The 115,343-nt window shown below is 44.4% G+C and carries 86 protein-coding genes, 2 tRNA genes, 2 pseudogenes and 2 other annotated features (1 of these 92 running past the window's edge); of the genes and pseudogenes, 15 read left to right on the plus strand and 75 right to left on the minus strand.

What is annotated here, in order from left to right; genetic code table 11:
* Positions 1-441: the 5' portion of a M23 family metallopeptidase gene (locus tag NST40_RS24910; protein WP_076277484.1), read on the minus strand. Its footprint begins 456 nt before the window's first position; 441 of the gene's 897 nt are visible here — the first part of the coding sequence; it begins with the start codon at positions 439-441; its stop codon lies beyond the left edge, outside the window.
* Positions 442-783: 342 nt separating this feature from the next.
* On the opposite strand from NST40_RS24910, the gene NST40_RS24915 reads away from it, so the two are divergent.
* Together NST40_RS24915 and NST40_RS24920 are read left to right on the plus strand one after the other, a co-directional pair.
* Positions 784-1,206 (plus strand): transposase, encoded by a 423-nt coding sequence (locus NST40_RS24915; RefSeq protein WP_076277485.1) that lies wholly within the window; start codon positions 784-786, stop codon positions 1,204-1,206.
* A 175-nt stretch (positions 1,207-1,381) separates the two neighbouring features.
* Positions 1,382-1,906, plus strand: a complete 525-nt coding sequence (locus NST40_RS24920) for a hypothetical protein (protein WP_076277486.1) — start codon at positions 1,382-1,384, stop codon at positions 1,904-1,906.
* A 1,013-nt stretch (positions 1,907-2,919) separates the two neighbouring features.
* On the opposite strand, the gene minD is transcribed toward NST40_RS24920, so the two are convergent.
* From minD to NST40_RS24965, 9 genes are all read right to left on the minus strand, one after another.
* Entirely contained in the window at positions 2,920-3,714 is a 795-nt protein-coding gene (minD, locus tag NST40_RS24925; RefSeq protein ID WP_076277488.1) for a septum site-determining protein MinD, read from the minus strand.
* Positions 3,715-3,719: 5 nt separating this feature from the next.
* Complete coding sequence (minC, locus tag NST40_RS24930; RefSeq protein ID WP_036685154.1) at positions 3,720-4,379, minus strand: septum site-determining protein MinC; 660 nt, start codon at positions 4,377-4,379, stop codon at positions 3,720-3,722.
* A 79-nt stretch (positions 4,380-4,458) separates the two neighbouring features.
* Positions 4,459-4,989: a rod shape-determining protein MreD gene (gene mreD, locus NST40_RS24935; protein ID WP_080742577.1), complete on the minus strand. Its 531-nt coding sequence runs from the start codon at positions 4,987-4,989 to the stop codon at positions 4,459-4,461.
* A complete protein-coding gene (gene mreC / locus NST40_RS24940) occupies positions 4,989-5,867 on the minus strand; it encodes a rod shape-determining protein MreC (RefSeq protein WP_076303227.1) in 879 nt (292 codons plus the stop codon). The genes mreD and mreC overlap by 1 nt, the downstream gene beginning before the upstream one ends.
* 62 nt (positions 5,868-5,929) lie before the next feature.
* Positions 5,930-6,964 (minus strand): rod shape-determining protein, encoded by a 1,035-nt coding sequence (locus NST40_RS24945; protein ID WP_036685150.1) that lies wholly within the window; start codon positions 6,962-6,964, stop codon positions 5,930-5,932.
* Positions 6,965-7,002: 38 nt separating this feature from the next.
* A complete protein-coding gene (gene radC / locus NST40_RS24950) occupies positions 7,003-7,692 on the minus strand; it encodes a DNA repair protein RadC (protein ID WP_342410092.1) in 690 nt (229 codons plus the stop codon).
* A 25-nt stretch (positions 7,693-7,717) separates the two neighbouring features.
* Positions 7,718-8,314, minus strand: a complete 597-nt coding sequence (locus tag NST40_RS24955) for a Maf family protein (RefSeq protein WP_076186081.1) — start codon at positions 8,312-8,314, stop codon at positions 7,718-7,720.
* Between the two features lie 34 nt (positions 8,315-8,348).
* A complete protein-coding gene (locus NST40_RS24960) occupies positions 8,349-8,594 on the minus strand; it encodes a DUF4321 domain-containing protein (protein WP_036685144.1) in 246 nt (81 codons plus the stop codon).
* Positions 8,595-8,794: 200 nt separating this feature from the next.
* Positions 8,795-10,033 carry an SPOR domain-containing protein gene (locus NST40_RS24965; protein ID WP_076194477.1) on the minus strand — a complete coding sequence of 413 codons (1,239 nt, stop codon included), beginning with the start codon at positions 10,031-10,033 and terminating at the stop codon, positions 8,795-8,797.
* Between the two features lie 216 nt (positions 10,034-10,249).
* Here NST40_RS24965 and NST40_RS24970 point away from each other — a divergent pair, with 216 nt between their 5' ends.
* Positions 10,250-11,236 carry a diaminopimelate dehydrogenase gene (locus NST40_RS24970; RefSeq protein ID WP_342410922.1) on the plus strand — a complete coding sequence of 329 codons (987 nt, stop codon included), beginning with the start codon at positions 10,250-10,252 and terminating at the stop codon, positions 11,234-11,236.
* 92 nt (positions 11,237-11,328) lie between these two features.
* Here NST40_RS24970 and NST40_RS24975 read toward each other — a convergent pair whose 3' ends face one another.
* The 44 genes from NST40_RS24975 to NST40_RS25190 form a co-directional block, all read right to left on the minus strand.
* The gene (locus NST40_RS24975) at positions 11,329-12,516 is read right to left on the minus strand and encodes a glycosyltransferase (RefSeq protein WP_342410093.1); all 1,188 of its coding nucleotides are present in this window, start codon (positions 12,514-12,516) and stop codon (positions 11,329-11,331) included.
* A gap of 336 nt (positions 12,517-12,852) precedes the next feature.
* The gene (locus NST40_RS24980) at positions 12,853-14,025 is read right to left on the minus strand and encodes a GGDEF domain-containing protein (protein ID WP_143761943.1); all 1,173 of its coding nucleotides are present in this window, start codon (positions 14,023-14,025) and stop codon (positions 12,853-12,855) included.
* Between the two features lie 18 nt (positions 14,026-14,043).
* Positions 14,044-15,210 (minus strand): GGDEF domain-containing protein, encoded by a 1,167-nt coding sequence (locus NST40_RS24985; protein ID WP_076221057.1) that lies wholly within the window; start codon positions 15,208-15,210, stop codon positions 14,044-14,046.
* A gap of 182 nt (positions 15,211-15,392) precedes the next feature.
* Complete coding sequence (locus tag NST40_RS24990; protein WP_339244631.1) at positions 15,393-19,127, minus strand: immunoglobulin-like domain-containing protein; 3,735 nt, start codon at positions 19,125-19,127, stop codon at positions 15,393-15,395.
* Positions 19,128-19,365: 238 nt separating this feature from the next.
* On the minus strand, positions 19,366-20,742 hold the full coding sequence (murC, locus tag NST40_RS24995) for a UDP-N-acetylmuramate--L-alanine ligase (RefSeq protein WP_036685137.1): 1,377 nt from the start codon (positions 20,740-20,742) through the stop codon (positions 19,366-19,368).
* A 6-nt stretch (positions 20,743-20,748) separates the two neighbouring features.
* Positions 20,749-22,125 (minus strand): folylpolyglutamate synthase/dihydrofolate synthase family protein, encoded by a 1,377-nt coding sequence (locus NST40_RS25000; RefSeq protein ID WP_076219616.1) that lies wholly within the window; start codon positions 22,123-22,125, stop codon positions 20,749-20,751.
* A 5-nt stretch (positions 22,126-22,130) separates the two neighbouring features.
* Positions 22,131-24,830, minus strand: a complete 2,700-nt coding sequence (locus NST40_RS25005; protein WP_076219617.1) for a valine--tRNA ligase — start codon at positions 24,828-24,830, stop codon at positions 22,131-22,133.
* A gap of 103 nt (positions 24,831-24,933) precedes the next feature.
* Positions 24,934-25,217, minus strand: a binding site (T-box leader).
* A 194-nt stretch (positions 25,218-25,411) separates the two neighbouring features.
* Entirely contained in the window at positions 25,412-26,779 is a 1,368-nt protein-coding gene (locus NST40_RS25010; protein WP_076219618.1) for a LysM peptidoglycan-binding domain-containing protein, read from the minus strand.
* A gap of 331 nt (positions 26,780-27,110) precedes the next feature.
* A complete protein-coding gene (locus NST40_RS25015) occupies positions 27,111-28,046 on the minus strand; it encodes an RluA family pseudouridine synthase (protein WP_342410094.1) in 936 nt (311 codons plus the stop codon).
* Positions 28,043-29,329 carry a glutamate-1-semialdehyde 2,1-aminomutase gene (gene hemL / locus NST40_RS25020; RefSeq protein WP_076129443.1) on the minus strand — a complete coding sequence of 429 codons (1,287 nt, stop codon included), beginning with the start codon at positions 29,327-29,329 and terminating at the stop codon, positions 28,043-28,045. The genes NST40_RS25015 and hemL overlap by 4 nt, the downstream gene beginning before the upstream one ends.
* A gap of 97 nt (positions 29,330-29,426) precedes the next feature.
* On the minus strand, positions 29,427-30,425 hold the full coding sequence (hemB, locus tag NST40_RS25025; RefSeq protein WP_076129402.1) for a porphobilinogen synthase: 999 nt from the start codon (positions 30,423-30,425) through the stop codon (positions 29,427-29,429).
* 875 nt (positions 30,426-31,300) lie between these two features.
* On the minus strand, positions 31,301-32,848 hold the full coding sequence (cobA, locus tag NST40_RS25030; RefSeq protein ID WP_076219621.1) for a uroporphyrinogen-III C-methyltransferase: 1,548 nt from the start codon (positions 32,846-32,848) through the stop codon (positions 31,301-31,303).
* 5 nt (positions 32,849-32,853) lie between these two features.
* Positions 32,854-33,807, minus strand: coding sequence for a hydroxymethylbilane synthase (gene hemC, locus NST40_RS25035; RefSeq protein WP_076129403.1), 954 nt, complete (start codon positions 33,805-33,807; stop codon positions 32,854-32,856).
* Between the two features lie 652 nt (positions 33,808-34,459).
* Positions 34,460-35,107, minus strand: coding sequence for an NAD(P)-dependent oxidoreductase (locus tag NST40_RS25040; RefSeq protein WP_339281344.1), 648 nt, complete (start codon positions 35,105-35,107; stop codon positions 34,460-34,462).
* Positions 35,108-35,112: 5 nt separating this feature from the next.
* On the minus strand, positions 35,113-35,940 hold the full coding sequence (ccsA, locus tag NST40_RS25045) for a cytochrome c biogenesis protein CcsA (protein WP_076129405.1): 828 nt from the start codon (positions 35,938-35,940) through the stop codon (positions 35,113-35,115).
* A gap of 5 nt (positions 35,941-35,945) precedes the next feature.
* Entirely contained in the window at positions 35,946-37,343 is a 1,398-nt protein-coding gene (hemA, locus tag NST40_RS25050) for a glutamyl-tRNA reductase (RefSeq protein ID WP_076186087.1), read from the minus strand.
* Positions 37,344-37,827: 484 nt separating this feature from the next.
* Positions 37,828-38,472: a YdcF family protein gene (locus NST40_RS25055; protein ID WP_342410095.1), complete on the minus strand. Its 645-nt coding sequence runs from the start codon at positions 38,470-38,472 to the stop codon at positions 37,828-37,830.
* Between the two features lie 3 nt (positions 38,473-38,475).
* Positions 38,476-39,471, minus strand: coding sequence for a dTDP-glucose 4,6-dehydratase (gene rfbB, locus NST40_RS25060; protein ID WP_076277495.1), 996 nt, complete (start codon positions 39,469-39,471; stop codon positions 38,476-38,478).
* A 33-nt stretch (positions 39,472-39,504) separates the two neighbouring features.
* On the minus strand, positions 39,505-40,065 hold the full coding sequence (rfbC, locus tag NST40_RS25065) for a dTDP-4-dehydrorhamnose 3,5-epimerase (RefSeq protein ID WP_076277496.1): 561 nt from the start codon (positions 40,063-40,065) through the stop codon (positions 39,505-39,507).
* Between the two features lie 20 nt (positions 40,066-40,085).
* Positions 40,086-40,964: a glucose-1-phosphate thymidylyltransferase RfbA gene (rfbA, locus tag NST40_RS25070; protein WP_076220842.1), complete on the minus strand. Its 879-nt coding sequence runs from the start codon at positions 40,962-40,964 to the stop codon at positions 40,086-40,088.
* 196 nt (positions 40,965-41,160) lie between these two features.
* Positions 41,161-42,579: a hypothetical protein gene (locus NST40_RS25075; protein WP_076277497.1), complete on the minus strand. Its 1,419-nt coding sequence runs from the start codon at positions 42,577-42,579 to the stop codon at positions 41,161-41,163.
* A 70-nt stretch (positions 42,580-42,649) separates the two neighbouring features.
* Positions 42,650-43,861 carry an O-antigen polymerase gene (locus NST40_RS25080; RefSeq protein WP_256719066.1) on the minus strand — a complete coding sequence of 404 codons (1,212 nt, stop codon included), beginning with the start codon at positions 43,859-43,861 and terminating at the stop codon, positions 42,650-42,652.
* Between the two features lie 69 nt (positions 43,862-43,930).
* Positions 43,931-45,127, minus strand: a complete 1,197-nt coding sequence (locus NST40_RS25085; RefSeq protein ID WP_342410096.1) for a glycosyltransferase family 4 protein — start codon at positions 45,125-45,127, stop codon at positions 43,931-43,933.
* A complete protein-coding gene (locus NST40_RS25090; RefSeq protein WP_076277500.1) occupies positions 45,105-45,875 on the minus strand; it encodes a glycosyltransferase family 2 protein in 771 nt (256 codons plus the stop codon). Before NST40_RS25090 ends, NST40_RS25085 begins: the two co-directional genes overlap by 23 nt.
* Positions 45,876-46,778 (minus strand): glycosyltransferase family 2 protein, encoded by a 903-nt coding sequence (locus NST40_RS25095; protein WP_076277501.1) that lies wholly within the window; start codon positions 46,776-46,778, stop codon positions 45,876-45,878.
* A gap of 26 nt (positions 46,779-46,804) precedes the next feature.
* Entirely contained in the window at positions 46,805-47,584 is a 780-nt protein-coding gene (locus tag NST40_RS25100; RefSeq protein ID WP_081387590.1) for a glycosyltransferase family 2 protein, read from the minus strand.
* A gap of 1 nt (position 47,585) precedes the next feature.
* On the minus strand, positions 47,586-48,434 hold the full coding sequence (locus tag NST40_RS25105) for an NAD-dependent epimerase/dehydratase family protein (protein WP_076277502.1): 849 nt from the start codon (positions 48,432-48,434) through the stop codon (positions 47,586-47,588).
* On the minus strand, positions 48,431-49,072 hold the full coding sequence (locus NST40_RS25110; protein WP_076277503.1) for a sugar transferase: 642 nt from the start codon (positions 49,070-49,072) through the stop codon (positions 48,431-48,433). Before NST40_RS25110 ends, NST40_RS25105 begins: the two co-directional genes overlap by 4 nt.
* Before the next feature lie 86 nt (positions 49,073-49,158).
* The gene (locus NST40_RS25115; protein WP_342410097.1) at positions 49,159-50,184 is read right to left on the minus strand and encodes a copper amine oxidase N-terminal domain-containing protein; all 1,026 of its coding nucleotides are present in this window, start codon (positions 50,182-50,184) and stop codon (positions 49,159-49,161) included.
* 2 nt (positions 50,185-50,186) lie between these two features.
* On the minus strand, positions 50,187-50,909 hold the full coding sequence (locus NST40_RS25120; protein ID WP_342410098.1) for a hypothetical protein: 723 nt from the start codon (positions 50,907-50,909) through the stop codon (positions 50,187-50,189).
* Positions 50,910-50,932: 23 nt separating this feature from the next.
* A complete protein-coding gene (locus NST40_RS25125; RefSeq protein ID WP_076277506.1) occupies positions 50,933-52,765 on the minus strand; it encodes a nucleoside-diphosphate sugar epimerase/dehydratase in 1,833 nt (610 codons plus the stop codon).
* Positions 52,766-52,806: 41 nt separating this feature from the next.
* Complete coding sequence (locus NST40_RS25130) at positions 52,807-53,493, minus strand: CpsD/CapB family tyrosine-protein kinase (protein ID WP_076277507.1); 687 nt, start codon at positions 53,491-53,493, stop codon at positions 52,807-52,809.
* A complete protein-coding gene (locus NST40_RS25135) occupies positions 53,474-54,253 on the minus strand; it encodes a Wzz/FepE/Etk N-terminal domain-containing protein (protein WP_076277508.1) in 780 nt (259 codons plus the stop codon). Before NST40_RS25135 ends, NST40_RS25130 begins: the two co-directional genes overlap by 20 nt.
* Positions 54,254-54,372: 119 nt before the next feature.
* Positions 54,373-56,349, minus strand: coding sequence for an S-layer homology domain-containing protein (locus tag NST40_RS25140; protein WP_342410099.1), 1,977 nt, complete (start codon positions 56,347-56,349; stop codon positions 54,373-54,375).
* A 135-nt stretch (positions 56,350-56,484) separates the two neighbouring features.
* Complete coding sequence (locus tag NST40_RS25145; protein ID WP_342410100.1) at positions 56,485-57,267, minus strand: CpsB/CapC family capsule biosynthesis tyrosine phosphatase; 783 nt, start codon at positions 57,265-57,267, stop codon at positions 56,485-56,487.
* A gap of 102 nt (positions 57,268-57,369) precedes the next feature.
* Positions 57,370-58,038 carry a ribosome biogenesis GTP-binding protein YihA/YsxC gene (gene yihA / locus NST40_RS25150; protein WP_076277511.1) on the minus strand — a complete coding sequence of 223 codons (669 nt, stop codon included), beginning with the start codon at positions 58,036-58,038 and terminating at the stop codon, positions 57,370-57,372.
* Between the two features lie 12 nt (positions 58,039-58,050).
* Positions 58,051-60,414, minus strand: a complete 2,364-nt coding sequence (gene lon / locus NST40_RS25155; RefSeq protein ID WP_076129428.1) for an endopeptidase La — start codon at positions 60,412-60,414, stop codon at positions 58,051-58,053.
* Between the two features lie 234 nt (positions 60,415-60,648).
* Positions 60,649-62,358, minus strand: coding sequence for an ATP-dependent protease LonB (gene lonB, locus NST40_RS25160; RefSeq protein WP_038573063.1), 1,710 nt, complete (start codon positions 62,356-62,358; stop codon positions 60,649-60,651).
* Between the two features lie 186 nt (positions 62,359-62,544).
* Entirely contained in the window at positions 62,545-63,240 is a 696-nt protein-coding gene (locus NST40_RS25165; RefSeq protein ID WP_342410101.1) for a BlaI/MecI/CopY family transcriptional regulator, read from the minus strand.
* A gap of 201 nt (positions 63,241-63,441) precedes the next feature.
* Positions 63,442-64,569, minus strand: coding sequence for a flavodoxin-dependent (E)-4-hydroxy-3-methylbut-2-enyl-diphosphate synthase (gene ispG, locus NST40_RS25170; protein ID WP_036685055.1), 1,128 nt, complete (start codon positions 64,567-64,569; stop codon positions 63,442-63,444).
* A gap of 112 nt (positions 64,570-64,681) precedes the next feature.
* Positions 64,682-65,938 (minus strand): ATP-dependent protease ATP-binding subunit ClpX, encoded by a 1,257-nt coding sequence (gene clpX, locus NST40_RS25175; protein WP_036685052.1) that lies wholly within the window; start codon positions 65,936-65,938, stop codon positions 64,682-64,684.
* Positions 65,939-65,950: 12 nt separating this feature from the next.
* Positions 65,951-66,541 carry an ATP-dependent Clp endopeptidase proteolytic subunit ClpP gene (gene clpP, locus NST40_RS25180; protein ID WP_076129430.1) on the minus strand — a complete coding sequence of 197 codons (591 nt, stop codon included), beginning with the start codon at positions 66,539-66,541 and terminating at the stop codon, positions 65,951-65,953.
* 385 nt (positions 66,542-66,926) lie between these two features.
* The gene (tig, locus tag NST40_RS25185; RefSeq protein WP_036685045.1) at positions 66,927-68,261 is read right to left on the minus strand and encodes a trigger factor; all 1,335 of its coding nucleotides are present in this window, start codon (positions 68,259-68,261) and stop codon (positions 66,927-66,929) included.
* A 98-nt stretch (positions 68,262-68,359) separates the two neighbouring features.
* Positions 68,360-69,205: a hypothetical protein gene (locus NST40_RS25190; RefSeq protein ID WP_036685042.1), complete on the minus strand. Its 846-nt coding sequence runs from the start codon at positions 69,203-69,205 to the stop codon at positions 68,360-68,362.
* A 279-nt stretch (positions 69,206-69,484) separates the two neighbouring features.
* Here NST40_RS25190 and NST40_RS25195 point away from each other — a divergent pair.
* Positions 69,485-69,558: transfer RNA gene (locus tag NST40_RS25195), tRNA-Arg, on the plus strand.
* A gap of 608 nt (positions 69,559-70,166) precedes the next feature.
* On the opposite strand, the gene pstA is transcribed toward NST40_RS25195, so the two are convergent.
* From pstA to NST40_RS25215, 4 genes are all read right to left on the minus strand, one after another.
* The gene (gene pstA / locus NST40_RS25200; RefSeq protein WP_342410102.1) at positions 70,167-71,048 is read right to left on the minus strand and encodes a phosphate ABC transporter permease PstA; all 882 of its coding nucleotides are present in this window, start codon (positions 71,046-71,048) and stop codon (positions 70,167-70,169) included.
* Positions 71,045-71,992, minus strand: a complete 948-nt coding sequence (gene pstC / locus NST40_RS25205) for a phosphate ABC transporter permease subunit PstC (protein ID WP_036685038.1) — start codon at positions 71,990-71,992, stop codon at positions 71,045-71,047. The genes pstA and pstC overlap by 4 nt, the downstream gene beginning before the upstream one ends.
* Before the next feature lie 82 nt (positions 71,993-72,074).
* The gene (locus tag NST40_RS25210; protein WP_038573065.1) at positions 72,075-72,935 is read right to left on the minus strand and encodes a phosphate ABC transporter substrate-binding protein; all 861 of its coding nucleotides are present in this window, start codon (positions 72,933-72,935) and stop codon (positions 72,075-72,077) included.
* 54 nt (positions 72,936-72,989) lie between these two features.
* A complete protein-coding gene (locus NST40_RS25215) occupies positions 72,990-74,426 on the minus strand; it encodes a stalk domain-containing protein (RefSeq protein WP_076220484.1) in 1,437 nt (478 codons plus the stop codon).
* 568 nt (positions 74,427-74,994) lie between these two features.
* Between NST40_RS25215 and NST40_RS25220 the strand changes: the two genes are divergently transcribed.
* The 6 genes and pseudogenes from NST40_RS25220 (at position 74,995) to NST40_RS25245 (ending at position 81,927) form a co-directional block, all read left to right on the plus strand.
* Positions 74,995-75,186: a hypothetical protein gene (locus NST40_RS25220; RefSeq protein WP_341003708.1), complete on the plus strand. Its 192-nt coding sequence runs from the start codon at positions 74,995-74,997 to the stop codon at positions 75,184-75,186.
* A gap of 25 nt (positions 75,187-75,211) precedes the next feature.
* Positions 75,212-75,571, plus strand: a complete 360-nt coding sequence (locus tag NST40_RS25225) for a hypothetical protein (protein WP_342410103.1) — start codon at positions 75,212-75,214, stop codon at positions 75,569-75,571.
* A gap of 408 nt (positions 75,572-75,979) precedes the next feature.
* Positions 75,980-76,711, plus strand: a complete 732-nt coding sequence (locus NST40_RS25230; protein ID WP_342410923.1) for an ABC transporter ATP-binding protein — start codon at positions 75,980-75,982, stop codon at positions 76,709-76,711.
* Positions 76,708-77,757 carry an ABC transporter permease gene (locus NST40_RS25235; protein WP_342410104.1) on the plus strand — a complete coding sequence of 350 codons (1,050 nt, stop codon included), beginning with the start codon at positions 76,708-76,710 and terminating at the stop codon, positions 77,755-77,757. The genes NST40_RS25230 and NST40_RS25235 overlap by 4 nt, the downstream gene beginning before the upstream one ends.
* A gap of 56 nt (positions 77,758-77,813) precedes the next feature.
* Positions 77,814-78,503, plus strand: coding sequence for a TetR/AcrR family transcriptional regulator (locus NST40_RS25240; protein WP_341138262.1), 690 nt, complete (start codon positions 77,814-77,816; stop codon positions 78,501-78,503).
* Positions 78,504-78,584: 81 nt separating this feature from the next.
* A pseudogene (locus NST40_RS25245) lies at positions 78,585-81,927 on the plus strand (SNF2 helicase associated domain-containing protein).
* 73 nt (positions 81,928-82,000) lie between these two features.
* Here NST40_RS25245 and NST40_RS25250 read toward each other — a convergent pair.
* The 3 genes and pseudogenes from NST40_RS25250 to NST40_RS25260 all read right to left on the minus strand — a co-directional run bounded on the left by NST40_RS25250 (position 82,001) and on the right by NST40_RS25260 (position 87,190).
* Positions 82,001-83,493 (minus strand): annotated as a pseudogene (locus NST40_RS25250) (exosporium glycoprotein BclB-related protein).
* Between the two features lie 559 nt (positions 83,494-84,052).
* The gene (locus tag NST40_RS25255) at positions 84,053-86,785 is read right to left on the minus strand and encodes a collagen-like protein (RefSeq protein WP_342410105.1); all 2,733 of its coding nucleotides are present in this window, start codon (positions 86,783-86,785) and stop codon (positions 84,053-84,055) included.
* A gap of 45 nt (positions 86,786-86,830) precedes the next feature.
* A complete protein-coding gene (locus NST40_RS25260) occupies positions 86,831-87,190 on the minus strand; it encodes a hypothetical protein (protein ID WP_036687001.1) in 360 nt (119 codons plus the stop codon).
* Between the two features lie 249 nt (positions 87,191-87,439).
* Positions 87,440-87,658: a binding site (T-box leader), on the plus strand.
* Between the two features lie 40 nt (positions 87,659-87,698).
* Between NST40_RS25260 and NST40_RS25265 the strand changes: the two genes are divergently transcribed.
* Complete coding sequence (locus NST40_RS25265) at positions 87,699-89,564, plus strand: arginine--tRNA ligase (protein ID WP_342410106.1); 1,866 nt, start codon at positions 87,699-87,701, stop codon at positions 89,562-89,564.
* Between the two features lie 59 nt (positions 89,565-89,623).
* Here NST40_RS25265 and NST40_RS25270 read toward each other — a convergent pair whose 3' ends face one another.
* The 7 genes from NST40_RS25270 to NST40_RS25300 all read right to left on the minus strand — a co-directional run bounded on the left by NST40_RS25270 (position 89,624) and on the right by NST40_RS25300 (position 100,645).
* Positions 89,624-92,968 carry a cellobiose phosphorylase gene (locus NST40_RS25270; protein ID WP_076278014.1) on the minus strand — a complete coding sequence of 1,115 codons (3,345 nt, stop codon included), beginning with the start codon at positions 92,966-92,968 and terminating at the stop codon, positions 89,624-89,626.
* Between the two features lie 46 nt (positions 92,969-93,014).
* Positions 93,015-95,183: a beta-glucosidase BglX gene (gene bglX, locus NST40_RS25275; RefSeq protein ID WP_076281897.1), complete on the minus strand. Its 2,169-nt coding sequence runs from the start codon at positions 95,181-95,183 to the stop codon at positions 93,015-93,017.
* Between the two features lie 109 nt (positions 95,184-95,292).
* Complete coding sequence (locus tag NST40_RS25280) at positions 95,293-96,897, minus strand: extracellular solute-binding protein (protein ID WP_076129208.1); 1,605 nt, start codon at positions 96,895-96,897, stop codon at positions 95,293-95,295.
* A gap of 57 nt (positions 96,898-96,954) precedes the next feature.
* Complete coding sequence (locus NST40_RS25285; RefSeq protein ID WP_036686985.1) at positions 96,955-97,854, minus strand: carbohydrate ABC transporter permease; 900 nt, start codon at positions 97,852-97,854, stop codon at positions 96,955-96,957.
* Between the two features lie 17 nt (positions 97,855-97,871).
* Positions 97,872-98,795: an ABC transporter permease subunit gene (locus tag NST40_RS25290; RefSeq protein ID WP_036687012.1), complete on the minus strand. Its 924-nt coding sequence runs from the start codon at positions 98,793-98,795 to the stop codon at positions 97,872-97,874.
* Between the two features lie 62 nt (positions 98,796-98,857).
* Entirely contained in the window at positions 98,858-99,607 is a 750-nt protein-coding gene (locus NST40_RS25295; protein ID WP_076195222.1) for an alpha/beta hydrolase family protein, read from the minus strand.
* Between the two features lie 24 nt (positions 99,608-99,631).
* On the minus strand, positions 99,632-100,645 hold the full coding sequence (locus NST40_RS25300) for a LacI family DNA-binding transcriptional regulator (protein WP_076142395.1): 1,014 nt from the start codon (positions 100,643-100,645) through the stop codon (positions 99,632-99,634).
* Positions 100,646-101,089: 444 nt separating this feature from the next.
* Here NST40_RS25300 and NST40_RS25305 point away from each other — a divergent pair, with 444 nt between their 5' ends.
* Positions 101,090-101,998 carry a serine hydrolase gene (locus tag NST40_RS25305; RefSeq protein WP_280753701.1) on the plus strand — a complete coding sequence of 303 codons (909 nt, stop codon included), beginning with the start codon at positions 101,090-101,092 and terminating at the stop codon, positions 101,996-101,998.
* A gap of 649 nt (positions 101,999-102,647) precedes the next feature.
* Here NST40_RS25305 and NST40_RS25310 read toward each other — a convergent pair.
* The 3 genes from NST40_RS25310 to NST40_RS25320 form a co-directional block, all read right to left on the minus strand.
* The gene (locus tag NST40_RS25310; RefSeq protein WP_342410107.1) at positions 102,648-102,773 is read right to left on the minus strand and encodes a hypothetical protein; all 126 of its coding nucleotides are present in this window, start codon (positions 102,771-102,773) and stop codon (positions 102,648-102,650) included.
* Between the two features lie 1,592 nt (positions 102,774-104,365).
* Positions 104,366-104,439 (minus strand) — tRNA-Arg (locus NST40_RS25315).
* 209 nt (positions 104,440-104,648) lie between these two features.
* Positions 104,649-105,005, minus strand: coding sequence for a hypothetical protein (locus NST40_RS25320; RefSeq protein WP_076305144.1), 357 nt, complete (start codon positions 105,003-105,005; stop codon positions 104,649-104,651).
* A 144-nt stretch (positions 105,006-105,149) separates the two neighbouring features.
* Between NST40_RS25320 and asnB the strand changes: the two genes are divergently transcribed.
* On the plus strand, positions 105,150-106,994 hold the full coding sequence (asnB, locus tag NST40_RS25325) for an asparagine synthase (glutamine-hydrolyzing) (RefSeq protein WP_076129204.1): 1,845 nt from the start codon (positions 105,150-105,152) through the stop codon (positions 106,992-106,994).
* A gap of 99 nt (positions 106,995-107,093) precedes the next feature.
* Here asnB and NST40_RS25330 read toward each other — a convergent pair whose 3' ends face one another.
* The 4 genes from NST40_RS25330 to NST40_RS25345 form a co-directional block, all read right to left on the minus strand.
* The gene (locus NST40_RS25330; protein WP_342410108.1) at positions 107,094-107,930 is read right to left on the minus strand and encodes an aldo/keto reductase; all 837 of its coding nucleotides are present in this window, start codon (positions 107,928-107,930) and stop codon (positions 107,094-107,096) included.
* 155 nt (positions 107,931-108,085) lie between these two features.
* Positions 108,086-108,541 (minus strand): cupin domain-containing protein, encoded by a 456-nt coding sequence (locus tag NST40_RS25335; protein WP_036686965.1) that lies wholly within the window; start codon positions 108,539-108,541, stop codon positions 108,086-108,088.
* Between the two features lie 102 nt (positions 108,542-108,643).
* Positions 108,644-109,579 (minus strand): SPFH domain-containing protein, encoded by a 936-nt coding sequence (locus tag NST40_RS25340; RefSeq protein WP_076129203.1) that lies wholly within the window; start codon positions 109,577-109,579, stop codon positions 108,644-108,646.
* Complete coding sequence (locus tag NST40_RS25345) at positions 109,579-110,013, minus strand: NfeD family protein (protein ID WP_076129202.1); 435 nt, start codon at positions 110,011-110,013, stop codon at positions 109,579-109,581. Before NST40_RS25345 ends, NST40_RS25340 begins: the two co-directional genes overlap by 1 nt.
* A 601-nt stretch (positions 110,014-110,614) precedes the next feature.
* Here NST40_RS25345 and NST40_RS25350 point away from each other — a divergent pair.
* Together NST40_RS25350 and NST40_RS25355 are read left to right on the plus strand one after the other, a co-directional pair.
* Entirely contained in the window at positions 110,615-112,570 is a 1,956-nt protein-coding gene (locus NST40_RS25350; RefSeq protein ID WP_076278018.1) for a glycosyl hydrolase family 18 protein, read from the plus strand.
* 60 nt (positions 112,571-112,630) lie between these two features.
* On the plus strand, positions 112,631-115,063 hold the full coding sequence (locus NST40_RS25355) for a glycosyl hydrolase family 18 protein (protein ID WP_076278019.1): 2,433 nt from the start codon (positions 112,631-112,633) through the stop codon (positions 115,061-115,063).
* Positions 115,064-115,343 lie beyond the last annotated feature (280 nt).

The following is a 115,343-nucleotide window of genomic DNA, read 5'->3' on the forward strand; positions in this document are numbered from 1 at the left end:
CCAGACTCTCACAGCCGTGAAATCCATGTCATTGCTTAACGCATCACTAATAAAAGCTTGCATCTTATAGGACCATGGCTGATGTACCGCAAAAATCCCCCACACTGCTCCAAACACAAGAACACTAGCAACAAAGCGCCGAATAAAACCGGCAGTAAAATTTGAGCCTCCACCGCCGTTATCCTCCCAGCCTCCACGACTCTTTTTCCACATCACCTCTGGATCGGGCTCTACAGAGGATTGATCCGCATTTTTAAATCCTGTTCCCCATTCCTTAAAGCTCGTACTCTTATCCGGCATAATAAATAAAGGGGGAGCCTCCGCTATTTTTAGTTCCGGGACTTCCGAAACTCCTGAGACTGCTGAGACTTCCGGGAGTTCCTCCAATAAACTACGAATACGCTCCTTGCGGCGATTCTTGATATCTGATTTCTGATCCATATTTATCCCTCCGGACGGGCTTGTTTTACTTCCATTTTATGAAGCACGGAAGTCTCTTTAGAACAAGCCCCTCCAAGGTAGGCCATATAAATACCGGAAAGTACTAGAATGAGCTAAGCTTTTAAGCGAGATATATAAGACTGTTCCTTAAGCTCACATTGTTAAGGAAAAATATGTAACCGTCAAACCTGGCGTCATCTGAATCTTCCCAGAGATCTTCTACTGATTGACTCGACTACGGTCACAGCGGCAAACTCCCGAGTGCCTTGGGCCCCATACAAAAAAATCAGAGGGCATTAAGTTGCATGGCACCTTGTTTCATGACCAGCTATACCTCTGAACGTGGCGGAATCGATCGCAAAGCGACATCGGCATCGGGTCGTTGAATTTGAAAATAACCGGAGTGAAATTGTGCGGGTTGTGACCGATGTGAGAAAAGCTGCCCCTCACGTTATCGCTAAGAATTATAAGACACGCTGGCAAATTGAAGTCTTTTTCCGGTGGATTAAACAGCATCTGAATGTGCCTTATCTATTTGGAACGACAGAAAATGCGGTATATAGTCAATTATTTGTGGTCCTTGCCGTCTATGTGCTCCAGAAATACATTTTTGATGAAATTCATCCCAACATGCCTATCTTTACTCAACTGACCTTTTGGGAATCTGTGCAGTATTTGCGCATGTTTAATCTTCCACTGGAGCGGCAGGTTCAGCTTGGCCTGCTCTGGAATAAATGGAATTCCGGAATATCTGCCATCCCATAATGTGGCGAACTGAACTATCATGATTGAAAAACAAGACAAAAATCGACATGATTCCTTTTGGATAAATATCCTGTAGGAAAAAGGGATCATTTTACTTATTAAACATTTACTTCTATATCAGTATTTGATATGGTAATTAAGTACAAAAAATATATATTTGGAGGAAAAACATCTTATGAAAAAAATCTCTAGTTTATTTCTTTTAACGGCTGCTATTTCTTTAGTAAGTGCAGTTCCAACGTTTGCTGCGAATGAATCTAGTACTAACGCAAGCCCATCTTCGTTTGACTCTATTGCACCTTTTGTAGCGGGGGAAGCTACGTTTCCTGCGAATGAATCTAGTGCTAACACAAGCTCTTCTTCGATTGACTCTATTGCACCTTTTGTAGCAGGAGAATCTACGAGTGTTGTTGTAGCTCCTGTTACCTATACATTATCAAATCCCATTAATGGAGCTGGCCAGTATGGAAAAATTACACTTGAATCAGCTGGTAAGGCTAGTTTATTTATTTACTACAATACAGGTAATGGAGTATGGACGAATATGGGTATAAATGATCCAGGAGACAGTGGTATTTTATTAGATGCAGGCGAGGGCTCAGAATCACTTGACTTTTATATGAATTTAGGTTGGCAGTATAAAATTAAAGTATATGCAGAGACTCATACAGCAAAAGGATATATTAGAAACTACCAATAATAACTAAATGTAATAATTTTATTTTGGAGCATTTACCGAAATCCAATTAAACAGCGACAGTCTAGGACTTTATTTTCTCGTCCTTTGCTGTCGCTGTTTAATTTGCTAGGGGAAGTAAAAAACATATTTTATAAAGTATGACAGTATGACAATTGGGATACTCGCGTGGAACATAGCATCGAGTCTAACCCTTTATTTTTCTACTGACAGTACTCGCTGTAGGAGCGGAAGCAGGTAACGCTTGTACTGTTTGATCCAGTGTAGGATGTTAAGGTGTGAGGCATGGTGCTTAAGGTGGGCCGACATTTGAGGTAAATAAATCTCAACTCGAAGAGGATTATGGCTGGATAAAGATAGGTGATGTTATTGACGCAATCACAGAACAAAACCACCCTACGGATGAATAAGCTTACTAGCCAGCGGTCATTTGTCTGCTGGCTAGTAAGCTTATTCACAAAGGTTCCGTTACAAGCTGGACAGAAAAACTCTAGAAATTCTCCGGCTTCCAGCTCATATGAGCACTTTGCCACTATAAATTCGGGTACAAGATCTACCATCCCTCATTCCACACAGACATAATCTACCCATTCTTCAGGCTCCATATCTTCCTCCTATGGACTCCATAGGGACAGTTCCTTTTCCTTATCCTATTCCCTCTTTTGACCTTCCTCTTTTTTCATTCCTTCGTATTCCCAATTTCTTTTGGTTTTTATATTCTTGCTTCTCGTCATAATAATGAACTCGTCCATATTCTGCATACCAAACACAAGCAACATTCGTGCTTACAGTATGGACGCATCTCGGGTCTGACACGTAGCTCTCTATCATCCGTTCACGGTAACTCTTCTTCTTTCGTTTTTCCATAGGGAAGGTCTTCTCAATTTATTTATGTACCATTAGCCACAATTCTTTGCATTGTATCATTGCCTATTATAATACAAAAAATCCCACCCGTAGATTTCTCTATGGATGGGATCAATTATGTTTTTATAGTAAAATCGCTAGACTTAAGACTAGACCATGCCGAAAAATTTCTTAAGTTTCTTAAATGCTCCCGGTTTGCGGTCAAGCTGCATCAGGGGTACAGCATCACCTAAAATTCGGCGTGCAATATTGCGATAGGCAATAGCAGCTGAAGAATCGGGATTCATAACTGTAGGTTCTCCGTTATTTGCGGCTTTAATGACTAATTCATCATCCGGAACAATTCCGATAAGATCAATGTTCAGCACCTGTAATATATCCTCAATATCAAGCATATCCCCAGACTTCACAAGACCTGGGCGAATACGGTTTACCACCAATTTCGGCGATTCCACACTCGACTGTTCTAATAGTCCGATTATACGATCGGCATCCCGCACAGCGGCATGCTCTGGTGTGGTAACCACAATCGCTTTATCCGCACCGGCAATCGCATTGCGGAAGCCGTGCTCGATTCCTGCCGGACAATCGATCAGAACATACTCATATTCCTTCTTTAGTTCAAGAATGATATCTCTTACTTGTTCAGGAGAGACAGCCGTTTTATCCTTTGTTTGAGCTGCAGGCAGCATATACAATTCATCAAAGCGCTTGTCTTTAACTAGCGCTTGATTAAGGCGGCAACGTCCTTCCGCTACATCCACAAGATCATAAATAATACGATTCTCAAGCCCCATAACTACATCCAGATTACGCAGTCCAATGTCGGTATCGACGAGACATACTTTTTTGCCCTGCAGTGCAAGTGCGGTTCCAATGTTGGCTGTTGTGGTTGTTTTGCCAACTCCGCCTTTGCCCGAGGTTACGACTATCGCTTCTCCCATGGAGGCTACACCCCTTTAAACACATTTAAATCCTGACGTAATTTGACCAAATTATGAATCTTATCGATCTGCATAGCTCCGTTTGTTAAATATGCAAATTCCATACTGCTTTCTCGGGTTTCCCATTCATCGGGCGGACGACTAATAATATCGGCAATTCGCAGCTGCGTTGGAGACATTAAAGAAGCAGCTATAATTGCTTCCTCATTCCCGTCTACTCCAGCATGCGCCATCCCTCTTAGCGAACCTAGTATATAAATATCGCCTGAACAGGTTATGGTCCCCCCAGGGTTCACATCCCCCAGATATAGAAGATTTCCGTTATGGTGCAGCACCTGACCGGAACGTAGAATTCCGCTCATCAGAAACAATGCGTCATTATCCTCACTGCCGGGCGCTGGAAGCGCCTCTATAGATCGAATCAACAGATTTCCCTGTCCCTTAAGAATCTCCAGCACAGCTTCCTTGTCTTCCTCAGTTACGGTACGATTGCCCAGCTTTATGTCCACATGTACAATCGGTCCAGTTAAAATATTTTGATGGCTGTGCTCCAGCTTATAGCGAAGCTCGCTCAGAAGATCTTCAAAGGGACATTTGTCGTCTAGCAGGAATATCAGGCCATCCTTGATGCCCTTAATCCTTACATGCTTGGATTTTACTGTCATATGCCTGGCCCCCTATCCTCATTCATTCGTGCCGGGCCCCTTAAATTCCTGCTTTGTATAGAAAGAAAATAGAAGCTCTTTAAGCCGCTTCTTCCTTATTCGTTTCTTTCTTGATTAGCTCAAGCTGGCGCCGAACCGGTATGTAGAAGAGTAGCCCGATGGCAAAATGAAAAAGCATCGTCGGCAGCATGTGATTCAAAATCGCCCAGCTATAAGGTTCTTGATTAAGATTAAATACACTATAGATACCAAATAGTATACTATCCTCAAGTAGACTTCCAAGCAGAACCACAGTCATCATAAGGGGCAGCGGAGCACGTGGAATCTGAAATAAAAGGCCGATTAAATAAGCCGACAATCCCATCGCAAAAGAGTGTGCTCCAAGAATTCTGCCGTAAAAAACGACATCATGCAGCATTCCAAAACATAATCCCAATATAAGTGCTGTATGCCGATGATGATATATAGTCACGAACAATAACACAACAAAAACCAAATTCGGAATGATTCGCATCTGCCACACATCTGGAATCAGCCAAGGTAAGATGGTTCCCTCCACAATAAATAAGAGGAACAGTAACAGAACAAGAACTGATCTGCGCATATTCACTATTCAGCACGCTCCTCCGTAAACACAACAATCAACTGCTTCCAGTCCTGAAATTCTGCTGAAGGCTTAATCACTGCTGTGGAGGTTAATCCAAATTCACCAACATCGACGCTTTCAACTGTGCCTATTGTCAATCCCCTTGGATACAACCCTCCAATACCGGAAGACAGAATAGTATCCTCCGCCGCAATAGGATCACCCGGTGGAATCTTAGTCATCAGCAGTCTGTTCGTCTCTGGATTATAACTCTCAATCATCCCAAAGGACTTACCCTCTTTATTTAAGGCAGTTGCCGCAATAGGCGGCTGGGAATTAGGATCATTGGTATCCATCATTGTCATCAGCTTCACCGTGGAGGTGAAATTGCTCACCTGACTAATAACCCCTACCATACCATCGACGGAAATCACGGACATATTAGGTCTAACCCCATCTTTGGAGCCCAAATCGATAACAATCGTACTATTGCTTGGCTCTGTAGTCTGGCTAACTACCTGCGCAATACGATATTCATATTTATACAATTCTTTCTGGGCATTAGTGAAGTCCAATTTCTCCTTCAATGATTCATTTTCTGCCTTGACGAAATTATACTGGGCTTTATCACGTGCATACTGGGCAGCCATAATTTTAAGCTGTTCATTTTCTTTAGCAAGATCACTCAGATTTCCAATATCTTCAAACAAGCCCGCTACATATCCAGCGGGCTTGTAGAACATTTTTTGCACGAAACCAGTCGAATCTCTGAGAAAGTTCTCCGGCCAGGACAAGCCTTTCCTTGTTGCCAAGCTGAAGCCCATTACCACAATGAACAGCACCAGTGTAATCAACAGAATAAACAGACGTTTATTGCTTAAGAGTTTAAACAGTTTCAACACCCTCTAACAACAGTATTTCTCCCATAACAGGGGTTGACTTACACAAGTGGTAGAACATCATCTTATCTCTTCGAACGAAGACTGGATCCGCTGCGGCTCTTGAACAAATGAATGTTCTCAAGTGCCTTACCGGTTCCAATAGCTACACAGTCCAGTGGATTCTCAGCAACAATAACCGGCATTCCCGTCTCACGTGCAAGCAGCTTATCCAAGTTGCGAAGCAAAGCTCCCCCACCTGTCAAAACAATTCCACGATCCATAATATCTGCTGCAAGCTCTGGCGGACATTTTTCCAACGTTACTTTAACAGCTTCAATAATAGCATTCACTGTGTCAGACAAAGCTTCACAGATTTCATCAGAAGTAATTGTAAGTGTTTTTGGCAGACCTGTTACGAGATCACGGCCGCGAATTTCCATGGTTTCAGCCTTTTCAAGAGGAAGGGCAGAGCCAACATCCATTTTGAGCTGTTCCGAAGTACGTTCACCGATCATCAGATTGTATTGACGTTTGATGTATTGAATGATGGACTCATCCGCTTCATCACCTGCAACACGCACTGAACGGCTAGTAACAATACCGCCGAGCGAGATTACAGCAACTTCAGTTGTACCTCCACCGATATCTACAACCATACTACCTGTAGGCTCCCATACTGGCAGATCCGCGCCGATAGCAGCAGCAAAAGGCTCTTCGATAATGTAAGCTTCACGAGCGCCAGCTTGTTTGGTAGCATCTTCTACCGCACGTTGCTCTACAGCAGTAATGCCAGATGGCACGCAGACCATTACATTAGGGTGACGCTGGAACATAGAACGCTGTTTCTGTGCTTGACGAATAAAATATTTAATCATCGTAGCCGTTGTATCAAAATCAGCGATAACGCCATCTTTCATCGGACGGATCGCACGGATATTTCCAGGTGTACGACCGATCATTTTTTTGGCGGATTCACCCACAGCTTCAATCGTCTTAGTATCAGTGTTAATGGCTACAACGGAAGGCTCTCTTACAACAACACCCTTACCGCGTACGTAGACAAGCGTATTCGCTGTCCCCAAGTCAATTCCTAAATCTTTTGTGAAACCACCCAACATGCTAATTTCTCCTTTTCCTAAGTAAATCTACATTTATATTACATATGTCCTTTTTCTTTCAAGCTTACGAAACTGCTATCTCCGATAATTAGATGGTCCAGCACATCTATTCCGATAATCTCACCTGCCTGAAGCAATCTAGCGGTTAGGGAAATATCTTCTGGACTAGGTGTTGGATCACCACTAGGATGATTGTGCGCGCATATAATAGAGGCGCTACTGCATTTTATAGCTGCTCTGAATACCTCACGAGGATTAACGATCGAAGCATTCAGGCTGCCCATGGACAATGTTTCTTGTCCAATCACATGATTCTTCGTGTTCAGAAACAGACAGACAAAATGCTCCTTTTGCAAATAACGCAATTGCTCAGTCAGAATCTCAGCAGCGTCCCCAGGACAGCGGATAATGACCGGCATATTGAACCTGGAATTCGCAAGGCGCCTTCCCAGTTCGATGCCTGCTTTTAGTTGTACGGCCTTGGCAGGACCGATACCGTTGATTTTGGTCAGTTCTTCGATGCTAAGGTCAACTAGCCCACGCAGGCCACCGATCTTCCCCAGCATCTGCTGTGCAATATGAATAGCCGACTCGCGGCGTGTTCCCGTACGCAGCAGAATGGCTAACAACTCCGCTTGACTTAATGATTCCGCCCCATAATGCATCATGCGCTCTCTAGGTCGTTCTTCATGGGGGAGGTCCCGCAGCATAATTGGTTGCGACTCCATCCCTATCCCTCTTTCCCCAGGCTTCCTACCGGCTCAATACAGTTATACCGAACTCGGATAGCATTTCGCCAAGAAGCGACAAAGGCAATCCGACTACATTGAAATAACAGCCTTCAATTCGTTCCACCAAAATGGACCCAAGCCCTTGTATCGCATAAGAGCCAGCCTTATCAGCGGGCTCTCCCGTAGCTATATAAGCAGCAATTTCCTCTTCAGTCATTGCCCTCATCGTTACGGAAGTAACACGGTGCTCCACTATAGTCTTCCCATTCGGGAGTCCGAGGCAGGCTACACCCGTGTATACCTTATGAGTTCGGCCCTGAAGTCTGGTAAGCATCGCTTTGCTGTCCAGCTTGTCCACCGGTTTGCCTAGCACAGTATTATCTAGTACAACAATTGTGTCGCTTCCTATAATGACTGCGTTACGCTCTCCGGCTGTAGCTACTACGGCTTCTGCTTTTCGCAAAGCTAGACTGCGCACGATTCTCTCCGGCGTCCAATCCGGCGGTGTGCTCTCATCAGCTTCGCTGGTAATGACCTCAAAGGGTAAACCCAGTAAGGATAACAGCTCACGTCGACGCGGTGAACCTGAGGCTAGAATAATGAGTGGTGAGTTGTCCACGTTGTAAACGTCCCTTCTTGCTCAGTAACGAGAGTTACAGTCTGCGGTACAGCCATACAGCTGTAATAATACCGGCGAGACTAAGCATGCACAATTTCAAATGAATAGTGATGTCATAGGTTATGATGTCTAAATCGGCTCGCGGAGACCATTTGAGCACAGTCGATGTTGTTAGAAAAGACAGAGCCTTTACGGGCTGCAGCAGCTTGGCGATCCAGGCTCCAGCCAGCCAGCCTAGAATTAGAAATAACAGCAGTGTTCCTACATTTTTCTTCTTCATCTCAGTCTTCCCTCGCCATTTTTTGACACCCTAATTATTATACGGTGAAACGGTGATCAATACAAACGTAAAATCCCCTACGGTAATGTTTACCACCTTTTGCCCTAAAAGTTGCGGAACGATACCCCTCTCCGAAAAAAACAACAAGCCCCCAACTCCCCGGAGACTTGCTGTTATTTTGAATCCGCAAATCCAAGCATTCAATTCATAGCAGACAGCAGCTGTTTTTGGCTGGTCAAGAAGCTCAGCATGGATTCCTGCACTTCCCAAAGCAGGGCTTGCGCCTTGTTCTTGTTATATTCACTCAGTGCTGAAATTCCTTGGCTCATAGATTTTTCTAGCGCTGCGCAAATGCTTTTGGCTTCAGGCGTTATGCCTTGCTCCAGAGCTTTAACAGCTTCACTCCATTGGAGATGAAGATCACTCACAGCTGAGGTATTAGCTGCCGCATCCGTTTGTCCGCCACTGAGTAAAGAAGCGGATTGACTGCTTAGTTCACTGAGCAACTGTCCACTCACCGCAAAATAACTATTCACAGCCTCCGCATTTCCGGCAAATCCTAATCGTTCCACTCCGGGAAGATCCACCTCTCTTACATAAAGCTCAATCCCTTGATTCTTCAGTCCACTGCTGAGCAGCTTAGCTTGTTCACGGTCAGAGGACATTCCGGCATATACACGATTTCCGTCAGCAGGGTCCAAGCCCGCAGCCAAGCCAGCGTCCAACAGCTCTTGTCTAGCTTGTTCCGCGCCTGCCGGCGTACTGAATACGCCATACTGCAGCAGGTAGTAGCTTTGCGCAGCCACTTGAACAGGAATACTGTTTTTGCCAGCATCATCTGTGCCCGTAACCGGCAATCCCGAGGTTCCTACACCTGCTGGATCATTAGCTCCGGAAGTCTGCCCTGAAGTAGCCAATGTATCTGTTATCCCGGTTCCTGAACTACTATCCATGTTTCCTCCATAAAAAAAGGAAAGCGCCGCATACCCAAGCAGTAGACCTGTGCCGATGGCCCCCACCACAGACAGGGATAATTTCCACCAATACGATGGGCGACGAGTATGATATGAGCCCCCATAACCTCCCGTGTAAACCTCTGCTGATTTATCTCTGTCATCTAGTACCAAATCTGAGAGCAGATACGATTGCTGCGTATTTCTGAAATCTCTATCCTGTTCGTCCCATTCTTGCTGGCGTGGATCTACAGTTCCTGAGTAATAGTCGTAAGCATCCTCCGGCGGTGCCTCACGCGTAGAACGTAGATCAGGTTCTTGCACCCAAGTATGCTGCTGTGCTGGACCGACCTCCTTGCGCAGCTCCTCTGCATATTCTTCAGCTGTACCCAGTCCGCCACTGGACCAGCGCTCCACTACCTGCGGTTTTGGCTTAGGCTCGTCCTTATTCACGTCAAATCGGAATGTCATTCTTCCGTTATTCAACAGTAACACCTCACCTCATCTAATCTATATGGAAATATATGATAGACAATAGAGAGATATGCTATTTTTATAGCCAAATGAATAATGAAAGTTATACGGATTCAGTTTACATTACATGTAACTTTTATATACTATATAAAAAGAGCTAAAAGTGTGCACTATACTAGTTAAGCTAGAAATAGGATTTTAGTTCATTACAGTTTAGGAGGGCTTTTTCTGAAACAAAAAATTCAAGCAGCAATTGTGGGCTACGGTAATTTAGGAAATGGTGTACGTAAGGCTATTAACCAAAGTGAAGATATCGAGCTGGTTGCGATCTTTACGCGCAGAGAGCCTGGACAACTAGAAGCCGGTGAAACCGGTGTGAAATTCGAGCATATCTCTGCCGTCGAACAATATAAGGGAAAAGTAGATGTTATGATTCTGTGCGGAGGATCGGCTACCGATCTGCCAGAACAGACACCAGCTATTGCCCGGATGTTTAATACCGTGGACAGCTTTGACACTCATGCCAAAATCCCTGAGTTCTTTGCGACCGTTGATGCCGCAGCTAAACAAGGCGGAACACTCAGCGTAATTTCTACGGGCTGGGATCCAGGCCTGTTCTCCATGAACCGTCTGCTAGCTGAAGCTATTCTTCCACAAGGTAAAGAATATACTTTCTGGGGTAAAGGCGTCAGCCAAGGTCACTCTGATGCCATTCGCAGAGTAGAAGGCGTTAAAGGCGGCGTACAGTATACTGTTCCAGTACAAGAGGTTATCGAGGCCATCCGTGCGGGTGAAACACCAGAACTTACTACTCGTGAAAAACATCTTAGAGAGTGTTTTGTAGTAGCTGAGGCAGGTGCAGATCAAGAGCGCATTCGCGAAGAAATTGTGAATATGCCGAACTATTTTGCAGATTATGATACTACAGTTACTTTCATCACTGAAGAAGAACTGGCAGCTCAGCATAGCGGTATTCCGCACGGCGGGTTTGTTATTCGCAGTGGGGTAACAGGAGAAGGCACGAAACAAATTGTTGAATTTGGCCTGAAGCTGGAGAGCAATCCTGAATTTACAGCTAGTGTGCTTGTGGCTTATGCCAGAGCTGCTCAGCGTATGAGTCAAGAAGGTCAAAGCGGAGCGCGTACTGTATTCGATATTCCACTTGGGATGTTGTCTCCGAAATCACCAGAAGAACTGCGCCGCAACTTACTCTAAAATCCTGTCGACAAATAACCCGCGTAGGACTTTTAAGGGTCCTCGCGGGTTATTTGTTGTCCAGAGCAGCAAGCCTCATGTCTGACAACCCTCTATACAAGACTAAGAATCTTACTCTTAACATGATTCATTTCGTAATTTTTCAACAAAGTCTCATGCGCACGATCCGCAATAATGGCGCCAAGCTCAGGATTTTTCAGTAAATTCAATACACTTCCAACAATCTCAACCGAGGTATTAGCCAACAAAATATTTCGGTTATGCTCACAATTCAGCTTCTCACACATGATAGAGCTAGTAACCACCGGCGTTTTGAGCGCCCAGGATTCCAGTATATTTCTAGAAACTTCGCAGCCTTCAAGGATAGGCACCAAAACAGCTTTAGAACGTCGTATGTATTCAGCGGAGGAATTAACTGGTCCAGTGACTATGACCGATTCATCTTCCTTAATCAAAGTCATGACCTCCGGGTGAACCTCTGAGCTGATAATATAACTTTTGATATCGGGCACTTGCTCCTTAATCATGGGATAGGTTTTTTTAAAGAATACTCGGGCTGCATCTATTCCCAGTCTCATATTCATATTCCAGTGCAGCACAATTAAATTTTCTTTAGTCACAGGCTCTGCAAAAGTCTCATACTCATTCATCTTGATGAAGTGAGGGACAACATGAACCTTACGGGCATCAGCAAATGATAGAGATTTGAACGCTAGTGCATCCCATTCCGAGGTTGCTAAAAGTAGACCCGTTTTATTCATTAATCGCCGTTTATTCCTACGATCCCATGCAGCATTGAGTTTATTATACGGATTATTCCTGCTTAACTTCCCAGTCTCTCCGGCAGATCCTCCGCTTCCGTTTGCAAAACTAAAGGTATCTGTGATCACACTGGCTTCTGGAAGCAGGTTCCGCACCATATCAATACATTTTCCCAGTAGGACATGCGATATAAATACATGCTTATAATTATTTGAACGGCAAAGCTCCAAAATAGTGTTTTTCATATCTTTATCTATATGACTTAAATTTGAGAAATTCCGCAATTTATGTAAGGGGCGCAGCATTGGCCTCCAGGTCGTATAATCTTCATTAATGTTATGAACCGTAAGTGCCGTCCGCTCCTTTATAGACACGGTTTGATTGGCACTACCGTACGTCAGCAAATCTATATCAAATTTCCCAAGCAAAATCTCGAGAATACTCCCTGTTCTCATTTCTCCTTCTAGATCCTCTGCGGTTTGATTCTGGGCTGATAGGAACAGCATTCTTTCTCGCATGACTCTGGCTCCTTGTATTTTGTAATAAAAACCCCCATCTACTAACTGAAACTTTAGATGCAGTTCAATAGTAACTCATTTCACTTAAAAGTTTTGTCGATTTATAGGAGAAGTCTAAAATTTTTTAAGTTTTTTTCTGAGTTTCCAGAAATCCATCACGATTTCCCCTTATAAAACGCCGCCTTTTCTGAAAAATAGACTCAAAACCCCTTTTTCACGGCATACATAATCATGAATTGCTCAATTTATAGAGTTTGAAACGTTAGGTAATATGTACTACGCCTCTTTGCATACAAAAAAAGCGTCTCCCTCGCTTATTGTCGAATGGAAGACACTTTAGATGTCGTAGCTTCTAACTACACAGTTCCGGCCCTTTTTCTTAGCCTGATACAATGCAGTGTCACTAAGTTTGTAAAGAGTGTTCAATGAGTATCGTTCACCTGAATCCACCGTGATGATGCCAACACTTATCGTGTAATGCAAGGGTACACCATGAATGACCGCCCCTGTAACGGCTGTGCGCATCCGCTCTGCAATCATATCACTGTTTTGTTCATCGGCTCTATGCAGCAGCACAGTGAACTCCTCACCACCGAATCTTCCGAACAGATCACCATTGCCAAGCTGCTGTTTTATTTTATGAGCCAGATCCTTTAGAACGTGGTCGCCGGTATTGTGGCCGTAGGTATCGTTTATGCGTTTAAAGTGATCCACATCCAGCAGTAAAAAAGAATACGGCAGCTTCTTCATTGCTGAGGCAGCTATTAAAGGCCGGGCGCGCTGTACAAAGGATCTGCGATTCAAAATACCTGTCAACACATCATAAGTGGCCACCCGTTCCAATTCTGTAAAGGAATCCTCCCTATAAAGCAGCATGATGCCTGCAGTTCCTAAGAACATAAGCAAATAAATCCCCAGATAAAAAAATATCTGCAGCCAGTGAGAGGTCTGAGCATTCCATCCTAACATCAAATAAAACGGTTCAAGTCCCTTGCTAACCAGCGCTAAAATTACAACAAAGTACAACAATCCTATGGTTCGCTGGAGAGAGGTTTCTCTAATCTTCACAGCTAATATGTAAGCAGGCAAAGCTATGATCATAATCCCAAATAGACAAGTTGCAGCCATAACGAACCGCTCATCTGGCATAATTAAATGCAGTAGCACTATGATGACAATGGATACTCCGAACAGGATCGTATAATATCGTTCAATCCTACTCCCAAAAACTCTGAGAAGCATCAGAAGCGCTAAGCTTTCCAGCGTACCTCCAGCTAGAGCAAGCAGCATACTGATAGGAATGGGAAGTCGTGAGTCTGTGAAATCATTCAGCAAAAGGAGAATTAAAGCTGCCAGCTGCAAATATTTTGCCGTGACAAAGAAGGTAGAAGTCCGTTCCTGCGCGTAACGCAAACGATAGACGACAATAAGCAATACCGTAAAGGATTGCCACATAAAGAGGCAGACCAGCAGTGTCTTGAGATCCAGATGCATGTTAGTGAATTTCACCCCCTGTATTCTCCAAGCTCAATAAATATAATTGTATCTGACCACTCGGTTTCTTCCTTCTTGTTTGGCTTGGTATAACGCTTTATCACTCAGCTTGTACAACTTATTTATCCAGATCTCCTGATCCGGCATGATTGTAATTACACCTATACTAACTGTATAGCCTTGTAAGAGTTTTTGTGGAGGTGTCTTCATTACTGCCTTTCGTAACACTTCAGCTTTCCGGTCACAGCTAGCTTCATCCAGCCCGCAAAGGATAACTGCAAATTCCTCGCCGCCAAGCCTGCCGAATAAATCGCTGTTTTCGAGGTTGTCCTTAATCGTCAATGCGAATTCTTCCAGAACCACATCGCCGGTATCATGGCCGTATGTATCATTGATTTCTTTGAAATGATCCAAATCCAGCAGCATAAACGAAAAGTACTCTTGCTCAGCAACTGCCTTCTCAAGCCGTACCTCAGCTTCCTCAAGAAATGCTCCACGGTTAAGGATTCCAGTCAGATCATCGTAGCTAGCGATTCGTTTCAGTTTTACAAAGGAATGCTCGTTAGAAAGTAGAATAAAGCCTGCGGCTCCCACAATCAACAATAAATACATCCCCAGGTAATATAAATACTGCGAAAGATTAGTTGTGAACACGTTCATCTCTGGCTCCCAGATCAATGCAACAATCGCGCGGAGCAGCATAATCCCTGCAAAAGCGTAAAACAATATTCCGAGTATCTTCTGAAGAGGGGTGCCTTTGGGGTTCACCGTGAGGTGGTAAGCTGGATAGACAATAAACAGTATCGACCATAATGAGGTACAGGCTATGCGCCAGCTGGAATGATGAAAGAAGATCGCTACAATACTAAAAGTAATCGAACTAAGTATGGAAAGCGTTATGTAATACAACTTTATCCGCTGACCAAGGATTCCCATCATCAGCAATAAAGCAATAATCTCCAGACAGCAGCCTAAAAGAATCAAAGCGTTGCTAAGTGGAATGGATAAAGCGCGGGGGATATGACCCCATAATAATAATGAACACCAGAAGAGCAGCTGCACCGCCTTTGAGCGTATGAATAAGGTGGATGCCCTGTCTTTAGGAGCGCTCCTCCGGTAATTGGTTATCAGCAGCAATATAAATAGATTTCCAAAAATAAATAAATACACTAACGTTTTGATATCAAGCTGGGAGTCCATGAGTCACCACCTACACGGAAAAATTGATCCTCTACTGACAGCACTATAGCACTCAATGGCTAGTTCAGCAAATACCCTATTTATTTCATTTTTTAGAATGTACATACACCGCTTAAGTATACAAAAAAGCACTTCCCCCTGCACGGAACTCGGGGGAAGTGCTTTTGTAGCTCTATTTCAATTTACATTTTTAAAAATGCGTCATCTAACCATTGAATACGTTTGGTTAACCAATTTATAAAATAATCCACCTCTGAATCATACGTAATCCGATCTTGCCAACCATCGGGGTTAGGCCATATGTCCATTCCCAGAACTGGCCATTTCTCAAAATTATATCTCTGAGAAAGTTCTAGTGTTGAGCTAGTTTGATTAATTAAACTAAACATAGCAGGTAGTTGATTACCTTTGATCTCTGTCCATCGTTCTTTTACACGTTGAACAAATTTCGGATCTTCAAAAAATCTGGATATCCACTCTGCATTTTTAATATAAAATTGTTCAGGGTCGTCACAATCAGCATAGTTTATATTTCCCCCACCAATGTCAAAATCCCAGAGCGGCCCCATTGATAGTTTTCCGCCTTTGTCTTTGTAGAAATAAACACTAGTTCCAAAAGCAGCATCTGCATTCTTAAAAATCTCATTGATTAAGTACCAATCGATGACAGAATCAACATCAAAATACTTATTATATCCCGTTGATATATCCGTAAAATGATCACTGTACAATGCTTTTTCAGCTTCCTCAAAATAAGTACTGATATAACTTAATTGTTGTGAATTAATCTTATTTGATTTTGGCTTTTTTATGGCAAAAACATTTTCACCAGCGATTCGTGTTGTCTGAAAATAGTTATCATCTACATCCAATCTATTTAACCAGTCTTTCTCAATCAAATATCCACCAGTTATCGACTCTTCAGATGTATCATTTGCACTCAGTTTATTAATATTTAAACGTGATTTTGATATATCTATTTTTTCCCCTATGAGATAATTCCCTAGGTATTCTCCATTTAGGAATAGATCTACATACCTCATTCTTGGGCTATACTTCATACCTATCATTTCGCCAAGATTATATGCCGTATAATTTCGCAAGAGTGTCTTATCCGCATAATTAGCAATAAGTACCCAATCTTCATCTTTTGGCATATTTAGGACGGGAGCTGAATTCGTTATAGAAACTGCATATGATTTTTTAGGCATATTCCAAGAACTGTTTCCTCTGCCCTTAATCGTGATAGCGCCATCGTACAATCCTACTCCATAGGTTTGAGTGCTTCCATCAACGATCTTCATAGCTGCGTCAATTTTATTTTCTTTATCAAGAATTGCCTGGTTAGCCTCCGTGGTAATAATTACTGCTGGCAATCCCGACTCTAATACTTCCACAATGAGCAGATAGCTATTTACTTCTTTTCCTTCTTCAGTAACAGTTATCTCCTGTTTAGATTGGAGTTTAACTGCTTGACCTTCAGTTATTGGTATCCCATCAATAGCTAAGGTTCCGTTCGTAGTAACGAAGTTAATAATCCCATCTTCAAGCTTTGTTGACCTTGGTACAAGCAAATTAACCTGCCCCTTGGAGTTGTCAATAGAAGCTTTATATCCATTGTATACAAAACTCTTCAGGGAACCCTCAAGTTTTGCTTTTACAGTGACGTTGAAAACTTTAGATGTCAAAACCTCTTCTTTGGATATCGTAGCGGTTAATGTAACCGTTGCGTCAGGTTCTCCAAACTCTGGTCTTGTCACTTTACCCTTGGCAGAGATCACATTAGTATTATCTGAGTGCCAAATAATCAAAGTATTATTTAATCCTTTTGTAGGTAAATAAACATCTCCGGTTACTGAACTTATATCTCCTAAATCCAAGGCTTCTTTAGCGGCAAGAAGATCACTTGAAATAGTGTCAAACCGAATGGATTTTACGATAATCACAAAATCTTTTGTGACTTGAATGTTACCTTTTGTAAGCGTCGCGTTCAAGACAACATCCCTATCCACTGATTCTAACCTGTAAATATGACCACTCTCGCTAACAATCTCTGGATTTTGAGAGGTCCAGACAATACTAATACCATCCTGGGTCATAGTTGGCAAAATCAAATTCTGCGTAACCTGACTAGTATCTCCTAAGGTGAATACCAGCTTTGCCTCCTGTAAGGCAAGACGATCATCTTCATCCACTTCTACTTGTTGTTTAGCTTTAATAATCACTTCAAACTGCTTGTTAACTGAAAATCCCCCTTTGACTATCGTAGCCGTTAATAAAACGCTAACATCAGGTTCTCCTAACCCAGGACGACTGATAGTACCGTTAGCTTGTAAAACTTCAGGATTAGAAGAATTCCACGATATAGTAGTTTCATTTAAGCCTTTAGAGGGTAATACTAAATTGCTCATGACATTTTCTGAGTCAATTTCAAGTAACAATGCTGATTTAGCTTGTAAAACATCCTCTTCATCTGGATCAACAATACTTTCTGACCCTCCTCCACTACCACTACCACTACCACTACCACTACCACTACCACTACCACTACCACTATCGCTACCACCACCACTGGCTCCGCCCACTACAGCGCCAGTATTAAGTTGCGTATTTTTCAGGGTTGGGGTTATACCCTCTAGCAATTCCAGTTTCTTCGGTGTAAACTCAAATGATACATTATTAACTTCGACCTTCGCATAATCTATCTCGCCTTCACCAGATAAATTAATTCCTGCTTTGATAAGCATCTTCGAAATTGTAGTACCTTTATCAAGAATAAGAATATAAGGAAGTTTATTAGGAGAGCTTAAGGGATTAATAACTTCTAAATGATCTATATTTCCGTTAGTAAAATTCACTCTCGTATTAACTGAAGCTAGCTCGACCTTTTTATAATTTCCAGCCAACTTGATTAAATGATCTGCTGCATTGTTTACAACCTTGATATTATCAATGTTTCCATTATCGGACTGTATAATTGCCCCACTGTAAAGCTCTCCACTAGGGATATGTGTACTCCCTGTAGTCAAAACTCTAACCTTACCGTTTTGTTTTGCAACCGACAGTTTACCCTCTACAGTAGAATCATTGAGCTTAATGCTGTTTTCTCCACCGCCCCGTACATATATATCCCCTTTAATAGTTACGTGATCCAAAGTAACATCACCTGCACCAATTCCTTCAACAAGATACAGATCACCCTGAATTGTCGTATTACTAAATGTAACGTTAGGGGTATTCACCACTACGTTATTTTTGTACATCGTGCTATAAGTTCCTTCTTTTGTAATTATTTCTCCGGATATATTATTTAATATCGTCAGTGCCTCTGCAAAGGTAACTTGGTCACCTGGTCTTAAGGTTTTATCAGGAAAACCAGAGAGAAATCCTTTATTTACAGCATATGTAAGATTGTCATAGGCATAGGGAGCAATTTTTTTATAATCCACAAATTTTTTAAGCGAATTCTGATCTGCTTCACTATACTGAAAATCAAACGCTTTACTGATTAATGTCATCGCTTCTTGACGTGTTACTTTTTGTTCCGCTCCAGCCTCTAACTGACCTTTTGAATTCATAATGCCTTTTAAATATCCAGCATTAACAGCTTTCTCAACATCCTTTTGATACCACGCATTAATAGGGATGTCCACAAATTCAGTAGATGTTGTATCTTCATAACCAAAAACATTGTTTATCAATGCAATTAATTCTCCACGTGTGACTCGCTGATCAGGTGAAATCGAGATATTCTCATTAATATCTAGCAATCCCTTTTCATTCCATGTGGCGATGGTTTGAGCTGCCCAGTGTTGTCTTTCAACAGTGTTTTTTGCTAATGCTGGCATTGAATACGTAAAAATAAGTAATAAACAAAGCATACCTATAAAATATTTGTGTTTCTTTGGGGCTATCATTCTGTATTCTCCTTTTCCTTATATCATTACTATTACTATACAAGACTATTGGTATATACTATAGGTTTTTTTTACCATATTAAATAAGTACATATTCTTTTCATACATATAAATATAAGTAAAAAAGCACCCCCCCAAAAGCCCTATCCAGATAAACATGTAGATTATCTGATGGAACCTCGGGGGAAGTGCTATGGTCAAGAGAATATGAATATTCTCGTGTAGGCCTGTGTTTGTATTAACGCTTCTTCAAGCCGTCCGCCAATGCGTATCCAACCTTCCAGATATCGCCTGCGCCCATCGTAATCACTAGGTCACCTGGGGCAATACGAGGTTTCAGATCAGCAAGCACATCTTCTTTGGTTGGCAGATGTCTTGCACCAGCGTTACTGTTCTGCACAATAAGCTCAACCAGCTTCGCAGATGTAACCCCCTCAATCTGCTTCTCACCTGCCGGAGAGTAGATGTCGGTGATGATCACCTCATCTGCTTCGCTAAAGGCGCGGCTGAAGGCATCTAGCAGGAAGAACGTACGTGTATACCGCTGAGGCTGGAATACGGCAATAATCCGTTTCCCCGTTGCCTTAGCAGCACTGATTGTCGCCTGAATTTCAGTTGGGTGATGCGCATAATCATCGATGACCAGAATGTCATCGACTTCTCCGAGCACTTGAAAACGGCGCTTCGCACCATGGAATTTCACGATCGCTTCAGCGATTTTTTCAAAAGAGATTCCTGACTTCAAACAAGCGATAACCGCAGCCATTGAATTATACAGATTGTACTGGCCTGGCACGGATAGTTCAATTTGTCCCAATACTACGCCATTATGGTTCATCGTATACGAAACCTGACGGTCGCCAAGAACGATGTCTGTGGCAATATAATCTGCAGTCTTCGACTTGATGCCGTAAGTAATCACCTTACCTGACACTTCAGGCAATAAAGAAATCACGTTCTCGTCATCTGCACACACAATCGCAGTGCCGTCTTCACGGGTCTGGTTCATAAACTGTACATAAGCAGCCTTGAGACGGTTAAAATCTCCGCCGTAATTCTCCAAGTGATCTGCTTCCACATTCGTGACAATTCCAAGCCAAGGGTGATAGTGCAAGAAAGAGCCATCACTCTCATCCGCTTCCGCCACTACATAATCGCCTTGTCCTGCCTTTGCATTCGTACCGACGTTCATAATCTCTCCGCCGATAATATACGTAGGATCAACTTCACACTCTTCCATTACAAGTGCGATCATAGAGGATGTAGTTGTTTTACCATGCGCTCCGGCAACGGCTACCCCTTTACGTTCGTTCAATAAACGGGCTAACATTTGTGAGCGGTGCAGAATTGGAATCTTAAGACGCTCTGCTTCTACCCATTCCACATTATCGCTGGACAAAGCCGTTGAGTACACGACCAGATCCGCACCTTTTACTTGTTCTGCTGTATGCCCAATATAAATCTTGGCACCTTTAGCAATCAATTTATCCGTCAATTCTTGGGCAGCCACATCGGAGCCCGTAACCGTATATCCCATTTCTAGCATTACTCGGGCAATCGCGCTCATACCGTAGCCGCCGATCCCTATAAAATGCACACGTTCAGTAGTATCCAACAGTCGTCACCAGCCTTTTTCAGTATCGGGTTGCTGCAAAAGTGTACCGCGCACGTCAGAAATCAAATACAGCGTACCAGATACGACGGCAAGGTCATCCTCCGCTGTAATCGACTTCAGTTGTTGCAGCGCTTTTCCCCAATTATGTTCTACTATGATTACCAAGTTTTCCTTGGCATATTTATCCCGCAGACTTTCTGCGATAACCTGCAGATTCTCCGCGTCCATTTTGTTCTGGAAATCCGGTTCGGTCAGGATGAGCGTATCCACTATAGGCAGTATATGCTTAAAGTAGGATTCATGATGCTTATTTGCCATCATTCCCATAAGTAAATTTAATTTACCGTATTTATAGAGCTGTGGCAGGCTTTTGGCAAGGCTCTCCGCGCCTTCCGGATTATGTGCTCCATCCAGTACGATCCTCGGAGATTTACTTACCTCTTCCAGCCTTCCAGCCCAAAATGCATGACGCAATCCTTCCAGAACATCTTCATCCTCTAACATGAACGCCATATACTGGCGCAAAACTTCAAGAACCATCATGGCTCCCGCCGCATTGCTAATCTGGTGTTCGCCTTTCATCACAATCCCAAGTTCAAGCGAACGGAAGGGACCCTTAAAGTTAAAGGTCTGCACATCCCCATGGATTCCAGTAGCTTCATAGCTAAAATCTTCTCCGGCAAGATAAAGAGTAGAGCGGCAAGCCGCCGCTTTCTCCTTGAGTACAGCCACGACTTCCGGTTGATTTACGCAGCTAACAACAGGTACACCGGGTTTGATAATTCCGGCTTTCTCCATTGCAACCTTCTCAAGTGTATCTCCCAGAATATCCATATGGTCATGGCCGACATTTGTAATCACCGACACGATCGGAGTAACGATGTTCGTTACATCCAGCCTTCCCCCAAGCCCAGTCTCCCATACGACAACATCCGGACAAGAAACACCCGCAAAAAATAGAATGGCCACAGCTGTAGTTACCTCAAACATCGTTGGTGAGCCAAATTCCGTTTCTGCAATCTCATCTACCAAAGGACGAAGGGTATTCACTAGCTCAAGAAGAGTTTCTTCAGGAATGTCCGTATTATTATATTGGAACCTGTTCGTGAACTTCGTAATATACGGAGACGTGAAGGTGCCGACAGAATAGCCGCTTTGCAAAAGTGCGCTTGTCAAAAAAGCACAGGTGGAGCCTTTGCCGTTGGTACCCGCCACATGAATAAATTTCAGCCGACGGTGCGGGTTTCCCAGCTTGTCCATCAACATCTCAATTCTGTCTAAACCTGGCCGGATTCCAAAAGGAATCAGGCCCTTGATCCAGTTAACCGCTTCGGTATATGTCGCAAGAGGGGCGGTGCTCCCGCCCCGATTTAGGTCATCCATGTCTCTTATCCTCTCAGCTCTGCTATGCGGGCAAGTACTTTCTCACGTTTGGCAGAATAATCTGCCTGCTTCGCCTGCTCCTCTTCGATAACTTTTGCGGGAGCTTTGGCCACGAAGCCCTGATTGCTCAACTTTTTCTCTACGCGTTCTACTTCGCTGTTCAGCGTCTGCACTTCTTTTTCCAGACGAGCGATTTCTTGTTCAATATCAATCAGCCCCGACAAAGGCAGAAGCAGTTCCGCTCCCGTTACTACAGCGGACATTACCTTGTCTGGCGTTTCCGGATTCAGGCCAGCTTCGAAAGAAGAGGTATTGCAGAAACGTCCGATGTAGTTGTCGTTACGAGTAATGATGCTCAGCGTTTCCTCATTGCTCGCTTTAATAATCAAATCAACCTTTTTGCTCATCGGTACATTTACTTCAGCACGGATATTACGAACTGCCCGGATTACATCCATCAGCAGGTTCATTTCCGCTACCGCTTGCGGGTTCTCCAGAGCAGCATCATACTCAGGCCAAGCAGCCAAAGTAATTGTCTCTCCTTCATGCGGCAGATGCTGCCAGATTTCCTCCGAAATAAACGGCATAAACGGATGGATCAAGCGCATGGTGCGGTCGAGTACATAAGCAAGTACGGACTGTGTCTTCGCTTTGGCTGCGGCATCCGTTCCGTAAAGCGACAGCTTCGCGAACTCAATATACCAGTCACACAAATCGTCCCAAATGAAGTTGTACAGCTGGCGGCCGGTCTCGCCGAACTCGTACGAGTCAATTAGACGCGTAATTTCACGAGAAGTTTCGTTCAGGCGGTGTAAAATCCAACGGTCAGCCGTAGTTAGCTCACCAGTAATGTCAATATTCTCGAAGCTAACTCCTTCAAGATTCATGAGGGCGAAGCGTGACGCATTCCAGATCTTATTAGCGAAATTACGCGCCTGCTCTACCTTTTCCCAGCGGAAGCGTAAATCCTGACCCGCTGTGCTGCCGGTAGAAATCATATAACGCATAGCATCTGCGCCATACTTCTCGATAACCTCAAGCGGATCTACACCGTTTCCGAGTGATTTGGACATTTTTTGTCCTTCAGCATCCCGTACCAAACCATGCATCAATACGTCCGAGAATGGTTTCTCTCCGGTGAATTCTAGTGCCGAGAAGATCATCCGCGCTACCCAGAAATAAATAATATCGTAGCCCGTTACGAGCACATCGTTCGGATAGTAACGTTTGAAATCTGCACTGTCTTCATTCGGCCAGCCTAGGGTTGCAAACGGCCAGAGGTTGGAGCTAAACCAAGTATCCAGAACATCCTCGTCCTGTTTCAGGTCGGTTAAGCCGCTGATCCGGCGCGCTTCTTCCTCGTCATTCGCCACAACCAGCTCACCGGTAGATTCAGAATACCAAGCCGGAATACGATGCCCCCACCAAAGCTGACGGGAAATACACCAGTCGCGTACGTTTTCAATCCAGTTCAGGTAGGTTCTCTCGAACCGTTCAGGTACAAAGTTAACCCCATTACCATCCTTCTGTGCATTGATGGCAGCTTCGGCGAGGGGCTGCATCTTCACGAACCATTGTGTGGACAGGTAAGGCTCAACAACCGCTCCTGAACGTTCACTGTGTCCAACTTGATGCACATGATCTTCAATAGAGATCAGAACGCCTTGCTCCTTCAGATCCGCCGTGATGGCCTTACGGCATTCACTCCGGTCTTGACCTTTGTAAGGTCCTGCTTCTTCGTTCATCGTACCGCTCTCATCCATTACGTTGATCTGCGGCAAATTGTGCCGTTGACCTACCTCGAAGTCATTTGGATCATGAGCTGGCGTGATCTTAACCGCACCGCTACCAAACTCTTTATCTACATACTCGTCAGCGATAATTGGAATCTCCCGGCCGATAATCGGCAGGATCAGCGTTTTACCAATCAGATCTTTATAACGATCATCCTCAGGATGAACAGCAACTGCCGTATCACCCAACATCGTCTCCGGACGTGTGGTCGCTACAGTGATATGTCCACTGCCATCTTTAAGTGGGTAACGCAGGTGGTACAGATGACCGTTAACTTCCTTATATTCAACCTCGATATCCGACAACGCCGTACGAGCCGCCGGGTCCCAGTTGATGATACGTTTACCGCGATAGATCAAGCCTTTATTATAAAGCTTAACAAATACCTCGCGAACTCCCTTAGACAAACCCTCATCGAGGGTAAAACGCTCGCGGGAGTAGTCAAGGGAAAGTCCCATTTTTGCCCACTGCTCATGAATGGTGTTCGCGTATTTGTCTTTCCAATCCCACACCTGCTCCAGGAACTTCTCACGTCCGAGGTCATGTCTGGAAATCCCCTGCTCGCGCAGCTTCTGCTCTACCTTCGTTTGTGTTGCAATACCTGCGTGGTCCGTACCTGGCAACCAAAGCGTATCGAAGCCCTGCATCCGTTTAGTACGAATCAGGATATCCTGTAATGTGAAATCGAGCGCATGCCCGATGTGCAGCATTCCCGTTACGTTTGGCGGCGGGATCACAATACTATAGGCTTTAGCATCCGGACGCTGGCCTGCGCGGAAATATCCGCCCTCTGTCCAGTAGGAATACCATTTCTGTTCTGCTGCCTTCGGATCATACGTTGTTGGCATCTCGTTTTTAGATTCATTCGTAGCGGCAGCATCTGCCGCTGTTAGATGGTTTTGGTCAGCCATTCTCTGATACCTCCACTAGTTTACTTGTAGTTGCTTATAGTTGTTAATAAAGTTGCTGTATAGAGCGCACAGGTCTCTGAAAAAAACAAAAAGACCCCTCGTCTCAAAGGACGAAAGGTCATTCTTTCGCGGTACCACCTTTGTTTCGCGCCAATGAAAAATAAAACTACACTTCTTACCCTACGGATTCAGAAGCTTAGCGCGACACTCGTACAGATAACGGCTGCTACCGGCCACAACCTAACTTATCCTTCACAAATATGAAGATAAGCTCAGAAGGGCGACTCCGGGGCGACTTCGGGGGCTGTTTCCTACGGAATGTCACAGCACTTGCAATTCCGCTCTCTGAAGGGCTGACCGCCTACTCTTCCCGTTCCCAGTCTTTACTTAGATATTGCTTACTCCATAATACATTTTGAGCCCCCCCTAGTCAACCTGGATACGCCTTTGCAGCGGGACTTTAGGCTGAATTTCGACTTATTTCTTCTGAAGCATCCCTTCCAACAAAGAAACAGCAAAAATCCCGATCCTAATACCTGATCGGGATTCACCTATTCATGTGTGTACGCATCACGATTCGATTACGGGATGTACAACACTTGACCTTCCTCTACACTCTGCCCGGATAAGCGATTATACATTACCAGTTCCCGCGCACTTAGCTGATACTTCTCTGCTATGGTATCCAGTGTTTCTTCACGCTGCACAATACACAGCCGAACTTTGCGGAACATGTTAGCTCCATCCGCGCTGGCAATGAATCTGCTCTTCCATTCCGTATTATTGCCAACCTCTGGAACGTCCACTGCTGCAGATGTGTTTGCATCCGACTGCAGAGCTTCCTGCTCTTTACGGACACGACTGGAGCTTAGTAAAGAGGAGAAGGTGAGATGTTCTTTTTCCGGAATTTCTGCTTCTTTTTTGCTGCCCAAGGCGATCTTAAGATCTTGTTTCTCCTCATGAGAAGCCACACTCTCTTGTGAAACAAAAACTTCGTTCGCATTCTCATTAATCGGCGCAGTATTCTCTTCTTGCTTAGGAAGCGCATTATTAGCCTCATTTTCAGAAGCGAACACAGGGATATCCTGAATTGCATCTGCACTAACGGCTGGAACAGCGGTCTCTCTAGGAGTAAAATATTCCTCTGCCGACTGTTGGTTCTCTTCGCTCACATAGCTTGCTTGATTCAGCTGAGACACCTCAACCTCTTTGTTCTGGGCCTCGGCTTTAAACCAGTAATCGGATAAACCCGCTTTAGCATCCTCAACTTGGGACTCCAGACTATGTGTCCGTGCTTTAGCTCCCTTGTCCTTCTCCTGACCGGATGAGAAATTGACTACAGGGGACGTATGAGCGGCTCCACTTGAAACTAATGATTCTTCTGCTTCCTGTTCATTCGCTTCGGCATGCTCATGTTCTTCTACAGCAACCTGTGAGGCATCCTCACCAAAGGTCCACTGAGAATTTTCATAAAGTGCATCATTTTCCTGTTCTTGTAGCTCCGTAGTAGCTTCTACCCTGTCATCATTCACAGGAGAATAGGCGACTGTATACTCCTCTTGCTGCCAGGCTGGTTGAGGTTGAGGGTCCGCACCACCGATCCCCCGCAGCGATAATACGCCTGTTATATTCACAGTGCGCATCGTGAGCAGATCGATATCAAAATTCTCAATCTCTACCCCAATATCTTCAATCGAGCTGACGCGTGTAAGCGGAACAGTGATTTCCACGGGAATGGCATGCTCCAGACGTTGTGTTCGGTCATCTTCACTCCGGTAAAGCCCGGTAAGCAACAGCTGACCATATAACTCGGCACGATCCTCCCGCTGAATCACCTGAATTTCCGGAAGTAGTTCAACCTCCTCCAGCTCAGCTATTCCCGGAAGCTCTTCCGAAAGGTGAATGCGTTCGTAAATATCAAACCGCAAGCCGTGGGACTGATCAAACACGGGATATGTCCTCCTTCTTGGCATAATCTAACCCTGAGACAGGCCCAGAGCATAAGCCCAAAATGTTACTCCCCACATGTATATGCTTCAAACAGAGAGGCATGACAACTTTGGTAGTACTAACCGGACAGGATGCTAATAAATTTCATGAATTTAAGAGCTCACCAAACCTTCAGCCTGCTGATAGATGCACTACTTCGTAAGAACAAAGTATTATATGCTGCTTTTATTAATAAGACATGGATAGATGTTTTTTTTCTGAAAAAATAGAAAAAGAACAGCAGAACCAGCTTTTGCTGATTCTACTGTTCCTTAGCCACTTACGTATCTGTCAGGGTGCTTCAGACAGCAGCTCTCGCAGCTGCAGCATATCCTCCGGCCACGGATCGCTGACTTCCAGCTGTTCTCCGCTCCAAGGATGGCGGAAGGACAATGCCTCGCCATGCAGGGCATGGCGGCCGGCAGCGCTGGAAGCCCAAACCGGACCGCCATATAGTTCATCCCCATACAAGGGATGACCCATATGGCTGAGATGAACGCGAATCTGATGCGTCCGTCCAGTCTCCAGCTGCACATGCACCAGGCTTCCGCCATGCAGTGCCTCGCGCTCGATGATTCGCGTCACGGCAGATTGTCCGCCGAGCGAGACCCGTCTGCGCGCAGCGTGATGCCGATCGCGCCCAATCGGGGCATCGATCACCTTAAGCGCAGGCGGCACGATGCCTTCAACGATCGCGGCGTAGTGCCGCGAGATGCTTTTTTCACGCATATTCTCGTCCAGGACTAACTGTGCGAACTCATTTTTCGCATACATCACCGGACCCGTTGTATCTTTGTCCAAGCGGTGAATATGGCGCACAGCCACATTTTCGCCGGAAGTGATATAATGCGCAGCTACGAGGTGATCCAGAGTTACACCTGTTCCACTGCCATCGGGATGTACCGCCAGCCCAGCTGGTTTATGAGCTACCAGGCAAAAATCATCCTCATACAGCACCTCAAGCTCTTCCCATATCGGTTCAAGCCCCGCTTCACGATCGGGAAAAAGCGCCAGCCGAAGCCGGTCGCCTTTCCACTGAATGCCTCCCTCGCGGCGTAACCGCAGATGAAGTTTCTCGGGCATGCCTACAGTTTCTAACAGCCACTTGTCAATCGTTGCCTGCGTATCCTCGGCTCCAGTAATGATTTTGCCGGGTGTTACCTCCAGCCACTCTCCACGCCGGGTCCAAGCGCCACCACCGGTTCTTTCTCCGGCTCCGATGCTCAAAGGGCCTTCAGGGCATTATAATGGCCCTCAATGGTATCATCAATATCTTGTTCACTATGTGCAGCCGATATGAACATCCCCTCAAACTGTGAAGGTGGCACACTGATGCCTTGGTTTACCATATGACCAAAATAACGACGGAAAAGATCCGTGTCACTGGACTTAGCCGTTTCAAAATTGATTACAGGTCCTTCAGTAAAGAATGGGCAAACCATCGATCCCACCCGGTTGATAGTGAGCGGAATGCCAGTCTCAATTGAATTCTTTTTCAAACCCGCTTCCAGACGTGCACCCAATTGTTCCAGACGATCATATACTTCCGGGGTCAACAGCTTGAGCGTAGTATATCCGGCTGCCATCGCCAATGGATTACCACTAAGTGTGCCCGCCTGATAAATCGGTCCAGTAGGAGCGATTTGCTCCATGATCTCTCTTTTGCCGCCATAAGCACCCACTGGAAGTCCGCCGCCGATAACTTTGCCAAAACAAGTAATATCCGGAGTAATCCCGAACAAGCCTTGAGCACAGCCACGATTAACACGGAAGCCTGTCATAACCTCATCAAAAATAAGCAGCGAACCATTGTCAGAAGTTAATTTACGAAGCCCTTCCAGGAAGCCTGGAAGCGGTGGAACCACGCCCATGTTGCCGGCAATCGGCTCTACGATCACTGCGGCAATCTCATTGCCAAAACGTTCGAAAGCAATCTGAGTGGACTCCAAATCATTGTAAGGAACCGTAATGGTATTCATTGCAACGCCTTCTGGGACACCCGGGCTATCCGGCAAGCCCAATGTAGCTACACCAGAGCCAGCCTTAATAAGCAGACTATCGGCGTGACCGTGGTAGGAGCCTTCGAACTTCAAGATTTTGCTGCGCCCAGTGTAACCACGTGCCAAACGAATCGCGCTCATCGTAGCTTCCGTTCCAGAGTTAACCATGCGTACGATATCTACAGATGCCACTCGTTCAACAACGGTTTTTGCCATTTCCGTTTCCAGTAGCGTTGGAGCGCCAAAGCTTGTCCCTTTTACCGCTGTCTCCTGCAATGCCTTCACAACCTCAGGATGCGCATGACCCATAATCAGTGGACCCCATGAGAGCACATAGTCGATAAAGCTGTTGCCGTCGATATCAAAAATACGCGAACCTATCCCATGATCCACATAAATCGGAGTCAGACCTACGGATTTAAACGCCCGTACAGGGCTGTTCACCCCGCCGGGAATATATTGTTTTGCTTCATCAAAAGCCTTCCGGGACGCTTCCTCTTTACGCGCCATTGGCACATTACTCATGTATCTTCACTCCTATTCTCTTCTTGGTTACACAAGCTTGTACAAACATTTATTAGCTGCCGCGATGTCGGTGTGATGAAGATTAGCCGCGCAGCCAGCGGGCTGCATCTTTTGCAAAATAAGTAATAATAATGTCCGCACCAGCACGTTTCATGCCCGTCAGCATTTCCAGCACAACGGCTTGCTCGTCGATCCAGCCTTGCAGTGCCGCTGCTTTTACCATGGAATATTCTCCACTCACATTATAAGCCACCAAAGGAAGATCAAACTGATCACGAATCGTACGAATCACATCTAGGTAAGCCAGAGCTGGCTTCACCATTAACATATCCGCGCCTTCCAGCACATCGGATTCTGCTTCACGGAGTGCTTCGCGCAGATTGGCAGGGTCCATTTGATATGTTTTGCGATTCCCGAACTGTGGTGCTGAATCCGCTGCTTCGCGGAAAGGGCCATAAAACGCCGAAGCATATTTGACCGAATACGACATAATCGGCACATGCTCAAAGCCGTTCTCATCAAGTCCCGCACGAATTGCGTGAACAAATCCATCCATCATGTTGGAAGGGGCGATAATATCTGCTCCAGCTTTTGCTTGGGATACCGCCGTACGAGTCAAAAGCTCCAGCGAGGCATCGTTGATAACATCGCCATGGACCACACCATTCACCGTATGCGTATGCACCATTCCACAATGTCCGTGATCCGTAAATTCACAAAGGCAGGTATCTGCAACGACCAACAGCTCTGGGTACCACTGCTTGATCAAGCGAGTAGCCTCTTGCACAATTCCATCCTCTGCAAAACCGGAAGAACCGATAGCATCCTTCGTCTCAGGAATCCCGAACAACAATACTGCCGGGATGCCTAGTGCGGCAATCTCGTCCACTTCTGCTTTTAACGTATCCAGCGAAAAATGATACACACCCGGCATCGAGCTAATCTCATTCTTCACACCTGTTCCATAAGTCACAAAAATAGGCTGTACCATATCCAGCACATTCAGTATCGTCTCCCGAACCATGCCACGAATTCCAGCAGAACCGCGCAAACGACGGTGACGTGTAATTGGAAAGCTCATTTGTTCATCCTCCTGAAAAATAAAATATAAAACCAAATTATGTGTCTGGCAGCAAACTACAACTAGCCACAGCCAAGTCTAAATTAGCCGCAACCAAACCGCCGACCACAGGCTAACTACGTATAGTTGTAGTTTGTGCAACTATCTCGATGTTTTGTCCTAATTGTAAGCTTTAGTTGCATTCTCTACAGTTATTTATTACAAAAGTGCGAAGATTCCTCATTTAGCGGATATTTAATTGCACATACTACAACTAAACTCGACTTTAGCTGATATATAGAAAATTTAATTGTATGAAGTACAACTAAACCTAAACCTCAAGCAGATCTGCTCACATTAACCTACTGCATATTCTCTACATACCTGTTAGTTTACAACCAAATATTATCCTCCGAACTCCATAAGTCACTACGTTCGGAGTTCAATTTATATGTTACTTGAAGGTAGCGATGTGGCACTTTTGAGCGTAGATATAACGGCGAGTAAACCAACAAATGTTAGTTAGTAAAAGTAACCGCGAACTCATTAATAACTACCAACTCACGTGTAACCACGAACTATTTAGTAACTACGAACAAACTCTAAACTCACATGTAACCCCAACTATTTAGTAACCACGAACTCACATGTAACTACGAACTATTTAATAACTACCAACTCACGTGTAACCACGAACTATTTAGTAACTATGAACAAACTCTAGCCTGTAATCTAACTAAATATAAGCTGAGCGCTATATTTCTAAGCAGGCACTGCCTTTCTCCGTAGAACATCTCCCCGCGGAGTAATCAGCTTCTACCTTCCCACCAGAAAGTAAGCTAAGTATGCTAAACTCACCAGTAAACTATTGCTTTGTTCTATCCTCGATCCGACCGCTACTGCAGCTGAGTCTCCGCATTCCAGCGGCAGAGCTCCTGCACCAAACCATCTATGGTTGCCTCTTCAGACAAGAGACCCGGTGTCAGTCCCGCGTCTACCGCAGTCTGCTCCGTTAACGGACCGATGCAGGCGATTTTCACATTTGCAAGCAGCGGGAGCGGATCTTCAAGCCCCAACCGTTTCAGGATGTGTAAGAAATTACGCACGGTTGACGAGCTGGTGAAGGTTACCGCGTGAACGCGACCTTCCTCTAGCAGCTTCAGCAGCTCGACGTCATCCTCACCCGTGACAACCGTTTCATAAGTATCCACGTCTGTCACCTGAAGGCCAAGCTCTCTCAGCTTGTCCGGCAGCCAGTCCCGCGCCAGATCGCCGCGCGGCAATAGCACGTTCTGTCCCGGCAGCAGCTGGGGACCGAACGTCTCAATCAGACCTTCCGCCTGAAACTTCGCCGGAAGTTCCTCAGCAATCACCCCGCGCTGCGCCAGCGCGGCGGCTGTGCCTGGCCCCACCGCTGCAATACGCGCGCGGTGTAGCCCGCGAATGTCCGCCCCCAGCTCCGCCAAGTGGCGCCAAAAAAACTCCACGCCGTTCGGGCTAGTGAAGAATACCCAGTCGTACGATTCCAGCGCGCCAAACGCCGCAGCAATCTTCGCCTTCTTCTCTGCCCCTTCCGGCATGATCGTCTCGATCACCGGGAACTCGTAGGGTTCCCCGCCGAGTTCTTCAATTCTATCCACCAGCTCGCTTGCTTGGCTGCGAGCCCGTGTCACCACGATGCGTTTGCCGAATAACGGCATCGCCTCGACCCACTTCAGCTGCTCACGCTGCAGCACCACGTCGCCGACGACGATGACTGCCGGCGGCTGAAAATCCGCCGCCTTCACCTTCGCCTCAATATCGGCGAGGGTTCCCGTCAGCGTCTCCTGATCCGCGCGGGTGCCCCAGCGCACAAGTGCCACTGGTGTTTCTGGCGGCCGTCCGTGCTTGATCAGCTGAGCGCTGATATAACCTATTTTAGCTACGCCCATCAGAAACACTAACGTTCCCGTGGCGTTCGTTACTTTATCCCAATGTATGGAATGATCCAGTTTATCCGGACTCTCATGCCCGGTGATAATCGACAGGGAAGAGGCATGATCGCGGTGCGTAACAGGTATACCCGCATAGGCAGGTACACTGATCGCTGACGTGATGCCCGGTACGATTTCGTAATAGATCCCATTTTTGCGCAGCAGCTCCGCTTCTTCACCCACCCGGCCAAAAATCGTAGGGTCCCCACCCTTAAGCCGCACCACTGTTTTCCCCTGTAAAGCCAAATCAACTAACAATTGATTAATCTCTTCCTGCTTCATCGTGTGGCGATCCGGCAGCTTGCCTACATAAATCTTCTCCCCGCCGGGTTTCATGCATTTCAGCAATCTAGGACTTGCCAAGCGATCATACACCAGTACGTCGCTTTTTTGGATACACTCGAGGCCTTTCACAGTAATCAGCTTTGCGTCCCCGGGACCTGCACCTACCAAATAAACCTTCCCCGTCAATCCACTCATCCCCTAACGTCTGACAGTATCTTCTCCGCTCCTCTTGCAATCAGCTTTTTAGCGACTTCTTCGCCGAGCTGTACCGGGTCAATCCCCGTGCAAGTTTCTTTCAAAATCGTTGAACCGTCCGGTGTTCCCACCATCCCCGTTAACGAGATTACTTTGTGCTCAGCGGTAGCAGCTTTGGCGGCTGTGTCAAGCACCGCATGAGCACCAATCGGCACTTGGCAGCCGCCATTCAGCACGCCAAGGAACGTGCGCTCCGCCGCTACCGTCAATGCCGTATCGGCGTCGTTGTATAATGCCAGCAGCTTCCGCAGGTCAGCGTCATCTGCGCGGCACTCGATGCCGAGTGCGCCCTGCCCTACAGCGGGCAGGCAAACCTCCGGCGGCAGGTAGGCGCTCACGCGATCCTGCCAGCCCATGCGCGACAGCCCCGCCGCTGCCAGCAGGATTGCGTCGTATTCGCCGCTCTCCAGCTTGCGCAGCCGCGAGTCAATGTTGCCGCGCACGGGCTCAATGACCAGATCAGGCCGCAGCGCAGCGAGCTGGCTGGATCGGCGTAAGCTGCTTGTGCCTACGCGTGCACCCTGAGGCAGCTCGTCTAGCGAGACGCCTCCGTTAGAGATCAAAACATCACGCGGATCGACACGCTTCGGCACAGCACCATTGATCAACCCATCCGGTAACTCGGATGGCATATCCTTCATGCTGTGCACCGCCATGTCGATTTCTTTTTCCAGCATCGCTTGCTCGATTTCTTTCACGAACAACCCTTTGCCGCCTACCTTGGATAAAGTAACGTCAAGAATGCGGTCACCTTTGGTGACGATCTTTTTCACTTCAAAAGTAAAACCAAAACCATGCTCCTCGCTAAGTCGCTCCAGATCAGCAATCACATGTCCCGTTTGCGTCAACGCAAGCGCGCTTTGTCTACTCCCCACTATAACCTTACGCATTTGTCCATTCCTCCTGGTAACGTTCGCCTCTTACTCTTCACCGCAGAACCTTGCACTAGAAATCCAAACCCAAACTAACCAATTAACTACTCTCACTCTAAAAAAGGCATTATTGCCTTTGAATTCGCTACTTCGGATAATCCCCGCCGAATTTGAGGCATTTTTGCCTTTCTTTTAGCTCATTCGGCGACTGTTGCTTATTTTAAGGGCATTGTTACCGTACATTCCGCCATCTCAGCTACTTAAGTCCAATTCAACAGCATTTATACCGTACATTCCACCCTCTAAGCTACTTCAACCCAATTCAACGGGATTTATACCGTACATTCCGCCATCTCAGCTACTTAAGCCCAATTCAACGGGATTTATACCGTACATTCCGCCATCTCAGCTACTTAAGCCCAATTCAACGGGATTTATACCGTACATTCCGCCATCTAAGCTATTCCATCCCAATTCAACAGTATTTATACCGTACATTCCGCCATCCCAGCCACTTAAGCCCAATTCAACAGTATCTATACCGTACATTCCACCATCTCAGCCACTACGAGCCAACTCAGCCATTCATTATAGTTACTCAAAACCGCTCATCCACTTCATATCTTAATCTAACCCAATTTTCTAATCTTTACAGTGTCCACGCGCACTTTTACTCCACCCGTTGCTCAGCAATCCAAGCGTCCATATCCTCCGGGCTCCACGCTATGAAGGTACCCTTACTCATCTCGTTCAACACATCCAGCGCGCCTAGCTTCCTCAAAAGCCTTCCACGAACTTCAGCAGAAGGTTCTTTTTCCTTAATCCGGGTTCGCATGGCATGCACAAAATCCAAATATGGCTCATACGCCGCATCCAGCGCTTTTTCAAGCACATTTTTGATCTTCGTTGCCGCAAGCGGGCCAGCACCTGAAGTAGATACAGCTACCGTCAAACGTCCCCTCCGAACCACTCCGGGCGTGATAAAGTTTCCCGCTTCCGCATGGCTGGCCACATTCACATGAATTCCAAGCCGTCTAGACTCCCGCGCAACCTCTTCATTAACCGCCCTATCGTTAGTGGCTGCATATACGAGAAAGGCCCCACGGAGATCTCCGGGAGCATAAGTACGGTCCATCCAGATCAGAAGACCTTTTTCAGCTAGAGAATCAAGCGGATCTGTCAAAGAAGGACTAATCACCTTAACCGCCGCTCCAGCTTCCAACAGCCCGCTCACCTTACGTTCAGCCACGACACCACCGCCAATAACCACACAGTGCTGCCCTTCACAATCCAGCATTATGGGTAAATAACGCGTCATGCCCTTCACTCCCCGCTCCAACCGTGAAAATCAGACCAAGAATTCAACAGAAAATTTAAGATAATAAAAGCATATCCTAAAATCGCCCAGCGAGCCATACTTACTCCACTTTTCCGCCCGGACTTCTTAAAGATAATATAAAATATGTAAATCCCAAGACCGATAAGAGTCGTTAATACTTTTAAATCCTTCAATAAAAGCGTCCGTCCCTCAGATACTATAGATAAACCCGCCACCACCAGCGATATTCCCAGCAAAGGAGTGCCCACCAAAATAGCGGTGTAAGAGTATTTATCTGTAGTCTCCAGGTTCGGCAAACGACGGATCCGGTCGCTCCATTTCTTGCTTTTGAGTCTGGTGTGCAGGAACAAGTACAATATTGCAAAAACCGTCCCTAACGTCAGTGCTGCAAAACTCAAATTTGCCAAAATCACATGCATCGTCAGCCAGCCATACACCGCACTCCAAGTCTCAAGCGTATGTCCACCCGCCGTCAGCCACACCCGATTAAGCAGAAAAACACTAAACCCGGCCATACTGAGCAGCAAAATCGTAAACTCGCCACCACGTGTAAAAGCCACCGCAAGCGAAGTCAGCACAATACTAAACGCAAACCAAAACAAGAAATCATAAGGTGTAAAAATAGGCAGGCCTTTCTCCTGAGAGAAACGAATTCCAAGTCCTGCAACTTGCAAAAGACCCACAACAACAAGAAGCCCCGTGCCTAACCGCTTCCCACCCGGACTCCTTTTAAGGCAATCCGAGAAAACAAACAGCAGGCTCAGGGCATAGACCAGCAGAGCGGCGTCATATATTCCGTTCAGCAGTTGCATATTATTCACCCACCCAGCAAGCCTGCCGGAGCAAGCGCCGTTTTAGGCACAGAGAAATCAGCGCTGCCAGCCGTACGTTCTCCAGAACTAGACTGCTTCACTGAGGCAATATCTCCATCATCTGAATCGGATTTGAGCTGTTCCTGCAACGCAAAGATTTTGGAAAAATAATCAAGAGCTTCATTTCCCTGCTTACCGCCGGACAGCTCTTTAATTACATTGATCGGATCATGCATCATCTGGTTCACAATACTTTTAGTCAGACGGCGGATCACTTTCCGCTGATGCTCGTCCAGCTCGGGCAGCTTATTGAACAGACTTTCCATCGTTTCTTCATGAATCGTATTCGATTTATCCTGGAGCGCCCGGATTACAGGTCTTACACCAAGCGTCTTGAGCCACAGCTGGAACTCATCCATTTCCTCACTGATCATCACTTCAATCTTCGCAGCTTCACTTCGGCGCATTTCCAGATTGTTCTCCACAATGCCCTCCAGATCGTCAATATCATACAAAAAAACATCCGGCACATTTGCCGCCGCAGGATCAATATCACGTGGTACAGCAATATCTATCATAAAAAGCGGCCGCGAAGGGCGGCGTTTCATAGCATGCGCTACCTTATCAGCCGTAAGCACGTACCCGTCTGCTCCTGTCGAGCTGATCACGATATCTACTTCATTTAGAGTTGTTAACGCATCTTCAATCGTGCTCGGCTTACCCGAGAACTTCTCCGCCAATTCAATCGCACGCGACAGCGTACGGTTAGCGACAATCACTTCTGCCGCACCACTACTGTATAGATGCTTCACGGTAAGCTCGCTCATTTTGCCGGCGCCGAGAATCAGCACTTTTTTCCCAGTGAACATGCCAAAAATCCGCTTGCCCAGCTCCACAGCCGCATAACTGACCGATACTGCGCTCTCGCCGATTGACGTTTCACTATGTGCTCTTTTGCCGAGCGTCACCGCTTGCTTGAACAACCGATTGAACCAAGTTCCAGTTACACCCTCAGCCTGAGCTGTGAGAAAAGAACTCCGCACCTGTCCCAGGATCTGCGTCTCCCCAATCACCATGGAATCCAGACCGCAGGTCACGCGGAACAAATGCGCAATCGCCTGCTCGTCTTCATAAATATACATATGCTGAGCAAATTGCTCGCTTTTCACACCAAACCATTGCTCCATAAAGCCGCGGATGAAATAACCAGCCATATGAAGGCGGTCCATCACCACATAAATTTCCGTACGGTTGCAGGTAGCTACTAAGACCCCTTCTAGCACACCCTTCGTCTTCATCAGTTGATGGAGCGCTGCCGGAAGATCACTTTCCGCAAAAGCAAACTGTTCCCGTACCTCCACGGGAGCCGTACGATAATTCAGGCCAACGACGACGATGTGCATCGATAGTTCACCATCCTAGTCTCTATAAGTTGCTGAAATCCAATTATATAAATTAATACCTTACATACCGTTCACTTTCACAACATCTCAAAACACTGTGTTAAGTATATCACACGAAAATAAGACTTTTTACAGATTTTTTGAACGCTTTATGAAATCCAGATAATAATTATTATAAATAAAAAACCGTAGGTTCGCTACGGTTAGGATGAGTTATTTTTAGCTAATTTATAAGGTTATGGAAGTGAGAATGAAATATTATCGCCTACTAGTTCTTAAAATTGTCAAAAAGTCCGTTCTCCAAAAAAATAAGCCACTGCTCAGTGACTTAAAACTTCTCAGCCAAAACAGAAGGTTTTTCCAATAAGCATGACGTTAGCCTATCGGTTGCTCATTTCTCCTTTAACGAATGTAGTATTCCCAGATGATTTACAAACTAAATGGTCTTGACTCATGAGATCACCTCGGAAGTTGGACGAAAATATTAGCGAAACCAGTTCTTAATCTGATCAAGAGTACTTTTTGCCTCCGGACCATTGTAACCAAAGGTGTTGCCGATCATTTTTACATACTCGTTGAACGTTGTTTCTCTACTCCTTCGGTCACTCCACCAGCGTTTAGCGTTATATCCTGATGCAGAACCCAGATACGTCAGCTCAATCTCCGATTTTTTATATACACGACCAAAAAGAAATTTTACTCTCCGCATGTGAAAGTCAGAGGAAACAACCATCGCAGATTTAAAACCGTACTCCTTCATAATAGGAAGGGTGTACTCGGCATTCTGATAAGTGCTATCCGCCGCGTTCTCGGTATAAATAACATCCTGGGGTATGCCTAAGGCTAGAGCGGTTTGGACCATGTCACCCGATTTACTCGTTGACTCTTTGGCATTGGAAAGAATTATATAAGGAGCATAACCTGCTTTATATAACTCTGCTGCCTTTTCCACACGCCCTTGGTCTCCGCTTAGGACGATGATGACATCGGCTTGCTTGGGAGATTCAGTTAGAGCTAGGAAGCGGCCTGCAATGAAAAAACTAGTAATTAACAATAGTAAACATACGACAAGGACCCATCTTTTATTAATTAAATTACCTTTTCTTTTCTTAACCGTTAAGTCGTGCATAAATCACTTATGCGATTCGTTACTAAGGATTTGTTGCCACCATTCAGCATTATCAATATACCATTGGATCGTCTGCGCAATACCTGTCTCAAAAGTATAAGTTGGCTTCCAACCTAAATTCTCAAGTTTCGTTGGATCAATGGCGTAACGTTTATCATGTCCTAATCTATCTGTTACGAATTCAATCAAATCATCAGATTTCCCCAAGGTACTGATAATCGTCTTAACTACTTCAAGATTAGTTCTCTCATTATGACCACCTACATTATAAACTTCACCGCTTACTCCTTGGTGCACGACAAGGTCAATGGCCGCGCAGTGATCCCAGACATGGAGCCAGTCGCGAATATTTTTTCCATCCCCGTATACAGGAACCTTCTCTTCGTTTAATACTCTTGAGATGGTTAGTGGAATCAGTTTTTCAGGAAAATGATAGGGGCCGTAATTGTTCGAGCAGCGTGTTATGTTCATTGGTAACCCAAAGGTCTCATAATAAGCACGGACTAGCAAATCAGACGCTGTTTTACTAGCACTATAAGGACTGTTAGGCTGCAAAGGTGTTTCTTCGGTAAAAAATACAGTAGGATCAAAATCAAGTTCGCCATACACTTCATCCGTAGAGACATGGAGGAATTTAGTAATGCCGAATTTTTTAGCTGCATCCAGTAGTACCTGTGTACCCATAACATTCGTACGAACAAATATCGCAGGATCAGTAATTGAGCGATCCACATGACTCTCCGCAGCGAAATGAACAACATAATCGAATTTTTCCAACTCAAAAAGAGACAATATTGCCTCCCGGTCAGCAATATCAGCTTTAACAAACCGATAATTCGATTTAGACTCAATATCCTTATGTTTCGTTAGATCACCCGCATAAGTTAGCAAATCTAAATTCACAATATCATAATGCGGATATTTATCTACCATATACTGTACGAAGTTGCCTCCAATAAATCCGGCACCACCCGTAACCAGCATCTTTTGCTTACTCAATGAACGCACACTCCCGATCTATTATCTTTAATATTAGTTTTCATAAAAAAAATTCAAATTTGCCTCTTTTAATAAAGGCGCCTTCTCATCTTTGGCAGACAGCACTGGTGTAACATGAATAGGCCATTCGATACCAATAGAAGGATCATTCCACAAAATACCCCCATCACATTCCGGGGCATAAAGCTCATCGCACTTATACTGAACCTCTACGTCTTCTGTTAGTGTCATGAATCCATGAGCGAATCCTTTTGGGATCAGCAGTTGCTTCTTATTCTCAGCACTTAGTTCAATGCCGAACCATTTACTATAGGTAGGACTGCCTTTTCTGATATCTACGGCTACATCAAAAATAGCACCGCGTGTACACCGAACCAGCTTCGTCTGTGCTTTGGGATGCAATTGATAATGCAAACCACGTAATGTTCCTTTAGTTGCAGAGTAGGATTGGTTATCTTGTACAAAATCCATGTCAATTCCATGCTCTTTAAACTTAGCTCCGCTATACGTCTCCATAAACCAACCTCGGTGGTCCCCAAAAACAGCTGGTTCTACGACTAATACACCTTGCAGTAAGGTTTCTTTAATTTTCATGGTTACCACACTTTCAGTTATTAATATTGTATTTTACCTGTAGCTACTTTCATCAAATACTGACCATACCCCGTCTTACTCAACTTCTCCCCACAATTCCACAAATGTTTTTTGTCAATCCATCCATTAATATATGCAATTTCCTCAGGAGCGGCGATCTTGATACCCTGATGATCTTCAATAGTCCGTACAAAGTTAGTTGCGTCGACAAGACTTTGATGAGTTCCTGTATCTAACCACGTGAATCCCCGCCCTAGAAGTTCCACATCGAGCTCACCAAGGTTTAAGTAAGCTTCATTAATGGAGGTAATCTCCAATTCCCCCCTTGAAGAGACCTCAACATTCTTAGCAATCTCAATAACTCTGTTATCATAAAAATATAAACCAGTAATTGCATAGTTAGATTTTGGCTGAGTTGGTTTTTCCTCCACGCTCAACACTTTGCCCTCTTCATTAAATTCGACAACACCGAATCGCTCTGGATCTTGCACATGATATCCGAACACCGTTGCTCCTTGTTGTTTAGTAGAAGCACGTTGCAACATCTTCCGCATTCCATTGCCATAGTAGATATTATCTCCAAGGATCATGGCAACAGAATCATCACCTATAAAAGATTCACCCAAAATAAAAGCCTGAGCTAAACCATCAGGACTTGGTTGCACTTTGTATTGTAATGAGATACCAAATTGAGAACCGTCACCTAATAAGCTTTCAAATCTAGGCGTGTCCTCTGGAGTTGAAATAATAAGAATTTCTTTAATGCCCGCTAACATTAATGTGGATAGCGGATAGTAAATCATTGGTTTGTCGTAAATAGGTAAAAGCTGCTTACTTGTCACCATTGTTAATGGATATAGGCGCGTACCGCTGCCGCCTGCTAGGATAATGCCTTTCATTAATTCACTCTCCCAAATAATATAGAATTAATACTATTTAATATTCTCCTATTACTAATAGAATTAAGAATTAAACGTCTTTATTAATCAAGATAAAAGTCATCAATACCTCAATAAGGTCATAATAAAACTGAAAACTTCAGAAATACTGTAACAAAATAAGGAAGCATAGAATCTAAATTAGAATTAGATTTAACTATACTTTTACTAGTTGTTTTAGATTTATCATTGCGCCTTTAATATCCTTTCTCTTATAGAACAAATACACTCCATACGTAATTAAATATAAAGCCACTCCGATCCATGAATCAATAAACCAACTAGTTAATATGAAGATCAGAGAAATAATCATTTCAAGAAATATATCTTTATATACAGAAACATTGAGTATCTTTGATAAAAGCATCTCTGCCAAACCACAGCGAAAAGCTAGCAGGCCCACAATCGATACAATAATTAACGAGAGATTTTCAAATACTATAGTAAACAATATTGTAATAATGATGCTCAATAACACAGATACCACATTAATAGTAAGCATTAGCTTTTCTTTCCTCAATGTTTTTAAATAAGTATTAATTAATAATGACATTTTCCCTTCATAGACACACATTGGGAAGAGAAGCGCCATAAACATTACGCTCTCATTATATTGTGGTAACCATGCTGATAAGATTACCTTTATTGGGTAGTATGCCGCAAGTAATCCAAGCATAGGGATCATTAAAAAAGTTCGTATAGTTGAATATATAAATGCTAGTTTATCTTTATTTGCCCTTTTTAATACTGGAAAGATAATTACACCGACAGCATTGATAAATATCATCATTAGACTAGAAATACTTAGTGTGAGCGAAACTTTACCAAATGTTGTAACATCCCACGTTCTTTCAATACCAAATCGAACGATTCCAATGATAAACATACTCGCGATGTTTGCAAACATAAGTTTTATCCCTACACTAAAATTCTGAATGATCTCTCTAACATTTAAATGAAAAGCTGAGATTTTATTAAATACTATTTCTCTACAGCAATAAGCTGAATAAAATAAAGTAATAAGTTTCCCAATTATATCAGCAATGATTAATACTTCATATTTTCTAATACCCGCTATTAATAACACTAAAATCATACAACAATACAAAACTTTTTCCATTATTGTTATCTGTGCATATTCCTTAATTCTATTAGTACATTGTAATATATAGATTAACATGAGTCTTACATTAATTATAAGCATACATAATGTTGTCATATTAATTATAAATAGCCTACTAACATTTTCAAATATAATAGTTGAAAAACTAATTATCACTACACCAATTAATACTTGAAAAATAAATAACATCCAAAATTGTGAGAAGAACAAATCTTTATCTAGCTCTTTATATTCCTTTCCTCCATATCGAAGATAGATTCCATCATTCCAACCAAAGTGCAAGAAACCAACATATGATGAATAAAATAGGTATAATTGCCAATATCCATAATCTTCTATACCTATTAACTTTGGTACAACTAAAATAACAATTGTTGAAATGATCATTGATACCAGATTCGACGATAAGGTATATGAGAAATTTTTCATGAAAGCAATGGATTTTTTATTCAATATTCATCCCTCATCATCTTTACTGTAATAACTTGGAAGACAATTTACTAGTGGCCTGTAAACCTATTATTCATTTATATGATCTAAGCTTTCTATCCAAATATACTCCAATAACAGAACCACAAACCAAAATTATCCATTCCGCAGAAGATCTTAATCGCCAATCAAAGAATGAGAAACTAATAATCTGAAAAAAAACGGCTACCCAAATTGCATAAAGATACGAAAGAGTATTTCTGAATTTAAGATAACTACTACTAAAACAGAAGCCAATGAAGAAGATTATTAGTGCACAACCTCCAATCGTAAAATCTTCTATTAATTCACGCAACATTGTACCAACATTCACTCTCATCGGAACATAAAAATCATCTTGGTACAAAGATATATTTATATTGTAACCAATTTTATTTAGCAGATTATATATTGTTAAAAATGTATTTTTCCCAAAAGAAAAGGTAGGATCCTTCAAGAATGCATTTAAAGTTCCTAAAGGAGAGGTAATATATTCAATTAATTTATATACTGTAGGATTTCCATTTGTTATATTGTAAAGAAATTCACTCGAATACACGTTATCGATACCAGCTGTTCTATTCGAACTAATAACTATAAAGAGTATTCCGACTAGTGTTAATACAAATCCAACTTGCATTTTCGAAAACTTACTTTTCACATCACTAGCTAATAATACTCCCACAAACATAAGAGGAGCAAGAACAAGAGAGGCTCTTCCACCACTAGTAAGTTCTTCTAGGGCTATTAAAGCCATTGGGATGATAAATATTTTTTTAAAACCGTATTGTACTGTATATACCGCTGAAAAAATTAAGGAAACATATACCAAAACCCCTAGATAAGGTATTGTCTTAATTCCTTCACTACCAGTAAGTCGAAATAAATAAAGTTCATTTGTTTGTCCAAGTAAATTAAAACCAAACATTCTGAAAAATTGAAATACATTTAGAAGTATGACGCAACCCGATATTAAAGTGATAATTATTATAATATTAAGAATAACCTTTTGGGATTTTATTGAATGAGTAGATGATATTTCAAAATCGACAGTTGCCTTTAATTCTTCATGATATATTTTTTTTGCTATATAGCATCCCATTACATATAAAAGTTGCATAATAAATACAACTCCCCATGTAGTAAGTGTTAGTGGGTAGTACTTTATTAATTTTAGCTCATACAAAAAAACAACAGAACTCCACACATAACAATAAATGCTCACAGGGTTAATCTTTTTTTTATATATATTATTACCAAACAACACTAACAATACATTAAATACTAAATATCCAATAATTATGATTAATTCACTCTCCTTGCAAATATATATAATTTAAATATAGAATTTATTTATAATTTCCAACCAATTATTTGACCAGTCCTTATAATTGTGATGGTTTTCAACGCATTTTCTCGAATTAACTTTCAATTCATCCATTAATTCTTCGTTACACATTAAAGAGTATATTTTATCAGCAATCTCTTCGGCATTTGCATTAGAGGAGAGCTTATCTACTCCATCTATTCCAATTTCACTTAACCCACCTATTTTAGTCATTATCACCGGTTTATTACAAGCCATAGCTTCTAATGCTGATAAGGAAGTTCCTTCTGAAAAAACAGTTGGTATCAGTACAATGTTTGCTGAACGAAATAATTCTACCATCTTCCCTCTATCATTGACGTGCCCCAATAGTTTTATATGATTTTGTATATTTTCACTTTGAATTTTTTTTTCAATATAACCTTTCAACGGTCCAGTACCAACAACTTGCACAACAAATTTATCTGTTTTTTTTAGTAATCTTGTTACTATATCTGGTAATAAGAAAACACCTCGTGCTACATTCAAATTTCTTGGAACTAATATTATTGTCGATTCAGCAGTATTATCGATTTTTGGATTACCGGTAAAAAAATCCAAGTCTACACAATTGTAAATCACATTTATTTTTCCTTTATGTTTCTCTTTTTTAACATAATTGAATATATTATTGTCAACTGATACTAGGCAGTCAATGTTATTAATACCTTTTTTCACTAAAGTCGGTACTACTAATCTAAAGTATATGTATTTTAAAAGTGCAGTAAGTACTCCAAAAATATTTCTATATCTATATTTCACTTCTCTAAACACATAACTGAATAAATCCGTGTCCCATTCAACTCCATGAAATATACCTATACTATTTTTTTGAACTCCTACAAATGCAGCATAATTTGGATAGTTAAAAATTTTAAGTGAATCTTTCTCAATAATTTTTTTGAATTTAAGTGATAAAGTAATTGGGAAAAATATTTTTTCTATTTTGTTTAGCTTAATATGTTTAAGTGTAAATAGTTCAGTGTAAAACTCTTTATTATCATCACCTAATTGATATACAGTTATCTCAGCATCCGAATATTTTTGGTGAATAGCTTCTATTAATTGCATTAAATAAACTTCAGCCCCACCAATAGCAGATAAATTTCCCACATCAAAATTTGATATTTTCCCCAAAAAGTTTCTAGTGAATATTTGTATTTTCATTTTGCACTTCACCCTTTTTCAAGTAATATTTCACAAATTTCACATGATGGTAAAAAGCTAGCGAAGTAGCCCAAGTAAATCCTGCTATTCCATCGAGAAAACCTAATTGAAAAAAGTATTTATACAAGAAAATTATTGGTGGATACATTATAAATGAGATTGGATTCGGTTTCTTACCAGATTCAAATAATTTTTCTGATTCTAAATCTGTGTATCTATCAATTTTCGCAATTAGTTGTGAAACATTTTTATATGCAATGTGCAACATCTTATTTTCTAACTTGGTAATAGTACCACCATTAGTTTCTATATCTTCGTGTATAACCGAATTCCATTTGCAAAAATTTTTATTATACAATCTAATATGATATTGATTATCAAGCCCTGAATGCTTCATCCACCTATTAAAGACAAAATTCTGCATTGGTATATTATAGGCAGCATGTTTTGGATCCTTCAATGTATTTTGTATCTCATTTGCTAACTCGCTACTTATTCTTTCATCTGCATCGATACTTATTATCCAGCTATTTGATGCAAGATTTGCACCATAATTTCTTTGATTTGAATATCCTTTCCATTCATTTTGATAGACCTTATTAGTGTATTTTTTCGCAACTTCTATAGTATTATCATCACTATACGAATCAATTACTACGATTTCATCTACCCAATTTAAAGTATCTAAACACTCTTTTATATTCTTCTCTTCATTTTTTGTTATTATCACTGCAGATATTTTATTCATTTAGTTGCTCCTATTTAATAAAAATATTCTTTTATAAACCCTTAATCTATCAATATAATCTTTCGAATTTATTCTATAAGAAAGAAGCTTTATAGATGATGCTAAAAAATCAGATATCAGCCCTAATTTAGTAATCATATTAAATAGGGATTTTTGATGGGATGAAAAATACTTTTCGATATAAATATATCTATTTTTGTGCATCTGATATAACATTCTCCCTTTAACACTTTTAGTACTAGAACCTCCAATATGTATTATTTGAGCATAAGGTATATAATACATAATCTCACCATTGTCCCAAAATCTTTTACATAAGTCAGTATCTTCTTGATAAAAATAATATTGCTCATCGAAAAGCCCAAATTTCTCAATAGTTTCTCTTCTAATAAACATATATGCTCCACTAATACATTCAACATGGTGCTCTACTTCATAATTATATTTTTGAGAATATCGGTATCGAAAAATGTATTCACAGAAATATGACTTTAAAGTAGGCAACTTGTAGCAATTCTCTTGTAATGATAAATCGCTATTTAGCAATTTAATACCTAACATACTGATCTCTCTATGATTATTCATAAATTCTTTGGCTAGTGTAATATTATCATTTAAAAATATAGTATCACTATTTAATAATAGGACATATTCACCATCAGCGTACAATAAGCCTATATTATTTGCTTTCGCAAATCCTTCATTAGAGCTATTCCTCACTACTTTTATATTATTAAAATTCATTTCTATTAACTTAATGCTATCATCGGAAGAATCATTATCAACAATAATAATTTCATAATTATCATTTGTGCAATACTCTCTAATAGACTTTATACAATTAAATAACACCAATCCACCATTCCAATTAACTATTATTATTGAGACTTTCCCCTTTTCCATTCAATCCCCACCTTGATTTGCTTCATTTAAGTTTCCATTATTTTCTTATACTTTAAAACTGAGCCTATAATATGTCTACACATAAAATAAGCTGAACCCAGAGGATTCATACCTATAAATCTAAATACTTTATAAGTCATTCTAATTGTTTTTAATTTATTACCTGATTTAGAATTTCGTGAGATCCTGTATACCAGAAGAGGTTCGTTAATACCATATGCACATATACCTGTTTTCAGGATTTTCAACCACACCGCATAATCTTCATGCATATCGTCTTTCTCCATCTTTATGTTGTTAAAGAAATGCTTTTTTAGAAGAACAGAAGAACATGAAATCACATTATGCTTTCTTAATTTTTTATAATCTACTAATTCTGGTACTTCAAAAACCCCTTTATAGGAAACCCCTTCCTCATTTATATACGAGGAACCTGTAAATAAAAACTCAGCAGTTGTAGGGCTCAGATAATTCATTTGTTTTTGAAGTTTAGATATATCCCAGATATCATCACTATCCAAAAAAGCAATCCACTCACCTTTTGCCAGGAATATACCTTTATTTCTTGTAGCCGAAACACCTTGATTGTGGTGATTTTCATACAAATGTACACGATCTTCATTTTCGGTTAAATTTTTAACAATGTTCACGGTTTGATCAACCGAACCATCATCGATAATAATAAGTTCCCAATATTGATATGTCTGATTAAGGACAGAATTAATAGAATCCCTTATATATTTTTCACAGTTATAAGCAGGCATAATAATACTGACTAATTTTTCATCCTGTGCTATCTTACTCATTTCAAAGCCTCGTTTCGGATAAAATGATCGATTCATTAAAGTCATTAATACAATATTTTTTCTTATATTCAGAGAGTTTTTTATCATAAACTAAATTACCAAATACTTTATTTAGTGTTCTTGATTTTATAAACCTAAGTAAAGGATTAAATGAATTTAACATATTTATTTTTTTACCATGAACTTTTGCCACAAGCTTAACCAGATGAGAAGTACAAACATATTCTTCATTCTGTGGAAAGTACGTTCCCTCGGCACAATCATCAATCAACAATCTTACAAATTCACAAAAATTATCTATATAAATCATACTTCGTTTATTTTCAATACTAGGAAAAAAGGGGAACCTAAGTGCCATTTTAACCAATTTCGGATAATTACCTCTACAATTTTTACCATATATCATTGGTGGTCTAACGACCGCAACTTTAAATGAATCATTTTCTAGCGTATTTATCAATTTCTCAGCTTCTAATTTAGAACGGCCATAACTACTCTTAGGATTTAAAGTCGAATCTGAAAGAATTAAACCATTATCAATCCCATAAACGCTCATAGAACTCAAAAATATAAAGTGCTTAACTCCCTCCCTTTTTGCTTTGTAAGCAACTTCATATGCTAAATCACGATTCACTTTAAAAAATAATTCTTTGTTTTTTTTCGTTTCCTTAATATGGGCAATACCAGCAGTATGAAATATAACATCATATTTTGAAAAATCTCTTCCCTTCCAGGAATCACTTCTTAAATTTATTGACTCAATGATATAAATATTAGAATACTTTTCAATCCATTTTTTAAAACTTGTACCCACGTAACTATTAGCACCTGTAACAAGTATTTTCTTCATCCTGTTATTATCTCCTCAGTGCTTAAAGAATCATTTTTATTAATTTTTCCAGTCCTACCCTCTACAACACCTTCACTTTTAATAACTCCAGTAATCGTCCTAACAAAACATTTACTATCCATACGGATACCCATTTTTTCAATGTACTCTCCATCCAATTTAGCTTTAATATCGATTGAGAGTTCATCTCTCCCATTAATTTGTGCCCATCCTGTGAGACCCGGCAGTACATCATTTGCACCATATTTATCTCTTTCCTCTATAAGATCATATTGATTCCATAAAGCTGGTCTTGGCCCAACAATACTCATCTCACCTCTCAGAATATTGATAATTTGAGGCAATTCGTCCAAGCTTGTTTTTCTAAGAAATTTACCTACTTTAGTTATAAAAAAATTAGGATCTTCTAACAGATGAGTTGGCATATCTTTGGGTGTATCAATTCGCATAGTCCTAAACTTAAGAATATAAAACTCTTTTTTATTCTTACTCAATCTCTTTTGTTTAAATAGAATAGGACCTTTTGAATTCAATTTTATTATAATTGCTATAATCAAAAAAAAAGGCCATAGCAGGAGAATTCCAATTAGAGCCAAAAAAGTATCAATAGTTTTCTTCACATAAAAATATGAACTCATAATTCAAATCCTTTCTCAGGTATTTATTCAATGTATATCATCTCTATGCTTAAACAGAGAGATGATATTTTACTCTCGAAATTAAATTATTTAGACATTCCTGCAGCCAGATCTTTCCCCAACTGCAGCTGCGATTCAAATTCACTTTTATATTTACCAATAATTTCTGTACTGTAGCCATTACTGTTCAGTTTTTGTTCAGCATCAGTGACTATACTATTAAAGCTAGCAGTAAATGAGGCTAGTTGTTGTACCCCTTTAGCTTTAATACTTTTCTTACTCGCTTCATCTGTTGCTCCTATATACTCAAACGCAATATTCATTAATGTCGATTGGCTTTGATTTTTAAGCGCCGTAAGCTTAGCTTCTGTGTCACTGGTGATAGTTTCATATGAAACCTTTCCAGTTTCCGCAGAACCCCCACCCGCTGCGTCAGTTGTATCCGTTGGTGCTGGTGTTGCTACTGGAGATAAATCCTTACCATTGTTACCTGTTGAACCATTATTGGATTGCTCTTGATAAGCCTTGGAAGCAGCAGTAATGGTCTTCGTCTTCTGATCCCAGCTAATGTTATGACCTACAGATTCCGATAAAAAACGAAGGGGCACATATAAGGACCCATTCAGGATGAAGCTGGATTGACCTGCAGGCAAAGCCTTGGTTGAACCGTTAAATACATAACTTGCCTTAACTTGATTGAGGACAATATTCTTCGATGCTACTGAAGTACTATTCCCGTTCGTTGCATTCATTAGGTATTCTTTAATCACAACTAGTTCTGAACTGCTAGGCTCTGCTACGGTAACTTTAACGTTTTTAGCATCCCAAGCAACACTTTTCTGCAAGGCATATGACATAAAGCGTAATGGAATATAAGTAGTATTGTTGTACATGAATACATACTGACCTGTGGGTGGCTGAATACTCACGCCGTCAAAAATCAAATTCACATTCATACTTTGCACTTTAATCGTAGTAGTTGCAGTCTTAGTCGTTGCATTTGGCACCACCGCAGCTGCCGATACTGATATAGGTGCGGATGCTGTTAATGGCGCTAAACCAATTGAAGCAATTAATGATAAAGCTACTACTGGTAGTGTTACTTTAGACATGCTTATTCACTTCCCTTTTCTATCGCTTTTAATTGTTCTTCTTCGGCAATGATTTGGTCACGTGTTTTCCCTTGACTTACTCCATACTTCTTAGCAATCTGTGAAAGCTCATTGTACTGTTCTTCCGATACTTTATCGAGAATAATACTTCGCGCTTCCCGTTTCTCATCAAGGGTCAACCCGCCAGATGCCAATTCCTTGAGCCTCTTTATATCTGCTACACTTAGTTGTCCTAATACAATAGAGGCCACATCTGCTTTCTCTTTCACAGTGACATTATCTTGAATTTTCTTCGCCTTATCCGCAGAAATCTGAGCTGTATAGCCTTCGTCAGTACTGTTAGAAACTTCTTTGGAAGGTTCGATAGATGGTTGTATTGTTATAGTTGGAGTTGCTTGAGTTTTGTTGTTCCCCTTTTTTTGGCTAGCTATAGGAGGATTAGTTGCCCCAACTTCGGTAGATCCGTTTAGAGGCTCTACCACAGGCATTGGAGTCTCAACAGGTTCACTAAAAGTACTAACAGGAGTAGCTGTCGGTGTTGAGTCCACTACCTCTTCAACTCGAACATCGGTAACTGTATCTTCCGATTCTAAGTCTAATCCCTCCGCCATGGAGTTCATCAGCTTATCCACAGCATAATTAGCAGCGAATAATCCACCTACACCCAGTACAACAAGGACTGATAGTGTCCAAATTAATATCTTCTTCCATCTTTTATTGAACATTGGGTATCCCCCATTTGAATTAATTAGCTAATTGCAGCTTGAGCAACTGGTTGCATGGGTACAATCTGATCAATGACCTCTCGTATTACTTCCGCATCCTCCGCTAGCACACGTTCCAAACGTTTAAATTCCAGTTCCATCTGATTCTGACTGATCACATTAGGTCTGCCAATAAAGATCCGACCGTGATGTGTAGAATCTAGATTCTCTTCATCGGTGAGCAATTCTTCATATAACTTCTCACCTTCCCGAATGCCTGAGAACTGAATGTCAATGTCCGCATATGGCTCATATCCAGACAAAGTAATTAAATCCTCTGCCAGTGTCAGAATCTTTACAGGTTCTCCCATATCTAATATGAAGACTTCGCCACCTTTAGCAAAGGAACCCGATTGGATTACTAACTGTACCGCTTCTGGTATTGTCATAAAGTAACGTACCATCTCAGGATGGGTAACCGTGACCGGTCCACCAGCTTCAATTTGCTTCTTAAATGCTGGTATTACGCTTCCTCTACTACCAAGTACATTTCCAAAACGCACCGCTGAGAACTTAGTCTCACTCGTTGTATCCAAACTCTGAACATACATCTCAGCAATTCTTTTAGTCGCACCCATTACACTAGTTGGATTAACCGCTTTGTCTGAAGAGATCATTACAAATCTTTCAGCTCCGTATTTATCTGCACAATCCGCAACATTTTTTGTACCAAAAACATTATTTTTAATGGCTTCCGAAGGATTCCGCTCCATTAAGGGAACGTGTTTATGTGCTGCTGCGTGAAAGACAACATGCGGTCTATGGCTACGGAAAACGTCCATCATGCGATTACGGTCTTGCACATCTGCTATCACCGTAACTATATTTAAATCAGGGAATTTTTTACGCAGCTCCATTTCGATCGTGTAGATACTGTTCTCTCCGTGTCCAAGAAGCAATAACTTCTCCGGTGCGAAAGGTGAGATTTGACGACATAACTCCGAGCCGATAGATCCACCAGCTCCTGTAACTAATACAGTTCTATTATGCACATAACTAAGAATACCGTTTAGATCAGCTACGACAGGTTCACGCCCCAGTAAATCCTCCACACTGACATCCCGCAGCTTCTTTACAGATATTTTTCCAGCAATCAGATCATTTAGTGCTGGAATAATCTTAAGTTTAGCTCCTGTCTTCTTCGCAAGATTAATGATCTCAGAAATCTCAGTACGTGAAACGGAAGGCATCGCAATTATAATCTCATGGATTCCGCGTTCTTTCACGATAGCAGGAATTGCGTAACGGTTACCCAACACTGGAATACCCATTATTGTCATATGAAATTTGTTCATGCTGTCATCAATAAAGCCTACTAACTTGGTATGGGCAAAAGAGGGTCCCATCATTTCTCTGGCAATCAATATTCCACAATCCCCTGCCCCGACAATAAGCGTCTGGGTCTGCGTGTCCTTGTAATTGATCCGATCATTACGAAATACTCTCCACAAAAAGCGAACTCCGCCCACTAGGACAAGGGTCGCCTCCATGGCTTGCACCTCCACCCCAAGTGGTACACGTGCAGGTAGGATAAAGAAAGCCAGAGCGTAAGCAATCCCCCCACCTACTATGCTAGCTTTAAGAATGGAAATAATCTCGCCAATACTGGCATATTGCCACATTCTCCGGTACAAACCGAAATAAATCAGACTCCCCCCAAATGAAACCGTTGAAATCAATCCAAATTGCAACATTTGAATTACATACTCTTGGGGAAAGTTATCATAGAATCGGAACATATAAGATGTCACAATACTGAACCAAATGATCGCAAGATCAATGAAGAATAAAAGAACCACTCTAGATTTCGCTGTCATTTTCAGTGCCTCCAAAAATAACATTTTTAATTATGAATAAATCAATTTCCATAGTAGTAGTAATAGTACCCTTCACTAGCTTTACGTTTTACATTATTGAGAACAACGCCGAGCATTTTTGCACCTACACGATCTAGATTAGCTTTAGCTTTTACTGCGATATCGCGTTTCACCTTACCATAGCTGACAACCATAATAACGCCATCACTCTTCGAGGCCACAATTTGTGCATCCGTAACCGCTAATAATGGTGGAGTATCAATAAGAATGACATCATACCGCTGACGCAAGTCCTGTAAAAGAGTGCTCATCCGATTAGATGCCATCATTTCCGCCGGATTTGGCGGGATTGGTCCTGAGGTCATGATTGAAAGATTATTAACGCCGGACTCTTGGACAGTGTCCTCGAGAACTGCTTGTTGAGACAGTAGGGAGGATAAACCAAAACGGTTACTTAGTGTAAAAGTCTTATGTGCCGTCGGCTTCCGCAAATCGGCGTCAATCAACAACACTCTTTTATCTGCTTGTGCATATGCTGCCGCCAGGTTAGCAGATACCGTAGATTTACCTTCTTCCGGTCCGGATGAAGTGACCATAATCACTTGAATAGTCTGATCTATGGAAGAAAAATCAATATTCGTGCGCAATGCGCGAAACGCTTCAGAGACAGGAGAGCGTGGGTTCGTAACGGTGATCAGATGGCGTTGTTTATTTGGAAGCTGTGACATGTTCGAGGTCCCCCGCCTTTCTGGATGATTGTTTCTGTGTTTGTGCGGCACCTTGTTTGCTTTCGTCTTGCCCCAATCTTGTAATCATAGCTATGGTAGGCAATCCAAGATACTTTTCAATATCAGCTTCTGTCTTTAGGGTGTCATCCATATATTCCAGTAGGAAGGCAATCCCTAATCCAATCATTAAAGAAACGATAAAAGCAATAGCCATGTTCAGTAAAACATTCGGTTCTACCGGCCCTGGCTCAACAGTTGGATTCACTTTAGCTTCATTCAGAATCGATACATTTTCCACATTAAATAGACTTGGAATTTCTTCCTTGAACACAAGTGAAATGGCATTCACGATTTCAGCAGCCCGCTGATAAGAATTATCTCGAACGACAAGTGTCATCACCTGCGTATTATTTACGGAACTCACATTAACCTTTTTCAATAGCTCTTCCGCAGTAATATTGAATTGCGGATAATCCTTTGTAACAATATCAAGGATGGCCGGAGTCTTAATAATTTCCTTATACGTATTAATTAATTGAATATTGGTATTAATCTGGTTTAAGTCAAGCTGCCCCGCCGCTGACTGCGTCGGTGTTTGGTTAACGATAATTTTCGTAGATGCCTCATATACTGGGTTTTTAATATACAGACTATATACACCAGCAATACCACACACCAATACAACTATGCTGAAAATCAGCCATAGTCTCTTCCTGACGATCTGAAAATAATCGCGAAGATCCAATTCTTGTGATGACAAGTGAAATTACCCCCAAGCTATTTCTGAAATATTTCGATGCCTGTTCAAATCTTCCCTATTTGCAAAAAAAGCGCCTCCTCTCACCTACATGAGAGGAGGCTGTCTACTATAAGTTTTATTTACTTGAAGTTAATAGTACGGTAGATAATTACTGCTGCTTCAGCGCGGGTAGCTGTATCGTTCGGGTTGAACTTGCCAGCATTTCCGATAACCAGGTTGTGGCTTGCTGCAAACGCTACGCCATCTCTTAGGGATGCGCTGATCTTAGCAGCATCGGAGAATTTGCTGATTGCAGTAGAATCAGTCTTTGCATCAGGATTGATAGATTTCAACGCACGGGAGATCATTGTTGCCATTTCTGCACGTGTAATAGTTGCGTTAGGATCAAATTTGGCCGCACTGCGTCCAGTAATAATCCCTTTTTCTGCTGCAACTGCTACATATGGTGCATACCAAGCAGTTGAACTTACATCGCTAAAGCTTTGTACTGCAGAGTTGTTTTCCAGGTTAAGCGCACGAATCAGCATTTTAGAGAACTCAGCACGAGTTACATTGCTCTTCGGTGCAAATTTACCTGCTCCTACTCCTTCAATCGCGCCTTTAGCAGCTACGACTTGAATTTGTCTGCCAGCCCATGCTTGTACAGCAGCAATATCATTAAAGGAGACTTTATTCTCAAGTACTGCGTAAGAAGAGAATGTATCACGTGGTTCTACGATGAAATCTCCATCAAGAACTCCACCTTGGAACTGCAGGTTGCCGTATACAAGTTTACCAACGGAAAGCAATTCTTTATCAAGACCATCAGTATTCTTAAGTGGCAATTTAATAGTTATTGGTTGTTTGAATGTGCTTTGTGCTACACCGTTTACACTTAGTGCGAATTCATACACATCCGAAGCCAATTTCAGCTTGGTAACGGAAGTTACAACTTCTGGTTTAGCAGTAGTTACTGTCAATGAAATCGCTGTGCTGAATTGGCTTACAGGAATCGTTACAGTTACACCGTTGAAAGTAATTGCGATATTTGCAATACCTCTAGCTTTCGCAGCTTCAATAATAGCTTGGGAAAGTGGAACTTCAACTGTAGTAGCGTTTACTGTTCCCAGATTCAGGGTCAAAGTAAGACCAGTTTTACCAGGGTTCGCTGCAACCAGCTTATCAAATTCTTTAATTACATCAGCATCAACCAATTTCACAGTTGCTTTACCATCAACAATACTTACAAGTTTGGATACATCATAGATTCCTGGAGTTTGAACAGGAGCTACAGGCGTTGTAACACTTCCACTTCCATTTCCGCTTCCACTGTTACCATTACCGTTACCATCGCTAAATCCATAGGCTTTAACGTAAGCAACAGCAAGTGATTTTGCCGCAGGTTTCGCGGATTTAATCGTATTGTTCAGGTTTTTCAGTGTTTGCTTCACATCATTAGCACTAACTCCAAGCTTGTCCAACGCTTGGCTTACTGTAAGTGCTCCTGTTCCTGTTGTGTGGCTCAATACTTTTGCAATAGCTTCATCCAACAAAGTATCGTAACCAGATTCAGAAGTAAGAATTGCCAACAAATCTGCCGATGACTTGCTGCCTACCAGTGTACGAAGTTCTGTTTCAATACTGCTCAAGAATTCAGCAACACTATCAACAGTAAGTCCAGACACACCCGCTTTAGTTGCAATTTTGCTAACCAAAGCAATGTTTTTGTCATCGTTACGGATAACTTGGATTCCAGAGAAGTCATTGCCATAGACGTCGTAGACTACACTAGTAACGCTTTGGAACAATTTAAGAGATGTTGTCTTTTCTTCTGGCTCCAAAGCAAGCTTATCCAGAATTGGAGCAAAAATCTTTTCGAAAGTCGCCTCATCCAGCGCTGCAACCTCAGTCTTCAAATTGTAGAGATAAACTGCATCTGTTGCGGACAATTGTTTGTAAACAGCAAGAACTTTTTCCTTAACTGCGGTACTGCTACTAACTGTAGCCGCAGATGCTGTACCTACCGCACCAAGGCTACCCAGCGGAAGACCCGCTACGGATGCTGCTACCATACTTGCTGCTAATGTTGATACTACTAGTTTCTTTTTCAAAGTCACTAAATATCCACCTCTTCTTATGTAATAAAATATTGTACTACCATAGACCTAGAACCATTCGCCCAAATGCTACACTATTGCGTTTAGCATTAAATCACCCAATAAAACCCATTCTACCACTATTAGGTAGATTAGTCAGCCCTTTCGGAAAAAAAATCCAAACAATTTTTGTCGGTTTCTCCTTGTTTGTACGTGTTTTCCATGAATAACCTCGCCATTGGTCATAATTTGCTGAGCATTGCCGCAAACATAGTCGCGCAGCTCAGGGCCTAGTTCTTTCTCCATAACCACATAAGCAGTGTTTAATCCAAATGGACGATGAACACTGTCATGTGCATCAGAGGCCAATACATGTACTGCATTTCTACGGCATAGCTCCAGTGACAGCTTCTGAAGCTTATTCCCGAAAACGCCTGCAAGACTCTGTGCGGTTACCTGCCCTAGTGATCCTAGCTCTATCAATCTCTCTAGTTTAGAAGGATCAGCAGCTATTTCAGCATTGCGTTCCGGATGGGCGATGACCGGAACGAAACCTTGAATGATCAGCTCGTGGCAGATTTCTTCCATGTTACGTGGTACTCGTGAAGAAGGCATTTCCAGTAAAATATACCGCGAATCTGCAAGACTCAGCAATTCCCCCCGCTCCAGATCATTCAGCAGATCACCGTAGATACGGATCTCTTGACCTGGAAGAACAAGCAGTGGATTACCAGCCTGACGAAGTCTTTCGTTCATCAGCTCCACAGCTTCTCTAATCTTGGGGGCGTTATTCATATATTGACCGTTGGCGTGATGTGGCGTGGCGATGACTGAAGTAATCCCTTCTCTGTGGGCGTCTTGCGCCATGGCAAGAGCGGCTTCCCAATCAGAGGCTCCGTCATCCAAAAAGGGTAAGATGTGGCAATGAATATCTATCATATGTTATCTATCGGTCCTTTTCCATAGAAATTTTAGTTTTAAACAAAAAAATACAACCATTCGTACTAGGAATGGTTGCTTGATTGTAAATGAGTTCTTATCTTACGCTTCGGTTGAATCCTCTTGCTGAGATTCATTTGCTATCATTTCAGCATCCTCTGAATCCGGAGATTCATTCTCAGAAGGGCGAATATACCCATCGATTAAGCCCCAAAGCTCGTCTTTGCCGAGACCAATTTCCGAGGAAAATGGAATAAAATTATCCCCTGGCAGCACGCCCAGCTCCTGCTTCATGGTCTTGATATGCTTTTGCCAGCGCGTCTTCGGAATTTTATCCGCTTTGGTCGCTACAACACACATTGGAAGATCGTAATGCTTCAACCAGTCGAACATCATCTTATCATTGCTGGTAGGTGAATGCCGCAGGTCCACAATAAGCAGAACAAGCTTCAACGTATCGCGCTCAGAGAGGTATTTCTCAACCATTTTACCCCATACCGCGCGTTGCGTCTTGGAAACCTTGGCATACCCGTAACCTGGAAAGTCAACAAAATACATGCTGTCTTCATTGATACGGTAATAGTTCATGTGTTGTGTCTTACCAGGCGTGGAGCTTGTCCGAGCCAGATTCTTACGGTTAATCATTCGGTTAATGAGGGAAGACTTCCCCACATTGGAACGCCCTGCCAGAGCAACCTCTGGCAAGGAATCATCAGGGTACTGATCAGGGCCAACGGCACTGATAATAAATTCGGCAATATTAACTTTCATAGGACTTCCTTTCTAATGCACACTACTCGGTGGCTCACTGCTAATTTCATTATGATGCTCAACTAACGCATGATGCAAGACCTGATCCATATTAGATACTGGTACGAACTCAACATCATTACGTACGCTCTCAGGAATATCTTTCAAATCCCGTTCATTGTCTTTGGGAAGAAGGATCTTTTTATATCCAGCTCGGTGAGCCGCAAGGGATTTCTCTTTCAATCCACCAATTGGCAGTACACGTCCCCGCAAGGTGATTTCACCTGTCATCGCCACATCCTTCGAAACATAACGTTTCGTGAGCGCGGAGATCAATGCGGTTGCAATCGTAATCCCTGCAGACGGACCATCCTTCGGAATTGCACCTTCCGGAATATGGATATGAATATCAATCTTCTCATAAAAATCGGGCTGGAGGCCCAGCTCCTCCGCCTTCGAACGAGTATAGCTGAATGCGGCCTGTGCCGACTCTTTCATTACGTCGCCAAGCTGTCCGGTAAGGGTTAGTTTACCTGTTCCCTGCACAACCGTAACTTCGATCAGCAATGTATCACCGCCAACCTCAGTCCAAGCCAGCCCAGTGACCGTACCGATCTGATCTTCAAGCTCGGCCATACCGTAACGATATTTGGAAGCCCCAAGATAATCCTTGATGTCGTCAGGAAGAATGACCACTTTCTCTTTTTCCTCAGACACGATTTGTTTCGCAGCTTTGCGGCATAATGCTGCAATCTGCTGTTCCAAATTACGAACACCGGATTCACGGGTATATTCGCGGACAATGCGTAATAAACTATCGTCTTCGATAATCAGTTGATCTTCTGCAAGACCGTGGTTTTTCTTCTGCTTAGGCAATAGATAACGGCTGCCGATTTGCAGTTTCTCCAGTTCCGTATATCCCGGAATGAACAACATTTCCATTCGATCCAGCAAAGGACGCGGAATATTATGCACTACGTTGGCTGTTGTTACAAACATTACGTTCGACAAGTCGAACGGCAGCTCTACAAAATGATCACTAAACGTGTTGTTTTGTTCTGGATCCAACACCTCAAGCAGCGCTGAAGATGGATCTCCACGGAAATCCGCAGCCATCTTATCGATTTCATCCAATAGGATAACCGGATTAATCGTACCCGCCGTCTTCATGCCTTGGATAATCCGGCCCGGCATCGCACCTACATAAGTCCGTCGATGACCTCGAATCTCCGCCTCATCACGTACACCGCCTAGCGAGATACGGACGAACTTGCGGTTGAGCGAGCGGGCGATGGAACGAGCCAGTGAGGTTTTCCCCACCCCTGGAGGACCTACAAGACATAAAATCGGACCCTTAAGCTTCTTAACCAACTGCTGAACGGCCAAATATTCCAATACCCGTTCCTTCGGTTTTTCCAAACCGTAGTGATCCTCATCAAGTACCTGCTCGGCCTTTTTGATGTCAAGATCATCCTCTGTCTGTTCACTCCAAGGGAGACTGAGCAGCCAATCTACATAGTTGCGAATAACGCCGCCTTCCGCAGAGCTGACTGGCATTTTTTCCAGACGGTCGATTTCTTTCTCCATCTTTTCTTTCACGCGTTCCGGAACATTTTTCTCTTCCATTAGCGTCCGCAGCTCTTCCGCTTCTCCTACCCGGCCTTCCTTCTCACCGAGTTCTTTCTGGATCGCTTTCATTTGCTCACGCAAATAATATTCCTTCTGCGTCTTTTCCATCTGCTTTTTGACACGTTGATTGATCTTACGTTCAAGCTCCAGCACTTCACGCTCATTATTAAGAATATCAAGAAGCTTCTCCAGCCGTTTACTGACATCAATTGTCTCGAGAATTTCTTGCTTATCCTTAATTTTTAGCGATAAATGACTCGTAATGACATCCGCAAGTCGACCAGGCTCTTCTATATCGGATACAGCAGCGAGGGTCTCTGGGGTCACTTTTTTGGATAACGTAATATAGTGTTCGAACTGATTGAGTACTGTACGCATCAGCGCGTCACATTCTTGATCGCTATCTTCATCTTCCGGCAGCTCACGCGCCATAACCTCATAGTACTCATCATTATCGATATAATTAATAATTTCGGCCCGTTCTACACCTTCAACCAGTACACGTATCGTACCGTTTGGAAGCTTCAGCATTTGCCGCACATTGGCAACAGTACCGACCCGAAAAATATCGTCCTGACCTGGCTCTTCAATATTCACTTCCGACTGGGAACAAAGAAGAATCAAATTATCTTCAACCATAGCTTTCTCTAACGCCCGAACTGACTTCTCACGGCCCACATCCAAGTGAAGAACCATGCTTGGGTACACAAGAAGCCCTCTTAGCGGCAATAAAGGAAAACGACGACCTTTTGTTTTATTTGTCATCATCGCTTTCGCACCTCCCATGGCTCTCAATTAATCTCATATGCATTCATTCTAACAAAAGCAGCCCCAAAACACCAACAGAGTCCTTAGATTTCAAGAAGAACCGACTTGCTTTTCCTTAAATAGAGACAACGTTTCTTGTAGCATTTAAAAAGGAAGCAGCAGAATTGCCTGCAGCCTCCTTTATTTTACAGCGACAAATCTCACCTTATTCTTCGAATTAGGGATCAATTTAGTTTAACCCTTTGCAGATTCACCAGCCGCATCGGCCTTCAGGAGTGAAGGTGCAGCGGAGAACAGCTCTCCAGCAACTGCAGGCAACCTTACATCTGCTGTATCGGCACCAAACAGATGACGGAACACCTCTTCTACTGTTTCCATTGGAATAACGCGTAATGGCGCGAGGTCAGCGAAGAGAGACTGCCAGTTTTCTTTTGGAATAAGCACTGTAGTGGCACCAGCTTGAAAAGCAGCTTCTACTTTGGCAATTACACCGCCCACTGGCTTAACTCGACCATGGATGCCTATCTCACCTGTGATCGCTACCGTGTTATCCACGGGAAGTCCACGAATAGCGGAGACAATTGCTACTGCCATCGCAACTCCAGCAGAAGGTCCGTCAATCGGTGTACCCCCTGGGAAATTCACATGTAGATCATAACGATCGGGCTCCAGATTCATCGTACGTAGTACAGTCAATACATTCTCAACCGAACCCTTTGCCATACTTTTTCGCCGAATCGTGCGGGAGCCTCCACCGATCTCTTCTTCATCCACCACACCGGTTACGTTCAGTCTGCCTTGGCCGTTCACAGCAGGCGCTGCGGAAACTTCGATTTCGAGCAGAGTCCCCATCCCCGGCCCATACACGGCAAGACCATTGACTAATCCAATCTGCGGTGCCGAAGGAATCTTGCGTTCCGTACGCAGCGGAAGCTGGCTACTACCTGCTACCCATTCTACATCAGCAGCATTTAGTGTATCTCTCTGCTCTGTTAAGGCTAACCCAGCAGCCAGTTGAATCATATTAACTGCTTCCCGGCCGTTGGTTGCATACTGTTGCACCACAGTGACTGCTTCCGGACTTGGTTTAAGCCCAATTTTCTGTATCGCGTCACGCGCGATGACGGCAATCTCATCCGGCAGCAGCGGGCGGAAATAAATCTCCATGCAGCGCGAACGCAGCGCAGGTGAAATCTCATCCGGAGAGCGCGTAGTAGCGCCAACTAGCCGGAAATCAGCAGGCAATCCATTTTGAAAAATATCATGAATATAAGCCGGAGTATTATTATCCTCCGAATTATAATAAGCGCTCTCTAGCAGGACCTTCCGGTCTTCAAGCACTTTAAGCAGCTTATTCATCTGAATAGGGTGAAGCTCTCCTATCTCATCCAGAAAAAGAATCCCGCCATGCGCCTTAGTGACCGCGCCCGGTTTCGGCTGTGGCACACCCGCCACACCCATGGCCCCTGCACCTTGATAAATAGGATCATGCACAGAGCCGATCAACGGGTCAGCAATACCACGCTCATCAAAACGAGCGGTAGTGGCGTCAATCTCTGTGAATTTGGCGTCACTTTTAAAAGGAGAAAGCACATTCTTTTTCGCCTCTTCCATGACAACACGCGCTGCCGCAGTCTTGCCCACTCCCGGCGGACCATAAATAATCACATGCTGCGGATTAGCGCTGCAAAGTGCGGCTTTCAGGGCGCGCAGCCCATCTTTTTGCCCGACAATATCTCCAATAGAAGCCGGACGTGTTTTCTCCGACAATGGTTTAGTTAATGTAATCATCCGCATTTTCCGTAACTTGTCCAGTTCCTTGCGCGACTCTCGTTCTACCGCTGTCTTATTTGTCTTCTGACCCCGCAGCAGATTCCAAAAGTATACGCCGATAACCAGCGCGAAAAAGAGCTGCACGATCATCACAACTATACTTAATTCCATAGGTCATCCTCCTGTTTCGTTCAGTCTACCTTTCCACCCTTGGCTACTATTAGGTAGTATAGCCGTTTCGGTAATTAGTAAACGCGAATTTGAGGATTTGTTGAATTGTTGCAGTAGGATAGACTCTGATAATTAACTATAAGGGCATTAATGAGTATGGGGAGTACGAATGTAGCTTAGATAATATTAAAAAAAGGAGATTGTTGAGGAGGTTGGAGAGGAAGGAATGCGGAGGAGTGAGGAGTTATACTCAACATTTTTGACGCCGATTCCCCTCTTCACAAGAGTAAGCCAGCCTTTTTCACAGAGATTCTTTAGCATCATGCGTACTGTTTTGGGATCTAGCGTGAAATAATCAGCGACTTCTTTAGGGCGTATCACCCCAGCTTGACGCACCACTAAACGCATGATTTCCTTCTCAGCGATTAGCAGTCTGCCACGCGGTGCATCTACAATTTGGTAGCGGCTTAGCGCCAAACGCAGCAGTGTAACACATAACTCAGGGCGCTGTTCAACATCATCATAGGCAAATGAAAATACTTGATAACCCATTCCGTACAGAAAAGTTTCACGATTTAGCTCATTACAAGACTTCAGCCTATCCATGTCTCTTACATGAGCTACATACCCTTTGATCTCAAACAAAAGCTTGATCGGCCCCGGCAAAAAAGCAAAATCAGCAAAATAAGCTCGTCTTTGTAAATCCAGCACCTCATACTCCGGATGAAGATCATTGAATTCACCACAAAGCGGCCACCAGACATTCTGCAAAAATAATTTCTCGGCGTGGCCATGACCTCTCTCCAGCCTCCCCCGACGTTCGCCCGTTCTGCTTGCAAGATGCTGCGCAATAAATTTTTCATGGGCTTGTTCATAGTTCATGTTCACTCATCCCTTCCTCCAAAATGGAAATAAACGCAAAAAAAACGCCCCATGAGCCCCGGATATACCGGAACTGCACAGGACGTTCTTCGCCACTTAGATCACTACTTACCTAACGTCGCCCAAAATTACTATACGATGCTAAGAAGTGTTTATAATATTATGAGATTGAAAATTCTTATAAATACCATTCAGACCAAGTTACTTCGACTGCACCGGAGGTGCAAGGTTAGCGTGGGCGCGGCCCGGGATTTCGCCCGTTGCCTCGTAAGCCACCACAATCGCATCAATTTCCTTCTTCAGCTCGTTTACGAGTTCAGCTTCAGGCACTTTACGGATCATTTGTCCGTAGCGGAAAAGCAAACCTTCCCCACGAGCGCCAGCAATACCGATATCTGCTTCACGTGCTTCACCAGGACCGTTAACAGCACAGCCAAGGACGGAAACTTTAATAGGCACCTTAAGCTTCGAAATGTATTCTTCCACCTCATTAGCGATGGAGAAAAGATCGATATCCAGCCGTCCGCAAGTCGGACAAGAGATCAGCGTCGCCGCGTTAGAGATCAGACCAAACGTCTTCAGCAGCTCACGCGCCACCTTAACCTCTTCAACCGGATCGGCACTAAGCGAGATACGCAGTGTGCTGCCGATGCCCATAGAGAGCAGTGCACCAATACCTGCGGAACTCTTCACTGTACCAGCAAACAATGTGCCAGATTCTGTAATCCCCAAGTGCAGTGGATAAGGGATAACTTCCGCAGCCTGACGGTAAGCTTCGATGGCCATTGGCACATCGGATGCTTTTAGAGAGACGATAATGTCGTGGAAATCCAGTTCCTCTAGAATACCAATATGGTATAACGCACTTTCTACCATAGCTTCTGGGGTTGGGTATCCGTATTTCTCCAAAAGATGATTCTCCAAAGAACCGGCGTTTACACCAATCCGAATCGGAATTCCTTTTTCTTTACATGCTTTAACTACCGCTTCTACCTTTTCGCGACGACCAATGTTCCCCGGATTAATCCGTACCTTATCGATGCCGTTCTCAATAGCCATCAACGCTAGCTTATAGTTGAAATGAATATCCGCTACGAGTGGGATATGAATCTGTTTCTTGATCTCCTTGATTGCGGCAGCCGCCTCTTCATTGTTGACAGTTACGCGTACTAGCTGGCAGCCTGCTTCCTCAAGCCGCAATATTTCAGCTACAGTAGCCTCCACATCAGCGGTTTTGGTTGTACACATGCTTTGAATCGCAACCTCGTTGTTTCCCCCAATAATGAGCCCGCCAACATTGACAGGACGGGTTTGGTGTCTCAAGAACATGATTTTTCTCCCCCATAACGCCAAAGCTCCACCCCTTCGCTCCCGCTAATGTGAAGCGGGATAAGCGGAAGAAAGGTGGAGACTGTGACATGTATTGTTAAGGAAAAGCGGCTTACGCGCTTTCCTCTTTCTTCTTGTCTTTCTTAAGGTTGAGCTCAGGCAAAGCTTTCTCCTGAACGACCTGTTCCGTGATCACACAATCCTTAATATCATCGCGTGAAGGAACTTCATACATCACATCGAGCATGATGCTCTCAATAATCGCGCGCAGTCCACGGGCTCCCGTATTACGTTTGATCGCTTCCTTGGCAATTGCTTCGAGTGCCAATGGTTCGAACTTCAACGCTACGTTGTCCATTTCCAGCAGCTTGATATATTGTTTAGTGAGTGCATTTTTAGGCTCGGAAAGGATACGTACAAGCGTATTCTCATCAAGCGGCTCCAAAGTCGAGATGACTGGCAGACGGCCTACAAATTCAGGAATAAGACCGAATTTGAGCAAATCTTCAGGCAATACCATCGACAAATATTCACCAGGCTTAAGATCCTTTTGTCCTTCAACTGCTGCGTTGAAGCCAATGATTTTTTTACCGATACGGCGTTTAATCATTTGCTCCAGACCGTCAAAGGCACCGCCAACGATGAACAGGATGTTCGTCGTGTCGATCTGAATAAACTCCTGATGAGGATGCTTACGTCCGCCCTGCGGAGGCACAGAAGCAACAGTTCCTTCCAGAATCTTCAGAAGCGCTTGCTGTACACCTTCGCCGGAAACGTCACGAGTAATGGACGGATTCTCGGATTTACGTGCTACTTTATCAATTTCATCAATATAGATAATGCCGCGTTCGGCTTTCTCCACATCGTAATCTGCAGCTTGAATGAGTTTGAGCAGAATGTTCTCAACATCCTCGCCGACATAACCAGCTTCCGTTAAGGAAGTAGCGTCTGCAATAGCAAAAGGAACGTTGATAATCTTCGCCATCGTTTGTGCTAACAAGGTTTTACCAGAACCTGTTGGACCGAGCAAAAGGATATTACTCTTCGTCAGCTCAACATCTTCGATCTTGCTTTGGCTGTTCACACGCTTGTAGTGGTTATAAACCGCTACAGAAAGAGATTTCTTCGCTTGCTCTTGACCGATTACATATTGATCCAAAATATCGCGAATTTCCTTTGGTTTTGGAATGTCCTTCAGATCAAGCTCTTCCTCATGACCGAGCTCTTCTTCCACAATTTCCGTGCAAAGCTCGATACATTCGTCACATATATAAACGCCCGGTCCTGCTACAAGCTTACGAACCTGCTCTTGTGATTTACCGCAAAAAGAACATTTCAATTGCCCTTTTTCATCATTAAATTTAAACATCTAACCACCCCTTTAAGATTTCATCGGTGAAGAAAGAACCTGGTCAATAAGCCCATATTCCTTGGCTTCTTCCGCGCTCATGAAGTTATCGCGGTCTGTGTCCCGTTCGATTTTTTCAAGGGGCTGACCTGTGCGATCTACATAAATTTGATTCAGCTTCTGTCTCGTCTTGAGGATCCAGTCAGTGTGAATCCAAATATCAGACGCTTGACCTTGAACACCGCCGAGCGGTTGATGAATCATAACTTCGCTGTTGGTCAGCGCATATCTTTTGCCCGGCGCCCCAGCTGTTAGAAGGAGCGATCCCATGCTTGCTGCCATCCCTACACAAATGGTTGAAACATCCGGTTTGATATATTGCATCGTATCGTATATACCCATGCCGGCTGTTACTGAACCACCGGGTGAGTTGAGGTACAAGTGAATGTCCTTCTCGGGATCATCTGCTGCCAAAAACAGCAATTGAGCAATAACCAGATTGGCGACATCATCGTCAATCGCACTGCTTAAGAAAATGATGCGATCCTTGAGCAATCTGGAATAGATATCGTACGAACGTTCTCCACGACTTGTTGATTCCACAACCATTGGTACCAGACTCATGCCACCAACCTCTTTTCTCTGTACAGATTAGTCTTATCGTTTCAGAAATATTTTAACACGTTCACGGCGCGATGTCATTTTTTCACCACAGTGAACAGTCCGCTGCTTGTGAATTGTGACGTTACCGCCCCTATTACCTTATTGCCATACGTTCATACGGATACCTATGTAGTCACATATATTTGCGGCCGAGGATAAAAATAAGGCACGTAACGAAACTTACGTGCCTTATCATATCTGTATGGAGGCCGTGTAACTGGCCGTTCTAGGTAGTGTCAAGCTAAAACGCCTTTGGCGTCCTTTTAAGGACGGTAAGCGTTTATGCGAGAATTATAAGAATAAAGTATAAAGTGAAACTTATACCTTCTTATAATTTTAAAATATCCTACTCAGCTTTAGTGTCTTCAGCAGCTGGTGCTTCTTCTACTGCTTCAACTTCTACACTATTGCTAACAAGGAAATCAATGGTTTTACGCAACGAAAGCTCTTCGCTCAAGCTGCCCAGTGAACCGTTAGCTGCCAAGATACTGCGGATTTCTTCTGGAGTACGTTTGTAAGCTTCAGCCATAGTAGCCAACTCTTCGTTAACTTCTTCTTCGGAAACTTCAATGTTCTCTTGTTTTGCGATAACTTCCAATACCAGGTTGTTGCGAACGCGTTTTTCAGCATCGCCTTTCATTTGGTTCTGCAAGTCTTCACGAGTTTGGCCGGAGAAGCTAAGGAACATATCCATGTTCATACCTTGTTGACGAAGACGAGTGTCGAAGTCACGAACCATATTCTCAACTTCACTGTTGATCATAGCTTCAGGGATTTCAACTTCAGCGTTAGCTGCTGCTTTATCAACAACTGCATTCTCACGAAGGCCTTTCAGTTCTTCCTCTTTACGGGATTCGAGCTGAGCCTTCAAATCTGCTTTGTACTCATCCAAAGTTTCGAATTCACTTACATCTTTAGCGAATTCATCATCCAATGCAGGAAGTTGTTTGCGTTTGATTTCGTGCAGCTTCACTTTGAATACTGCTTTTTTACCCGCAAGGTTCTCTGCATGGTATTCATCAGGGAAAGTAACTTCAACATCTTTGAAATCTCCAGTAGCCATTCCTACCACTTGCTCTTCGAATCCTGGAATGAAGGAGTTGCTGCCAAGCTCAAGAGAGTGACGTTCAGCTTTTCCGCCTTCAAACGGTACATCATCAACATATCCGTCAAAATCGATTACAGCGATGTCGCCGTTAGCTGCTGCTTCTTCTTCAACTACTACAAGCTCAGCATGACGTTCTTGCAGACGAGCAAGTTCAGCACTCAACTCTTCTTCAGTCACTTCAGCTTTTTGTACTGGAACTTCCAGACCTTTGTAATCGCCGAGCTTCACTTCAGGTTTAACCGTGATCTTCGCTTTGAAGATAAAGGATTGGCCTTTAGCAAATTGCTCAATATCAACTTCAGGACGGTCTACAGGGAAGATGTCAGTTTGTTCAACTGCTTCACCGTAAGCTTCAGGAAGAAGAATGTCGATTGCATCTTGGTACAAGCTTTCTACACCAAAACGGGATTCAAAGATCGGCCGAGGTACTTTACCTTTACGGAAGCCTGGTACGTTAGCTTTTTTAACGACTTTGTTAAAAGCTTTATCAAGTGCTGCTGTTACGCGTTCTGCGTCTACTTCTACTTCAAGAACTCCAAGGTTCTTCTCTATTTTTTCCCATGTTGCTTTCATATTATACTTTTCCCTCCAAAATATAGGTTCACAAGTTTACTTCAAATAATGATACAATCCACGCACAGAATAACCATTATATTATATACAACATTACTTTATTTATCAAGTAGAGAAGTCTTTACAAAACCCTTGAGAGCACGATAAGCTCCCTCAAATTGAAAGCGCATGCCGTCTGTGATGCCATACATTCCACGTGTCTCTTCCTCTTGTCGGGAGCCGTTTAAACTCTCAGAAACAAATTGGTGCAACGCTCCTGCCCAAATATCCAGCAAAACGTCTTCGCCTTCCAGCAATTTCCGATATTCATCCGACCCATAAATCGACATGATGAACTGGCCCCAGAGCTCTTGTGCAAAATAATACAGCGTAGGCTCATGCACCTCAGCCTGCCCGGCTACCCGCTCCAGCACATGACTCACCTGCGGAGGAAAATCCTCCGTCTGCAGTGGCACGCTCTCGATCTCTACAAGTACCTTTTCATGTCCGCGAATCAGCTTCACTGTTCCCTGCATCCCACGCCGCTTAAGCGTCTGCAAGGTCCGAAATTGCAGCAGTGGATGAACATTATCCCCCTGTAGCCAAGTGGTCAGCTCCTCGTCAACGCCGCCACCTTCCAGATAGGATAGCTGCTCTAGTGCAAGTATTGTCGCCTCAGACAGAGGCTCGTTCATCACCCGCTGCAGCAGCTTTTTGGGATACCCCGTATCCTCGTTCATTTTAGATTTGGCCAAAAAGCGGGCCATATCCTCTTCCCTTAAATCTTCGTCTTCGGGGTGAACAGCTCCCTCCGCATCTCCATTCTGGGACGCGTAAGGAAATGCCGTTTCGAGCCATTCCAGCAGGGACCGCCATTCCTCGTAATTTCGCTCTTCCTGTCCTTGACACTGCAGCAAAAAACGAAGCAGCTCCATCGCTTCCCCGTAGCGTTCACTTTCCAGCATCACCGTCAGCTGGATTTGATAATAGTCCAGTGTCTTGGGGAAAAGGACGATATTCTCTTTGGTGGCGGGGGAATCCGAATGTTTAATGAGGGCACCTCCTTATGTCTACTTATGTGAATGGAATCCTAACCATTATAAAAGTTATTAATACCTTAAGCTTCTTCCGAAACTTAATAATTGTAGATTATAGCATACCCCGTACTCTTTTTAAAAAACAGCTTGAAAAAAAACACCCCATATGATATGATAACTCCTGCTTGCTTTTCTGCCAGCAACCATGTCCCGGTAGCTCAGCTGGATAGAGCATGCGCCTTCTAAGCGCACGGTCGGGGGTTCGAATCCCTTCCGGGACGTCATATAGAAACAGCCTTCCTTCGGGAAGGCTGTTTCTGTGTTCAGGGGAGGGGTTGGGTGGAGCTCAGGGTTATGTGAAGCTTAGCAATCGTTGATCAGTTTTTATGAGTCAGTTCCACATCATCCCTCGCCGCATTAGAACATTACGGCTAATTTTCCGGAGAAACGCCGCTACATGCTATCTAATTGCATTTTCTGCAACTAAAAGTACCCTTTTACCTCCAAAACTCGCTTTAATTGCATTTCATACACTTATATTCTCAGATTTACGCCTAGAATGGCCTTTTCACCATTTTTAACTGCACAAAGTACAATTAAACCCAAACAAACCTATCCCCATCAAAAATAAGTGTATAAAGTGCAATTAAAAACCACTCATTACTCACCGACTATTACTCTTCACATTCCCATTTCTGATTTTTATATATGGGAACTTTTTTAGCTCTCTATAAGCGTGGCCAATCTAATTACTCAAAAGACACGCGCATTAGCAATTTTATCGATGGATGGAGCACCTTGTTTATTTAATCGGGAATAAAAAACTGTTCACGGCGTTTTCTTCCGCCGAGAGACAGTTTTTTATGCATGTTCTTCCTATATGAGCGAATCAGCGCCCTTTGCGGCGATTTCCGAGCCAGAGCGGAAAACGGAAGGCAAAGTTAATAAACAGAACTACAAATACGAGTACTGCCGCTGATTTGTCAGCGATTTGCCGCGCATCTTCTACAATTGCTTCAGATTGTACATACCAGAGATGCACTGCAAGGGTTTCACCCGGTGAGAACAGATTAAAGTCCCACATTTCGCCCGAGGTACTGAGACCAGCGGTAAGGATAATAACCGCAGACTCCCCGAAGGCGCGTCCAGCAACGAGACAAATCCCAGTAACAATGGCTGACATTGCAACGGGTAGAACTACTGTGCGGATCACGTGGAATTTAGTCATGCCCAGTGCATATCCAGCTTCACGCATCTCCTCAGGAACAGCACGAACCGCTTCCTCCGTCACACGTGCAAGCATAGGCAGATTCAAAAGCGCCAAGCTTACCCCACCGCCAAGAATCGTCAGGCCGATCCCAAAATATTCAGCAAATATCGCAAGTCCAAGCATACCAAATACAATTGAAGGAACCGAAGAGAGAGCTTCTACACATATACGCAGGCCGCCTGTAAAAGCATTATCCGGAGCATACTCCGCCATATAAATCCCCGCACCTAAACCGATAGGGACGGAAATAAGCAGCGAGATGAACAAAATATAAAAAGAGTTGAAAAGTACAGGACCGATCCCGCCACCTACGTCAATCTCTTCAGGCTGTTTAATCAGGAAGTCAGGCCGCAGTGCTGGCAGACCTTTACTAAGAATCGTGAAGAGCAGCCAGAAGATTAGCAGCATAACTAAAGCCCCAAGCGTATAAAACCCTATAGTCGCCATCTTATTGCTTCTCTGAGCACGCGCTGTATGCTTTGTACTTGCGAATCCGTTCACGCTGCATCCCTCCTTTTTCTACCCAGCACGCGGATGATCAGAATCAGTACAAAGGAAATCACCAGCAGAAGAAAGGCCATCATATGTAGGGCATAATTCCAGGTTGACTCAAACTCTACATTCGAGATTTGCATAACGATGTTACTAGTCAAGACCGAGGCAGGTGTAAATAAGGTTTTTGCCAACTGTGGTGTGTTTCCGATAACCATAACTACAGCCATTGTCTCCCCCACAGCACGAGTCATCCCGAGAATGACCGCGGAGATAATTCCTCTGCTAGCCGCAGGCAAAACAACACGCATAATAACTTGCAGACGGGTAGATCCAAGAGCGTACGCAGCATCCCGATATTTGCGAGGAACAGCGACAATTGCATCATCACTGATTCGGCAAATTGTTGGCAGGACCATTAATGCGAGCACGAGGGCCGCAGCCAGTAATCCATCGCCCAAGCTCTCCCCACTAACTCTACGAAGAAATGGAAGTAATACCGTTAAGCCTAAATAACCATATACTATAGAAGGAATACCAACGAGCAAATCGAGCACCGGGCGAATGAAGGTCTTCATCCACTTCGGAGCAATCTCCGCACAGAGCACGGCCATACCCACAGAAATAGGTACTGCGATCAGCAGGGTCAAAGCCGTCAGTGAAAGTGTATTTACAATGAAGGCAGCAGCCCCAAAGGAGTCCTCTTCAGGCGTCCAGTTAAAAGAAAAGAAAAAGTCCGCAGGCGAGAGATGACCAAACAGAAGCAGCGCCGTTTTGCCGATAAATAGAATTACAAGTCCAAGCACGAAGCAAAGTGCAAGAATGCTGAATAAGAAATAAAAGCGGAATAATCGGTTGCTAAACATATGTCTACTGTGACGTTTGGAGTTGGCGCTAACTTCTGTAACGCCCTCCTTAACCTTAGTTGCCAGGTTGTGGACTGGTGCCCCCATACTTTCCCTCCTGTAAGCGGCCAACCCCGTATCAAAATCGGGGCTGGCCGCTGTTACCGTTCAATATGATCTTCAGATGTTATTAACCCTTCATTGCTGCGATCGGAATGAATTTAAGCTTTTTCAGAGATCCTTGTTGGAACTTTTTGCTTTGTACGTATTCGATAAATTCTTTAGTTGCGCCAGTAGGTTGACCTTTAGTCATGTAGTAACCATAAGCCCAAATCTTATAAGAACCGTTAATTACGTTGTCTGTAGTAGCTGCGATACCGTTGTGTTTCACTGCTTTTACGTCGCCACTTACATAAACAAGGTCGATATAACCGATGGAGTTAGGAGTAGTTCCTACTGCTGTTTTCATGTCGCCGGATGAACCTGTTTCTTTGTAGTTCTTAGCTTTTTTAACGATATCTCCGCCATCCAAGGCTTTAGCTTGATAGTTAACGCGGGTACCAGAACCGAAAGAGCGAGTGATGACAACGATATCTGCATCTGCGCCGCCTACTTCTTTCCAGTTGGTGATTTTGCCAGCGAAAATGCCTTTAAGTTGTTCTGTTGTGAGGTTATCTACACCCACATTTTTGTTTACAATCGTTGCAAAAGGAATGACAGCTACTTTGTTCGCTACCTGTCCGTCAAAAGCTTTGAAGCCTGGTACGTCGATGCTAGCATCCCAGTCGCAAGCGCCGATATCAGCGATGCCTTTTTTCACAGCTTGTGGTCCAGTTACAGAACCTTTACCAGATGCTGCGATTTTTACTTTAGGGTGCAGCTTTTGGAATTCTTTTGCCGCTTGCAAGGTCAATGGAAGAAGTGCGGTTGAACCGTTAACGGTGATTTTGCCACTAAGTGAATCTGCTGCTGCTGCAATCCCTGCAAAAGATGCGGTTACCGCGATTACGGCTGTTAAAGCCGTTACTGTTAATTTCTTGAAGATTTTCATTGTACTATTTTCTCCTCTCGGCTCTAGGCCGTTAAAATATGTTTGGGATAATCATTATTTAGTCAGTTGCAGCCCTTTACCGCCTTGGATAACCCATACGCTGTCGCCGCTCACAATCGCAAGCTTGCTTCCGTCTTTAGATACAGATACTTCAGATACATCTTCAGCCGTACGGAACAGTTCGGTCTTTGCACCACTACCATCGATAGAATAGATCACTGTGCTTCCGTCTGCCGTAGTACCTGCCACTACCAAACCATTGCTAACGCCAGTGGACCAATTCACTTCGATATCAAGTGCAATATTAGTGCTGGTTGCGTCCGCTTTTACAAGCTTTAGGGTATTCTTCGCATTGCCGTCTGCATCTGCGCTCAGGTATGCCACATTTCCATCAGCCAAAATCTCTGGATAAAGCTTGTTATCTGCTGTGGTTGTTAATGCAGCTGGTTTAGCATCTTTTGTAGCCAGATCAAGCTTATAAAGCTGCTCTCCTGCCGAGCTGAAGTCTACCGTAAGAGAATCTTCTGTGCTGTCTGCATCATTTTTAGCAACACCCGTCAAATTAACGATATAAACGGCGCTTTTTTCGTCAGCAGAAATGCGCAGTTCAGATTTATTCTCAACCTTGTCAGCCAATACGGATTTAACATCACCAGTTTCTACTGAGATTTTAGCGATTTTTTCTTGCTTGTCTCCTTGGATGAAATAAATGCTTTTCCCATCTTTGGACCAAACCAGATCTGTCTTCACGCTATTGTCGGTGCCTAGTGTTTTAACAGCTCCGCTAGACAAGTTAATCAGATTCAGCAAACCTTTCTCATCATTAAAAGCTCCCCACTGTTGATCCGGCGATACTGCAAAGTCCACCGCACTGTCATTTGACGAAAACACTTCATAGTTACCTGGTTCTGTACTGAATTTGATAAGCTGAGTAGTTTCAGCATCACTTTTGTTCGCAATCAGGTTACCAGCTGCCGTCCAGTGCAAAGTATCAAACAATCCTTCCGGACGTGCAAAGCTCAAAATCGTGCTAGCATCAGCGTCCAGCTCTCCACCTAATGCAATAACTAACTTAGTCAGCTCTACATAGGTTTTACCGTTATAAAACACTGGAGCCACTGTGAACGATTCGGAATTACCATCTACTTGATAGCTCTTTGAGCCTGTTTTGAGTTGCACATTATGTAGTCCTTTGCTGTCGTTAAGTTCAAACCCGCTTGTTCCCAGTACTACCTTAGCCCCAATTTCACCAGCTACCTGAGTCAGCGAGTAAAGCTTGTAACCACTGCTGTTAATGGTGTTAAACACAATCGGCGTTCCGTTTACATTCCAAGTAGTTGTACCTTCTTTAACTGCTGTAACAGCAGCGACTTGATTGGTAGCTACAGATTTTACATTACTGCCGGTGCTAGCTGCAGATACACTTCCAACGCCTACTGTTGCAAGAAGTGCTGAAGCCAACGTTGCGCTAATCCATTTACTGTTTTTCAATTAGATTCACCCTTTTCGTATAGGTAACTGCTAATGTCATTTTCGTCTACAATTGTCAATTCTGTTGCAGAGGAATGTAATGGAAATATTAACTAGTATTCTTTTTTTAAAAAAATCAGGTATATTAGCTCATTTAACAATTTTCTTGCTCTAAACCAAATGAACTAAAGAGCAAAAACAGCCTCTTTTCGTAAAAAGGTGCTTGGTGTGGCTACCTTATTTAGTTGGAGAATTGTTTGGGATTTAGTGTGATGTAGGGACTAGTTTGAGATTGCAGGCGGGTGGGGGAAGCTTGTTGCTGAGGTCGATGGGCACGGTGAGTATATGTGGAGTTCGCTTGGGCGCGTGGGGAAGCTTGTTGAGGAGGTCGCTGGGCACGTGGAGTATATGTGGAGTTCGCTTGGGCGCGTGGGGAAGCTTGTTGAGGAGGTCGCTGGGCACGGTGAGTATATTGCAGAGTTCGCTTGGGCGCGTGGGGAAGCTTGTTGAGGAGGTCGCTGGGCACGTGGAGTATATGTGGAGTTCGCTTGGGCGCGTGGGGAAGCTTGTTGAGGAGGTCGCTAGGCACGTGGAGTATATGTGGAGTTCGCTTGGGCGCGTGGGGAAGCTTGTTGAGGAGGTCGCTGGGCACGGTGAGTATATGTGGAGTTCGCTTGGGCGCATGAGGGAAACTTGTTACTGGGGAGAGTCTGCTATCAATTATGTGGCTGCTGCTTACGATTTAAAAACTAACTGGTCTGTTGAGGTGCGTTCTGCGTAAGGGTCATCGTAGGAGATTCGGCTGATTGTACGGGATTTATACCGTTCTTTTGCTAAATTTAGCGGGATTGGGCTCATTGTGCGGGATTTATACCGTTCTTTTACTGACTTCAGCAAGAATGAGCTCACTGTACGGGATTTATACCGTTCTTTTGCTAAATTTAGCGGGATTGGGTACATTGTGCGGGATTTATACCGTTCTTTTGCTGACTTCAGCAAGAATGAGCTCACTGTACGGGATTTATACCGTTCTTTTGCTGACTTCAGCAAGAATGAGCTCATTGTACGGGATTTATACCGTTCTTTTGCTGATACCGTTCTTTTGCTTGATTTATCTAAATCATGCCTATTTAGTGGCATTTATGCCCTTCTTTAGTCTGGTTTAGGTAAGCCCGTGCTATTTTGAGGCATATATGCCTCTCTTTTAGCTGATTTAAGTGGATCGACGCTATTTAGTGGCACTTTTGCCTTTTATTCAGATCATCTCTATATACATAGTAAAAGGACATGTTGAATTAACAAACGTCAATCGGGATTAAGCTAATACTGTGGGATACCTTTGTATAAAATATATGGTTTACAATTCCTAACTTTTGATGCACAGTAATGAGTGAGTACTCACTCATTATATAATTAGAGTGTTTAACGCAATGCAGTTCATCACCATCAACATCACCATCACCATCAACATCAACATCAACATCAACATCAACATCACCATCAACACCTTCTACACCTTCTACACCTTCAACTCAAGCAAGTATCCCAGAACATTCAGAATCGAGGAGATAAACATGGGTTCAGAGGCTCCAGTTATTTCAGTGAGCCATGTCCGGAAAGCGTTTGGAGAGAAACAGGTGCTCGAGGATATTTCGCTTCAAGTGGAACGTGCGGAAACCTTTGGCATACTAGGGCCATCGGGCTCAGGAAAAACAACATTAGTGAAGCTGCTTACAGGTATCGATGAGGTAACCTCCGGCGAGGTGAAAATACTTGGCGTGACGATGCCGAAGCTGACTATGCTGCAACAGATTGGGTATATGGCCCAGTCTGATGCCTTGTACACGGAGCTTAGCGCGAAGGAGAATCTGGAGTTTTTTGCAGCGCTATATGGACTAAAGGGGGAGCAACGCTCCAAACGCATCACATCCGTAATGGAGATCGTTAATTTACAAGATCATTTAAGAAAAAGAGTAGACCAATACTCCGGCGGGATGAAACGCCGCTTATCATTGGCGATCGCGCTGCTGCATGAACCGCCGTTGCTTATTCTTGATGAGCCTACAGTTGGCATAGATCCGGTATTGCGGCTATCCATCTGGAAGGAACTAAAAGCGCTGAACCAGAAAGGCACCACTATTGTGCTGACCACGCATGTCATGGATGAAGCTGAAAAATGTGACCGGCTCGGAATGATCCGTGATGGCAAGCTGCTTGCTGCCGACACGCCTGCCGGACTGCTGCAAGCCACCGGTTCAGCTTCTATTGAAGAAGCCTTTTTATATTATGGAGGTGTGCGTTCATGAGAATCCGAGCGATCACCTTAAGGATTTTGCGACAATTCATTCATGATAAAAGAACAATGGCATTAATGTTCATTGCACCACTCCTCGTTCTAAGCTTAATGAGCTTGGTCTTCAACGGTGACGCCTATGAACCCAAAATCGGTGTGTCCGGTGTACCTCTAAATATGTCAGCTGCGTTAAAAGCACAAAATGCCACCATCAAAGAATATGCCAGCGCAGAGCTGGGAAAAGGCGCTTTAGTTGAAGGAAAAATTGACGCTTTGATCACTTTGAACGGAACCGCCGGAGATTCGCAAGTTACGCCTCAAGTGCTGCTAGAAGGTAGCAACCCTACAGCCAACAAGGCAGTAATCATGACGCTGCAACAAATCTCCCAGAAGCTTCTTCCAAGCACAAAGAAACACTTACAGCCGCAGATCAGCTATCTTTACGGTTCTGAGAATATGAAGACGATCGACCGTTTCGGTCCCATTATGATTGGCGTATTTGTTTTCTTTTTCGTATTCTTGATTGCAGGTGTATCCTTCTTAAGGGAACGAACCACAGGCACGCTTGAACGCCTACTTTCGACTCCATTGAAAAGATGGGAGATTGTGATCGGGTATGTATGTGGTTTCGGCATATTTACCGTTTTTCAGGCGCTATTGATCTCATGGTATTCCATACAGATTCTTGGCATTATGATGACAGGCAGCTTTGGTTACGTGTTGCTGATCACATTGCTCCTATCGATGACAGCGCTGACGTTGGGCACACTGCTGTCGGCTTTTGCAGCCAATGAGTTGCAGATGATTCAGTTCATTCCACTCATTATAGTGCCACAAATCTTCCTCAGTGGATTATTCCCGCTCGATACCCTTCCACTGTGGCTCCAGCGCGTTGGCCTCGCTACACCTATCTATTACGGATCAGAAGCTCTGATGAACATTATGGTCCGTGGCAAAGGATGGAGCGCAATTGCAATGGATGTCTATGTACTTATAGGATTTTCGCTGCTATTTATGCTGCTGAATGTATTGGCACTGCGCAAGCATCGCAAAATGTAACTTCACAAAAGCTATTATCATTGAAAAAAATGAATCAAGCATGGAGGGTTATTGTAATGAAAGAGGAAGTTTCTACGGAACAAAATATAGAAGAGCAGTGGATAGAAGAGTTGCTGACCCTTAGCAAAGACGAGAAACTGACACCGAAGCAGATTTCTATTCTACAAGCGGCGATTGAGGTGTTTTCCGAAAAAGGATACTCTGCGACATCCACGAGTGAAATTTCTCAGAAGGCGGGCGTGGCGGAGGGAACGATTTTTCGCTATTACAAGACTAAAAATGATCTGCTGCTTGCCATAGTAGGTCCTACCATGAGTCGCATGCTTGCGCCTTTTGTGCTGCGGAATTTCAACGGCGTGCTTGATATGCCCTACGACAGCTTTGAGGAATTCCTGCGGGCATTTATGATCAATCGGCTGGATTTCGCCCGCAAGAATTTTAAAATTCTTAAGATTCTTATTCAGGAGATTCCTTTTCAGCCAACAGTTAGAGCGCAGTTTGTAGAGAATATTCTTAGCAAAATACTGGAGCGCGTGATTGATATTGTTGAACATTTTAAGGAAAAGGGTGAAATCATCGAGGTGCCTACACCCACACTTATACGCTTCACACTCTCATCTGTCGTAGGTTATTTGATGAATCGCTTGCTGCTGCAGCCAGATAAGGACTGGAACGACGAGGAAGAAATCAACCTGACGATCGCTTTTATCATGCATGGAATAAGTAAAACAACACCCCCTATTTGATGCGCACGCCCGTTCTGTTATCATAAGTACTATATTAAATTCGGGCTTTTCAAGATCAAGTTATGAGGAAGGAATTATGTTATGGGCTTTAGTGTATCAGAACGGGTAATCAAACTGCTGTGCGGCAAGTCTATTTTTGAAAAAGGATTAGCTTATTACCAAACTGAAAGTGTCGATATAATTGAAGTTGAAGAATACAATGACTCCATTCCAGATTTGCCCCGCTCTCGATATGAAGCCATTGTTCAGGGGGCGATCGACTATGAAGTTATGGTGGTCATTGATATTGATGGGGATGTCCAGGCAGAGTGTAATTGTCCAGCCTACTCCCATGGGGGGCCATTCTGTAAACATATCGCGGCTGTGCTGATCAACGTTGACGCCCTTAAAACTGGCCGAGATCGTTCAGAGCCTACCGGAGCTTCGCACCTGTCCTCTATAGAAGATACTGAGATTCTAACCCCACGTATTTTTACAGATACTGCGCAAGACAACGGGGGAAAGTCCAGAGATCAACAGCTCGTGAGCAGCCTACTGGGGATGTTCAGCAACCATACACCGCGTCCTAGCGGTACGGGGGCTTTTGTAGATAACAGACTTCCTCTAAATATAGAGTTTACATGCAAGCCGTTCACTTATAGTTACAGCCACACCATGCTGGGTATAGAAATGAAAGTCGGTCCAAAACGTCTATATATTGTTCAGAAAATAAGGGGATTTCTAGAAAGCGTACACCGCGGAGAATCCTTTGAGTTCTCGAAACATTTTATCTATGATCCTGCCATTTACAGCTTCCGGAAGGAAGACAATGTTGTTCTACAGAAGCTGATTGATATTGTATTAAATGAAAAAATGTACCGCGATAACGTCACTCCTTACTCACCTTATGGGGGAAGTATTGGGGGAGATCGTTTGCTGGCCGTCCCTCCTTTTTTCTGGGAGTCGCTTCAACCTGCGCTTTCAGAGGTCTCGTCGGTATTTTTGCAACAAGAAGAGGTGCTATACGAAGGCATTCACGTGTCCAATGAGGCGCCTCCACTCAGCTTTGAATTTGAACAGGCAGAAGAGGATGGATATCATCTGGATATTCAAGGACTTGAGCAGATTTCGGTCTTAGAAGATTACGGGATAGTACTGTCGGAAGGTAAGTTGCTGAAGCTATCCCCTCAAGAATGCATACGCCTTGCTGAAATGAAAAAAATGCTGGATTCCTCCCGCCGAAATGGTATCGATATTGCCCCCGAGCAAATGGAGTCTTTTATGGACAAGGTTATTCCTGGTCTGAAAAAGCTGGGCAATGTCCATATCGCCGACTCCATTGCGGATCGAATTGTTCAACATAGGCTTATCGCGAGGCTTTATCTGGACCGTGTGAGAGATCGGCTGCTCGCCGGACTAGAGTTCCAATATGGTGACATTGTGATCAACCCTTTAGATGAAAAAGCCCATGTTCGCGGGACGAATTTGATTCTTTTGCGAGACGGGGAGGGAGAAGCCCGCATTCTGGAGCTGATGGAACACGAATCCTTCGCTAAAACTGAGGGCGGATATATTATGACAGACGAAGAGGGCGAGTACGATTTTTTGTACCATACCATTCCGCTGCTGGAACCGCTGCTTTCGGTCTATGCGACCTCCGCAGTCAAAGCAAGACTGTTTACGAGCACTACACCCCCTAAGGTGAGCATTAGTTGGAATGAAAAGACGGACTGGCTTGATTTTAAATTCGATATGGGGGGATTCCAGAAGCTGAGATTGTTATGGTTCTGAAATCCCTGCAGGAAAAACGCAGATACTACCGCTTGCCTGATGGGGCCCTGCTACCACTGGAGAGCGAGGAGCTTCAAGAAATCATTACCTTTATGAATGATATAGGCATCCGGGAAGGTGAGATCAAAGGGATGGAATTTTCTCTGCCCGTTGTTCGCGGGTTACATTTGACCTCCACGGATGCTAAGAGTGACTCCATTAAGCTGGGCAGATCCTTTAAAAGGTTACTTGCGAACATGCGGAATCCTGAGAATCTTGATTTTCCTATACCTGACAGTCTGGTTCCTGTGCTAAGGGATTATCAACAGTATGGGTTTCAGTGGCTGAAGACGTTGGCCCATTACCGTTTTGGTGGTATTTTGGCGGATGATATGGGGTTAGGCAAAACGCTGCAAAGTATCGCTTTTCTCCTGTCAGAACTTCCAGAGATACGCCAGAATGGACTGCCTGCCCTAATTGTCGCTCCTGCGTCTCTCACTTATAACTGGCTTAATGAGCTTAAAAAATTCACGCCAGAGATCAAAGCTGTCATTGCAGACGGTAGTCTAATTGAGCGCGGGCGGATTTTAAAAAATACAGCAAAAGCTGATGTAATCATCACTTCTTATCCGTTGCTCCGCAGAGATGTTCAGCTGTATGCTAAAAAGTCTTTTCATACTCTGATTCTCGATGAAGCACAAACTATAAAAAACCATACTACACAGACAGCCCAAGCTGTAATGGCGCTTCAAGCCCGGCACCGTTTTGCACTTACGGGTACTCCCGTGGAGAATGCGTTGGAAGATTTATGGTCCATTTTCGGCACCGTGTTCCCTGGGTTGTTTCCAGGCAAAAAAGCTTTTCATGATTTACCAAGAGAAACGGTTGCGAAGCGGGCGCGTCCCTTTTGCTGCGGCGCTTAAAGAGTGATGTGTTAAAGGAACTTCCGGACAAAATCGAATCCGTACAAGCATGTGAACTGCTGCCGGAGCAAAAAAAGTTATATGTAGCTTATCTCGCCCGTTTGAAAAAAGAGGCGCTTAAGCATTTGACCCAAGATAGCTTCGGCAATAATAATCGGATCAAAGTTCTGGCGGGACTAACTCGTCTGCGCCAGTTGTGCTGCCATCCTGCTCTTTTTGTCGATGGATATGAAGGAAGCTCTGCTAAATTCGAGCAGCTGCTCGAAATCATAGAAGAATGTCGCAGTTCGGGTAAACGTATGTTAGTATTCTCACAATTCACAGAGATGCTCGGCCTGATTGGACGTGAACTAGGATATCAGGGCATTCCATACTTTTATTTAGATGGTCAAACGCCTGTTTCTCAACGAGTAGATTTATGTAATAAATTTAATGAAGGAGAGCGTGATATTTTCTTAATCTCCTTAAAGGCCGGCGGGACCGGGCTCAACTTAACTGGGGCAGACACTGTAATCCTTTACGATCTTTGGTGGAACCCTGCCGTCGAGCAGCAAGCTGCGGATCGGGCTCACCGTATCGGGCAGAAAAATGTAGTGCAAGTAATTCGTCTCGTCACCCAAGGCACCGTAGAGGACAAGATGTATGAGCTGCAGCAGAAGAAAAAGAACTTGATCGATGAGGTCATCCAGCCAGGTCAAGAAAGCTTGTCTACCCTCACAGAGCAAGACATCCGGGAGATTCTAATGATCTAAATAACAACGTTGGAGAAAAAATCAGGATATCCTGCAGCCCATAGGGCTATCGGGATATCCCTTTTTCTTCAGATTATGCGATTGTAACTCCTGCACTAGCATAGCCAGCAACAGTTGTTGCAACGTCAATGCCAGCCGTGACCGTCGAAGTGAAGACCAACAACAAGCGTTCTCCCACAGTTACAGGGATGCTCAAACCTGTGGTATTACCACTGCTAATAGTTCCAAGAGCAATTAATCCTGTAAGCGGAGGACTTAACGTAACTAAAGCCCCAGGTACTGCTGTGAAGGTATTGTTAGGTGTAGTAGATCTGTATAATTGAGCCGTGATTGTTACCGTAGACCCCACTAAACTAACGGAAGCTGTCGCACTGAAATAGGCTGCCATAGACGTAATCGTTCCAGTTCTAGGAACCGAGAACGCAAAGTTCAGCAAGGTTCCAGCCGCTCCGGTAAGATCTATAGTACCGCCTGTAATACTGATATTAGTTGCACTGCTACCAAAACCAACTGCACTTGAAGTATTCAAAAGCCCCCTAATACAGTGGTCATTGCTACTGGAAGACCAGAAGAATATGGAATAATTGCACCTGAACCAGTAGCACCTGTTGCTCCAGTTACACCAGCAGTTCCTGTTGCTCCAGTTACGCCAGCACCTGTCGCTCCCGTTACTCCAGCACTTCCTGTGGCTCCCGTTGCTCCAGCAGTTCCTGTCGCTCCCGTTACTCCAGCGCTACCCGTCGCTCCCGTTACTCCAGCACTTCCTGTCGCTCCCGTTGCTCCAGCAGTTCCTGTCGCTCCCGTTACTCCAGCGCTACCCGTCGCTCCCGTTACGCCAGCACCTGTGGCTCCCGTTGCTCCAGCAGTTCCTGTTGCTCCCGTTGCTCCAGCAGTTCCTGTCGCTCCCGTTACTCCAGCGCTACCCGTCGCTCCCGTTACTCCAGCACTTCCTGTCGCTCCCGTTGCTCCAGCAGTTCCTGTCGCTCCCGTTGCTCCAACACTTCCTGTCGCTCCCGTTACGCCAGCACCTGTGGCTCCCGTTGCTCCAGCAGTTCCTGTTGCTCCCGTTGCTCCAGCAGTTCCTGTTGCTCCCGTTGCTCCAGCAGTTCCTGTCGCTCCAGTTACACCAGCACCTGTTGCTCCCGTTGCTCCAGTACTTCCTGTCGTTCCCGTTGCTCCGACGCTTCCTGTCGCTCCAGTAGCTCCAGCACCTGTGGCTCCGGTTTCGCCAGTACTTCCTGTCGCTCCCGTGGCTCCAGCACCTGTGGCTCCGGTTACGCCAGCACCTGTCGCTCCCGTTGCACCAACGCTTCCTGTAGCTCCAGTAGCACCTGTAATTCCTATATTTTCTCCATATAATTCAGAGTAGACAAGGCGATGAGCAGTCACTAATTGACCTGTGCTACTCTTCCCCCAAACTGAAATTTGAATGGGATCATCAATCGTAATAGGTGTTGTGAATAGAAATTCAAATGAATCAAAGTTTGCATAATAATCCCTATTAACCACTTGATTAGGAGCTAAATTAACCTGTTCACTTACATATAAGGTTCTTGTCCCATTCATATAATAGCCTTCGACTTGAACCGTTGACGGAGTATCATCACTCTGATTGACAATTTTAAGAGTAACAAGCTGAGTAGGTCTTACACCGCCTACCAGATTATTTTCTATGGGACCAGTAGATAGTTGACTCAATTTTCAACACCTCATTTTTTATGAAATTATAATACTCGTATTATTTGAATTTCGAAAATCAACTCACCTGAACAAAACTATCCTCAAGAGTTACGTATAAACTAGGGTTTTATCTATAATCATTCCTCCCCCTGCTCTAAGTTGATAATCTATGAGCCTACAAATCAGTTCATATTTTTTGGCTCTTTATAGTATTATTCTTATTTTGAATTAAGGTGTGGACATCCATTTAAAAACTACTATTACACATATTTGATTTATTAAAATAAGCTAAAAATCTGTAATGGTTTAATAGAATAAGAATCTAATAAGCAACGTTCCAGTCGACTTATAACATATGCCAACAAAACAGAGGGTAACCCGAGAGCCACACTAACGGCTACCGAATTACCCCTGTTATAAACACTGAACTTGAAGATAAATAAGCTTAAGTTAATTCATGAACAGACCAGACGATACCTGCTGAGTTCGCTCCACCCAAATTCAAAGGAACCGTCAAACCATTTGCCACATAGAACAAGCCAATCACATCACCTGCGGTTAATGCAAATTCTCCAGCTAGCGTCACAGTACCACTTCCCAAAATTGCTCTCAAATCTAATATAAGCGCTACATTCACATCAAGTACTGGGAACAACCCACTTACCAGATTTGTTGCAGTAGGAGAAGTTCTCTGAACTACGAAAGCCGGATTAACTCCAGCACCAAGACTGATAGAAAGTGAGGCAGTTGTGGAATAATTGATAGTCGCTTCAATCGAATATCTACCAGTTGTCGGAATGGTATAATTTCCCCCAACTTCGTCGAAAGACGGGCTATCATAAAAAGGTGTTGTCACAGTCCAGCCAGTTAATTGTGTAGATGTGGAAATTGCCAATGAGGGTTTGAAAGCAGAAAACCCTTCTTGTTGAATGTTCGGACCTGTAGCTCCAGTTACTCCAGTTACTCCAGTTACTCCGGTAGCTCCGGTTACACCAGCTACTCCTGTTGCTCCTGTTGCTCCTGCTACTCCAGTCGCTCCGGTTACTCCTGTTTCACCCGTTGCTCCGGTTACACCAGCTACTCCTGTTGCTCCTGTTGCTCCTGTTGCTCCTGCTACTCCAGTCGCTCCGGTCACTCCTGTTTCACCCGTTGCTCCGGTTACACCAGCTACTCCTGTTGCTCCAGTTGCTCCTGCTACTCCAGTCGCTCCGGTTACTCCTGTTTCACCCGTTGCTCCGGTTACACCAGCTACTCCTGTTGCTCCTGTTGCTCCTGTTGCTCCCGTTGCTCCAGCTACTCCTGTTGCTCCCGTTACACCAGCTTCACCCGTTGCTCCGGTTACACCAGCTACTCCTGTTGCTCCCGTTACACCAGCTACTCCTGTTGCTCCCGTTACACCAGCTTCACCCGTTGCTCCGGTTACACCAGCTACTCCTGTTGCTCCCGTTACACCAGCTTCACCCGTTGCTCCGGTTACACCAGCTACTCCTGTTGCTCCCGTTACACCAGCTTCACCCGTTGCTCCGGTTACACCAGCTACTCCTGTTGCTCCCGTTGCTCCTGCTACGCCAGTCGCTCCGGTTACTCCTGTTTCACCCGTTGCTCCGGTCGCTCCAGTTGCACCAGTCTCTCCTGCTCCGGTCGCTCCGGTAGCACCCGTTGCTCCATCCGCTCCTGTTGCTCCATCCGCTCCCGTTGCACCAGTCGCACCAGTCACTCCATCTGCTCCTGTTGCTCCATCCGCTCCCGTTGCACCAGTCGCACCAGTCACTCCATCTGCTCCTGTTGCCCCAGTCTCTCCTGCTCCGGTCGCTCCTGTGGCACCCGTTGCTCCATCGGCCCCCGTTGCTCCAGTCGCCCCAGTTACTCCGTCTGCTCCTGTCGCCCCTGTCTCTCCTGCTCCGGTCGCTCCTGTGGCACCCGTTGCTCCATCGGCTCCCGTTGCTCCAGTTGCACCAGTCACTCCATCTGCTCCTGTTGCCCCAGTCTCTCCTGCTCCGGTCGCTCCTGTGGCACCCGTTGCTCCATCGGCCCCCGTTGCTCCAGTCGCCCCAGTTACTCCGTCTGCTCCTGTTGCCCCAGTCTCTCCTGCTCCGGTCGCTCCTGTGGCACCCGTTGCTCCATCGGCCCCCGTTGCTCCAGTCGCCCCAGTTACTCCGTCTGCTCCTGTCGCCCCTGTCTCTCCTGCTCCGGTCGCTCCTGTGGCACCCGTTGCTCCATCGGCTCCCGTTGCTCCTGTTGCACCTGTAGCTCCATCTGCTCCTGTTGCCCCAGTCTCTCCTGCTCCAGTCGCTCCCGTTGCTCCGTCTGCTCCCGTTGCTCCTGTTGCACCTGTAGCTCCATCTGCTCCTGTTGCCCCAGTCTCTCCTGCTCCAGTCGCTCCATCCGCTCCAGTTGCACCAGTCGCGCCAGTTGCTCCATCGGCTCCTGTAGCTCCAGTCTCTCCTGCTCCGGTCGCTCCTGTTGCACCCGTTGCTCCGTCTGCTCCCGTTGCACCAGTCGCCCCAGTTACTCCGTCTGCTCCTGTAGCTCCAGTCTCTCCTGCTCCGGTCGCTCCAGTTACTCCATCCGCTCCGGTTGCACCAGTTGCACCTGTAGCTCCATCGGCACCTGTTGCCCCAGTCTCTCCTGCTCCGGTCGCTCCAGTGGCTCCATCCGCTCCCGTCGCCCCGGTTGCACCAGTCACTCCATCTGCCCCTGTTGCACCTGTCGCCCCAGTCTCTCCTGCTCCGATAGCACCCGTTGCTCCGTCTGCTCCCGTTGCTCCTGTTGCTCCATCCGCTCCCGTTGCACCAGTCGCCCCGGTCGCGCCAGTTATCCCTTGCGTTACACCAAGCAATTCTGCATGTACAAGTCGATGGGCAGTCACAATCTGGCCAACGCTATTTTTTCCCCATACTGAGATTTGAATCGGATCATCTACCAGACTTGTAGTTGTAAAAATAAATTCAAACGCATCAAAATCGGCATAATAATCACGTGTTATAACTTCATTAGGTGCTACATTTATCAGCTCGCTGACATATAAAGTTCTTGTCCCATCCATATAGTATCCTTGAACAAGAGCCATTGATGAATCAATGTCACTTCGGTTATCAATTTTGACAGTAACATGCTGAGTAGGTCTTACACCCCCTACCATACTATTGTCTATCGGTCCGGTAGATAAATAACTCAATTTCTCATCACTCCTTTAACGTTAACTGTGTCACAAAAATAATTATTAAATTAATACTGCCTGCTTCTCCCACGCAACTATGCGATGAGGATCTACCAATGCCCCTGAGTTCTGTTTACCCCAGACTGAAATCCCAACCTCTGCTTCAACCGCTTCTACTGTTGTAAACACAAATTCAAATGCGTCCAAGTCGGCAAAATAGTTCTTAGTTAAAACTTGATTAGGTGCTAGATTTACTGTTTCATTCACATACATCGTTCTTGATCCGTTAAGAAGGAAACCTTGAATAACTAGATTATAAGGATTAAGAGAATCCCGATTAACTACTTTTACGGTTACCAGTTGCGACGGTCTGACCCCTAGGATCGGGCTGTTATCTATAGGTCCAGTAGAAAAAATAGCCATGTTTTATTCACTCCTCCCTTCCACTACAATTTGAAAGATTAGTGGCTCCGTATAGTAATATTCCTTGGCTTGAGTTAGCGTGTGGACTGTTGTGCAAAGGAACAGCTGGTCCTATAACAAGACAGCCTTCTTTTTCCAAATTTATAATCTACTAAACTGATAAGCTAACAACAAAGAGCAACCAAGATTGTTAAGAAGCTAACCACTATTGCTTTTTATGAAATATTAGGTATACTGGTAAAAATTAATTAAGCATCGATGAGCGGGAGAGTAGTTAACGAGATCTAGTCCTCAGCGAGCCGGGAGAGTGTAAGCCGGTACAGATCCCTTTAATGAAGCGCACCCGTGAGATGGACTTCTGAACCTTAGTAGGAAGTCCCGGCTGAAGGCCGTTATCCCGTAAGGTGGCTGAACAACTTGTTCAGCAACGAGAGTGGTACCGCGAGCGCTAAAGCCCTCGTCTCTTTTGAGACGAGGGCTTTTTTGTATTTTCAAAGGAGGGTATACCATGTTAAATCAAATCATCAAAGACGGAATCGAGCACAGTGTACAACGTGTATTCAATACCTTAGGAGCTGACTATCCAGAGGACATTGCCATTCTGATCGAACAGCCAGCTAATCTAGAGCATGGTGATTATTCATGCAATATCGCTATGCAGCTAGCCAAAACTCTACGTAAATCCCCAATGGTCATAGCAGAATTAGTGAAAGCAGAGCTTCAATTCCAAGGGCGCCTCGCCGGTCTTTTACAAAAAGTTGAAGTCGCTGCTCCCGGATTTATCAATTTGTATATGAATTGGCAAAGCTGGGCTGAACATTCCTTTGAACTGCCTGCCAGCACTGGGGAAAAAGTCATCATCGAGCACACTTCTATCAACCCCAACAAAGCCGCCCACGTAGGTCATCTAAGAAACGCCTGTATCGGCGATACTCTAGTCAGAATTATGAAAAGAACTGGGTATAACGTAGAGGTCCATAACTACATTGATGATCTCGGCAATCAGCTGGCGGATACAGTTGTTGGATTATTAAATATATCTTTAGAAGGGGAACACCAACGTTTCGGTGATTTTTGCTGGGATCTTTATGCCAAAGTGAACAAAGAATATGCGCTGAACTCTGAGATGACACATAAGCGCACAGATATACTGCACTCCCTTGAACAAGGGGGCGGTAACGAAGCCTGGCTGGGCAACCTTGTAGCTGAACGTATCGTTAGAGAGCATGTAGAGGAAATGAAACATTTTGGAATTTATTATGATTTGCTGGTATGGGAGAGCAGTATTTTAAAAGAGGGATTTTGGGCAGCCGCAGCTGAGCTACTGAAGCAGACAGCCGTTTTTGTACAAGAGACTGAAGGTAAACTCGCAGGCTGCTGGGTGCTGAAGCAAGGAACAGAGGCTAACATTGGAGCGGATTCAGAGGAGCATCAGCTCGATAAGGTGCTGGTGCGTTCGAATGGGATTTTAACGTATACAGCCAAAGATATTGCCTATCATCTCTGGAAATTTGGTCTTTTGACCAAAGATTTCTCCTATAGCGAATTCTCGTCCGGTTTATGGACAACTGGATTAACTGGAACCCAAGAATCTTATGGGCAGGCGGACAGAGTCATCAATGTGATCGATTACAGACAGGAATATCCACAACAGATGGTTAAGCAAGCCTTAGGGGCACTAGGTTATAACGAGCAAGCAGACAAACTCCATCATGTGAGCTATGGTGTTGTATCTCTTAGTCCCGCTTCGGCGGCCGAGCTGGGTATAGATATTTCAGAAGGCAAATCTTCTTATGCTATGTCCGGACGTCAGGGAATCGGGATTAAGGTAAGCGATCTGGTGGAGCTTATGGAACAGAACATTGAGCACACACGTTCCGATAAAGACGGTCTCTCCAGCCGATTGATTGCCACTGCTGCGATTCGCTACTATCTGCTGCGGTTTAATTTAGGAACGGAAATCGTGTTTGATTTCAAACAGGCTACCGAAATATCCGGCAATACCGGAGTTTATCTGATGTATACTTTTGCGCGTGCGACAAGCGTTTTGAGTAAAGCTACGATCCCAATCCTTACAGCTGCCGCACAGCTTCAGTTCCCTTCCGAATTGGAAAAAGCAGAGCTTGCCCTGCTAAGACAGCTAAGTCTCTGGCCGGAGATATTACATTCAGCAAGTATAGAGTTAACGCCAAATACGCTCTGCACTTACGCACATACCTTAGCTACACTGTTCAACAACTTCTATTCTGCATGTCCGATTCTAAAAGGAGATCCAGCTACGATCGAATTCCGCCTCTGGCTCACTTCAAGATTCAAGGACATCTTGGGAGATGTGCTCGAAGTGCTTGGGTTACCGACACCGAGCCGAATGTAAAAAACACAAAAAAGGCAATTTCCGCGCTTAACGCGGAGATTGCCCTTCTATATATAATGTTACTTATAAATCTCTATCACATTTCCAACTTCCGTGCTGAGACGATCAAAGTCCGCACGTTTGATGCGAACACCACCACTACGATAGCGGTTAGGTGTACCTTCTGTTTGCACTTCCGTACCGTTGATAGTAATTTGACTAATCTCACGACCTGTAAGGTGATAGATAAAGTCTACCTTAGTGCCTGCATATTCAAAGCTGAAGTGCATTCCATCCAGCGATTCCGGCAGAATCGGGTCAACAATTAAGTCTCCACCTTCCGTACGGATCCCCAGTGCATTCGAGATTAACTGGTTCATATAGATCCCAGGACCGCTGGAATAGATTCTCCAGCCACCTTTAACAGCTACGTCACCATTGCGCAGTTTATCGAAATTCTCCTGTGCCTCATAACGGGTGTTAAATTTACCATCCGAGCTACTGAAATAGGAGTTAGCTTGACGTAGTTCAGCGTTTGGCACCACATCGCGGATTCCGATCGGATTAATCGCTGCCAGACCCTTCCAGACCTGATCGGTTTTACCGAGCTTAGCCATAGCCTCTACATAACGGATATGTGCATGCACATATTGTAGTCCAATTTCCCGGCCAAAGTTAGCCGCTTGCTCCGCACGTTTGAAATGGGTGCTGACCCCGCCAACATATTGAGCTGGACGATTCATCAGACGTACACCGTCAGGACAGAATAGTTTATCCTGAATGACATCATAGTGTGCTTCGGCCTGTTCCGGAGTAAGCAGCTCACTGATCATACTGCGCGTCATTGGCAGCAGACGGTACTGAATACCTGTTTCTGTGTCACTTGGGTGCACCATAAGCTTAATCTGCTCAGGGTCCTCCATATACAGGAAGCCAGGAATCACTTCGGATTGAAGCATATGAGTATGGAAATCCTTACGGATTCCTTCCACCATCGTCTTCAGTTCCTCTGCCTCAGCTTGATCAACTGAACGAAGCACCTCTGAGAACTGATTAAGTGTCTGATAGGTAAGTGCCACTGTCCAGCTGCTGACCATATACTGCTTCAGCTGTGGATTTGCAGGCTGGAGCGTATCATCCCAGTCTCCATCACCGTAAGAAGACAGATGTGTGTCATGCAGGAAATGATCCTTAATATAAGCAATTTCCTTCCGTGCGTGATCCAGCAACGTCGCCTTTTCTTCTGTAAAGTCAAAGCTGTGCTTACGGGTATACGGTACTGTTGCTCCCAAGATGCTGTAATCCTGAGTTACTGCCAAGTAGTCTCCAAGCACCTTAAGCGGCCATACAATAATATCTCCATGACTTTCTTCCTGTTGTATCTTCGTATATTTATCAAACATGAACCACTGTGGCCAGTTGCCATCATCTTCATATTGATGACTGTACAGCGTCAGCAAAATTTCACGAACCTGTTCGTATTTTTGCGTAGCCATGAAATATTCCACAGGTCCCTGACATACATCCCGGGTTCCCCAAGCAGCGCCACCATATTGCTCTAAACCATGTGGAACCGAATAGTGAACCAGCATGTTATGTGTGTACCACCAAGTCAGAGCGTTAACCTTAAACAGTTCACCTTCTGTTCCGTCCCCAAGCGTCAGGCGGAAGCCATTCATCACACCAGCATAAAACGCGCGATAAGCAGAAATTTCTTCCTCAGCTGAACGATTTCTTGGAGCAAGTGACTTACCATCCAGAAGCCCTTGAATATTCAAGGTCCATTCACTGCTGGCAGACAGCTCCAGAACTGCTAACGGCGCTTCAGTTGGTTGAACAGGAGAGACAAGTCTACCTTCATCCTGCAGAGTTAACTCCGCACCCTGTACCTGTAATTTATACTGTAAGTCAGGATATTCACCAGCACTTAGTGCGCTTCTGTCAGCGGAGAAGATTACTGCTCCACCTTCTTGCTTAGATTGATATGGAAGCTCGTATTCATTAACGTTCATAGTGATTTGATTAGTGACTAAATAACGATAAGCTCGTCCGCTTTCCGAACGCACATTCAGGAATATCTCTGGCGAATCTTCGGTGGTGTAGTTCGTAATAATGAAGCATTCACCATCTGTTCTGTAATACCAACGAGCATAGTTGAAACCAACCTCAAATAGAGAAGGCATGGTCAGCAAACGATATTCACCGTTCCACTCTACATAAATGCGTTGTCCTGAAGCTTTTGGAATGTTAAGCGCATTTCTTGGATTGGACATTAGCTTGTTGAAATTGGTATTTCCAATTACCACTTGGGAGTTAAAGATCCCGTACATATAAGAAGTTGTTGTGATGACCTTATCATTAAGTCGAGCGTTATCCCCACTCATCAGGATATGGCCGTGTGGCCGTTCTACGCGCATTTCTTTCTCTTTTAATACTACGTGCTCATAATTCTCCGTGAAAAAGGAAAGTAGTGTGTCTCCTTCTCTCTCCTCCTGATAACGAACCGGAAACAAGACCCCGATCTCTTTCTCTGTCAGCGAATCTGCAGCCAGCGGTGCTCCCAGCTCCTTCGAGAAGAAAGAACGTTCAAGTGCTGCTTCAGCTTCTAAAGGTAAATCTTTAACAGCATCCCAAGCCGCAGCAATATCATTAGCAAATTCTAGCGCAGTGATCGCTTCTGGATGATCTTGCTTAAACAATCCGTAGAACACAAACCGTGTTTCCCCGCTCAGCTTCACCCGTTCCGATTGCAGCGCAGTATATGCGAATTCATATTGATAGATCTCATTACTTAATTGCTCAAGACCCAAGCTCTCTGGTTGGTTGGTTTCTTTATAGGACAGTCCAAAGAATTGAAAACCGTCTGTTGAGAAGCTTGTTGCCTTGGTAAGTGAACCCTGTTGCAGATATGGGAATTTCCCGCCCTGCGGCTGATTCTGTCTAGAGCAAACAACGTACCCGTTGGATTGATCCTCAAATACCGCATGATCGATATACTGTGACAGGTAAGCTTCATTACTGCGGACAGCGGCGATATCAGCAATCCCTACATCCTGTCCGTACACGAGATCTACCTCTGCATTTTGTCCAGTAAGCTTCACATCCCAGAACCAAGCTCCTCCTGCAGTAGGGGTGAAAATAACTTGATATTCAATATTTTCCGCAGTACCTTCCCAAACCAAACGGTTTCCAGCCTTACGTACAGTGCTTGAAGAATGAATGCCCAGCAAAGGAATGGCTTGAATGTTTCCATCATTGTGCACTCGCAAATATAGATTGGATAATGAACCATCCACAATGCTTGGCAGCAATTGATTGATCATTGTCCGTTCGTAGAGGACTTGGAACAAGTCCCCGCTGTTTGTAAAAGTGAAGGATAGATCCCCGGCGTTTAAACGGATGTTAGTATTCAAATTAGTAGTCATATTATACACTTCCTCCATTACGGCGTTACTGCCGTATATATTCTACTTATGCTAATGTTAAGCAAAAATCCCGTTCTTTAACCTCATTGCTGTTCGAACCGACGAATAATTTAAATCGTCCCGGATCGCTGCTAAAGCTTAGATCGCTATGATAGTAACGAAGCTGCTGTTCGGTAAGTGTAAAGGTCACTTCACGACTTTCCCCTGGTGAGAGGTTGATTTTGGCAAAATCCTTCAGTTCCTTCATTGGTCTGACGACCTCTCCGGAAATGTCTCGGATATACAGCTGCACTACCTCTTCCCCATCCACTTCTCCAGTATTGGTCACCGTAACTTTTATTTCAATAGGCTGATTTTCAGTCATGATATCACCGGACAGAATTGGTTCACTATAGCTAAATGTCGTATAGCTCAGTCCAAAACCAAATGGCAAAAGCGGTTCATTAGGAATGTCCAGATATTGCGAGACATAACGTTTGTCGGCACCCGGAGCATGAAGTGGGCGTCCAGTGTTGAAATGATTGTAATAGACTGGAATCTGCCCAACGGATACCGGGAAAGACATCGTTAATCTTCCTGAAGGATTCTCATCTCCATAAAGTAGACTGGCAATTGCCGCTCCGCCTTCACTGCCCGGGAACCAAGCTTCCAAAATAGCATCTGCATGCTCGTACACACCGGCCAAGTCTAGTGGACGTCCATTAAACAACACCACCACGATAGGCTTATTCAGCTGTTTCAGACGTTGTAAAAGCTCAAGCTGCGCTTCCGGCAAACGGATATCTGAACGGCTGCCCGCTTCTCCACTCATCTCTGAATGTTCACCAAGCGCCAGTACAATCACATCAGCTTGCTTAGCAGCCGCTTCCGCCTCCAGCCACTGTTCCTCTGTAAAGCTATCGACTCCAGAACCTTCTGCAACAGTAATCTTACCCGCACCTGCACGAGCTTGAAGTGCTGGTGCAAGACGGCTTGCCTCTTCCGTTGAACCCAACCACGACCACGGTCCAAGAATATCTCCGCTAGTAGCAAACGGTCCAATTAGCGCAATCCGTTGCTCTGCAGCAAGCGGCAGAACCTGATCATTCTTGAGCAGTACGCAGGATTTAGCCGCCAACTCACGCGCCGCATTTCGATGATCTTCACAGAAGATTACCTCACGCTCTTTCTCGACGTCAGCTCCGCGGAACGGATGCTCGAACAAGCCCAATCTTTGCTTCAATTTCAAAATACGAAGCACAGCTTCATCAATAATCTTCTCATCTACTTGTCCATCTGCAACAAGTGCCGGAAGCTGATGAACGTAACAAGCCGTCATCATCTCGATGTCTACACCAGCTTTGATGGCTTTAAGTGCTGCCTCAGCCTCATCCTCAGCGACACCATGTGGGATCAGTTCCTTCACTGCACCCCAATCCGAAATCAATACGCCATCAAATCCCCATTCTTCACGAAGCAGCTGGCGAAGCAGCTTGACGTTGCCGCTTATCGGAATCCCATCAATCGTATTAAATGAAGTCATGACCATCTCTGCACCTTCATCCAGTGCTGCACGATAGGCCGGCAGATAATATTCACGCAGCTGCCGTTCCGATAAATCCACCGTATTATAATCACGACCGCCTTCGGATAGACCATAGGCAGCAAAGTGCTTAATACAAGCCGCCAGACGATCTACATCACCAGTCAAGTCGCTTCCTTGAAATCCGCGCACAAACGCACGGGCAAACCTACCATTCAAATATGGATCTTCTCCTGTAGATTCCATTACTCTTCCCCAACGTGGGTCCCGTACAAGATCCGCCATTGGCGCATAAGTAACGTGCACACCGGAGACTGCCGCTTCTTTAGCCGCAATCTCGGCGCTCAGCTCTGCGCGATCCATATCCCAAGAGCAGCCAATTGCCAGCGGGACCGGAAAAATCGTCTTGAAGCCATGCACAATATCCGCCATCATCAGCAAGGGAATGCCCAATCTATTTTTGCGTAAATGGGCTTCCTGAACCGCAATGACTTGCGCTGCACCTGATAGACCAAGTACAGAGCCGCTGCTCTCGATCATGTGGTCCGTAATTCCCATGGATGCCATAGGGCCAGTGATTTGTCCTCCATCCTCTGCCCCTTCATAGAAATTAGCGGCTAGCTGCTGCAATTGTGCAATCTTTTCTTCAAGCGTCATCTGGTTCAACAAGGTAGTCAGTTGCTGCTCATTCATTTCAAATCCTCCATTGTTCAATTCTGCCGATGCCTATGAATGGAAAAACCCGTGTGCAAGAATTGCACGCGGGTCCTGTAGGTTCATTCCTACATGCATAGGGCGAAAGCTATTTTTTTAGATTGTTTAGTTCATCTAGAACCGGCTGAACGAGGGATTGTTTGCTCTTAACCCATTCTTTCCAGTTCGCCTCTAGATCGCCTGGTTTCAAAATCAGGTTAGTGTATTCTGTAGCATAGTCAAAGGAAGCCTGATTTTTAGCCTTGGAATCATACAACTGGTAGTCCCAGTCATATTCAGCCGTTGCTTTGTCTTTTAACGCAAGCTCAGCTTTTTCCTTGAACAGTTCTACAGAACGATCGCGATATTCTTTTTTGATCGCAGGGTTCACGACACTAAAGTCATCCGCCAAGACATACAGTCCTTCAAAACGGTTCGGATATTTCTTATCCAATGTTGTTCCTTCAGGGAGTAGGCTGATTAATTCGCCATTTTCGCCTTTTTTCCAGTCTGTTCCTTCAAAGCCCAAGTTAACGGTCAATTGACCTTCTTTACTTGTTGTATATTCCATGAAGTCCATAATCCGTTCAAATTTCTCTTTGCTAATATCTGGCGAGAAGATTACAGCAGACCAGAAGTTAACTTGATCAAGGTTACGATATTTACCGTCATCGCCAAGTACAATAGCTGTGTGTACTAGGTCATCACTATTTACACCTAGGTTATCTTTCATTTTAACGTCCATGTCTTTTCTGTAAGAAGCCAAACCACCTAGACTCGTAATACCGGAAACACCGTTAACTGTGAACTTTTGGCCAGATTCACCATTTTTCCAAGTATAAAACTCAGGGTGCAGTAATCCTTCTTTATAAGTAGTTTGAAGTTCTTTCAGTGCCGCTAACGTTTCATCGTTGGCTGGACCCCATTGGTATTTGCCATCTGCATCTTTATAGAATGCTGACTCTACTCTGGAATGCACGCTATTAGCCATTACAATATTAGTCAAAGCATCGTTGATGTCATAAGAAATAGGAATGAGTTTATCTCCTACCTTGCCAGGGTCTTTCTCTTTAAGCAATCTAGCAAATTCCATCAGTTCTGTAGTAGTGTAAGCATCCTTCAATTCAAAACCAACGGCCTTAGCCCAGTCAGAACGCAGAGCAATTACTCCGATTTGGTTAATGAGCGGATCTGCCGGCTTGTTCTCAAAGTATACCGGTCTTGGCAGAACATAAGTGCCACCTACCGCTTTCTCCAATTCATCGCCAAGTCCTGTCAGCTTATAAGCGGCTGCCACATTCGGCCAGCGTTCTTTCCAGTCATCTGGCAGCTTGTACAGCAGCCCTTGATCAATGTAATTAAGCGCATCACCGTGAACATAATTCCAGCTTGCTACGTCAGGAAGATCACCAGAGTTAATCCATAGGCGAAGCTTCTCAGCCCATGAATCCCATTCAATATAGTTGTAATCCCATTTAATATTGAACTTATCCGTAAAATATTTATGATACACGTTATCAAAATCAGATTCTGTTGTCTTAATGGTACTGGCTAACGAAATCTTCAACTCATCTTTATATCCATCTGTTGGATTGCCTGAATTTCCGCTATTAGCATTGTTGTCTGAGCTTGAGCATGCTGCCAACATGATTGGAGTAAGACATAAAACACCGGCAAGGATTGACTTTACAGATTTTCTTTTTAAAATATTCATTTTGTCCTCCTTAAATTGTGTGACTGACCCTCTTTTATATGGATAAATCATAAACCACTAGGTCTTGATAGCCCCTGTAAGTACCCCTTTGGCAAAGTGCTTTTGGAGCATTGGGAAGAAACACATAATAGGAACCATGGTAACGAATACTGCCGCCATTTTCATACCCATAGAGAATGATTGCTTACCCACTGCGTCAACACTTGTGGCATTCGATGCATTCACTTGGGCTTCCATAATGATAGATCGCAACACGTTCTGCAGTGGCATCTGATCCGCTTTCCGCAGGAAGATCATGGCGTCATACCATCCATTCCAGAAGGCTACTCCGTAGAACAATGTGATGGTAGCTACGATTGGAGCAGATAATGGCAGGACTACAGAGAACAGGATTCTCCATTCCCCAGCACCATCAAGTCGCGCAGATTCCATCAGGGACTCAGGCAGACTGCTAAAATAGTTCGACATCAGAATCAGGTTAAACGCACTGAAGCTTCCAGCCAGAATAACTGACCAAAGGTTGCCTGTCAGATGCAGATCCTTCATCACCAGGTACAAAGGTACAATCCCGCCATTAAAAATCATTGTGAACAGGACAAGCATAAAAATCAGCTTTTTACCCGGGAATTTATTGCGGCTAAGGCCGTAAGCCATACTTGTCGTCAAGAACAAGCTAAGCGGGAGTCCTAAGATTAAGATCTTAAAGGTATTCCAATACCCTGTCCCGATCCGCCCATCAGCAAAGAGTGCCCGATAGGATTCCAGTGTTGGGTTCTTCGGAAATAACATCATAGGGTTATCAGCGTATTCTTTTTGCGTAGAAAAAGAAATCATAATGACATTCCAGAATGGAATAAGAATGGCCAAAGCGCCTACACTCAGAATTACGAAAATCACATAATCCATAGCGGTCATTTTTTTATGGTCTTGCATAATGGTCAGCTTTTTTTTACTCATACATTTGCACTCCTTTCTTACCGGAATAAACCGTCTCCGCCCATAAGTTTGGCAGCTCTGTCTGCCAGAATCAGCAGAATCATATTAACAAGTGAACGGAACAAACTGACTGCAGTGGAGAATGAAAAGTCTGTTGAAGACTGGAACGTGATTCGGTAGATATACACATCTAGTACTTCCGAGACGTTTTTCGTTGCAGCGTTGCTCAAGTTAAAGATTTGGTCAAATCCAGATGACATCAGGCCACCGACAGAAAGGATAAACATAATCGTAATCGTCGGAAGAATGTTAGGCAGAGTAATGCGGAACATTTGCTGCAAGCGTGTAGCACCATCAATCTGTGCGGATTCATATTGGTCTGTATCAATACCAGAGATAGCGGCCATAAAGATAATGGCTCCCCAACCTGCTGATTTCCAGATATCCGTAAGATACAACATCGGAACGAACATTTTTTCAGAACCCAGGAAGTTAATGCCTGTCCCGCCAAACATTTGAATGAGGCTGTTAACCAGACCATCATAGGAAAGCACATTGATAACAACCCCGGATACTACGATCCATGACAGGAAGTTCGGAAATGTAAACACCGTCTGTAAAGCTTTTTTGTAACGATTCATGCGCAGTTCATTCAGCAGCAATGCCAATATGATTGGAAAAGGGAACTGAATAATCAGCTTACCGATGTTAATGGTTAACGTTCTCCATACGGCGTCAATAAAAGCCGGGTCACGGAACACATAGGTGAAATTCTCGAATCCGCTCCATGGGCTGCCCCAAATTCCTAAATTCGCTTTAAAATCTTTAAAAGCCAGAGATAGACCACCCATCGGCAGATAAGCGAATAGGAAAAGCCACACTAGTCCAGGAAGCACCAGAGTATAGACCATTCTGTTCTTCCAGACTTCTCTTAGGAACAGTTGGAATCTGCTGTCGTTCATTTTTTTAGCCGGTATTGCAACTTCGGATTTCAATTTGCATCTCCTCACTCTGCTTATGTCTTTTAGTTGTACAAGAAATCAAAGGTTGTCTTCAGATGTTCCTCCCAGAATCGCCATTCATGAGTTCCAGGGGTCTCAACATACTGAAATTCATAAGGGGTCGTCTCTAGGTAAGCTGCGAATTCCCGATTCATCTCCACAAACGGATCTTCCGAACCACAGCAAGTCAGAATCGAAGGCAGGTTACGTTTATCGTCGACCAATTTAGCGGCTAAAGCGTACAGATCCTGATCCGGCTTAATTTGTAAGCGTTTTCCAAAAGTACCCGCCATCTCCCTCGCCATGTCCTTGGACATTTGCGGATCGTTTAATCGTTTCTGGAGATCGGTAACTCCTGATAACGAAACCACTTTGCTGTAACGCTCGGGATAGGTAAGTCCACATTTCAGAGCGCCATACCCGCCCATCGATAAACCAGCGATATACGTCTTCTGCGGATTATCATCCAACCTCATCATTCGGCCACAAAGCTCGGGAAGCTCATGGGTCACATAGTGGAAGTAATCCAGTCCGTACTCCATGTCTGTATAGTAGCTCCTGTTTACTTGGGGCATTATGACTGTACAACCATATTGACTTGCATACTGCTCAATAGTAGTCATCCTGTGCCAAGTACTGGCGTTATCACCAGCACCATGCAGCAGGTAGAGCGTTCCTCCAGACATGTTGCCTGAATCGACGGGGGAGATAATACTGATGGTCGTTGTCATTCTCAAGGTAGGAGAGCCTGTCTCAACTGTTAATAATGCCATGAGTTATCTCCTTTTCGTTCTTATTCATTTGTTTATTTTCTTGCAAGATCCCCGCTTAACCAGTACGGATTCGAATACCATATGTTTGTTTTGCGAATCACCTGTGATCAGGTCAAACAAAATTTCAACACTGGCCTTCGCCATATCCACTCCGGGTTGGCTGATCGTATCCAGAGATGGATGATAATATTCTGCCATTTCAATCCCGTCGAATCCGATGATCGAAACATCATTTGGAATTGATAAGCCCAAGGACAATAACGCCTTAGCCGCCCCAATGGCAATCGTATCTGATGCAGCAAAAACAGCAGTGATATCTTTTTTCTTATTGAGCAGACGTTTGGTAGCTGTAAAGCCAGAGCTTGGACTATATTCACAATCCTCTACCATTGAAGGGTCGTACTCAATTCCATGCTCCTCAAGCGCTTTGATATATCCCATAAGCCGCCGGTTGCCTGTTGTATTTTGCACCAGAGGAAATCTGGCCAAAAAACAGATATTGCGATGTCCTAATGAGATTAAATAGCTGACAGCCTTATAAGATTCCTGAAGATCATCAATGATCACGCTTGAAAAAACAGCAGGATCGACTTCTTTTGTAGTCGTGATGGTAGTCAGAACAAATGGAATTTTTAATTGTTTGAATTTATCTTCGGAGTGATCATACGTTCCGCCCATAAAAATTACGCCATATAGATTTTTTTCTTTTACAAGCTGTAGAGCGATATCGATCTCATCTACTCCATCTTCTACATGCTGGATCATTAGCGGACATCCCCGCAGGTTCACCTGGCGTTCAACTTCCTTGATCATGTCTGCAAAAAACGGGTTTGAGATCCCTTTTACCATTAGCGCTATGGTATTGGATCGCGTTTTTTTCAAGTTGCTCGCATTACCGTTTGGAATATAGTTATGTTCTCTAACAACCGCCATTACTTTAGCTCTAGTTGTATCGCTTACAACACCGCTATTATTGATTACTCTGGAGACTGTGGCGATACCCACGCCTGATAGCCTTGCAATATCTTTGATATTCATATTTACCTTGCTCCACTCCTATGATGAGTCCCCCCTTCACCCGATGAAAATCAGGTTGTGGAAACGCATGAAATGATGGGAAACGTTTCCCACGACATCATTTTGAGTCCTCAGCGCGTTTTTTCCGCTTACTTCGTCCATTATGAACAGGTAATTTTTATAAGTCAACTAAAAACACAAAAAAAATTGTGATTCATCACTTTTTATTTGGTTAAAATTACAATAAGTCTATAGTTACTAAATCAATGAATTAGAATTAATTGTAATTTATATATCAAACAATAGTTCCACTTGCTTTATTGACTTTAAAATAAGAATGGAATACCATCATTTTAGTGATTTTCATCGCAATAACAGAAAACGTTTCCACTCATTTTTCTAGTTTTTCTTTTTGTCACTTCGCTATCCTAGCTAGGAATATCAAGAGAAAGAAGGACTCTTTTTATGTTGAACATGGCTCCATTCGCAGCTAAGGCTCGTGAACGAAACCTGAATATCTTCAATGTTCGTGTGCTTCAAAACGGAAACCTTGTGGGAAAACTGGATCTCACGGAGGATATTCGGCGCTTGCAGCATTCCGTCAGCAAGTCTTTTACTTGTATGGCAGTAGGTTTTGCCATTGATGAAGGGAAGCTGACACTGGAAACAACGCTTAGAGATGTTTTTCCGGAGTATGCCTCTCCTCTTAAACAAACACCTCCTTCCATGCAGCCCGGAGATATAACTTTGTTCGATTTGCTGCGAATGAGTACAGGGCACGACTCCCCTCCATTTTGGGCTGAAGAGAGAGTAGCCTTGAAGGATAAAAATTGGGTGCAGCATTATTTGTCTCTGACTTTAGACAGAGCTCCCGGCGAGAAATTTACATACAGCAGTGGAGATACCATTATGATCTCTGCAATGGTGCAAGCCCGCGTCGGGCAAACCGTAAAGGATTATCTGTTACCTCGTTTGTTTGCACCTCTGGGCATAAACAATGTCGATTGGGAAACAACACCTCAAGGGGTAACCCTTGGCTGTGCCGGACTTCAGATTAGCACGGAAGAGTTAAGCCGGTTTGGACAGCTGCTTTTACAGCAAGGAAAGTGGCAGGGCCAGCAACTAATTCCCGCAGCATGGATCAATTTTGTTACACAAAAACAGATCGACAATGATGGAAATGGCGACTGGGGAGAAGGATACGGCTGCCAATTCTGGCTCTGCTCCCACGACGCTTACCGTGCCGATGGCGCTCATGGACAATTCTGTCTTGTGGTGCCGGACGCTCAAGCAGTCATTGCAATTAACAGCATGGAAGATAACATGCAGGGAATCCTGGATACCGTCTGGGAGGAAATCTGGCCGCTTCTTTAGGAGCGGTCTTTTTTTATGGCTTGAGGTTAGCGTGCGCATAATGGGTAATTTACATTCTTCCGCGATTAGTACTTAACACCGCCAAGTAACCAGCGCTGTTTGAGGCTGAGGAGGCTTGCGGACTCAGATGACGTTATTTACTCTTTTATCGCCTTTTGAGCAACGTTTCGGACTCCACTGCAGCTATTGCTGAGAAAGTAGCTCTTTTGGGGCACATTTGCATCTATAGCGACGATGGAGTCCGATGACATCGCAAATCCCGCACTTTTCAGCATTTAAGGTCCTCTGTGTCCGATAGCTGCTGCGTATGTACAATATAAGTAACTCATCACACCAAGTAACCAGCATTACTCAGACCGAGGATGCTTGCGGACTCAGATGATGTTATTTACTCTTTTATCGCCTTACGAGCAACGTTTCGGACTCCAGTGCAGCTATTCCTGAGAAAGTAGCTCTTTTGGGGCACGTTTGGCATCAATAGCGACGATGGAGTCCGATGACATCGCAAATGTGGCGCTTTTCAGCTTTTAAGGTCATCTGGGTCCGATAGCTGCTGCGTATGTACAAAATAAGTAACTCATCACACCAAGTAACCAGCACTTTCTGAGACTGAGGAGGCACGCGGACTCAGGTGACGTTATTTACTGTTTTATCGCCTTACGAGCAACGTTTCGGACTCCAGTGCAGCTATTCCTGAGAACTCTTTTGGGGCACGTTTGGCACCAATAGCGACGATGGAGTCCGATAAAATCGCAAATCCCGCACTTTTCAGCATTTAAGGTCCTCTGGGTCCGATAGCTGCTGCATATGTGCAAATGTGGGCTAGATGATGGAAGTTTGATGTTCAACGATGATAAGTAACTAAACACGCCCAAGCGTTCACACCAATAAATGCTCAAACCGTAAGTCCCCACCGCCTACAAATAGCTCAACCCACCAAGTAACCAGCAATACTTAGACTGAGGAGGCTTGCGGACTCAGATGACGTTATTTACTCTTTTATCGCCTTTTGAGCAACGTTTTGGACTCCAGCGCAGCTATTCCTGAGAAAGTGGCTCATTTGGGGCACGTTTGGCACCAATAGCGACGATGGAGTCCGATAACATCGCAAATGTGGCGCTTTTCAGCATTTAAGGTCATCTGGGTCCGATAGCTGCTGCGTATGTACAAAATAAGTAACTCATCACACCAAGTAACCAGCACTTTCTGAGACTGAGGAGGCACGCGGACTCAGGTGACGTTATTTACTGTTTTATCGCCTTACGAGCAACGTTTCGGACTCCAGTGCAGCTATTCCTGAGAAAGCGACTCATTTGGGGCACGTTTGGCACCAATAGCGACGATGGAGTCCGATAAAATCGCAAATCCCGCACTTTTCAGCATTTAAGGTCCTCTGGGTCCGATAGCTGCTGCGTATGTACAAAATAAGTAACTCATCACACCAAGTAACCAGCACTTTCTGAGACTGAGGAGGCACGCGGACTCAGATGACGTTATTTACTCTTTTATCGCCTTTTGAGCAACGTTTCGGACTCCAGTGCAGCTATTCCTGAGAAAGTAGCTCTTTTGGGGCACGTTTGGCATCAATAGCGACGATGGAGTCCGATAACATCGCAAATCCGCACTTTTCAGCATTTAAGGTCATCTGGGTCCGATAGCTGCTGCGTATGTGCAAAATAAGTAACTCATCACACCAAGTAACCAGTATTTCCTGAGACTGAGGAAGCTCGCGGACTCAGATGACGTTATTTACTCTTTTATCGCCTTTTGAACAACGTTTCGGACTCCAGTGCAGCTATTGCTGAGAAAGTAGCTCATTTGGGGCACGTTTGGCATCAATAGTGACGATGGAGTCCGATGACATCGCAAATGTGGCACTTTTCAGCATTTAAGGACATCTGGGTCCGATAGTTGCTGCGTATGTACAAATGTGGGCTAGATGCTGGAAGTTTGATGTTCAATGATGGTTAGCAGCTCAACACACCAAGTAACCAGCATTACTCAGACCGAGGAGGCTCGCGGACTCAGGTGACGTTATTTACTCATTTATCGCCTTTTGAGAAACGTTTCGGACTCCACAGCAGCTATTCTTGAGAAAGCGGCTCTTTTGGGGCACGTTTGGCACCAATAGCGACGATGGAGTCCGATGACATCGCAAATGTGGCACTTTTCAGCATTTAAGGTCATCTGGGTCCGATAGTTGCTGCGTATGTACAAATGTGGGCTAGATGCTGGAAGTTTGATGTTCAACGGTGAATCGAATTTCGACGTTTAGATCAAGAAGGAAGACAAAGCACCCCGTGTGTGACCTCGAACTAAAACTCGCGCACGCAAAAACAGCCTTCCCGAAGGAAGGCTGTTAATTGACGTCCCGGAAGGGATTCGAACCCCTGACCGTGCGCTTAGAAGGCGCATGCTCTATCCAGCTGAGCTACCGGGACATATAAGAAATAAATACTATGTATTGACGCAACGATATTTATTATACCTTATTCAGCGGATTTTTCAAGTCAAAACAACTTAGAAAAATAATAAAAGTGTTTCCGGTGCAGCTTTTTCACACATCAGCGTAACCACAGGAAATGAAAAAAACGGCATTTCTGCCGTCTTTTTCAGCCATTCCAGTGTGCGTTTTACAAACCTTCGATATTTACTCCAGCTTTCGAAAACGCTTCTCCAGCTGCTTTTTTAAATCCCCAAAAGTGAGTACTTCTCGTTGAAACTTGGAATGCTCATCTTCTGGCGACATGAAGTTACTGCCTGTAAATGCACTCGAGGTCACATCTTGAAAAGCGTCATGCATATTGTTATCAAACCAATCGGTGGAGGTATCAGCATCATTAGTCAGAATACGGACAATCTCATATCCTTCTTCACGCCGATCCTCAACGATATACACCAAAAGCGCAGGATCACTAACAGCACCCGGCAAAACACCCACTTCTGCACAAGGCGCACCATCGTACTCCATCATTCTGCGAATTTTGGCGTCTTTAATATAATACACCTGTCATCCTTCCCTCCTGGCAAATTCCCCTCTCCCCTAGTGTTCGGATAAGGACATACATTTTATGCCTTCCTTCGGCATATATCTGTATTACTTGGCAAAAAAGTAAGGACAACAATCGCACAAAAGAGAGGATGAACCATCATGTGCGGAATAACCGGATTTATCCAGTGGCGCGGAGATCTCACTCAGCACTCGCAGCTGCTGGTCAAAATGACTGAAACTTTAGCAAACCGCGGCCCCGATGCAGCCGGAACCTGGATCTCAGGCCCCTGTGCTTTCGGTCACCGCAGACTTAGCGTTATCGATCCGGAGAACGGTGCCCAGCCCATGATCACCCGCCATGAGGAACAGGTATACGCGATTGTTTACAACGGCGAATTATATAACGCCCTCGAACTCAAACAGGAACTTAAGCAGCGAGGGCATCAATTCCGCACCCAGTGCGATACAGAAGTGCTGCTGCATTCCTATATCGAATGGGGGCCGGATTGCGCAGAGAAGCTCAATGGAATCTTTGCTTTTGCAGTATGGGACGGTCTGCGGGACCAAGTCTTTTTTGCACGTGACCGTTTAGGTGTGAAACCCCTGTTCTACAGCAAGGTTGATGATGTCCTAGTTTTTGGCTCAGAGCCTAAGGCGTTGCTGCAGCATCCCAAGGTACAACCAATCGTGGGTCCTGAAGGTCTCGCAGAAATCTTCATCATCGGTCCAGCGCGTACACCGGGTCATGGTGTTTATAAGGATATGCAAGAGCTTCGTCCAGGTCATGCTATGATCTATAGCCGTGAAGGTCTGCGCAGTTATGCTTATTGGAAGCTGGAGAGCGCAAAGCATACTGACAATGAAGCAGAGACAGCCGCTAAGGTGCGTGAACTGCTCCAAGATACACTCGAACGCCAACTGGTCTCAGACGTCCCTGTTTGCTCTCTTTTGTCGGGAGGGCTGGATTCCAGTGCGCTGACGGCACTTGCAGTGGATTACTACAACCGGAATGGTCAGGGACAAGTGGATACTTATTCCGTAGACTATGTAGATAACGACAAACATTTCAAAAGTCATACTTTCCAGCCGGGAGCAGATGGGCCCTGGATTAAACGAATGGTCGATGAATTGAATACAAATCACCACTACATCTCATTCGATACTCCGGAGCTTGTAGAAGCGCTGGATAATGCTTTGTACACTAGGGATTTACCAGGGATGACCGATGTGGACTCTTCTTTGTACTTATTTTGCCGGGAGATTAAAAAGAACGCGACAGTAGCTATTTCCGGTGAAGCGGCGGATGAGATTTTTGGGGGATACCCTTGGTTCCACCGTGAGGAAATGCTCTCCTCAGGCACTTTTCCTTGGTCAGTTGCTCCGAAAATGCGTGCAAGTCTACTTTCCCCAGAAATTAACGAGTGGATTCGTCCACTGGAATATTTGGGTGACAGATATAGTGATGCGGTGGCTGAAGTTCCGAAGTTGGATGGAGAGACGGGAAAACAAGCACAAATGCGCGTCATGTCCTATCTGAATATCACCCGCTTCATGCCTACTCTGCTAGACCGTAAAGACCGAATGAGCATGGGCGCAGGGCTAGAGGTACGTGTTCCATATTGTGATCACCGACTCGTTCAATATGTATTTAATATTCCGTGGGAAATCAAGAATCTGGGGGGCCGTGAAAAAGGGATTTTACGTAAATCTCTTGAAGGCATTCTTCCAGACGATGTGCTCTACCGCAAAAAAAGCCCTTACCCCAAAACTCATAATCCTGCCTATTTAAATGCGGTACGAACTCAGGTATTAAACATTCTGGATGACTCCACTTCCCCCCTACTTCCGCTAATTGATGCTGCCAAAATCCGTGAGATCGCCGCTTCCCCGGAATCCTCAACCAATCTGCCTTGGTTCGGCCAGCTCATGTCCGGTCCTCAGCTGTTTGCTTACCTCGCCCAAGTGGATCTCTGGCTGCGTAAATATAACGTCTCCATCCAATAAGCACGTAGAGAACTGAGGTAACCGACAAGCCAAACAGCAAGTCCCCGTATCCGGTGGCTTGCTGTTTGGCTTGTATTTGCAATAATTACTCTACGATCTTTAAAAATTAAAGTTGTCCGGGTCCGGGCCAAATCGATGGTCTTTGTTCAAGCCCTCGATAGCTTTGACATCCTCATCACTAAGCGTAAAGTCAAAGAATCCCGCATTCTCCTTGATTCGATCCGCTTGTACGGATTTAGGAATCGTAATGACACCTTGCTGCAAATCCCAGCGAAGTACAACTTGAGCAGGGGTCTTGCCATACTTCTCAGCCAACTCGTTTAAGAGTGGTAGATCAAGATTCCCCTGCATTAATGGACTCCATGCTTCAAGCTGAATGCCCTGTTCATTGGCATATTTCAGCAGCTCGCGCTGAGTCAACAGCGGATGGAATTCCACCTGATTCACCACAGGCACCACTCCGGTATCCTCGATGATATCTTTCAGATGATGAACCTGAAAATTGCTCACGCCGATAGATTTGATGAGGCCTTCTTTTTGCAGATGAATTAAGGCCTTCCATGTCTCACGATATTTCCCTGCCACCGGCCAGTGTATGAGATACAGATCTAGATAGTCCAGACCCAGCTTGCGCCGGCTATCCTCGAACGCTTTTAGCGTAGATTCATAACCTTGATCAGGATTTCGTACTTTAGTTGTAATAAACAACTCATCCCGGGCCACTCCACAATCACGAATAGCTTGTCCTACGCCTTCTTCGTTATTGTATCCGGCTGCCGTATCAATACTGCGATATCCTAATTCCACTGCGGTTTTGACCGCATGAATAACCTCTTCGCCATCTTTAGTCTTATACACGCCAAGACCCAGCCACGGCATGGTCACCCCGTCATTTAAAGTAGGACCACCCGAGAACGGTGCATTTAATTCACTCATCGCTTAACCCTCCAAGCTTATTGTTATTTCGTTAAACATACTTAACCTATTTATCCACTTAAGAAGCAAACGCTACCATAAAAAGTATAGCAGATGGCTTCATCATTCCCCAAATCCTTATAAAAAAACGGAGGCGTAAGCGCCCCCGCTCTTCTTTATTTCTCAATTAGTTTGAAATCATCAAAATGGAATTCAGGAGAAACAATACAGGATACCAGCGTCGGCTCTTTGCCTAACGAGCGCGCAGCTTGCCATACTCCCGCTGGAACAACCACTTGTGGCTGCTGGCCTGCAGCAATATCGAGACCCAGAATAACTTCCTGCACATCCTCAGGCTTATCTCCATTACCTCCGAGACTTAGCACGATTGGACTACCGGAATGCCACAACCAAACTTCATCGGACAATACAGTATGCCAATCAGATTGTTCGCCTTCGTGAAGTAAAAAATAAATTGAAGATGCCGAATGACGTGATCCAGAATAGCTATCGCCTAACACTTCCTGCGAAATTTCAAATTCCGAATTCCAAAGTCTTTTGTACCAACCACCCTCAACGTGAGGCTGTAATCCAAGCAGTTCAACTAGCGGTGAAATTTCTTTTTGCGTCACAGTAGCTTCTCTCCTTCAAAGTTAGCATGAACAACAATAGCTTCGTATGCATAAGGTTGTTTTTGCTTTTTACTTTAACGGAATAAGCTCGAATTGTAAAATCTATTTACTGTCCTTGCTCGCTTTGAAGACTTCTGCAATCGCTCCAAGACTTCCCAGCGTTTCAACAGCGCTTGTTGGTAAGAACACTTTATTAGCAGGACCTTTGGCAATCTCAGCCAGAGCCTCGAAGGAACGATAAGCCAGAACATGCTCATCCAGACCTGCCGAACGAATCAGCTCAATGCGTGATTTTTCTGCTTCTGCCACGGCTTGAATCGCTTTAGCCTCACCGTGTGCTTCCAGCTCTTGCGCCTGGCGAGAACCCTCTGCTTGACGGATACGCGCTTCTTTATCGCCTTCTGCTTTTAGAATCTTACTTTGTTTATCCCCTTCAGCGCGTAGGATCATATCCTGCTTGGCAGCTTCCGCCTCCAAAACAATGGCACGTTTGCTCCGCTCTGCTTTCATCTGCTTATCCATCGCTTCCTGAATATCCAATGGCGGTTTGATATCGATAACTTCCACACGCTCGATCCGTACGCCCCACTTCTCAGTAGCTTCATCGAGAGCAAGACGGATGTCCGTCGAAATCTTTTCCCGTCCAGACAAGGTCTCATCCAATTCCAGCTTACCGATGATTTGCCGCATTGTTGCCGTCGAAATGTTTCTTACCCCATACACATAATCAGAAATACCATAAGTAGCTTCCTCTGGTCCAACCACCTGGTAGAAAATAATCGTATCAATCTGCACCTGCACGTTATCCTTTGTAATTACCGTTTGTGGAGGTACATTCGCTTGTTGAATCCGTAAATCATGGTACGTGCGCACCTGATCAATTACAGGAATCAGAATGTTCAACCCCGGTGTCAGCAGACGATTAAATTTACCGAGCCTTTCCACTACGCCTACCCGTTGCTGTGGTACGATTTTGACTGTTAATGCCACAAAAACTACGACCACTACAATAATAATTGCGATAATTGCCCATTGCATTAGTTCATTTCCCCCCATCGTTCTACTTCGATAATCGTCGTGCCTCTTTTCACTACTCTTACAACCTCATCCTTGCCCAGATTCTGATCAGAGCTCGCGCTCCACGTATCTCCGCCTACCTTCACTTGCCCGTAACGTCCCTGCTCTATCGGCTCAACAACTACTCCTTGCCTACCAATGATTTCTGTACCTGTATCCTTGAACCCACGTGAATGGCGAAATCTTGAAACCAGTGGTTTCGAGAATATAGTCAGACCAAGTGCGACCAGTGATCCAAGGACCACCTGAAACAAAATGGCTTCGGGAACAATCAGCGACACCAAACCTGCGGCCAAAGCACCAATACTAAGCCACAATAAATAAAAAGTAAGCGTCATCATCTCAACAACAAACAGGACACCGGCTGCGATCAGCCAAAACACCCACACAACCATCGGTGAGCCCACCACCTTCCGTATGATACTACTATAACGAAAAGAAACATCGATGCGTTGCATAGTTCCATAAATAAATATTTCAGGCATGTATATGATTTATATTCATTACATCGGTGGTTATGTGTTTCTTCATGAGTTTCTTGATAAAAGGCGAGTATACAAATCCAAAAGGGTTCACTTTTTGAAGAGTCGCTATAAATTAGAAAATTCTCCCCCTGTATCACCTGATTTTATCCCTAGCGCAATTGCAAGCTATGCTTGAGAATAAGAGTTACCATCACCCATTTATATCTAATTCATCCTAATTATCCAACTTCCAAACAACCTCCTCTATTCATTCAAACCATACACAGCATGTTACATCTTTTAAAATCCAAGAAACAGCAGCACACAAAAAGCATAAAAGAAAGCGCTTACTGATTGGGTAGGCTTGATTTGGACCGCTGCTTTTTTGCTGCTGAATCTACGAATTGAACTTCAATAGAATGATAGGGACGCCAAGGGTGATGGTGCACTACAACCGACGGGAGGTGAAGGTCAGGACATCTTGCCGAAAAGAATTTCGAACTACACTTTGAATCTAGGAGGTAGAAATTCAATGATCTTCACGAAAAAAGCTTCACGCAAAACCTTTGCAATTGCGATGATCGCCGCGCTTGTTCTGACACTCTTTTCCACCCTGGGCGGCAGTCCCAAAACAGCCAACGCCGCACAGGATTACAAACTGGTTGGTTATTACGCTTCATGGGCCGCTTACGGGCGTGCTTACAATGTAACTGATATCGATCCTACCAAAATGAATGTCATTAACTACGCTTTTGCGGATATTTGTTGGAATGGCATCCATGGCAATCCCGACCCCACTGGACCTAATCCGGTGACCTGGTCTTGCCAGAATGAGCAAGGCCAAGCCATCAGCGTTCCGAACGGTACGATTGTTCTTGGTGACCCGTGGATTGACACTGGAAAAAGCTTCGGGGATGACAAATGGGATGATCCCATCAAAGGTAACCTGAAGCAGCTATGGAAGCTGAAGGAAAAGAACCCGAACCTGAAGACCCTAATCTCCGTTGGGGGCTGGACCTGGTCGAACCGTTTCTCGGATGTAGCTGCGACAGCTGCGACCCGTGAGGTTTTTGCCAATTCCGCGGTTGATTTTATTCGAAAATACAAGATGGACGGCGTGGATCTCGATTGGGAATATCCAGTAAGTGGTGGACTTGCAGGCAATAGCTACCGTCCTGAAGATAAAGAAAACTATGTACTGCTGCTGCAAAAAGTTCGCGAAAAGCTGAATACAGCCGGCGCGGCGGATGGAAAAACCTATCTGCTGACCATTGCTTCCGGGGCAGGCCCAACGTACATCAACAATAATAATCTGGCTGGCATTGCTTCCGTTGTCGACTGGATCAATATTATGACCTATGACTTTAATGGGAGCTGGAACACCACCACCGGACATAATGCTCCGTTGTACTATGATCCCGCAGCTTCCGCTTCGGGCTTAACCGAACCGCAAAATTTTAACATCGATAAAGCGGTAACCTCCTATCTTGCGAATGGTGTACCTGCGAACAAGCTTGTACTTGGCATGGCTTTTTACGGTCGTGGTTGGGGCGGAGCTCCTGCTTCAGGAAACGGCCAATATCAGGTGTCCGCTGGCATCTCACCAACGGGTACATGGGAAAAAGGCAGCTATGATTTCTATGATCTCGAAGCCAATTATATCAACAAAAACGGTTATACCCGCTATTGGAATGATACATCCAAAGTGCCTTATCTCTATAATCCAACAAATCAAACCTTTATCAGTTATGACGACGTAGAATCCTTTGGCCACAAGATCAGCTACCTGAAGTCCAAGGGTCTTGCAGGTGCTATGTTCTGGGAAACAAGTGGTGACCGGAACAAAACACTAACCAATAAACTAAACGCCGATCTTGGTGGCGGAGTGGTGCAGCCGACACCGACACCATCCACATCACCAACACCTACACCAACTGCAACCGCTACACCTACTGCAACACCAACGCCAACTGCAACCGTGACGCCAACCCCAACGCCTACACCGGGACAATGTTCGGCAGCGACCTGGGGTGCAACAACCGTATACACTGGCGGACAGCGTGTCTCCTACAATGGCTCAGTCTATGAAGCCAAGTGGTGGACGCAAGGGGATCGTCCTGATCTTAGCGGAACTGATGGGGTCTGGAAATTCATCAGCGTATGCGGAACAGCGACACCAACACCAACTGCAACTGTGGCCCCAACTTTAACACCTACGGTAGCACCAACGGTAGCACCAACGCCTACCGCAACCGTTGCACCTACGCCTACTTTAGCGCCAACACCAACTGCAACCGTTGCACCTACACAAACTCCTTTACCTACCGCTACGCCTACTTCGGAAGGGTCTAGCTGGGGAACAGGCGTTGCGTACAAAACAGGTGATGTCGTCGCTTACAACGGAAAAACATATACCTGCTTGCAGCCCCACACTTCACTTCAGGGCTGGGAGCCAGCCACCACACCTGCGCTATGGAAGCTCAATTAAAGACTTGCAGGAAGCATCGTTCCTGAAATAACATTATCCCCCTTTGGAGGTATATTAAATATGATTGCAAAAGCACGTGCTAAGCGCAAAATATCCATAAGTTACCTTGCTGCGCTAATGAGCCTAATCGTTCTGGTTCCACTTTACACCGGGACAGGTGCATCCTTACCAGTGGCCCATGCTGCGGAAACAACACCTTCCGCTCCCGCTCCAGCAGCTGATCATCCTCGCAAAATCGTTGCTTACTTCCCAGAGTGGGGCGATCAGGAGAACAAAGGATTTTACACCGTAGACAAGATTCCGTGGGATAAAATTACCCATATTAACTACGCCTTCGCCAAGGTAAATCCTCAAACGAACAAGATTGATCTCATGGACCGTACAGCTGCAATCGAAAAAGACTATCCCGGTCAGCTGACCACCCTGCCTTTTAAGGGGCATTTTAACCAACTGGTTAAGTACAAACAGCTCTATCCTGATGTCCGCACCCTAATTTCTGTTGGCGGCTGGTCGGGTTCCGGAGGGTTCTTCAACATGGCGAATTCGGAAGCCGGGCGAGAAGCTTTTGCCAATAGTGTTGTGGATTTTCTGCGTACCTATCAGTTCAACGGAGTAGACATCGATTGGGAGTACCCTTCTGGCACTGGGCAGTCCGGTAATCCTAACGATTTTGCCGTGGCAGAACCTTTGCGTACAGTTAATTACAACAACTACGTTCTTCTTATGAAAAAACTCCGCGAAAAGCTCGATCTGGCAGGTTCACAAGACAATCAGAAATATGACCTGACTATTGCGGCCACCGCCTCTTCCTGGATTCTTGGGGGCATGAAGCTTGGGGAAGCCAATCAGTATTTAGACTGGGCGAACCTTATGACCTATGATTTCCATGGGGCTTGGAATGGATATGTTGGGCCGCATTCTGCACTGTACCCGGATTCCCGCGATACTGAAACTGCTGCGCTGGGTACTCCGGTTCTGAATACCGACTGGGCGGTCCGATACTATCTTGGAACGCTTCCTCCGGAAAAAATCGTGATCGGAGTTCCTTATTATTCACGAGGCTGGAAAAATGTGAATGGAGGCATCAACAATACCGGCCTTTACGGCACAGCTCCGACAACCGGTGGGGGAGCAGATGGCCAATACGGGATCTGGAATGATCCCGCACCAGAGCAGCCTGCTGGTGCAAATCCGATCTGGCATGTGCTAAATCTGCTCAAAGATCCAGCGAATAAACGTTACTTCGATCCTGTTACCAAAACACCGTACTTGTTCAACGCAGACAAGAAGGTTTTTCTTACGTATGAAGATAAGGAATCGCTTGGCTACAAGCTGGATTACATCAAGCAAAAAGGCTTGGGAGGTATGATGTTCTGGGAACTAACGGGCGATTACTCTGAGCAGAGCGATGGCACTTATACGTATGGCAATTCTCTGACCGATTTTGCCTATGATCAGCTGAAGACAGCCTCGCCGCCGGGCGGAGCTCCTAAGCCGCAGTTGCCTGAACCTAAAAACTTCAACCTCAGCTTCAGCGGCGCCTATGATCATCCGAACTATACCTATTCATTAAAAATAACGAACAATACCGGCACAGATATTTCCGGTGGCTGGAAGCTGGAGTTCGACCTGCCAACAACTACAACCCTAACCTCGGCATGGGGAGCCGGTAGCGTTGAGCAAATCTCCACGGCCTGGGATTTCAACCGCTACCGTATTACAGGTACAGCTACTCAAACTATTGCGAATGGAGCTTCACTTGAAATTCCGGGTATGATGAAGCTGAATTTTTCAGGCGGTCCACAGCGAATCACCCTGAACGGAAACTCGTCCCAACAGGAATACGATAAACTGTACGGAGGCATTACGCCAACACCAACACCGTCTGCATCACCGACAGCAACACCGACTCCGACGACTACACCAACAGCAACACCAACGGCAACACCTACAACAACACCGACTCCGACGGCAACCGTGACGCCAACGCCAACTGTAGCGCCAACACCTACTCCTACGCCGGGACAATGTTCGGCAGCGACCTGGAATGCGGCAACCGCATATACTGGCGGACAACGCGTTTCCTACAGCGGCTCACTCTATGAAGCCAAGTGGTGGACACAGGGAGACCGTCCCGATCTTAGCGGACCGGACGGTGTCTGGAAATACATCAGCGTGTGTGGAACAGCAACTTCTACACCAACGGCAACTGTAGCTCCAACAGTAACACCGACGGTGGCACCGACGCCTACTGCAACCGTTACTCCAGCGCCTACGGTGGCACCGACGCCCACCGCAACCGTAACACCGACGCAAACTCCATTACCGACTGCTACTCCTACTTCGGGAGGGTCTAGCTGGGTAACAGGAGTTGCTTATAAAGTAGGTGATGTCGTCGCCTACAGTGGAAAAACGTATTCCTGCTTGCAGCCTCACACTTCACTTCAGGGGTGGGAGCCAGCTTCCACACCTGCTCTTTGGAAGCTGATATAATCCGGTACTCTCCTTGATTCCAACAAGGAGAACATCCCATTATTAGTGCAGAGGCATTCTCATCCTTTGGGGCTTACGTTACGGACCCAGTTGACGTTATTTACAAATTTCAAGCCTTTGGAGCTGTGTATCGGACTCCAGTGCTGCTATTCCCTATAAAATGCTTCTTTCGGGGTGTTTTTCGTGCCCATAGCGACTTTGGGGTCCGTTCGAATCTCAAATATCGGATAAAGCTGCGTTTAAGGTCAGCTGTGTCCGGGTAGCCGCTTCATACGGGTGA

It is taken from the genome of Paenibacillus sp. FSL R10-2778, assembly GCF_038593035.1.
Lineage (GTDB): Bacteria > Bacillota > Bacilli > Paenibacillales > Paenibacillaceae > Paenibacillus_AQ > Paenibacillus_AQ odorifer.

What these genes read in the sequence shown, in the direction of transcription:
- NST40_RS24920 (WP_076277486.1), top strand. Translation starts at nt 1,382, where the DNA reads ATGAAAAAAATCTCTAGTTTATTTCTTTTAACGGCTGCTATTTCTTTA.
- minD (WP_076277488.1), bottom strand. Translation starts at nt 3,714, where the DNA reads ATGGGAGAAGCGATAGTCGTAACCTCGGGCAAAGGCGGAGTTGGCAAA.
- minC (WP_036685154.1), bottom strand. Translation starts at nt 4,379, where the DNA reads ATGACAGTAAAATCCAAGCATGTAAGGATTAAGGGCATCAAGGATGGC.
- NST40_RS24945 (WP_036685150.1), bottom strand. Translation starts at nt 6,964, where the DNA reads ATGTTGGGTGGTTTCACAAAAGATTTAGGAATTGACTTGGGGACAGCG.
- radC (WP_342410092.1), bottom strand. Translation starts at nt 7,692, where the DNA reads ATGGAGTCGCAACCAATTATGCTGCGGGACCTCCCCCATGAAGAACGA.
- NST40_RS24960 (WP_036685144.1), bottom strand. Translation starts at nt 8,594, where the DNA reads ATGAAGAAGAAAAATGTAGGAACACTGCTGTTATTTCTAATTCTAGGC.
- NST40_RS24975 (WP_342410093.1), bottom strand. Translation starts at nt 12,516, where the DNA reads ATGCGAGAAAGAATGCTGTTCCTATCAGCCCAGAATCAAACCGCAGAG.
- NST40_RS24985 (WP_076221057.1), bottom strand. Translation starts at nt 15,210, where the DNA reads ATGGACTCCCAGCTTGATATCAAAACGTTAGTGTATTTATTTATTTTT.
- NST40_RS24990 (WP_339244631.1), bottom strand. Translation starts at nt 19,127, where the DNA reads ATGATAGCCCCAAAGAAACACAAATATTTTATAGGTATGCTTTGTTTA.
- NST40_RS25000 (WP_076219616.1), bottom strand. Translation starts at nt 22,125, where the DNA reads ATGGATGACCTAAATCGGGGCGGGAGCACCGCCCCTCTTGCGACATAT.
- NST40_RS25005 (WP_076219617.1), bottom strand. Translation starts at nt 24,830, where the DNA reads ATGGCTGACCAAAACCATCTAACAGCGGCAGATGCTGCCGCTACGAAT.
- hemL (WP_076129443.1), bottom strand. Translation starts at nt 29,329, where the DNA reads ATGGCGCGTAAAGAGGAAGCGTCCCGGAAGGCTTTTGATGAAGCAAAA.
- hemB (WP_076129402.1), bottom strand. Translation starts at nt 30,425, where the DNA reads ATGAGCTTTCCAATTACACGTCACCGTCGTTTGCGCGGTTCTGCTGGA.
- hemC (WP_076129403.1), bottom strand. Translation starts at nt 33,807, where the DNA reads ATGCGTAAGGTTATAGTGGGGAGTAGACAAAGCGCGCTTGCGTTGACG.
- NST40_RS25040 (WP_339281344.1), bottom strand. Translation starts at nt 35,107, where the DNA reads ATGACGCGTTATTTACCCATAATGCTGGATTGTGAAGGGCAGCACTGT.
- ccsA (WP_076129405.1), bottom strand. Translation starts at nt 35,940, where the DNA reads ATGCAACTGCTGAACGGAATATATGACGCCGCTCTGCTGGTCTATGCC.
- hemA (WP_076186087.1), bottom strand. Translation starts at nt 37,343, where the DNA reads ATGCACATCGTCGTCGTTGGCCTGAATTATCGTACGGCTCCCGTGGAG.
- NST40_RS25055 (WP_342410095.1), bottom strand. Translation starts at nt 38,472, where the DNA reads ATGCACGACTTAACGGTTAAGAAAAGAAAAGGTAATTTAATTAATAAA.
- rfbC (WP_076277496.1), bottom strand. Translation starts at nt 40,065, where the DNA reads ATGAAAATTAAAGAAACCTTACTGCAAGGTGTATTAGTCGTAGAACCA.
- rfbA (WP_076220842.1), bottom strand. Translation starts at nt 40,964, where the DNA reads ATGAAAGGCATTATCCTAGCAGGCGGCAGCGGTACGCGCCTATATCCA.
- NST40_RS25085 (WP_342410096.1), bottom strand. Translation starts at nt 45,127, where the DNA reads ATGAAAATACAAATATTCACTAGAAACTTTTTGGGGAAAATATCAAAT.
- NST40_RS25090 (WP_076277500.1), bottom strand. Translation starts at nt 45,875, where the DNA reads ATGAATAAAATATCTGCAGTGATAATAACAAAAAATGAAGAGAAGAAT.
- NST40_RS25095 (WP_076277501.1), bottom strand. Translation starts at nt 46,778, where the DNA reads ATGGAAAAGGGGAAAGTCTCAATAATAATAGTTAATTGGAATGGTGGA.
- NST40_RS25100 (WP_081387590.1), bottom strand. Translation starts at nt 47,584, where the DNA reads ATGAGTAAGATAGCACAGGATGAAAAATTAGTCAGTATTATTATGCCT.
- NST40_RS25105 (WP_076277502.1), bottom strand. Translation starts at nt 48,434, where the DNA reads ATGAAGAAAATACTTGTTACAGGTGCTAATAGTTACGTGGGTACAAGT.
- NST40_RS25110 (WP_076277503.1), bottom strand. Translation starts at nt 49,072, where the DNA reads ATGAGTTCATATTTTTATGTGAAGAAAACTATTGATACTTTTTTGGCT.
- NST40_RS25115 (WP_342410097.1), bottom strand. Translation starts at nt 50,184, where the DNA reads ATGTCTAAAGTAACACTACCAGTAGTAGCTTTATCATTAATTGCTTCA.
- NST40_RS25120 (WP_342410098.1), bottom strand. Translation starts at nt 50,909, where the DNA reads ATGTTCAATAAAAGATGGAAGAAGATATTAATTTGGACACTATCAGTC.
- NST40_RS25125 (WP_076277506.1), bottom strand. Translation starts at nt 52,765, where the DNA reads ATGACAGCGAAATCTAGAGTGGTTCTTTTATTCTTCATTGATCTTGCG.
- NST40_RS25130 (WP_076277507.1), bottom strand. Translation starts at nt 53,493, where the DNA reads ATGTCACAGCTTCCAAATAAACAACGCCATCTGATCACCGTTACGAAC.
- NST40_RS25145 (WP_342410100.1), bottom strand. Translation starts at nt 57,267, where the DNA reads ATGATAGATATTCATTGCCACATCTTACCCTTTTTGGATGACGGAGCC.
- yihA (WP_076277511.1), bottom strand. Translation starts at nt 58,038, where the DNA reads ATGAAAGTTAATATTGCCGAATTTATTATCAGTGCCGTTGGCCCTGAT.
- lon (WP_076129428.1), bottom strand. Translation starts at nt 60,414, where the DNA reads ATGATGACAAATAAAACAAAAGGTCGTCGTTTTCCTTTATTGCCGCTA.
- lonB (WP_038573063.1), bottom strand. Translation starts at nt 62,358, where the DNA reads ATGGAATTAAGTATAGTTGTGATGATCGTGCAGCTCTTTTTCGCGCTG.
- NST40_RS25165 (WP_342410101.1), bottom strand. Translation starts at nt 63,240, where the DNA reads ATGAACTATGAACAAGCCCATGAAAAATTTATTGCGCAGCATCTTGCA.
- ispG (WP_036685055.1), bottom strand. Translation starts at nt 64,569, where the DNA reads ATGTTCTTGAGACACCAAACCCGTCCTGTCAATGTTGGCGGGCTCATT.
- clpX (WP_036685052.1), bottom strand. Translation starts at nt 65,938, where the DNA reads ATGTTTAAATTTAATGATGAAAAAGGGCAATTGAAATGTTCTTTTTGC.
- clpP (WP_076129430.1), bottom strand. Translation starts at nt 66,541, where the DNA reads ATGAGTCTGGTACCAATGGTTGTGGAATCAACAAGTCGTGGAGAACGT.
- tig (WP_036685045.1), bottom strand. Translation starts at nt 68,261, where the DNA reads ATGAAAGCAACATGGGAAAAAATAGAGAAGAACCTTGGAGTTCTTGAA.
- NST40_RS25190 (WP_036685042.1), bottom strand. Translation starts at nt 69,205, where the DNA reads ATGCTGGAAAGTGAACGCTACGGGGAAGCGATGGAGCTGCTTCGTTTT.
- pstC (WP_036685038.1), bottom strand. Translation starts at nt 71,992, where the DNA reads ATGGGGGCACCAGTCCACAACCTGGCAACTAAGGTTAAGGAGGGCGTT.
- NST40_RS25210 (WP_038573065.1), bottom strand. Translation starts at nt 72,935, where the DNA reads ATGAAAATCTTCAAGAAATTAACAGTAACGGCTTTAACAGCCGTAATC.
- NST40_RS25230 (WP_342410923.1), top strand. Translation starts at nt 75,980, where the DNA reads ATGGGTTCAGAGGCTCCAGTTATTTCAGTGAGCCATGTCCGGAAAGCG.
- NST40_RS25235 (WP_342410104.1), top strand. Translation starts at nt 76,708, where the DNA reads ATGAGAATCCGAGCGATCACCTTAAGGATTTTGCGACAATTCATTCAT.
- NST40_RS25240 (WP_341138262.1), top strand. Translation starts at nt 77,814, where the DNA reads ATGAAAGAGGAAGTTTCTACGGAACAAAATATAGAAGAGCAGTGGATA.
- NST40_RS25260 (WP_036687001.1), bottom strand. Translation starts at nt 87,190, where the DNA reads ATGGCTATTTTTTCTACTGGACCTATAGATAACAGCCCGATCCTAGGG.
- NST40_RS25265 (WP_342410106.1), top strand. Translation starts at nt 87,699, where the DNA reads ATGTTAAATCAAATCATCAAAGACGGAATCGAGCACAGTGTACAACGT.
- NST40_RS25270 (WP_076278014.1), bottom strand. Translation starts at nt 92,968, where the DNA reads ATGACTACTAATTTGAATACTAACATCCGTTTAAACGCCGGGGATCTA.
- bglX (WP_076281897.1), bottom strand. Translation starts at nt 95,183, where the DNA reads ATGAATGAGCAGCAACTGACTACCTTGTTGAACCAGATGACGCTTGAA.
- NST40_RS25280 (WP_076129208.1), bottom strand. Translation starts at nt 96,897, where the DNA reads ATGAATATTTTAAAAAGAAAATCTGTAAAGTCAATCCTTGCCGGTGTT.
- NST40_RS25285 (WP_036686985.1), bottom strand. Translation starts at nt 97,854, where the DNA reads ATGAGTAAAAAAAAGCTGACCATTATGCAAGACCATAAAAAAATGACC.
- NST40_RS25290 (WP_036687012.1), bottom strand. Translation starts at nt 98,795, where the DNA reads ATGAACGACAGCAGATTCCAACTGTTCCTAAGAGAAGTCTGGAAGAAC.
- NST40_RS25295 (WP_076195222.1), bottom strand. Translation starts at nt 99,607, where the DNA reads ATGGCATTATTAACAGTTGAGACAGGCTCTCCTACCTTGAGAATGACA.
- NST40_RS25300 (WP_076142395.1), bottom strand. Translation starts at nt 100,645, where the DNA reads ATGAATATCAAAGATATTGCAAGGCTATCAGGCGTGGGTATCGCCACA.
- NST40_RS25305 (WP_280753701.1), top strand. Translation starts at nt 101,090, where the DNA reads ATGTTGAACATGGCTCCATTCGCAGCTAAGGCTCGTGAACGAAACCTG.
- NST40_RS25310 (WP_342410107.1), bottom strand. Translation starts at nt 102,773, where the DNA reads ATGCTGAAAAGTGCGGGATTTGCGATTTTATCGGACTCCATCGTCGCT.
- asnB (WP_076129204.1), top strand. Translation starts at nt 105,150, where the DNA reads ATGTGCGGAATAACCGGATTTATCCAGTGGCGCGGAGATCTCACTCAG.
- NST40_RS25330 (WP_342410108.1), bottom strand. Translation starts at nt 107,930, where the DNA reads ATGAGTGAATTAAATGCACCGTTCTCGGGTGGTCCTACTTTAAATGAC.
- NST40_RS25340 (WP_076129203.1), bottom strand. Translation starts at nt 109,579, where the DNA reads ATGCAATGGGCAATTATCGCAATTATTATTGTAGTGGTCGTAGTTTTT.
- NST40_RS25345 (WP_076129202.1), bottom strand. Translation starts at nt 110,013, where the DNA reads ATGGTTGTGTGGGTGTTTTGGCTGATCGCAGCCGGTGTCCTGTTTGTT.
- NST40_RS25350 (WP_076278018.1), top strand. Translation starts at nt 110,615, where the DNA reads ATGATCTTCACGAAAAAAGCTTCACGCAAAACCTTTGCAATTGCGATG.
- NST40_RS25355 (WP_076278019.1), top strand. Translation starts at nt 112,631, where the DNA reads ATGATTGCAAAAGCACGTGCTAAGCGCAAAATATCCATAAGTTACCTT.